A 111,430-nucleotide genomic window follows, 5' to 3' on the forward strand; every position below is an offset into this window, starting at 1 on the left:
GGCGCGTTTTGCTGCAGCTTGAGCGAGGACACGGTCTCGGCGATCTCCAGCAGATCGGACGACTGGCGGTTGATGGTGCGCAACGCGGTACCTACCTGGGTCAGGATTTCCTGCTGCGCCAGCACTGCCGCAGCGTTAGCCTCAGCCTGATCGACCTTGGGCATCAGAGCATCCAGCTCAGCCGCGAGGCCACCACTCAGAGGGTCAAGCCCGAGCTCGGCGTCACCCTGTTTGAGCCCGCGCAGGTTGCGAGCCAGCACCTCGGCGCTTTCTTTCACCTCTGGAAAAGCGGATTCGCTGCCAATCAGCGCCTGAGACACGCTCTTGGCCAGCCGCTGCGACTGCATCAGCGCCTGACCGCTCGCAGCCACCTGCTGGCTGGCCTTGTCGGTCTGGTTGAGCACGTAGGCCGCCGCACCCACCAGCAGCAGTAGGCTGACGCCGAGCACGGTCAGCAGGGTGCGCTGGTGCTGGTCGGCCGACTTGCGACCAAGCAGCGGCACGACCACAGTGCCCGCTTCGGACTCCGGTTCCAGGTCATCCGCGGCCAAGCGGCTTTCAACAAAATCGTCACCGGCAGGATCCGGTGCCAGGCGAGCGGCTGCCACCTCGGCGAGGTCCTGCGTGGCCACATCATCGAGGTCCACCGCATCGGCGGACTTCTTCTTGAGCAGTCCCGAGAATCGATCTAGTGCGGCCATGAACTTACCTTCCAACGGAAAAACATCAAAAAACGGACGCCGGACACCCGGCAGACGGTGCGTGTATCAGGCCGCAATGGCCATGAATTCGGGTTCGGTCGACAGGGCCTGCAGATCCAGCTCTTGCCAGGTCTGCCCCTGCGCGTCGACCAAGCGGTGACCAAAACAAGGCGGCGCGTCTTGGAGTCGATCATCCACCGCGGTGAACATAGCGGGGTTGCGCAAACCCAGCAGCCGATCGATCAGCAGCACGGCGTTGATACCGAGCGCTGTGTGCAAACTCACCATGCGCGAATCGGAGCTCACGCGCTCGCTCACGGGCGCCAGCGCAGATCCGCTACGATGAAGCAACGCGCCCAGGTCGATCACGCCCTGCAATCCGCCGCGCAGGCTGGCCACGCCGACGTACCAGGGTTTGGTGTACGGCACTTCCTGAACCGTTGACCAGGGAAAGATTTCGCCAGACTGAACCAGCGGCATAAGGTAGCGCTGACCGCCTGCCTCAACCGCCAGCCAGGATGCAGTGGCTACTTCAGATCGGGCTGCGGTCAGGCGTCGGGCCAGTCGTTCCTGCAGTTCCTTGAGTGACTGTCGGTTGGCCATTCTGGGTGGTTCTTGATCGGTGGAGGACGCCTTCAGGCGTCAGCCCAGCGCCCGGATCTTGGACATCAGCTCTTCGGCATTGACCGGCTTGGTGACGTAATCACGCGCGCCCTGGCGCATGCCCCATACGCGGTCGGTTTCCTGATTCTTGCTGGTGCACATGATGATGGGAATGGACGAATACTGCGGGTCGCGGGAAATGGCTCGCGTCAACTGAAAGCCATTCTGACCGGGCATCACGACGTCCATCAGGATCAAGTCGGGCTTTCCCTCGCTGAGCCGACGAAAGGCCTCCTCGGCATTCTCGGCGGTACGCACCGTGTAGCCGTTTTTACCCAGTAAATCGCACAGCACCATCAACTCGGTCTTGGAGTCATCCACCACCAGCACGTTTTTGATCGACATCACAAGGCTCCAGTCAGGTTGGCACCAAATTGCTGCACGGCCTGCAGCAATTGATCTTTGGTGAAAGGTTTGGTGAGGTAATCTTGCGAGCCCACCATGCGGCCGCGGGCCTTGTCGAACACGCCGTCCTTGGACGACAGCATCACGACCGGGATGTTCGCAAAGCGCGCATTGCGTTTGATGATGGCGCAGGTCTGGTACCCGTCCAGGCGCGGCATGAGGATGTCGCAGAACACCAAGTCGGGCAGATAGTCGTTGATCTTGGCCAGAGCGTCAAAGCCGTCGTCGGCCAGCAGCACCTCGTGGCCGCCTTGCTTAAGGAAAATTTCCGCACTTCGTCGGATGGTGTTGCTGTCGTCCACCACCAGGACCTTGTAGGTCGGACTGTTGCTCACGATGGAATTACTCCTGTAAACGGGGGAACGCGGGGCTGTTTGACCCTCACGGCGTGCCCGGGAAGTGTCCTGGTTGAGCACACCACCTCAGATCTGCACCATTTCAAAATCTTCCTTGCGGGCGCCGCACTCGGGACAAACCCAGTTCATCGGCACGTCGGCCCAGGAGGTGCCTGCAACGATGCCATGCTCTGGATCGCCCGTGGCTTCATCGTAAATCCAGCCGCAAATCAGGCACATCCAAGTCTTGGTTTCGGTCATGGTCGCGGGGGTCGTTGTCTTAGAATCGCTGCATTGTATCGAGCCATCCCAAGCCAGCCGGTTGGATTGACCGCTGGTTTTCCCCATGCGACAGACGCGCATCCGGCTCTGTTTTTCCGCGCTCTGAACCTAAGAGCCACCGCCATGACCGACCCCACCGCACCCAGCCCGACGGACATCGCCGACGCCGCGGAGGACGTATCTCTTCCCTGCGTGATGGTGTTCAACACAAACGACCCCAGCGGCGCCGGCGGCTTGGCGGCCGACGTGACGGCCATGTCCAGCGCCTCGGTTCACGTGCTGCCGGTGCTCACCGGCACCTATGTGCGTGACACCACCGAGATCCACGATCACTATGCGCTGGATGAAGAGGCGGTATCAGACCAGGCACGCTGCGCGCTGGAAGACATCCCAGTTGCGGCCTTCAAAGTTGGTTTCGTCGGCAGCCCGGAAAACCTGGCGGCCATTGCCGAAATCACGACCGATTACGCTGATGTGCCGGTCGTCACCTACATGCCCGATTTGTCCTGGTGGGACGAGCTGGCGATCGACACCTACCTGGATGCCTGCGTGGAGTTGCTGCTGCCGCAAACCACGGTGCTGGTGGGTAACCACAGCACGCTATGCCGCTGGCTGCTTCCCGACTGGGAAGGCGACAAGCCACCGCCGCCGCGCGAGGTGGCGCGTGCCGCCGCGGTGCACGGCGTGCCCTACACGCTGGTCACCGGCTTTAATGCCGCCGATCAGTACCTAGAAAGCCACCTCGCCAGCCCCGAGACCGTGCTGGCCAGTGCGCGCTACGAGCGTTTTGAGGCCACCTTCAGCGGGGCCGGAGACACCTTGTCGGCTGCTTTGTGCGCGTTGATTGCAGGCGGTTCGGACCTGCAGGCGGCCTGCGCCGAAGCGCTGACCTATCTGGACCAGTGCCTGGATGCAGGATTCCAGCCCGGCATGGGCCATGCCGTGCCCGACCGTTTGTTCTGGGCCCACGACGAGACCGACGAAGACCTAGGCTCCGCCGATGGCGGCCCCGGGAGCGCCATCGATCCCGGCGACTTCCCGCTGGACACCACGCGCCACTGATCCACGGGCGCCAGCCCACCCGCGTCGGCCACTGGGGGATACCGAATGCGGGACACTCATGCAAGGGCTTTAAGGCCTGCCAGACCCAAACAACGACCACAAAACCGATAAGACCGCCATGACCGACCGCAACCAAGTCCTGTTTGAACGAGCCAAGACCCTGATCCCCGGCGGCGTGAATTCGCCCGTGCGGGCTTTCAAGGCGGTGGGCGGCACGCCGCGCTTCGTCCAGCGAGCCCAGGGCGCCTATTTCTGGGATGCCAACGGCCAGAAGTACATTGACTACATCGGCTCCTGGGGCCCGATGATCCTGGGGCACGGCCACCCCGCGGTGCTGGAGGCGGTGCAAAAGGCGGCGCTCGACGGCTTTTCGTTTGGCGCGCCCACCGAGCGCGAGGTCGAGCTGGCCGAGGCCATCGTCGAGCTTGTGCCCAGCATCGACATGGTGCGGCTCGTGAGCTCGGGCACCGAAGCCGGCATGAGCGCCATCCGACTGGCGCGCGGTGCCACCGGGCGCAAGAAAATCATCAAGTTCGAGGGCTGTTACCACGGCCATGCAGACGCTCTGCTGGTCAAGGCTGGCTCGGGTCTGGCCACTTTTGGTAACCCCACCAGCGCCGGCGTGCCACCCGAGGTGGTGCAACACACCATCGTCCTCGAGTACAACAACGTCGAGCAGCTGGAAGCCGCGTTCGTCGAACACGGACCCGAGGTTGCATGCCTGATGATCGAGCCGATCGCGGGCAACATGAACTTCGTGCGCGCCTCGGTGCCGTTCATGACACGCTGCCGCGAGCTGTGCACACAACACGGTGCGCTGCTCGCTTTTGACGAGGTGATGACGGGTTTTCGTGTGGCGCTTGGCGGTGCACAAAGCGTCTACGCGAAGCTCATTCCCGGCTTCGAGCCCGACATGACGGTCATGGGCAAGGTGATAGGCGGCGGCATGCCGCTGGCCGCGTTTGGCGCCAAGCGCGCGGCGATGGAACAGCTGGCCCCACTGGGCGGCGTGTACCAGGCCGGCACCCTGAGCGGTAATCCGGTGGCCACCGCCTGCGGACTGGCCACGCTGAAAGAAATCAGGAAGCCCGGCTTTTTTGAAGCGCTGTCGGCCACCACCCAGTCGCTGGTAAGCGGTCTGACTAGCGCCGCGACCGCCGAAGGCGTCACACTGTGCGGGGACAGCCAGGGCGGCATGTTCGGCGTGTTCCTGTTTGATCAACTGCCGCAGAACTACGCCAAGGTCATGACCACCGACGGGCCCACCTTCAACAAGCTGTTCCACGGTCTGCTGGATCGCGGCGTATACATCGCGCCCGCGCTATATGAAGCAGGCTTTGTCAGCGCGGCACACACCGCACAAGACATTGCGGACACCGTGGCAGCAGCCCGCGAAGTCTTCAAGACGCTGTAACGAAACAAGTCAAGTCACGCGGACCGAAGTGCCTTGTTCCGGGGCCACCGCGGAACCGGCTCTGCCGGGTCGCCAGTGGCTCCCCCTTGAGGGGATGATGCGCCGCAGGCGCGGCTCGGGGTTGGACTCAGTGCCTGAAGTGCCGGACCCCGGTCGTCACCATCACCACGCCGCGTTCATCCGCTGCATCGATCACCTCCTGATCGCGCATCGAACCACCCGGCTGGATGACGCAGCTGGCACCAGCGTCGACCACCACATCTAGGCCGTCGCGGAACGGAAAAAAGGCATCACTGGCCACCACCGTGTCCGCCAGCGAGAGCTGAGCGTGGCCAGCCTTGATGCTGGCGATGCGCGCCGAATCCAGGCGGCTCATCTGGCCGGCACCCACGCCCATGGTCATGCCGGCCTTGCAGAACACGATGGCGTTGGACTTGACGAACTTTGCCACTTTCCAGGCGAACAGCAGGTCATCAAGTTGTTGCTCGGTAGGCTGCTTTTTCGTGACCACCTTCAAGTCGGCCCGCGTGAGCACGTGGTTGTCGGCGCTTTGCATCAGCAGGCCCGAGCCGATGCGCTTGATGTCGGTGAGGTTCTGGCCTTGATCCCAGGCCGATGATCCGCCAGGTGGCAAAGCAATCTCCAGCACCCGGACATTGGCCTTGGCCTGAAAAATAGCCAGCGCTTCGGCTGAATAGCTTGGCGCCATCAGCACCTCGACAAACTGTTTGCTCACCGCCTCGGCCGCCGCTTTGTCCACCGGGCGGTTGAAGGCGATGATGCCGCCAAAGGCGCTGGTCGGATCGGTCTGGAAGGCTTTGCTGTAGCTTTCCAGCGCGTCTTGACCCACCGCCACGCCGCACGGGTTGGCGTGTTTCACGATCACGCAGGCGGGCACCTCAAAGCTCTTGACGCACTCCCAAGCCGCATCGGCGTCGGCGATGTTGTTGTAGCTGAGCTCCTTGCCCTGCAGCTGTTTGGCCGTGACCAGCGAACCGGGAGCCGGGGACAGGTCACGGTAAAAAGCCGCGGTCTGGTGCGGGTTCTCGCCGTAGCGCAGATCTTGCAGCTTGACGAAGCGGCCGTTGGCCTGTTCCGCGTATTCCCTGCGCGCGGGCACCGCGGCCTGCGCATCGAAGGTGATGGAGGACAGGTAGTCGCTGATCGCGCCGTCGTACTGGCTGATGCGGTTGAACGCCGCCACAGACAGCGCAAAGCGCGTGGGGGCGCCAAGCTGGCCGCTGGCCTTGAGCTCGTCGATCACCGCCGGGTACTGGCTGGCATCGGTCAGCACCGCCACGTCTTTCCAGTTTTTGGCAGCGCTACGCACCATGGCTGGGCCCCCGATGTCGATGTTTTCGATCGCGTCGTCCAGCGTGCACCCCGGGTTGGCCACGGTAGCCTCAAAGGGATAGAGGTTCACCACCAGCAGGTCGATGGTTTCGATGCCATGGGTCTTCAAGGCCGCCATGTGCTCGGGCAGGTCGCGGCGCGCCAGCAAGCCACCGTGTACCTTAGGGTGCAACGTCTTCACCCGACCATCGAGCATCTCCGGAAATGCCGTGACTTCAGCCACCTCGGTCACGGGCAGGCCTTGTTCAGCCAGCAGCTTGGCGGTGCCGCCAGTGGAGATCAGCGACACACCCAGGCTGTGCAGCGCCTGGGCGAGTTCGACGATGCCGGTTTTGTCAGAGACAGAGATGAGAGCGCGCATATGAGATGTGAGAAGAGGAAGGGTTCAGATCGGTTTTCGGAGCACGAGCCGCACTAGGTGAGGGCACGCCGTTCAGGGGCACCGCGGAACCGGCTTGGCCGGGCCACAGGGCCACCCTCCTCCCGCCGAAGGCGAGAGAGGGGGAGAGGCGAAGCGGCGCGGGGGGCAGCGCTCACTCCATCAATTTGTGTTCGAGGAGCTTTTTGCGCAAGGTGTTGCGGTTCAGGCCCAGCCACTGAGCCGCGCGCGACTGGTTGTTCTGCGACTGCTGCATGACCACCTCCAGCAAAGGCTTTTCCACCGCTTTGACCAGCATCTCGTGCAGCCCCGCCGGATCGGTGCCGTTGAGGTCCTGGAAATACGCTTCGAGGCTGGCACGAACGCAGTCGTGCAGATTGTTCTGCTGGCTCATGCCATCGCCTTCGTGCCGCGCACTTCGGTGCGAGCGTGTTGGGATCGGTCCTGCGCTTTGATCATGCGGCCAGTTTCCATTGTTTTTGTGGGGGGGGGTGCAGCGCCTCGAGGCCGGCGACCCAGGCGTCGAAGCTGTCGCGAACGCAGTCGAGCTGAGCGCGTGCCGAGATCAACCCGTTGATGTGGGCGCGGAAACGGGCCGCGGCGCCCGCGGGCAATGGCAGCGCCTGCGCGTACCAGCCCAGGTGTTTGCGCGCGCTGCGCACGCCGGTGAGCTCGCCATACAGCCGGTGATGGTCTTCCAGGTGATCGAGCAGCCAGCCCTTGACCTCCATCAGGTCGGGCGGCGGCAGGTGCTCTCCAGTGGCGAGAAAGTGCGCAATCTCGCGGAAGATCCACGGTCGGCCCTGGGCCGCGCGACCGATCATGAGGGCATCGGCGCCGGTGCGGGCGAGCACATCGCGCGCCGCCTCCGGGCTGCAGATGTCGCCATTGGCCACCACCGGGATACGCACACGGCTCTTGATGTGGGCCACCGTATCGTGCTCGGCAAAGCCCTTGTAGCCTTGCTCGCGGGTGCGCCCGTGCACGGTCAGCATCTGCACCCCCGCGAGTTCGGCCGCCAGAGCCAGGGTCGGTGCATTGCGCACCTGGGCGCACCACCCTGTGCGCATTTTCAGGGTGACGGGCACGCCGTGCGGCAGGCAGGCAGCGACCACCGCCTCCACGATATCAAGCGCCAGCGCTTCGTCCTGCATCAGCGCCGAACCGGCCCACTTGTTACAGACTTTCTTGGCCGGACAGCCCATGTTGATATCAATGATCTGCGCCCCACGGTCGATGTTGTAGCGCGCGGCGTCGGCCATCATCTGCGCATCGGTGCCGGCAATCTGCACTGCGATCGGCGCCGTTTCACCATCGTGGTTGGCACGGCGCGAGGTCTTCAGGCTGTCCTGCAGGTCGGGGCGCGAGGTCACCATTTCGCTCACCGCGTAGCCCGCACCCAGCCGCTTGCACAGCTTGCGAAACGGCCGATCCGTGACGCCGGCCATCGGCGCGACGAACAAGGTATTGGGCAAGGTGTACGGACCCAGTTGCATGAGGGTGGGAGAATTGGGTAGGACAGAGAGTCGTGCGACGCCGAGAGAACCTGGGCGTGGGAGGGGCATTGTATCTGCCTCTTTTTTCAGCAGGCGATATGCTCGCCACCGCTTCACCACCATCAGCCCAACGCTCACCCACCATGCCCGACTGGATCCACTCCCTGATGCAGGCCTTGGCCATGCCTGAACTAGGGCTGAGCACGGTGTTTGTAGTGTCGTTCCTGTCGGCCACCTTGTTGCCGCTGGGCTCGGAGGCAGTGGTGTTCGGCCTGCTCAAGCTCAATCCCGATCTGTTCTGGCCGACCATGGCGGTGGCCACTGCGGGCAACACCCTGGGGGGTGCAGTGTCCTGGCTCATGGGCTATGGCGCCCACACCGCGGTCGACAAGGTGCGCCACGGCCAGCCGACCAACGTGCGCGCCCTGCAATGGCTGGAGCGTTTTGGCCCCAAGGCCTGCCTGCTTAGCTGGCTACCGGGGGTGGGCGACCCGCTGTGTGCGGTGGCAGGCTGGTTGAAATTCCCATTCTGGCCTTGCGTGCTGTACATGGCCATCGGCAAGTTCGCGCGCTACATCACCATGACCTCCGCGCTGCTGTGGATGTTCCCCGGGGGACTGCCGATCTGATGGGCCCGGCGATACTGCCAGTCTGACAACCGCTGCCTGCCCATCCTTTGATCCACACCACCACCCTGCCCGTCGCTGCCAGCGCTCCGCTGCCGCGATCCCTCTGGGCACTGATGGCCGGCAACTTCGTGATCGGCACCGGGGTGATGGTGGTGCCCGGCACGCTCAACGACATCAGTGTTTCGCTCGGTATCTCCATCCCGCAGGCCGGCCAGCTGATCACGGCCGCGGCGATCCTGATGGGGCTGGGCGCACCGGTGTTCGCCTCTGTGGTCGCGGGCTGGGACCGGCGCCGCCTGCTCACGCTCGCCTTGATCTGGTACGCCGTGCTCACCGCCATTTGCGCACTCGCGCCCAGCTACACCGCGCTGCTGCCGCTGCGCGTGTTGGCAGTGATTTCGCCTGCCATCTTCACGCCGCAGGCCGCGGCCAGCGTGGGGCTGCTGGTGCCTCCTGCGCAGCGCGGTCGCGCCGTGACCTTTGTTTTTCTCGGCTGGTCGGTGGCCTCGGTCATGGGCATGCCACTCTCCGCCTGGATCGGCAACGACCTGGGCTGGCGCTGGGCGTTTGCGCTGGTGGCGCTGATGGCGCTGGTGAGTGCGGCCTGGGTCTGGCGGGAGATGCCCAACAGCATCCGACCTGCGGCGCTGTCGCGCAAGGCCTGGGGCAAGACCCTGGGTTCGTCGGCGCTGATGTTCACCGTGGGCGTGACGCTGCTCATGTCGTTCGCGCAGTTCACGCTGTTCTCGTATTTCGCGCCTTACTTTGTGCAGACGCTGGGCATGGGCGGCGGCGCGCTGTCGCTGATGTTTCTGTGGTTCGGCGCCTTCGGTTTCCTGGGCAACGTCGGCCTGTCGCGCTGGATCGACCAGATCGGCGCACCCCGGGCCGCGCTCTTGATGATGGGCGCGATGGCGCTCTCGCTGCTGCTATGGCCGCTGGGCCGGCTTGGCTTCTGGCAGCAGGCACTGGTGCTGGTGCCCTGGGCCATTGGCTGTTTTGCGGCCAACTCGGCGCAACAAGCGCGGCTGGTGAGCCTCTCGCCCGAGCTGGCCTCGGCCACGATCGCCCTCAACACCTCGGCCATGTACGGCGGTCAAGGACTGGGCGCAGCGCTGGGCGGTGTGCTGATCGCCCAAGGCCAGATGCTGCGCCTGCACGAGGTAGGTCTGGTGGTGATGGGGTTGGCGATGGCCCTGAGCGTGTGGGCCGCGCGACGGACGATGCGCGACTGAATCACCCCCTCAGAAACGCTCGTAAGGCATCAGGTAGCGCCACTGGCCCGGGGCCAGACCGCCCAGGCCAATGCGGCCCAGGCGCAGGCGGTGTACCGCCGCCGGAGACACGCCGGCCCGGTCGCAGAGGTGCGCCACCTGGCCGGGTCGCGTGTGCTTGATCGCCAGCCGCAGGCGGCGCTCGCTTTGCCAGCTGGCTCGCGCACTGGGCACCGCCCAGCCTTCAAAAAACAGCGCCTGCTGGAGCGATTTCAACACCGCATCGCGCCGCGCGGAGTCGTCGAGGCCCGGGTCATCGGCGACAGTGACATGCCACTCGTGTTCGATGGCCGCGCCCGCATCCGAGATCTTGCGTGCCACGCCCGGGTTTTGCGTCCACACCATCAGGCCGCTGGCAAGTGGCGCCAGCGGGGCGGCGGCCAGCAGCTTGTGCAGGTGGACCTTGAGCGGTCGCATGCCGGAGCGGTCGCCCTTGAAACGGTGGCTGGGCAAAAACCATTGCGCGGCCAGTGCGTCGGGCAAAGATGAATCACCCTGCAGGGTGATGTCAGGCAGCGCCACGCCCGCAGGCTTGTGCCACACCAGGGTGACCGAGGCCAGGTCTTCGAGCTGCGCCTTGGCGTCCAGGGTGACGACCTGCACCTCGCCCACGCGGGCCATGGGCGATTCCACCACCACACCGTCCACCCGGACCCAGCCGCCGGCGATGTAGCGTTCGGCATCGCTACGCGAACACGGCAATTGCGCCGCCAGCCGCTTGGCCAGGCGCTGGGGTTCGGCGCCGGCCATGCCAGTCACGCTCAAGAAGAGAACAGGAAGTTCATCACGTCGCCATCTTTCACGACGTACTCCTTGCCCTCGGCGCGCATCTTGCCAGCGTCTTTGGCACCCTGCTCGCCCTGGTAGCTGATGAAGTCGTCGAAAGCGATGGTCTGGGCGCGGATGTAGCCCTTCTCGAAATCGGTGTGGATCACACCGGCGGCCTGCGGGCCTGTATCGCCCTTGTGGATGGTCCAGGCGCGCACCTCTTTCACCCCGGCGGTGAAATAGGTTTGCAGCCCGAGCAGCTGGTAGGCAGCGCGGATCAGGCGATTCAGGCCGGGCTCGTCCTGCCCCAGTTCCTTCAGGAATTCGAGTCGGTCGGCGTCTTCCATCTCAGAGAGTTCAGCCTCGATCTTGGCGCAGATGGCCACAACCGGCGCGTTCTGTTTGGCCGCGAAGGCCTGCAGACGATCCAGGAACGGGTTGTTCTCGAAGCCGTCCTCGGCCACGTTGGCCACAAACATCGCGGGCTTGGCGGTGATCAAAAAGAACTGCTTGAGCTGGACTTGTTCTTCTTTGCTGAAGTCAATCGTGCGCACCGGCTGGGTGTCGTTCAGGGCGATCTGGCATTTCTCAAGAATCGCCACCTGCTTGATCGACTCCTTGTCGCCCGAGCGCGCCGTTTTCTGCACGCGGTGCAGCGCTTTTTCCACTGCGGCTAGATCGGCCAGGCACAGTTCGGTCTGGATCACCTCGATATCGGCGATCGGGTCGACCTTGTTGGCCACGTGGATCACGTTCGAATCTTCGAAACAGCGCACCACGTTGACGATGGCATCAGTCTCGCGGATGTGCGCGAGAAACTTGTTGCCCAGTCCCTCGCCGGTGCTGGCACCGGCCACCAGGCCCGCGATGTCCACAAACTCCACGATCGCCGGCACGATGCGCTCGGGCTTGACGATTTCCGCCAGCTGGGCGAGCCGCGGGTCGGGCACCTCGACCACCCCGGTGTTGGGCTCGATGGTGCAGAAGGGGTAGTTTTCGGCCGCGATGCCGGCTTTGGTCAGCGCGTTGAAAAGGGTGGACTTACCGACGTTGGGCAGGCCCACGATGCCGCATTGGAGACTCATGGAGAGGCTTTCGGGTTCTAAGGAAAACTCTTGATTTTACGGGGCGGCCAGTGGTCACGTTCGACGTCAGGGTGGAGGGTGAACGTAGCTCTTTCAGACCAACAGCAGTGTCTGTCTCTCGCGGAGAAGAAACCCTGCTCAAGAAAAAGCCCTCTAGCAGCCGTGGCTCAGAGGGCTTTTTCAGGTCAGAGGCCTATCGGCATCTCGACAGGCCACCGCCTGAGCATCTCACTTGCATTACGGAACGCAAGCACCCGGCAGACTGGCGTTGATACCCGCGCGCAAAGCGGGCACCGATCCACCGTCGTCCACACCCAGGGTGTTGTTGGTGAATGTGCAGCCATAAGCCGGGTTGGCCACCGTGGCTGGCGTCATCACGTCGTCGCCAGCAGGTTTCACACCGGTTTGCTCCCACACCACCATGTCGGCAAAAGCCTGCACCTGCTCGGCGACAGTGAAGTCGCAATGGCTGGCGCCCCGGATCGCGCGTTGCACCAGCCAGTTGGCATTGCCCTTGGCGGCCGTGCGCTGCTGGTATACCTGCTGCATACTGAAGGGCACAAACAAATCGCCCAGCGTGTGGATAGACACCACCGGGATGCTGAACTCCCCGTTGATCGCCGGGATCCAGCGCAGACCATCGCGGCGAAGGCGGTTGGCATCTGGCGCGGCGGTCAGTTTTTGCGAGGCCAGGTTCAACGCGGTCGAGCCAGCCACATCACCGTCAATGACATAGGTCAGGGCGTTGGTGTCCAGCACGTTGCGGTTCAGGATGCCGGTCACAGTGCCGTCGCTGCCGAAGGTGCCATAGGCCGACGGGAAGCTGCCGCCGAAGGCGATACCCTGGTCAAACAGCGGCCGCTCACCGCCGGTGAGGTTTTCCACCACCGACAGGTACTTCACCCCTTGCGCTGTAGGCACCGACGGGAAGGTCGTGAAGAGCGTGGAGGTGACCAGGCCTCGGATCTCGGACCACTTGTCGGTGGGGTAGCTCGGCACACCTGCCAGCGCCTGGGCCGTGACCTGCATGCCGGCGAAGCGGTTGAACAGCTCGGCGTCGCCCATCACGCCGCACATGGGCACGGCGCCGTGGTACCTCACCTTGTTGTTCGCGGTCGCCATGGCTTCCTGCTCGATCGCAGCGCCCGTCACGTGACCACCCATCGAGTGGCCGGTGATGTAGATCCGCTCTGGCGCAGCCAGCACTCGCCCGTTGGCGGCGGCGATATTGTTGAAGGCCAGTGCGAGTGCGTTGGTGTCTTCCACGCCTGTGCGGACATCGTAGAAGTTGGTCGAATAGCTCGACGCCGCCCAGGCGTAGCCTTGTTCGATCAGATAGCGCCGGATGCTCGGGTTGGACACGGTGAGCACGGAGCCCTCACCACGAAAACCGTGGGCGTACATCACGAGCTTGCCGTTCCACCCGGTGGCGGGCACTTCAACGCGGTAGGCCGCCCCATTGAGCACGCCGGCCCAGCGGTCGGTGCCGACGGTCAGGCCGGCCATCGCATCAAAGGTGGTAGCACCAGGGTCGATCGGCGCAAAGCTGCGGCTGTCCTGGGCGCGGGTCTCTTCCGGGGCGACCACCACCACGGGGTCATCACCCCCGCCACCGCACGCGGCGAGCAAGGCCGCGCCTGCCAGGGCCGTCCACCGGAATCTGATTTGTAGTCTCATGCTTGTCTCCTGTCGTTGTTGGGGAAGCTAAGGCCTGTTCGCACGAGAGGCGCGGACGGCTCGTTGGTTATCTGACCCAGCGAACAAGAGGCGCAGCGGGATTACCCGCATTCAGTCGCTCAGGAGACGCGCGGCGGCACGGGCGCAATCGCCTGGTACCGAAGATGCGCTCGGAGCGCCAGCGCCGCCACGACCCATACGCAGGCTTCAGCTCGCTCAGAACCGCCGCGAGAGCTCGACCCCAAGCGACAGCGCTCGACCCAGGCCAGGTTCAAAGAAGCGGCTGTTGCCGTCGTTGACGATCACCGAACCCACGTACTTGGGGTCCAGCAGGTTGTCGATGCGAACGAACTGGCGCCAGGTCCAGGCACCGGCGTTTTGTTCGAAGCGGGCGGACAGGCCCAGCAGGGTGTATCCATCGGCCCGGGCCGTGTTCGCATCGTTGGCGAACACCCGGCCGCTGTGCCGCACCTCCAGCGCGAACTGCCCACCGGTGTCCGCTGCCCAATCGGGCGCCCAGCCCAGCTGCGCAAACAGCTGTTGCTCAGGCAGGCCGGGCAGCCGGTTGCCAGCCGGGATGCTGGTGGTGCCGCTACCGAACCGCGCGCGCAGGTAGGTGTAGGCGCTGGAGAGCGTGACGTTGCCCAGACCATATTCCGCCGAGAGCTCCAGCCCTTGACGGCGTGTGGTACCAGCATTGGTGAAGGTGGCGCGCCCGTTGACCGAGCCAGCCGAGACGATCTCGTCGCGGGTGCGGATGTCGAACACCGTGGCGTTCCACAGGCCCGCCGCATTGCGCCCCCGCAAGCCTATCTCGGCGCTGGTGCTGCGCGAGGCGTTAAGGTCGGTATTGAAACCGGCGGTGCCGTCGATGCGGTAGGCGGCTTCGTTCAGTGTAGGCGTCTCCAGTCCACGACCGATCGCGGCATGCGCCTGCAACTGGGGCGAGAGCTGCCAGCGCACGCCCACCACCGGCAGGTAGCCATTGAACAGGGTCGCGCCACTCTGGTCGCCGTTGGCCAGGAACGCGTCAGTTGAGCTGTAACGGGCGTTGACGTGGCGCAGACCGGCTTCGAGCGTCCAGTCCTGCTTTTCCCAGGAGGCGCGCAAATAGGGGTCGAGCGTGGTCGCGCGGTTGGTCTCATCGCGCCGCAGCGCGCCTTGCACGCCCAACGCGCTGCCGACGAAGTTCTCGTAGCCACGGCGCAGGTCGGACTGCCGATCGCCGGCCAGCCCCGCGCTCAGGTCCAGCTGCCCGCCCCGCCAGGCGGTCTGCCAGCGCCAGCGCGCGTTGAAGCCCCAGTAGTCGCGGTCGAGATCGATCACGCCACCGGCACTGCTAGCCGCGCTCTGAGCACCAGGCGGCACCGAGAGGTACTGGATGACCCTGCGCTGACCGCCGTAGCCCATGAGCTCCAGCTTGTGCCCACCGCCCAGCGCTTGGTCCCAGGCCAGCCCCACTTGCGTCTGCGAGACCGATTTGCGCGTGTTGTACTGCAACGGCTGCGGCGCAGTCTGCTCGGCATCAGCGTCGAATTGCGCTTGCGTCAAACCCTGCGGGTCCAGCGAAAAAGCGGTCTGCTGGTTGAACACCAGCGTAGTGCGGCCGCCTTCATACGGGCGCGAGAGCTTGGCGTTGAGCGTGCGGCGATCGGCTGCGGACTGCGGTCGTGCGCCGTCGGTGGCGAACTTGCCGGCATCGAGCGTGTAGGACCAGCCGGGCGCCTCGTGTGTGCCGGTCTGGCCCTTGACCTGGGTCGACAAGCGCCACAGGCCATTCGAGCCCAGGGCCAAGCCGGTGCGCCACTCACCGGGCTGGCCGCCGTCTTCGGTGAAGAGCAGGATCGCGCCGCCGCTGGAAGCCCCGTAGAGCGAGGCGAACGGGCCACGCACCACCTCAATGCGATCAGCGCTGCCCAGCGGGAAGTTGGCCGCCTGGCCAGATCCGTCGGGCGCACTGGCCGGAATGCCGTCCACAAACAGACGCAGGCCGCGGATGCCAAAGGTGGAGCGCGCGCCATAGCCGCGGATCGAGACCTGCAAATCCTGCGCGTAGTTTTCGCGGTTGCGGATCAGCAGACCGGGCACACGCGCCAGCCCTTCCGAGAGGTTGATCTGCAACTGGCCATCGCGCAACTCGCTGCCAAAAACCACGTCTGCCGTGACGCTGCTGCGCCAAAGTTGATCGGCCGAGCCTCTGCCGATGACCAGCACCGGCGCAAGCGAGCCGCCGTCGGGCTCGGGCACGGCGACAGTGGTCTGGGCGAGCAGACACGCCGGCGCAGCGAGTAGCGCAGCGGGTACCCACCAGGACCAGCTCACCCCTCGAACCGCCAATCGGAGGAGACCCGCTGCCCCAAGCGCAAGACCTGTCCATCGCCTTGCAACACCATGGCGTTCATGCCAAAGGTGATGGCGCCATTCACGCGTGGGTCTTGCCGGTAGCTTTGCATCGCATCGCTCACGGCGGGCGTGAACACTGAGGTGGCGGGATCGATGTTGGGGATCGGGCAGCGCGCGCATGGCTTCACGGGTTCGATCACCGCCGCGGCATCCGCTCCCGTGATGATGGTCATGGCGCCCAAGCGGTCTTCGTCGTGGGCTTCGATGCCGCCGAGCACGATGTTGGGCCGGAAGCGCTGCATGGTCACCGGCGCCTCGCCTGCTTTCGCCAGCCGTTCATTTAGCTCGGCCAGCGAGGCCGTGCTGGTCACGAGCAGGCCAAAGCCGTCGGCAAACTGCGTATTGGCTTCACGACCACCGGTCCATCGGGCATCGCAGGCGCGCTTCACTTCGGGGTCGAAGCGTACCAGCCGCAGGCGCTTCAGATCGGCCGGTGCGTCGGGGCCGAGGAAGTCACTGAACCACTGAGCGGCCACGTCGCCCATGTCATAAGCCATCACGGTGTCGTCCCACACGCGGACTTTTTGCGGCCATTCAGCGGCTTCCAGTGACAGGTGCAGGGCCAGCATGCCGGGCGCGCGCAACACCAGCTGGCCGAGTTTGAAGGCCGGCTGGATCAGCGCCATGCGCGGCAGTTCGCGCTGAGTGACGAACTCGCCTTCGGCATCCACCACCATCCAGGCGCGGTCAAAGGCCAGGCCGGTGTCGGTGAGCTCGGTCTCGGTCAGCGCCACGCCGCCGCAGGACTTGATGGGGTAAACCCATAGCTGTTCGATGGTGGCTTGCACGTCGGCAGCGGTGATCGGTGAATTCATGGCGGATTCGGTATGCATGGGTTGACGTCAGGCAGGTAGTCGGTGCCGGTCAGAGGGTTGCCCTCGGGCGCTTCGTGCGGAATTGTGACCTGCTCCTAGAATCCCTCTCATGGCAAGCGTTTCCACTCCCCCGACTGGCCGCCGGCGTTTTGACGTGGCGGTGCGCGGCGGCGGCGTGGTGGGCCAGACCCTGGCCCTGCTGCTGGCGCGCGACCGGCTGCGTGTGGCTCTGGTCAGTCCGCCGCGCGCTGCGTCCGCCAGCAACGATGTGCGCGCCTATGCGATCAACGCCGCGTCGCGCGAGTTGCTGCGCTCGGTGCGCGCCTGGCCCGAAGGCCAGCCCACCGACCTGGCCCACCTCCTCCCCGAGTCCGCCACCCCGGTCGTCACCCCGGTGACCGCCATGGACGTGCGGGGCGACGACGGTGGCCGGCTGCAATTCTCGGCGGCCGAACAAGGCACGCCGGCACTGAGCTGGATCGTCGACGTGCCCGCCCTGGAGCAGCGTCTGGCCCACGCGGTGCACTTCCAGGGCAGCGTCGAGTGCCTGAGCGAAGCGCCCCCGGCCGCGCTTACCGTGATCTGCGAAGGCAAGCGCAGCGCCACCCGCGACGAGCTGGGTCTCACGTTTGCCGTGCGCCCCTATCCCCATAAGGCGGTGGCTGCACGCCTGAGCTGCGGTCAGCCACACGGCGGTGTGGCCAGGCAATGGTTTGCGCAAGGCGAGGTGATGGCACTGCTGCCGCTGGAAGGCGAGCTGGGGAACTCGGTAGCCCTGGTGTGGTCAGTCCCTGCGCAACAGGCCGATGACTGGTTGGCCGGCGACCCTCAGGCACTGGCCCAGGCGGTGCAGGCACGTTGCGGTAACGCATTGGGTGACATGCAATTGACGAATCCCGCCCAGGCCTGGCCCCTGGAACGCTCGAACGCACACCGCTGGGTGACCCGCACGCCCGGCGGCGGCGTGGCGCTGGCCGGTGACGCAGCGCACGCCATGCACCCGCTGGCGGGGCAAGGCCTCAACGTGGGCCTGGCCGATGTCGCCGAGCTGGCGCGCGTGATCCACGAGCGCGAATATTGGCGCGAACTCGGCGACCTGAAGCTGCTGCGGCGCTACGAGCGAGCCCGTCAGGCCGATGCACACACCATGGGCTGGCTCACCGACAGTCTGTTTGGGCTGTTTGCGTTGCCCGACACGCGGGTGCAGGCCCTGCGCAACTGGGGCCTGCGCAGCGTGGACCGGCTGGGCCCGCTCAAACACTGGCTGGCCCGACAGGCCATGGGGCAAGTCGGCTGACGCCGGTCCGCCGTCACCTTTCTCTTTTCACCTTCAGGCCTCAGGGCATTTCTATGACATTTTTCAAGACCACCCTCTTCGCCGTACTGACCGCCCTGACCCTGGGCGCGTGGGCGCAGGAAGCGACGATCCGCAAGAACCTGGCCGAGCGCCTGCCCAACCTGCCCAAGATCGACGAAATCAGCAAGACGCCGATGCCCGGACTGTTTGAAGTGCGCTTCAACGGCACCGATCTGTTCTACACCGATGCCCAGGGCAATTTCCTGCTCCAGGGTTCGCTGATCGACACCCGCTCGCGCGTGGACCTCACCGAGCAGCGGGTTAACAAGCTCACTGCTATCGCCTTTGACGATCTGCCCATCAAAGACGCGTTCACCCTGGTGCGCGGCAATGGCAAGCGCAAGATGGCGGTATTCGAAGACCCCAACTGCGGCTACTGCAAACGGTTCGAGCGCGATCTGGCCACCATCGACAACGTCACCGTGCACCTATTCCTCTACCCGATCCTGGGTGCCGATTCGGTGGAGAAGTCGCGCAACATCTGGTGTGCCAAAGACAAAGGCAAGGCTTGGACTGACTGGATGGTGAAGGACATCACGCCAGCCGCGGCCGAGTGCAACACCGCAGCGCTGGAGCGCAATGTGGAATTCGGCCGCAAGGCCCGCATCACCGGTACGCCGACCATCATCTTTGCCGACGGCTCGCGCGTGCCCGGCGCCATCCCGGCCGACCGCATTGAAAAATTCCTCACCGAAGCCAAGCCCTGACCAGCGTGTCGAGCTCAGCGACGCCCCCCAACACGCTGGACGACGTCCAGGACCAGGATTTGATCAAGGTCCTGGGCTACGCCGGTCTGATTCCATTCACCGGCCTGGCGCTGCTGCTGTGGGTGGTTGACGCCAACCTGCAGGCCTGGGTGGCCATGGCTTTGTCGGCCTACGCCGCGCTCATCGCCTCTTTCCTCGGCGGTGTGCACTGGGGCCTGGGCTGGCTCGGTGGACAACGCCCGCAGAGCGGCGCACCGCACCGCCAGCGCAACCATTTCCTCTGGGGCATCACGCTTTCGCTGCTCGCCTGGCCCGGCGTGCTGATGCCACCCTTTGCCGGCCTGGCCTGGCTGGGTTTTGTGCTGGTGCTGAGCTACCTGGCCGACCGCACGCTCTATGCAAGGGCCGGCCTGCAGCGCTGGCTCACGCTGCGCTTTCGCCTGTCCACCGTGGCTGCCCTGAGCTGCTTCATCGGCGCCGGCGCTTTGTAGATCGGACCCCCATGCCCACCGCCCAGCCTCGTATCGCCCGCAAAGCTTTGTCCGCCACACCGGCGATCCACTACAGGGTGCAGGTGAAGAACACGCTCAGCCACCTGTTCGAAGTCACGCTCACCGTGGCAAAACCGGCAGCACGCCAGCGCGTGCGCCTGCCAGTGTGGATTCCAGGCAGCTACCTGGTGCGCGAGTTCGCCCAGCACCTGCAACACCTGCGCGCCCTGCAAGGTGGCGAGCCGGTGCCGCTCAAGCAGATCGACAAACACACCTGGGAGGCACAAGCCGACCCCAAGGCGCCGCTCACCTTCACCTGCGAAATCTACGCCTTCGACGCCTCGGTGCGCACCGCGTTTCTCGACAGCACGCGCGGCTTCTTCAACGCCACCAGCCTGTGCCTGCGCGTGTTCGGGCAGGACGGCGTGCCGCACGTGCTCGAGGTGAGCGCACACAACTTGCCTACCGGCTGGCAGCTGGCCACCGGCCTCACACCACAACAGGTGGACGCCGCCGGCTTCGGCACCTACCTTGCCGCCGACTACGACGAACTCGCCGACTGCCCGGTTGAGCTCGGTACCTTCTGGCGCGGCGAGTTCACTGCACGCGGTGTGCCTCACCGTTTCGTCATCAGCGGCGCCGGCGGCTGGTTCGACGGCGAACGCCTGCTGACCGACACCCAGCGCATCTGCGAGGCGCAGATCGATTTCTGGCACGGTACCAGCGGAAAAGCACCCTTCGAAAACTACTTCTTCATGCTGCACGCCAGCGGCGAGGGCTATGGCGGGCTGGAGCACCGCAATTCCACGGCGCTGGTCTGCATCCGAGCGGATTTACCGAAAGCACTGCCTCCGGGCGGTAAGCCTGCTCCCCTCAAAGCCACCGACGGCTACACCACACTGCTGGGTCTGATCAGCCACGAGTATTTCCACACCTGGAACGTCAAGCGCCTGCGCCCGGCCGAGTTCAAGCGCTACGACTACGACCGCGAGAACCACACCGAGCTGCTGTGGTTCTTCGAAGGCTTCACCAGCTACTACGACGACCTATTCCTGCGCCGGGCCGGCCTGATCGACGACACCACCTACCTGCACCTCGTCACCAAGACGGTCAACCAGGTGGCTCAGACGCCGGGGCAACGCGTGCAAAGCGTGGCCCAGGCCAGTTTCGACGCCTGGCTCAAGTACTACCGCATCCAGGAGAACACGCCCAACGCCACGGTGAGCTACTACACCAAGGGCGCGCTGGTGGCCCTGTGCCTGGACCTCACGCTGCGCGCCGAAGGCCGTGGCACGCTGGACGACGTGATGCGCGAGCTCTGGCAGCGCTGCGCGGGTGGGCCGGTGCGCGAGCTGGACGTGGCGCGCGCGCTCAAGCGCGTCGGCGGCCGGCCCTTCGACAGCGAGTTGCTGCATTGGGTGCACGGCACGGCCGACCTGCCGGTGTTGAAGCTGCTGGAACAGGCCGGCACCCAGGTGAGGCACGACAAGGCGCCGCTGGCACAACAGCTGGGGCTGCGCGTGTCCGAGACCAACGGTCTGTCGCTCAAGAACGTGTTGCGCGGTGGTGCGGCCGAGGCCGCCGGCATGGCCGCCGGCGACGAATGGCTGGGCGTGGAATTCAAACCGCCGAAGCGCGGCCAGAGCGCCGAGGCCTGGCGCATCAGCAAGCTCGACGAGGTGAACACTTTACGCGGCCAGCGCCAACAACTCACCGCCCTGATCTCGCGTGACAAGCGCCTGCTGCGCTGCCCTCTGACATGGCCCGAGCCCACGCAGGCGGTCAAGCTGGGCGTGGGTGACGCGGGCCTGCTGGCCCGCTGGCTGGGCCAGCCACGCTGATCTGCTGCGGGCGCGTCAGCGCCGGCGCAAATCCACCACCCGCTTGGCCTTGCCCTGGCTGCGCTCCACGCCGCCTTCGGGCTTGAGCTCCACCAGCACACTGCTGCCTACGAACACCTTGATCTCGTGCTGCAGCTGCTTGGCGGCGGCGCGCGCTTCAATGCTTTCAGGCGAGAGCCCCGGGCGCGTTTCCACCACCACGCTCAGGTTGTCCATCGGCCCTTCGCGCGTGAGCACGCACTGGTAGTGCGCGCTGAGCTCGGGGCGCTTCAGGATCAGCTCCTCGATCTGGGTCGGGAACACGTTGACGCCGCGCACGATCATCATGTCGTCGCTGCGGCCGGTGATCTTTTCCATGCGGCGCATGGTGCGCGCCGTGCCCGGCAGCAGGCGCGTCAGGTCGCGCGTGCGGTAACGGATGATGGGCAGCGCTTCCTTGGTCAGGCTGGTGAACACCAGCTCACCCATCTCGCCGTCTGCCACCGGTTCCCCGGTGTCGGGATCGATGATCTCGGGGTAGAAATGGTCTTCCCAGATGGTCGGGCCGTCCTTGGTCTCCACACACTCGTTGGCCACGCCTGGGCCCATCACTTCCGACAGGCCGTAGATGTCGACAGCGTCGATGCCCATGCGCGCTTCGATGGCAGTTCGCATGTCGTTGGTCCAGGGCTCAGCGCCGAAGATGCCGATGCGCATGCTGCTCTGGCGCGGATCGAGCCCCAGGCGTTCGAACTCGTCGGCGATCGCAAGCATGTAGCTGGGCGTGACCATGATGATGTCGGGACGGAAATCCTGCATGAGCTGCACCTGGCGCTCGGTCTGCCCACCACCAAACGGCACCACGGTGAGCCCCAGCTTTTCGGCGCCGTAGTGCGCACCCAAGCCACCGGTAAACAGGCCGTAGCCATAGCTCACGTGCACCAGGTCGCCGGGCCGCGCGCCGCTGGCGCGGATGCTGCGCGCCACCACCGTGGCCCAGGTGTCGATGTCCTTCAGGGTGTAGCCCACCACGGTCGGCTTGCCGGTGGTGCCGCTGCTGGCGTGGATGCGTGCGCATTGCTCGCGCGGCACCGCAAACATTCCAAACGGATAGCTGTCGCGCAGGTCCTTCTTGGTGGTGAACGGAAAATTCGCCAGGTCGGCGAGCGTTCGGCAATCGTCCGGGTGCACACCCGCCTCGTCGAACTTGGTTCGGTAGACCGGCGAGTTCAGATAGGCATGGCGCAGTGTGGCTTGCAGGCGCTTGAGCTGCAGGCCGCGCAATTCGTCGATGCTGGCCTTCTCGATCGGCTCCAGGGGAAAGTGGTTCATGAGGGGACCTCTGCAACTGGGAACACGGTGCCAGGAATCTGCGCGCTCTTGCCGCGGAACATCGCCACCACCTCACCGCGCTGGTTGACGACCTTCATGTCGTACACGCCGTGGCGGCCTTGCAGCATTTGCTCGACACCTTCGCAGGTGAGCACATCACCATCGTGCGCGGGCTTCAGAAACTCGATGCTGCAGCCGGCAGCCACGGTGTTGCGGTTGTGGCTATTGCAGGCGAAAGCGAAGGTGGAATCGGCCAGGGTGAAGATGAAGCCACCGTGGCAGATCTGGTGGCCGTTGAGGTGCAGTGGCCGTACAGCCATGCGCATCACCGCGCGGCCCGGCGCCACGGAAACCAGCTCCATGCCCAGGGTGTCCTTGCTCGCCACATCGTTGGCAAACATCACCTCACCAACGCGTGCAGCGATTTGATCGGGAGTCATGTTCATGCGCCCTTGAATTGGGGTGGTCGTTTTTCGAGAAACGCCGTCACACCTTCGATGTAATCGTGGGTCGCGCCCAGGGTCGACTGGGTGTCGCGCTCGACATCGAGGTGCTCGTTCAGACTGCGCGTGCTGGCGTCGCGCAACAGGGCGCGCGTGGCCACCAGGGCCTTGGTCGGCATGGCGGCCAGCTTGTTTGCCAGCGCCAGGGCGGCGGTCACCGGGTCGTCGGCCACGTCCCAGATCAAGCCCCATTCCTTGGCTTGCGAGGCCGGTAGCTTGTCGCCCGTCATGGCCAGTGCCATGGCGCGCGCCAGCCCTAGGCGCTCCACCAGCAACCAGCTGCCACCGGCATCGGGGATCAAACCAATCTTGCTGAAGGCCTGCACAAAACTAGCGCCAGGCGCGGCGATCGCGATGTCGCAGGCCATCGCCAGTGAGGCGCCAGCGCCCGCCGCCACGCCGTTCACCGCGACCACGATGGGCACACTCAAGCTCTGGATCCGGCGCGTGGTGGGGTTGAACGCCTGCTCGATCACCGGGCCGGGATCGGCGCGCTCCAGCTGATTCGGCCCAGGCGTGAAGTCCAGCTCGGACAAGTCGAGACCCGCACAAAAACCGCGACCTGCACCAGTGAGCACGATGGCACGGATGCTGGCATCGGCCTCGGCGCGGTCAAAAGCGCGCCACAGCTCCGCGTGCATGGCGCGCGTGAAGCTGTTGAGGGCGCCAGGGCGGTTGAGGGTGATCAAGGCAACGGCCTCACGTTGCTCAAACAGCACGGTGGCTTCCGCGGTGGCGGTGGTCATGGAATCGGGTCTCCTCGGGTGGGCGGGTGGCGCGGGCCACACACCGTTTTTTCTCAATTTACCATTAACCAACCAAGCGGTCGGTGAATGTTTTCCCGGATGGGCCACCGCTATAGTGGGTGGCAGTTTGATCGCAACCACCCGAGGACCGCCATGACCAACACCCCCACCCCAGAACTCATCACCGTGCACACCGAAGGCCGCGTGGGCATCGTCACGCTCAACCGCCCCAAGCAGCTCAACGCGCTCAACGACCAGCTCATGACCGAGCTGGGCGCGGCGCTCAAGGCATTCGACGGCGACGACGGCATCGGCTGCATGATTGTGACGGGCAGTGAGAAAGCGTTTGCCGCTGGTGCCGACATCGGTGCCATGGCGACCTACGAATTCGCTGACGTCTACAAGAACGACTACATCACCCGCAACTGGGAAACCATCCGCGGTGTCCGCAAGCCGGTGATCGCTGCGGTCAGCGGCTTCGCTCTGGGTGGCGGCTGCGAGCTGGCCATGATGTGTGACTTCATCATCGCCGCCGACAACGCCAAATTCGGACAACCCGAGATCAAGCTGGGCATCATCCCCGGCGCAGGGGGCACCCAGCGCCTGCCACTGGCGGTGGGCAAGGCCAAGGCCATGGACCTGGTGCTGACCGGCCGCATGATGGACGCCACCGAGGCCGAGCGAGCCGGCCTGGTGAGCCGCGTGGTGCCGCTGGACAAGCTGATGGACGAAACCCTGGCCGCCGCCCTTACGATTTGCGACTACTCGCTCATCAGCGTGATGGCTGCCAAGGAGTCGGTGAACCGCGCGTTTGAAGGCGGATTGTCCGACGGAGTGATGTTCGAGCGGCGCCTGTTCCACGCCATGTTCGCCACCGCTGACCAGAAGGAAGGCATGGACGCCTTCGTGAACAAGCGCAAGCCCACGTTCCGACACGCCTGAGCCCGCGCCGCCAGGCGGCGTGAGGCGCTCGGCATTAACAAGTGCTCACAATCGCGGTGCCTCGCTGGGGCTATAACCGAAAAGACAACTGTTTCAAGCCTGCTTCCATCTGTCGAAGCCCAGGCCGAAGCCCAACCCCAAGGAGATCCTGCCATGACCAACCGCCGCCGATTCATCATGATGGTGCCCCTCACGGGCGCCGCCCTGGCTGCCGCCTGTTCGGAAAAAGCACCCGCACCCGAAGCCGCACCCGTTGCGCCAGCTCCGGTGGCGCCCGCACCCGCCCCTATGGCCGCGCCGGAACCGGCCGCTGCGCCCGCAACGGCTGCCCCGGCCGCGGCCGCTGGTCCCATGGTCGATGAGGCCGAGCCGACCGCCATGGCCCTGGGTTATGTGTCCGACGCGGCCCGCGTGGACAAGGTCAAACACCCCAACTTTGTCGAAGGCTCGGCTTGCGCCAACTGTGTCCTGTATCAGGGCGCGGCGGGCAGCGAAAGTGGTCCGTGCCCGCTGTTCGCAGGCAAGCAGGTCAGCGCCCAGGGGTGGTGTGCGTCTTACGCCAAGAAGCCCAGCTGAGCGCAACGCTGGCGGCAGAAAACCGCACCAAGCTTGGTCTATAATGCCCGTCTTCCGGCGATATAGCTCAGTTGGTTAGAGCGCAGCATTCATAATGCTGATGTCGGTGGTTCAAGTCCACCTATCGCCACCAGATTCAAGAAGCGAACTCCGGCAACGGCGTTCGCTTTTTTGTTGCCTGCATCCTTTTGCCGGATGCGCCCATCGCTGCCTCTTGCCTCGCATGGCCCTCAAATCCACCATCTTCAAAGCGAATCTGCAGATCGCCGACATCGATCACAGCTACTACGCCGACCACGCGCTCACCCTGGCCCGCCACCCCAGCGAGACCGATGAACGCATGATGGTCCGCCTGGTGGCGCTGGCGATCCACGCCCACGAGCTGGTCGACACCTGCGGCGGCGACGGCACCCTGGCCTTTGGCGCTGGCCTGTCCGATCCCGACGATCCCGACGTGTCGCTGACCGATTACACCGGTCGCAAACGGATCTGGATCGAGGTCGGACAACCCGAAGACAAGCCGCTGGCCAAGGCCTGCAGCAAGGCCGACGCGGTGTTTGTTTACGCGTTTGCATCGGCGGCCGACGTGTGGTGGCGCGGGATGGAGAGCAAGGTCTCTCGCCTGGAGAAGCTGCAGGCCTGGCGCCTGCCCAGCGAAGCCGCGCCCGCGCTGGCCGCATTGGCCGAGCGAAGCATGCAGCTGCAGGCGACGATTCAAGAAGGTGAGCTCACACTGTCCAGTACGCAAGGCAGCGTGCACATCGTGCCGCTGCGCTGGAAATAGGCCCGGACGCGCCGGGCGGCAACCGCCTGCTCAAGCCCCCTCTTCGCCGCCGTGTTTGCCGGGCCGCCAACCCTGCGCACCCAGCACAGCAGACGCCAGCGCGCTCGGCACCGCTTCCAGCGGCGTCGCCATGGTGTCGTTCCAGCGGTTGAGAAACGCAAACATCGCCACCACGCCCAGCAGCTCCACGATCTCGCCATCGCTCCAGTGCCGCTGCAGCTCGGCAAACTGGCTATCGGTCACCGCATTGGGCTGGGACGCGGCAGCCAGCGCAAAGTCCAGCGCCAGGCGCTCGCGCTCGGTGTAGTGCAGACTGCTGGCGTAGGTCCAGATGTCTGCCAGCTTAGCTTCGCTGACACCAAAATTCTGGGCACCGAGCAGCGTGTGAGCCTGGCAATACAGGCAGCCTGAGGCCTGGCTGACCACGTGGCCCACGAGGCGGCGAAAGCCCAGGTCGACCTCGCCCTCGGGATCCATCACCGCGGCATTCATGACCGCCAGCGCCTGCGCCAGCTTGGGTTTGCGCTGCATGGTCAGCACACTGTTGGGCGTGAAGCCCAGGGTGCCCAGGAAAAAGTCAAAGTGAGGCTGCAACTCGGGCGTGGTCTCAGGCGGCAGCGGATGCAATCGGGCCATGGTGTCTCCTTTGCCGCGATTGTGATCCCGCTCACTGCCACATGGCCTGGTAAACCCCGTCGGGATCGTGCTGCTGCGCCTGCCTGGCTACGTCAAACGCCCGCCCGCCGCGCGGATCGGTGCCGCGCCCAGCGATGTACAGCCAGTTGCCGGTGTTGCTGTGCACATCCAAGTCCAGCAACTGCGATTCAAACCACGCCGCGCCAGCGCGCCAGTCGCCTCCCAGGCCATGCATCCAGTGGCTGGCCACGATCTGGCGCATGCGGTTGGACAAGAAGCCGGTGTGGTGCAGCTCGCGCATGCCTGCGTCCACCAGCGGCTCGCCGGTTTCGCCGGCGCACCAGTGCGCGAACTTCATGTCGTTGTGCATGGGCGCGCGGTGTTCAGGCCGGCTCGACAGGCCCTGCGCGCGGTAGAGGCGGCGGCCGTGTTTGCGGTGCATGAAGCGGAAATGGTCGCGCCACAGCAGCTCGAACCACAGCCAGTAGCTGCCTTCGTTGGCACCGCGCTCCGCCTCAAAGGTTCGCAGGGATGCCAGCGCGGCGCGGGGCGACAGCGCACCACTGGCCAGCCAGGGTGACCACTTGCTGGAGAAGTCGTTTCCCTGCAGCTGGTTGCGGGTAATCTTGTAGGTGTGGGGCAGATCTCGCGCCAGGTACTGCGCCAGGTGGGCAAGGGCCGCGGTTTCGCCGCCGTGCCAGGCGGCTTGGCCGTAAGGGAAAGACGATCGGGCATCGATGGCACCCGGTGGCAATGCCTCAGGTTCCGACCACGGTGGCGGGCACGCCAGCGCCTCAGGCCAAGGCGGGCAGCGCGTGGGCGCCGGCAGCGGCTCGTGCGCCCGCACGCCAGCGTGTTCCACACCCTGGCGAAACGCGGTGAACACATCGGGCACCGCGTGTGTCTCCCACGGCAGGTCCGCAGGATCGAGCAGGCTGGACTGCCAGACCGTCTGCACCGCCAGCCCCTTCGCTTCAAGAGCAGCCACCTCGGCCTGCTCATCCGGCGCCGCGATGTCCTCGGCCACCAGTCCCACGGCGCCCACCGAGCGCGCCAGATCGATCAACACCTGAGGCGACGGGTCGCGCAGCACCAGCAGACCGCTGCCCATCGCCTGCAGCGACCGGCTCAGATCGGCCAGCGCCTGATTCAGAAAGGCCTGGCGGTGGACGCCCGCGCGCGGAATGCCCCAGGGCGAGTCGCCGGACCAGCGGTCGCCCGCCCACCAAATCGGCAACCACGCCAAGCCCTCGCGCTCGGCGCGCCCCAGTGAAGCATGGAGCGCCGCGTTGTCGTGCAGGCGCAGATCGTGGCGAAACCAGTGCAGGACCGCCGGCATCAGAACAGGCTCTGTTGCGCCGCTTCTGCGGCCGAGCGCGTGCGCCCGGTCTGCTCAGCGGCCCGCGAGCGCGAGCCGTGGCGACGCACGATGTCGGCCTCGCCGGCTTTCACCTCGGGCAGGGCGCGGCGCTGGTGCAGGCGCGTCTTGGCCTCGCGCGTGGCGTACTCCAGATCCACCACGGGCAGCGGCCAGTCCAGCCCTAAGCGCACGCCACACCTCGCCTGCACACTCGGGGGCATGCGCCAGGGCTCCAGGAGCCAGGCATCGGGCACGCGGCGCAACACCGGCAACCAGCGGCGTACGAAGTGCCCCTGCGGATCATGGTCCTTCGCCTGCTTGATCGGGTTGTAGACGCGGGTGGTGTTGATACCGGTGGTGCCCGACTGCATCTGCAGTTGGCTCCAGTGAATGCCGGGCTCGTAGTCGAGAAACTGCCGCGCCAGCCATTCGCCTACTGGCCGCCAGTGCAGCCACAGCGGGTACGCCGCCACCGACACCAGCATGGCGCGCATGCGGAAGTTGACCCAGCCGGTCTCGCGCAACATGGCCACGCAAGCGTCGACCAGCGGCCAGCCGGTGCGGCCTTCGGTGAGCGCGGCGAAGTGCGCAGGGTTGAAGTGATCCTCGCGCAAGCCGTCATAGCCGCGGTGAAGGTTGCGCCACTCCAGCTCGGGCTCGTCTTCCAGCTTCTGAATGAAGTGGCAATGCCAGGCGAGCCGGCTCACAAAGGCTTCCAGGCCCAGCCGATGGTGGCGCGCCTCTGGCGGCAGGGCGGCCAGGCGCTCGCGCGTGGCCCGCACCACCTCGCGCAGGCTCAGGCATCCATGTGCGAGGTAAGGCGAGAGACGTGAGCAGGCGGTGGGTGCCGACAGCGGCGAGGAAATGCCGCCCCGGTAACTCTGGCTGCGCTCGTTGAGAAAATCGTGCAGCACTTCCGCCGCGAGCACGCGCCCACCGCGCTGGCGTTGCGGTGGGTCCTGGTCGCTGAGTCCCAGCCCGGCAGCATCAGGCATTTCCGACTCGGCCCAGGGCAGAGACACCATTTGCAGTCGCTTGGGCGCCAAGGCCTGCGGCGCCCGCACATGGGCTTCCCAGCGCCGCGCCCAGCCATCGCGACTGCGCAGGCGCCGCACCACACCAAACTGCGGCCACTCGGTCCAGATCACGCCCCGCTCACGACACCAGCGCTGCACCGCCTGATCGCGCAGGTAAGTCACGCCGTTGCCGGTTTCTTCGTGGGAATGGAGGTGCTCAAACGGCTGGGCCAGCAGGAGCTGCTCCAGTACCTCGGTCACTTCGCCGGAGACCACCGTCAGCCGCGCGCCGAGGGCTTTCAGTGATTGGTCCAGGTCGCACAGGCTCTCACAAACAAAGTGCAGGTGCTGCGTGGCGGCGTCTGGCTGCTGCCACACACTGGGCTCGAATACATACAGACACAGCACCGGCCCACGCGCAGCCGCAGCGGCCAGCGCCGCGTGGTCCTGAACGCGCAGGTCGCGCTTGAACCAGACCACGCTGAGCGCCATGGCCGGCTCCAGATCAACGCGGAAGCGGCGAGTGATCGACCCAGATCAGCTCCGCCGTGTTCACGCCGGCCTGAGCCGCTTGGGCCAGCAGGCGTTCACGCACTCCAGGTGGCAGGTGCGCCTCGCGCGACAAGATCCAGAGGTAACCCAGATCAGGGCCGATCACCATCGCCCAGCGGTAACCCGGGTCGAGCGCGATCACGTGGTAACCGCCGTAAAACGGGCCAAAAAACGAGACCTTGAGCGAGCCGGTGTTGGCGTCGCCGGTGAACACCGCGCGGCCTTCGGCCTCGCTCCATTCGCCCTTCTCGGCGTTGTAGCCGCGGTTGATCACCTTCACGCTGCCGTCGTCATTCAGGCTGTAGTTGGCGCTCACCCGGCTCAGGCCGCGTTCAAACCGGTGGTCCAGCCGAGCCACCTCCAGCCAGGATCCCAGGTAGCGGTTGACATCAAACGGCGTGACCACGCTGACGCCGGCAGGTGGCGCGCTGGAACAGCCAGCCAGCAGGGCGCCAGACGCCAGCAAAAGAAGCGCCAGCGTGTGGCGCAAACGGTCGAGCAAAGGTGTTTGCATGTGCAAATTCCTGAAAACTGGGACACCGGGAAGGCGAGAGCTATTTGTCTTGGACAAACTGCACACTTGGTTTTATCATGATTCATCGCTGTCACACCGCTTCGGCCCATTGCCTGCCATGTCCTGGTTCAACACCCTGCCCGGTTTCCAGAAGTCGCCCGCCGGCCTGGAACGCCACATCCTGCGTCTCCTGCCCCGCATCCTGTGGGTCGGCACGGCGCTGGCCGCCCTGCTGGCGGGGGTAATGCGCCTGTTGCCCTGGAGTGGCAGCGAAGTGGAAGTGGCCACGCGCATCACCACGGCGGACATCTACCTCATCAGCCTGGTGATCTTCCACTGGACTGCAGTGCTCACCGTGGCCATTGGTGCCTTCATCGTGCTCGTGATGAAAGGCCCGGCCTATGTGGCCGACGCCTATCCATTGCCTGACGCCGACCGCCCGGCTCCCTGATTCGCGCGAGCGTCAAACAACCAAAGGTCTGCCACCGATGGGCGTGCGACAATTTCGGTCTCAGCCTGACCCGCCGGGTCGCCCCACCAGCCTCTGGACACACACCATGAACCGCTGCTCCTCACACCCGCCCCGCCGCCACCTGATCACAGCCGCCCTGCTGCTGTCGTTTACCGGCACCGCCCTGGCCCAGGACGCGACGCCTCGCACCTTTCCAGAAAGCGCCCTGCGCGGCACCCTGGTCGTGCTGCAACCACCCGAGATCACCATGGACGGACGGCCCGCCCGCCTGTCCCCTGGCTCCCGCATCCGCGGCGCCAACAGCATGATGGTCTTGTCAGCCACGCTGGTGAACCAGGAACTCACGGTCAACTACACGCTGGAGCCCACCGGTTTGGTGCACGACGTGTGGATCCTGACGCCTGCCGAAGCTAGGCTCAAGCGCCCGCTCGCCAGCGACCGCAACTTCTGAGCGCGGGCGCCCACCGCGCCCTCACCGCCGCCACCGCCCGCATCCTGCGGGCCTCGTGCCTTGTGCACCGCCTGCCAAACGCCGTCCGCCCCATGAGCAAAAAAGTCTTCATCAAAACCTTTGGCTGCCAGATGAACGAGTACGACTCGGACAAGATGGCCGACGTCATGCACGCCGCACAGGGCTACGAGCCAACGCAAGACGTCAACGAGGCCGACCTGATCCTGTTCAACACCTGCTCGGTGCGCGAGAAGGCGCAGGAGAAGGTGTTTTCCGACCTGGGACGCGTGCAACACCTGAAGAAAAAAGGCGTGCTGATCGGCGTGGGTGGCTGCGTGGCCAGCCAGGAAGGCGCCGAGATCATCAAGCGCGCGCCCTATGTGGACGTGGTGTTTGGTCCACAGACGCTGCACCGCCTGCCCGAGCTGCTGAACGCGCGCACCCAGTTATCGAAGCCGCAGGTCGACATCAGCTTTCCCGAGATCGAAAAATTCGACCACCTGCCGCCGGCGCGCGTCGATGGCGCCAGTGCCTTCGTGTCCATCATGGAAGGCTGCAGCAAGTACTGCAGCTACTGCGTCGTGCCTTACACGCGCGGCGAAGAGGTGAGCCGCCCGTTTGACGACGTGCTGGTGGAGATCGCCGGACTGGCAGACCAGGGCGTTCGCGAGGTCAATCTGCTAGGTCAGAACGTGAACGCCTACCGCGGCCCCATGGGCGACAGTGGCGAAATCGCCGACTTCGCCCTGCTGCTCGAATACGTGGCTGACCTTCCCGGCATCGAGCGCATCCGCTACACCACCAGCCACCCCAACGAATTCACACCACGCCTGATCGAGGCCTACGCCAAGATTCCGAAACTGGTGAACCACCTGCACCTGCCGGTGCAGCACGGCTCAGACCGGATCCTCATGGCGATGAAGCGCGGCTACACCGCCATGGAATACAAGAGCACGGTGCGCAAGCTGCGCGCCATCCGGCCCGACCTGCAGATGAGCAGCGACTTCATCGTCGGTTTCCCCGGCGAGACAGAAGACGACTTCGGCAAGATGATGAAGCTGATCGACGATGTGGGCTTCGACATCAGCTTCTCGTTTATCTTCAGCCCGCGCCCCGGCACGCCAGCCGCCAACCTGCCCGACGACACGCCACACGCCATCAAGCTCAAGCGGCTGCAGCATCTGCAGTCCACAATCGAAGCCAACGTGAAGGGCATCAGCGCCAGCCGTCAGGACACGGTGCAGCGCATCCTGGTCGAAGGCCCCTCACGCAAGTCCAGTGCCGAAGTGCCTGAACTCATGGGCCGCACCGAATGCAACCGCGTGGTGAATTTCCCGGCCGGGCCGAACGCTGCGCGTCTGGTGGGCCAGATGATCGACGTGCGCATCACCAGCACCCAGGCGCACTCGCTGCGCGGCGAGGTGGTGGTGAACGAGCCGGCCTGAGCCGGCCCGCCTTTCACCGATTGCTCAGAGGCCGAGCAGCTTTTTGGCGTCTGCCAGCGCCTTCATCGAGGCGGTGTGGTCACCGGCCTTGTGAAGTCGTTCGCCATCGGCCCGCAGGGTCGTGACCTGAACCTTGGCGTCTGCGGTCATCGCTGGTTGGGTAGCTAGCTTGGCATCAATCGCCTTCATCTCACCGGGGCAGCCGTGCGCGATGGCTGCGCCAGAGAACAACACGGTCAGGCCAATCATCAAGTTCTTCATGGGAGGGGATCCTTCAGCACAGAAAAACGCCAGAACATGCTGGCTTTTGCATCCTGCGCCGAACAATGGCTCGCCACACGGCTGAGTACAGGTTCCCGTGCGTGGCGCGGGGTTTTGGCTGGCGCTGTTCAGCGGCGATCAAGGTAACGCGCGTCTGACCAGGTGGCGAGCCACTGCGGGACAAAGGCAACAAAGATGGTGGCGAACATGCCGGTCAGGAACGCATCGCCCCAGGCCATCAGCCAGCGACCCACCAGCGCCTGCTCCATGGCTGGCGCACCGGCCAGGCGGTGCAGCATCTCCATCATGACCCCCGACAGGAACACGGCGGCGGCAGTGCCCATGAATGCTCGGCCCAGGGTGTAGATGAACAGGTTGGCCGGCAGCCAGCGGCGCAACAAGGCGCCAATGCCGAGCGCCAGTGTGGCCGGCACCAGGCCCACCCAGAGCCATTGCGACACCACTGCGGACAGCTCCGCTTGCCCCAGCACCCAAACCGCCATGGCCACCCCTGCGAGCACCAACACCGCCAGTGGCCAGCCCAGCATGAGCACCAGCAGGCAGGCGCCGGAGAGCTGCACCTGAAGACCTGGTGGCAGGGTTTGCGGCAACAGCCACAGCCCGGGGAGCAGCACCAAAGCAGCGAGCGTCGGGGTGAGCAAGGCGCCGGGTAGCATGCGCCAAGGTCGCAGCCACAGCGCCACGACCAGCGCGATCAGTGAGAGGGCAAGTTCGATGCCGAGCAGCATGGTGCCCCAGTATGGGCGGGGCGAGAGGCTGCGGGCTTGACTTCGGTCAACCCATGCCGGGCAGCTTCGGCATGCCTTTCATGCCGCCCATCTTCTTCATCATCTTCATCAGGCCGCCGCCCTTCATCTGCTTCATCATGCCCTGCATCTGTTCAAACTCTTTGAGCAGGCGGTTGACTTCCTGCACATGCACGCCCGCGCCGTTGGCGATGCGGCGCTTGCGGGTGGCCTTGATGATTTCGGGCTTGCGCCGCTCCTTGAGCGTCATGCTGCAGATGATGCCTTCTTTGCGAGCAATGTCTTTCTCAGCCTTACCCATGTCCATCTGGCCCGCCTTGGCCGAGAGCGCGCTGGGCAGCTTGTCCATCAGGCTGGAGAGGCCGCCCATCTGCTTCATCTGGCGGATCTGCTCCAGAAAATCATTGAGGTCGAAGCCCGCGCCACTCTTGACCTTGGCCGCCAGCTTCTGCGCTGAGGCCATGTCCACCCCCGCCGTGACCTGCTCGACCAGCGCCAGGATGTCGCCCATGCCCAGGATGCGGCCGGCGTGACGCTCGGCATCAAACACCTCCAGCCCGTCGATCTTCTCGGAGACACCTGCAAACTTGATCGGCGCGCCGGTGACCGCGCGCACCGAAAGCGCCGCACCACCGCGCGAATCGCCGTCGGTCTTGGTCAGCACGATGCCGGTGAGCGGCAAGGCATCGCTGAAGGCCTTCGCGGTGTTGATCGCGTCTTGGCCCTGCATGGCGTCCACCACAAACAGGGTCTCCACCGGTTTCAGGATCGTGTGCAGCTCCTGGATTTCGCGCATCAGCGCCTCGTCGATCGCGAGGCGACCGGCAGTGTCCACCAACAGCACGTCGAAGAAATGTTTTTTGGCGTAGTCGATGGCCGCGCGAGCAATGTCAGACGGCTTCTGATCGGGCGTGCTGGGGAACCACTCGGCGCCAGCCTGCGCGGTCACCGTCTTGAGCTGCTCGATCGCGGCCGGCCGGTAAACGTCGCCCGAGACGGTAAGCACCTTTTTCTTGCGTTTCTCGATCAGGTGTTTGGCCAGCTTGGCGGTGGTGGTGGTCTTTCCCGCCCCTTGCAGGCCAGCCATCAGGATCACGGCCGGCGGCTGGGCGGCGAGGTTGATGTCGGCCACGCCCTCGCCCATGGTGGCGGCCAGTTCGCGATTGACTATGGCCACCAGCGCCTGACCGGGCGTGAGCGAGCCTACGACGGCCTGGCCCAGCGCTTTCTCTTTCACCCGCGCGATGAAGTCGCGCACCACCGGCAGGGCCACGTCGGCCTCCAGCAGCGCCATGCGCACCTCCCGCAGCATGTCGGTGACATTGGTTTCGGTGATGCGGGCTTGCCCCCGCATCTCTTTGACGATACGGGAGAGTCGGTCGGAAAGGGCTGATGCCATGGTGCGCTCGGGTGGGTGCTGGGCGATGGGGCGGGAAAACCGGCACACCAGCCCGGCGGGCGGCCCGGTCTTCAAGCGGACAAGCCCGTTAAACTGTGATCTCAATTTTAGCGGCGCCCCTGCGCCCTCCCCTTACGCCTGCATCGCGCCCACCACGCACCGATGAACCTGCTGCCCGCCCTCATGACGAATCCGCCCGCGGCCTTGCTGTCCGCGGTGGCGGCATTGGCCTATGCGGTGCTCGCGTGGGCTTACCCTCGGTTGAGCGCTGCGCAGACGCGCACCCTGCTCGCCATCGCCTGGCTGCTGCACCTGCTGGTGCTGACGATCGGGCTCACTGACCACCCGGTGCGCTTTGGTTTTGGGCCTGCGCTCTCGGTCACCGCGTGGCTGGTTTTCACGGTGTACTTGATCGAAAGTCGGCTGTTTCCCCAGCTGCGCGCCCGCTGGCCGCTGGCGGTGTTGGGCACGTTGGCCATCCTGCTCGCGTTGCTGTTTCCAGGCGCCACCCATCCGACCCTGCCTTCGGGCTGGCTGCCAGTGCACTGGGCACTGGGTATCGCGTCCTACGGCCTGATCGGAGTGGCAGTGGTGCACGCCTGGATGATGCAACGGGCCGAAAAAGCGATGCGGCTGGGCACGGCCTCAGAGTCGAGCATGCCACTACTCACCCTGGAGCGCCTGACCTTCCGCTTCGTGGGTGCCGGTTTCGTGCTGCTCAGCGCCACCCTGGTCGCCGGCTGGTGGTTCTCAGAGGTCTTCAACAACCGGTTCGACTGGAACCACAAGACCGTCTTCACCGTGTTGTCGTGGATCACCATGGGCGCGCTGCTATGGGGTCGCTGGCGCCTGGGCTGGCGCGGCCGCACCGCCATCCGGACCCTGTACCTGAGTGCTGGCTTCCTGTTGCTGGGCTACGTGGGCTCGCGCTTCGTGCTCGAAGTGGTGCTCGGACGCAGCTGACATGAAGTACCTGCTCGTCATTGCGGTGGTGCTTGTCGCCTTCTACGTCTGGCGCAGCGGTCGCCAGGCCGAACGCCAGGCCCCTCCGCCGCGTGCCCGCAAGCCGTTGCCGAAGCCCGGCATCATGGTGGCTTGTAAGGAGTGCGGCACCCACCTGCCGGAGAGCGAGTCGATCAGCGGCCGATTGGGTCCGTATTGCTGCCCCGAACACCGCGAGCAGCGCGAGGGCCACGGCGGATGACGCGCCAGGCTGAGCGTGCGCAGCGTCACGCTGGCAGCTGACATGGCGCGATACGAGCAAACCTCGCAGTTCGCGCCGTCCTGGTTCTCGGCACTGGAGAGCACCAGCTCCCACGGTCGCGAGCAGCGCGTGCGCTCCTTTGTGCGGCTCTGGCGCGCTTTCATGCGCGCCCGCGTGTTCATCGCTGGCGTGCTGCTTATGTTGCAAGCCTTTGTCGTGCTCACCGGCTCAGGTGGCCCGCCTTGGCTGGTGGCCTTGTGCGCGGCTCACCTCAGCGCCGCACTGGCCGTGCTGCTGTGGTCGCGGCCCATCCAGCCCGGCAAGCCGGTTCGATTGCAGTGGCTGCTCACCATCGGAGTGGACGTGCTGGTGTTTGGCCTGCTGCAGACCTTCCAGCAAGGGGGCATCAACTACACACCGCTGTTTGCGCTGCCGGTGCTGCTGGCGTCCATCCTCGGGCCCCTGGTGCTCGCACTGGGCACGGCCGCCCTGGTCACCCTGTATCTGCTGGGCGAGGCCTGGCTCAGCGCGCCACTGCTGAGCGACATCTCCACCGCCCGATTCCTGCAAACAGCCCTGACCGGCACCGGCTTTTTCATCGTGGCCTTTCTGGCCAACCAGCTTGCCTTGCGGCTGGCCCGCGAGGAAGCGGTGGCCCAAAGCAGCCAGGCGGCTGCCCGCACGCAGGCGCAGGTGAACGAACTCGTCATCGAAAGCCTGAGCGAAGGCGTGCTGGTGGTGGACCACGACGGCGTGGTGCGCAGCGCCAATCCAGCCGCGCAAGGCATGCTCATGGGCGACCACTACCCCCATGCCGCCAAGCTCCTGCTCTCGGCGCGCGACAGCTGGGCGGGTCTAGCGAACCTGGTGACTGAAACCTTCACCCTCGGCCACCCGCTGGAGACCGAGTTGAGTATCGAACTCGACGAGCTGACCACCCACCGCTTGTTTGCGCGCAGCCGGCTGACCGCAGCCTCGGGACGGCACGGCGGGCTGTGTGTGTTGTTCCTGGAAGACCAGCGCGAGATCGAAGCCCAGGTGCGCACCGAGAAGCTGGCCTCCATGGGCCGCATGTCGGCGGCGGTGGCGCACGAAATCCGCAACCCGTTGTCCGCCATCACACAGGCCAACGCCTTGCTGGACGAAGAAGAGCTGTCGCCCGCTCAGAAGCGGCTGACCCAGATGATCGAGCAGAATGCGCAACGCCTCTCGCGCATCGTGGACGACATCCTGAACGTGGCGCGCGTGCGGCCCGACCAGGCGCTGACCAGCCAGCCCAGCCTGCCGCTGGACCAGTCGATGCGCCAGATCACGCACGAATGGAGCCGCCAAAACCAGGCTCAGGATTTGCTCAGTGTGCATGCCCACGCGCCATCGGTGATGGTCGGGTTTGACCCCGAGCACCTGCGCCGCCTGCTGGTGAACCTGCTGGACAACGCGTTGCGCCATGCGAGCAAGAAACGGGCATCGATCCGCGTCATCACCCAGTCCAGCGCGTCGGACCGGGTACGCCTGTCGGTGTGGAGCGATGGCGCACCGCTGGAAGCCAGCGTGCGGCGCCACCTGTTCGAGCCCTTCTTTTCTTCCGAGAGTCGGTCCAGCGGACTCGGCCTCTACATTTGCCGCGAACTGTGCGAGCGCTATGGCGCCGAAATCGCTTACCAGCGCGCCCAGCTCGACCAACGCGAAGGCAATGAGTTCTATATCGTGATGCCGGCGGCCGAAGGCCAGCGATTGCCGGTGCAACAAAACCTGGGCTACCCGGACTCGGTGCCGGCGCGCCCGCTGCCACCTCACAGCCGCCCCGGCGATCCGCCGCTCACGATCCGCTAAGTTGATCCGCATGTCTGTGAATGCCCCCGCCTCGGTGCTGGTTGTCGACGACGAACCCGACCTGCGCACCCTGTACGAACTCACCCTGCTGCGCGAAGGTCATCAGGTGGTCGCCGCCGGCGACCTGGCGCAGGCACGCGAATGCCTGGCGCAACAGCGCTTTGACGTGCTGATCACCGACATGCGCCTGCCCGACGGTTTGGGCCTGGAGCTGCTGCGTGAGCTCAATGCAAAACAGCGCCCGGAAAAATGCATCGTCATCACCGCCTATGGCTCGGCCGAAAACGCGGTGGAGTCACTCAAGTCCGGCGCCTTCGACTACCTCACCAAGCCGGTCGACCTCAAACAGCTGCGCGCCGCGGTGAGTGCTGCTCAAACCAGCCAGCGCCAGCTGCCCGACGCGCCTCGCAGCCCGCAGAGCAGCGCTGCGCGCACGGCGCCTCCGCCAGCCGGCGGCGTTCGATCACTGGCGCGCATCGTCGGGACGGCACCCAGTGTGGTGCAGATCAAGGAGCGCATCGAAAAAGTGGCCACCAGCATGGCGCCGGTGCTCATCCTGGGCGAGTCCGGTACCGGCAAGGAACTGGTGGCACGGGCGGTGCACGAGTGCAGCCACCGCGCCAGCGGCCCGTTCGTGGCAGTCAACTGCGGCGCCATTCCTGAAAACCTGATCGAGTCGGAGTTTTTCGGTGCACGCAAGGGCGCGTTCACCGGCGCAAGTCAAGACCGCGAAGGCTATTTCCAGGCCGCCCAGGGCGGCACGCTTTTTCTCGACGAGATCGGTGACCTGCCGCTGGCCATGCAGGCCAAGCTGCTACGCGTGATCCAGGAGCGGCGGGTGCGGGCGCTGGGTGGCGTGCAGGAGGACGCGGTGGATGTGCGCCTCGTCAGCGCCACCCACCGCGATCTCGCGGCACTGGTAGCGAGCGGCGATTTTCGCCAGGACCTGTTTTACCGCCTGAACGTGATCGAGCTGCGCACGCCCGCGCTGCGGGAGCGCCGCGAGGACCTGCCCGTCCTGATCGAAACCCTGCTGCGACGCCTCTGCGACGAATCCGGTGCGCCCGTGCCCACGGTTTCCCCTGCGGCGTTGCAGTGGCTGCAGGCGCGCGAGCTGGCGGGCAATGTACGCGAACTTGAAAACCTGCTGCAACGCGCTTTGGCGATGAGCCAGGGGCCTTCGCTGGAGCCCGACGATTTTGGTGCGCTAGACGACGGCGATACTTTGCCCCAGGTGGAGATGCTGACCCGAGAGGCTCCCGATGCCTCCGTCGCCGAAGCCGGCCACAGCATCCCCGGTGACTTGCAGGCTTACCTTGACGACCAGGAGCGCCAGGTGCTGCTCAAGGCCTTGAAAGAGGCAGACTTCAACCGCACCGCTGCGGCCGCCCGCCTCGGGCTGAACCTGCGGCAGATGCGCTACCGCATCCAGCGACTCGGCATCACGATGCCGTCCGACCCCGCGTTCGACGATGGCGATGCCGGCTGACGCCACGAGCGCCACGGGTTGGACCGGCGGTTGGCTGGCCTCGGCCCGACACAGCCCCTCCCCCAACTGCGGGCCGCGCCCAGCAGGCGTCGCGATCGACCTGATCGTCGTGCACTCCATCAGTTTGCCGCCAGGCATCTACGGCGGGCCGGAGGTGGAGCAGCTGTTCACCAACCGGCTGGACTGGGACGCACACCCCTACTTCGCGCAGATCCGCGGCATGGAGGTCTCGTCGCACTTTTTCATCCGGCGCGATGGCGAGCTGGTGCAGTTCGTCGACGCCGATGCGCGCGCCTGGCACGCAGGCGCGTCGTGCTGGCGCGGGCGGTCCAACTGCAACGACCATTCGGTGGGGGTCGAACTCGAAGGGCTCGAGGGCGAGCGCTTCGAAACCGTGCAATACATCACGCTTTCGACACTTTGCCAGCACCTGACTGGCCGCTATCCGATCACCTCGATTGCGGGTCACGAACACATCGCGCCCGGTCGCAAGCTAGACCCTGGCGCGGGATTCGATTGGACAGCTTTACAACAACGGCTCGGCTGGCCCGATCCGTATTTTCCCCAGCCCGGCGAAGGGCTGCCCCCCCAGCTGGCCTGAGCGCTTGCTGCATCGCAACCGCCAGCGCCCGCCCGCATCCCAGTGTTCTTGCGGGCCACACCGACAAATCCGCTCGAACGTCGCGTCTGTACTGGCGCTGTTTTCCGTGGATCAGCATCGCTGGTCACTGCGCGCCGATGCACGCACCGTCCACCACGCGACGAGCCGCCGAACGCGGCCCGCATGGCAAAACGCGAATCTCGCACCCAACGGATGTTTTTCCACAAACACTACCTGTAGTGGCTTGAACCGACTCCGCACACCAGATATAGTGTGTACTGCGTTTTGCGCCAAGTGTCCATTGAGAGCTGCCCTGCACAGCGGTCACACCCCCGGGCCTCCTGTTTGAACCCTGCGGCAGCCTTCGCCAGCAGCTGACCCAGCGCCACGCAACGCCCACCGCCACACCACAACAAACGAAAGAGGAAACATGCAAATCGCTGCCACGCCCCACGCCGCCACCGCCCCCAAGGCCCAGCCCCAGGGCGCACCCGCTGCCTCTTCCCTGGCCGCTTCCAGCGCGGTGTTTGCTCAGTACCAGATCATCCGACGCAATGGTGCGGTGGTGTCGTTCGAGCCCAGCAAGATCGCAGTCGCGCTGATGAAGGCGTTCCTTGCGGTGCACGGCACCCAGGGTGCGGCATCGGCCAGCGTGCGCGAAACGGTGGACGAACTCACGCAAGCCGTGGTGCGTGCCCTGATGCGCTCGCGCCCTGGTGGCGGTACCTTCCACATCGAAGATGTCCAGGACCATGTGGAGCTGGGCCTGATGCGCGGCGAACACCACGAAGTGGCTCGCGCTTATGTGCTCTACCGCGAGCGGCGCAGCCAGGAGCGCGCTCACCAAGTCAAGGCTGTGCAGCCGGCTGAAGCGGCGCTGCATGTGATAGATGGTGGCGAACGCGTGCCACTCGACCTGGCTCGCCTGCAGAGCCTGATCGAAGCCGCCTGCGTGGGCCTGGGCGCCGATGTCAAGGCCGACCCCATCGTGGCCGAGACCAAGCGTAACCTGTACGACGGCGTGCCGATGGAGGAGGTCTACAAGGCCTCCATCCTCGCCGCCCGCACCCTGATCGAAAAAGACCCCGACTACACCTACGCTACCGCCCGCCTATTGCTGCACACCATCGTGAAAGAGGTGCTGGGAGAAGAAGTGCCCGCCACCGAAATGGGCGCGCGCTACGTCGACTACTTCCCTCAGTTCATCAAGAAGGGTGTGCAGAACGAGTTGCTCGATGAAAAGTTGCAGCAATTCGATCTGGCCCGCCTGGGCGCTGCGCTCAAGCCCGAGCGCGATCTGCAATTTGACTACCTCGGCCTCCAAACCCTGTATGACCGGTATTTTCTGCACGTGCGCAAGAGCCGCATTGAACTGCCCCAGGCCTTCTTCATGCGCGTGGCCATGGGCCTCTCGCTCAATGAAGTGGATCGCGAAGCCCGCGCCATCGAGTTCTATGAGGTGCTTTCCTCGTTCGACTTCATGTCTTCCACACCCACGCTGTTCAACGCCGGTACGCTGCGCTCACAGCTCTCCAGCTGCTACCTGACCACCGTGCCCGACGATCTTGACGGCATCTACGAGTCAATCAAGGAAAACGCGCTGCTGTCCAAATTCGCCGGCGGCCTGGGTAACGACTGGACACGCGTGCGCGCACTCGGCGCCCACATAAAGGGCACCAACGGCGAATCTCAGGGCGTCGTGCCTTTCCTCAAGGTGGTGAACGACACTGCGGTGGCGGTCAACCAGGGCGGTAAACGCAAGGGCGCGGTGTGCACCTACCTGGAGAGCTGGCACCTGGACATCGAAGAATTCCTGGAGCTGCGCAAAAACACCGGCGACGACCGCCGCCGCACCCACGACATGAACACCGCGAACTGGATTCCCGACCTGTTCATGAAGCGCGTTATGGAAAAAGGCGAGTGGAGCCTGTTCTCACCCAACAACGTGCCCGACCTGCACGACCTCTTTGGTGCCGATTTCGAGAAGGCCTATGTGGCCTACGAAGAAAAGGCCGCGCGCGGCGAAATCAAGCCTTACCGCAAGGTGCCTGCCAGCGACCTGTGGCGCAAGATGCTCTCGATGCTGTTTGAAACAGGCCACCCCTGGATCACCTTCAAGGACGCCTGCAACGTGCGCAGCCCGCAACAACACGTGGGCGTGGTGCACAGCTCCAACCTCTGCACCGAGATCACGCTCAACACCAGCGACACCGAGACCGCGGTGTGCAACCTGGGCTCCATCAACCTGTTGCAGCACCTGAAGGCCGACGCCGACGGCACCCAGGTGCTTGACCACGACAAGCTGCAGGTCACGATCAAGACCGCGATGCGCATGCTCGACAACGTGATCGACATCAACTACTACGCGGTGAAGAAAGCTCGCGACTCCAACATGCGTCACCGCCCGGTGGGCATGGGCATCATGGGTTTCCAGGATGCGCTGTACGCCCAGCGCATTGCCTACGCCTCGAACGAGGCGGTGGAGTTCGCCGACCGCTCGATGGAAGCTGTCTGCTACTACGCGTACTGGGCTTCGACCGAACTCGCCCGCGAGCGCGGCCGCTACGCCAGTTACAAGGGCTCGCTGTGGGACCAGGGCATCCTGCCCTGTGACACACTGGACCTGCTGGCGCGCGAGCGCGGCGGTTATGTGGACGTGGACCGCTCCAGCAGCCTGGACTGGGAAGCGCTGCGCAAGAAGATCGCCGCCGACGGCATGCGCAATTCCAACTGTGTGGCCATCGCGCCGACCGCTACCATCTCCAACATCATTGGCGTGGACGCCTCCATCGAGCCTTGTTTCGGCAACCTGTCGGTGAAGTCCAACCTGTCGGGCGAATTCACCGTGATCAACAGCTACCTGGTGAAGGACCTGAAGCGACTGGGCCTGTGGGACGACGTGATGGTGATGGACCTCAAGCACTTCGACGGCTCCTTGCGCCCAATCGATCGCGTGCCGCAAAACATCAAGGCCTTGTATGCCACCGCGTTCGAGATCGAGCCGCTGTGGCTGGTGGAAGCCGCCGCACGCCGCCAGAAGTGGATCGATCAGGCGCAAAGCCTGAACATCTACATGGCGGGCGCGTCGGGTAAGAAGCTCGATGACACCTACAAGCTGGCCTGGTTGCGCGGTCTGAAGACCACCTACTACCTGCGCACTTCATCGGCCACGCAAGCAGAAAAATCCACGGGCCGCACCGGTCAACTCAATGCCGTGGCGATCCACAGCGACACGTCTGCAGCCAGCGCTGCAACGATGAGTGCCGAGCCAGCCACCGACGTGAAGTTTTGTGCCATCGACGATCCAGGCTGCGAAGCCTGCCAGTGAACAACCAGCACGTGATGTGTGTGTCGCTGTGCGCAACCGTCGCGCAATCGATGCGACATCGCAACAAAAAACACGCGTCACCCGCATGAGTTCTTTGCAATTCGTGCGGACGCTTCGATAATCATTTGAATTGGATACTTCTATGCTGACCTGGGACGAGCAAGTTACTCACTCTCCGAAGCCTGCCACCATGCCACTGCCACCCGCGATGTCGGGTTCGCAAGCCTCAGTGTCCCCGACGCCAACGCCCTCTGCAGCACGCAGCAGCGAAACTCCTGCAGCCAAGCGCGTCAATGCGGCAGACAAGCGCATCATCAACGGCCAGACCGACGTCAACCAGTTGGTGCCGTTCAAGTACAAGTGGGCGTGGGAGAAGTACCTCGCCACCTGCGCCAATCACTGGATGCCGCAGGAAGTGAACATGAGCCGCGACATCGCGCTGTGGAAAGACCCTAACGGCCTGACCGAAGACGAGCGCCGCATCGTCAAGCGAAACCTTGGCTTTTTCGTCACCGCCGATTCGCTGGCCGCCAACAACATCGTGCTGGGCACCTACCGCCACATCACCGCGCCCGAGTGCCGCCAGTTCCTGCTGCGTCAGGCGTTCGAAGAAGCGATTCACACCCACGCCTACCAGTACATTGTGGAGTCGCTTGGTCTGGACGAGTCCGAGATCTTCAACGCCTACAACGAGGTCCAGTCCATCCGCGACAAGGACACGTTCCTGATCCCGTTCATTGAAGCCATCAGCGATCCGAACTTCCACACCGGCACCCATGAAACCGACCAGACCCTGCTCAAGAGCCTGATCGTCTTTGCGTGCTTGATGGAAGGTCTGTTCTTCTACGTCGGCTTCACGCAGATCCTGGCGCTGGGTCGCCAGAACAAGATGACCGGTGCCGCCGAGCAGTACCAGTACATCCTGCGCGACGAGTCCATGCACTGCAATTTCGGCATCGACCTGATTAACGCGATCAAGATGGAGAATCCGATGCTGTGGACGGCTGAGTTCAAGAACGAGATCAAGGCCTTGTTCATGAAGGCGGTCGAGCTGGAGTACCGCTATGCCGAAGACACCATGCCGCGCGGCGTGCTCGGTATGAACGCCTCCATGTTCAAAGGCTACCTGCGCTACATCGCCAACCGCCGCGCGACGCAAATCGGCCTGGAGCCGATGTTCCCGAATGAAGAGAATCCGTTCCCCTGGATGAGCGAGATGATCGACCTCAAGAAGGAACGCAATTTCTTCGAAACCCGCGTTATCGAGTACCAGACGGGCGGAGCCCTGTCCTGGGACTGACGACAACGCACCGGGGCTGCATCCATTTCTCACATGTTTTTCAGACAACCAGAGCCCCGTTCACAACGCTTTGGCGTTGCGCTCGGGGTTTTGTCACAGGATTCAACCCTCTGGGGTCTTTCGGGGATGCATTCCCGCGACCCCAGGTGGCTGAATCACTTCACCGGCGTCAAGATCGGTTGAAGTGCTCTTTGCAACTTGATCAAGGAGAAAACAATGGCAACTGCGAAAAAAGCCCCGGCTAAAAAAGCCCCGGCAAAAAAGGCCCCTGCGGCCAAAAAGAAACCCGCTGTGAAGAAGGCAGCGGCTGCGAAGAAACCGGCCGCTAAGAAGGTCGCGGCAGTCAAGAAGGCTGTCGTCAAGAAAGTGGCGGCGGTCAAGAAGGCTGTGAAGAAAGCAGCACCGGCGAAAAAGGCCGTGGTAAAGAAGGCCGCGACCGCGAAGAAGGCTGTCGTCAAGAAAGCCGTCGCCGCCAAGAAGGCTGTGAAGAAGGTCGTGAAGAAGGCTGCGCCGAAGAAAGTGGCCGCCAAGAAAGCCGCGCCGAAGAAGGTTGCTGCGAAAAAGGCTGCGCCTAAGAAAGCGGCACCGAAAAAGGCCGCAGCCAAAAAAGTGGCCCCTGCCAAAAAGGCGGCGGTGAAGAAAGCTGCTCCGAAAAAGGCAGCCTCAGCAAAAAAAGCTGAGCCGGCCAAGAAGCCGGCAGCCCCTGCGGCACCTGCAGCTCAAACCAAGCTGAACCCTCAGGCTGCCTGGCCGTTTCCAACGTCCAGCAAGCCCTGAAGTCGTCTTGAGATGACTTGAAGAGCCCGGTGTGAAAACACCGGGTTTTTTTATGGGCGTCGAGTGCCCAAGTGGTCAGGGCTTCAAGCCGACTGATCAAACCGGTAATTCTGACCGCCCCGGCTCGCGATCTTGACCGCGCCCATGCGGTTGCCCAGCGACACACAACGACCCAGGTCCCAGCCCTGCGCCAGTCCATGCAGCAAGGCAGCGCGGAAAGCGTCACCACAGCCGGTGGGGTCGACCACCTCGGTGGCGGGAACGCCCGGGACCAGTGTGCGCTGGCCGGATTCCCACACCTCGCAGCCTTGCTCGCCCAGGGTCACCACCAATCCCTGCACCTTGCCAGACAGTGCTTCGAGCGAAAGTCCGGTGCGGTCGCACAACATACGCCCTTCGTAGTCGTTGACCGTGACCCAGGTCGCCAGCGAAACGAAGTGCGCCAGCTCGGGGCCGCTGAACATGGGCAGGCCCTGACCGGGATCGAACACAAATGGAATGCCCGCCGCGTGCAACTGCTCGGCGTGGCTCAGCATGGCATCGCGGCCATCGGGAGAGATGATGGCCAGGCGGATGTCGCTGCGCGCCGGCACGGCATTGTCGTGCGCATGGGACATGGCGCCAGGGTGGAACGCCGTGATCTGGTTGTTGTCGCGGTCGGTCATGATCATGGCCTGCGCGGTGTAGCTCTCGGGGGTGGTGGCCACATGGCGGGTGTCCACACCCATCGCCTGCAGGCGCTCCAGGTAGTCCTGGCCGTCGTTGCCCAGCGTGGCCAGCGGCACCGCTTCGCTGCCGAGCTGACGCAGCCCGTAGGCGATGTTGCCGGCGCAGCCGCCATATTCGCGCCGAAGCGCAGGCACCAGAAACGACACGTTGAGGATGTGTAGCTGGCTGGGCAGGATTTGCTCGGCAAAACGACCTTCAAAGGTCATGATGGTGTCGAACGCGAGCGAGCCGCAGACAAGAATGGGCATGAGGTTTCCAGGGTCAGGGATAAAAAATGAGCGCGCGGTAGCCCGCCATTGGCAGCTGGTCGCCCACCGCCAGCGACAGGCGCAGGCTCACCGGCACGCTGCCCTGGGCAGGCAGCAGCGTCGGCACACCGGGCAGCTCCTCGGGCAGGAACACACGGCGCGAGATCACGGTGTCGCCGGTGTCGGTGAGGCTGAGCTCAAGTGCGGGCACTGCCAGGGCGAAGGACGAGGTGTTCTTGAGTACCAAGTCAAACGAATAAAAATTGCCCAGCCGGCGCACCAGCGTCGAACTGTCGATCACGATGGCATCGATGTCGCGCACCGGCTGGACCTCGCAGCCCAGTGGTTCGCACAAACGGACCAGCCAGGGCTTGAGCTCAGGCTGCACCGCAGCGAGGCGATCGCGCTCATGCAGCGCCCACTGTCCGGCAAGTGCGGCCGCGAGCAGCAGCGCCACCATCAACAGCACCCCGCGCATGGCCGGTGACTGCCAGAACGCGCGCCGGCGGGCCTGCCGAACAAACTCCGGTTCATCGACGGCAGGCAAGCCGGCGCCGTCGGCCAGGTCGTCGTCATCGTCGGTGAAGCGAACCGGCTCGAGCTCGGGCGCCGCCGCCGGCTTGGACGACGCTACCTTGGTACCAGGTTCCTCTGCCAGCTCAGGCTTCTTGAGGCTGGCCGCGTAGCGCTTCAGGTCGGCATGGAAGTCGGCGGTGTCCTCACCTTCTGCCTTGGCCAGCGGCGTCGGCTCGCTGGCGCTCGTCGAAACAACATTTCGGTCAGACGGTGCCACCGGTGTAGGTAAAGCCTCGGGCCACGGCGCATCCGGCGCCGCATCTTCCGGCTCCAGGGGCGCCTCCTCATTAAGGACCCGATCCAACAGGCGATCGAGCTCGTCTCTGTTATCCGGCTCAGGGGGTGAAGCCAGGTCCTCTCGCTGCCCATCGTCCAGCGGCGCCACGTCGGTCGGCGTAAAGCCCTGCTGCTCAGCAGGCAGCTCCGCGTCTGCCGGAGGGTCGGCCTCGGCCACCGAAAACATGGTTGACGCTGGCACGTCAGCCACTGCGGCAGGATCTGGATCTGGGGGTTGTTGCGCCTGTGGTCCTGCCTCGGGCACATCCTCGGGATGGTTGGCAATGGGCATGTTGCCCAACCCCACATCAGCCTCATACACAGGCGGCTGCCATGAAGGGGGCGCAACTGGATCGAATGACTCGATCGCCGCGGCGAGTGGAGCATGCCCATCGCCGGTATCCGAATTCGAACTGACGAAAGGGTCGTTGGACTGCTCCAACATCTCATCCGAGCGACCAGCGTCTACGGCAACGGTCTGTGGCTCCTGCGGCGTCCAGGTCTCCAGGTAGCGTGTGGCGTCGAACACGTCCGCGCAATGGCCGCAGCGCACCCAGCCATCGGAGAGTTTCAGCTGGTCGGGAACGACTCGGAAAGTCGTCGCGCAGGCCGGACAGCGGGTGGTGAGACTCATGCCCCGATTATTGCAGGCAGCGGACCCGTCTCGCGGGCCGCCTCGCCTGAGATGGGTACCTCAATCGCGCTGCGCGGTCATCAGCACCCAGCCGTCTTCTTCGTCGCTGACCGCCAGCCGAACCCAGGGCGCAAACGCCTCGGTCAGCTCACCGGCCTGGCGCGACAAAATGCCCGCCAGCACAAGATGGCCACCAGGCGCCACATGGGCGCATAGCAGCGGCGCCAGCACCTTGAGCGGTGTGGCGAGGATGTTGGCCAGCACCAAATCAAACTCGCCCTTGGCCAGATCGGGCAGGCCCGCCTGCAACTTGACCTGATTGGCCTGCGCATTGAGCCGGGTCGACTCCACGGCTGCGGGGTCGATGTCCACCGCCACGATGTCCGTCGCGCCAAAACGCGCTGCGCCGATAGCCAGAATGCCCGACCCGCAGCCGTAGTCGAGCACCCGCTGCCCAGCCCAGGCGCGCTGCGCCGTCCAGCGCAGGCACATGCGGGTGGTGGAGTGGGTGCCGGTGCCGAAAGCCAGGCCCGGGTCAAGCCGGATCACCTCTCGAGCCACTGCAGGCGGCTCGTGCCAGGAGGGCACGATCCAGAACGTGGGGTTGATCTCCACCGGAGCAAATTGCGACTGGGTCAGCCGCACCCAGTCCTGCTCGGGCACCGGCTGCACGCCCAGCACCACACATCCCTCAAAAAAGTCCTGCGCCTGCAGCAAGCCGGCCGCTTCCCTCGCGCCGGCCTCCAAAGCGAACAGCGCCACCACACGCGACTGGTTCCAGCCCGCCTTGGGCGGCGGCATGTCCGGCTCGCCAAACAGCGCCTGCTCGGCAGCCGTCATGGCGTCCGCGTCTTCGACCGTGACGCTCTGAGCATCCAGTGCTTCCAGAGAATCGCAGACCGCCTCAACGGCGGCCTCGGGCACCTTCAGGATCAGTTCAAACAGAGAAGCCATGGACAAGTGAAGAGTAGTTGTTCTAGAACACCGCGGAACTGGCTTTGCCAGGTCGCAGGTGTTACCCGCTGGGGAGCGCCCTGCTAGCGCTCGCGCTGCGACAACCACTCTTCCAGGTAGTGGATGTTGGTGCCACCGGCCACGAAGCTGGCGTCCACCATCAGCTCGCGGTGCAGCGGGATGTTGGTCTTGATGCCTTCGATCACGGTCTCGGCCAGCGCCGTGCGCATGCGCGCGAGGGCCTGCTCCCGAGTGTCGCCGTGCACGATGATCTTGCCGATCATGGAGTCGTAGTTGGGTGGTACAACGTAGTTGGCGTAAGCGTGAGAGTCCACGCGAACGCCTGGCCCCCCTGGCGTGTGCCAGGCGGTGATACGGCCCGGCGACGGGGTGAACTTGTACGCGTCTTCGGCGTTGATGCGGCACTCGATGGCGTGACCGCGCAGCTGCACCTGGCGCTGGGTGAAGGGCAGTTTTTCACCCGCCGCCACCGCGATCTGGGTGCGCACGATGTCCACGCCGGTGATCCACTCGGTCACCGGGTGTTCGACCTGCACCCGCGTGTTCATTTCGATGAAGTAGAACTCACCGTTTTCGAACAGGAACTCGAAGGTGCCCGCGCCGCGGTAGCCAATTTTCTTGCAGGCGGCTGCGCAACGGTCGCCGATCTTCTCGATCAGGCGGCGCGGGATGCCTGGCGCCGGCGCTTCTTCAATCACCTTCTGGTGGCGTCGCTGCATGGAGCAGTCGCGTTCGCCCAGGTACACGGCGTTGCGGTGGGTGTCGGCCATCACCTGAATCTCGATGTGGCGCGGGTTCTGGAGAAACTTCTCCATGTAGACCTCGGGGTTGCCAAACGCCGCCCCCGCTTCTGCCTTGGTGGTCTGCACCGCGTGCAGCAGCGCCGCCTCGGTGTGCACAACGCGCATGCCCCGACCGCCACCGCCGCCAGCGGCCTTGATGATGACAGGGTAGCCCACCGCTTTGGCGGTGCGCTTGATCACCGCCGCATCAGCTGGCAAGGCACCCTCAGAGCCTGGCACGCACGGCACACCAGCGCGGATCATGGCCTGCTTGGCCGACACCTTGTCGCCCATCAGGCGGATGGACTCGGGCGTGGGGCCGATGAAGGTGAAGCCGCTTTTCTCCACCCGCTCGGCGAAGTCGGCGTTTTCGCTCAGGAAACCGTAGCCGGGGTGGATGGCTTCGGCGTCGGTCACCTCGGCAGCCGAGATGATGGCAGGCATGCTCAGGTAACTCAGGCCCGAAGGCGCCGGACCGATGCACACCGCTTCATCAGCCAGGCGGATGTACTTGGCATCCCGGTCGGCTTCTGAATACACCATGACCGCCTTGATGCCCATTTCGCGGCAAGCGCGCTGCACGCGCAAGGCGATCTCACCCCGGTTCGCAATCAGGATTTTTTTGAACATGCGTCGCCGGTCCTTATTCGATCACGTACAGCGGCTGACCATACTCCACAGCCTGCCCATTCTCGACCAGGATTTGCGTCACGGTGCCGGTCTTGTCGGTTTCGATTTCGTTGAGGATCTTCATGGCCTCGACGATGCAGATGGTCTCGCCTTCCTTGATCGTGTCGCCGATCTCCACAAAGGGCTTGGCGCCCGGGCTGGACGCGCGGTAGAAGGTGCCCACCATGGGCGACTTCACAATGTGGCCCGAGGGCGCTGCGGGCTCGGCCACCGCGGCCGCGACCGGCGCCACCTCGGCAGCGACTGGCACCGCCGGCGCAGCGGTGGGCGCCAAAGCATAGGTCACCGGCCCGGCAGCTGCGGACGGCATGCTCTTGACGATGCGCACCTTGCCTTCAGCCTCGGTGATCTCCAGCTCGGACACGTTCGATTCCGAGACGAGGTCGATCAGCGTCTTCAGTTTTCTCAAATCCATGGTTTCTCCAACGAAAATCGGCTAATTTGATTTCAAAAGCATTCATCTTCGATGGATTTTTGAAATCTTCGGCCTGATGGGGTGGCGCAGTGTACCCCATGCGGGATCGATCAGCTGAAGCTGGCGATGCACCCGAAACCCGAAGCAGCCTGCTTCGACAAGGGAGGGCGGCAGCTTCAATGCGTGCACTTTACCCTTTTTTGAGTGCATTTGGCAGCACGAACCCAGCTTGTCGCCGGAACCTCTCGCACAACGCGTTTGTATTGCAGGTCAGGCCAGCTGCGCCCAGGTATCCAGATCGGCCTGAGACACCTTCCCGAGCTTGCGGTGCAGCACCGCACCATCACGCCCCATCACCACGGTGAACGGCAAAGCTCCTGACGCATTGCCCAACGTGCGGCTGAGTTCAGTTCCGGCCAGGCCTGCCATGCCGACCGGGAACACCAGGGGCAGCTTTTCCAAAAAGCGGCGCACCGCGCTGGGCTGGTCCACCGCCAAGCCCAGCACCTGCCAGCCGCGCGCCGAGTGCTGGGTGTGAAAAGCATTGAGCATGGGCAACTCTTCCACGCAGGGCGGACACCAGGTGGCCCAGAAGTTGACCAGCAGGGGTCGACCGCGCCAAGCTTGGAGATCCACCAATTCACCATTTGGACCTTCGAACTGACTGGCCCAGAAAGCGGCCGTCGCGCCGTCCTGCACCGCGTGCGGCTGGAACCGCCACCAGGCCACGCCCGCGCCTGTGGCACCAGCCGCCAGCGCCACGCCCGCCATCGCCCATTGGCGGCGGTTCACTGACCCGCCTCCGGGGCATCAACGGCTACGCTCATCAGCGCGCGCAAGGCTTGCGCATGGCCACGCGGTTTGCGCCCTTGGGCGTCGGCCTTGAGCGCGCCGCGCAGATCGTCAAGGTCGTGCACCAGAAGGTGAAGCATCACCCATTGATCCAGCGCTTCAGCACGGCAACGCAGCGTCAGCGCCGGCACCGGCTCGCCCCGCCAACCGGGCACCTCACCAGCCCGGTAGTCCACCCGCTGGTCGATCAGGGCCCATTCGGCCGACTTGGGATCTTCACAGAACAGGTACAGGTGGATGTCGCTGTGTCGCGTAGCCGTGCCATGCCAGACCGCGCCGCCCAGGTGCGGGTTGAAGGCGGCCAGTCGGCCCATCCAGACCAGCGCCAGCTCTCGCAGGGCGAGCAGCTCGGCCGGCTGGGTGTCGGCGCAAAAAATGGCGATGTGCTCACGCACCGCGGCATCCACAGCGGCGTTATCGGGCAGGGCAGTGCGCGCAGGCAGGCCGAGTTGCCGGATGGCCTGGCGCTTGGCCGCGGCAAACGCCAAGCCATCGTCCACCACCAGCCGGGCGGCCACTTGGACCAGCTCGGTGCTGGCATCGCTTCGGGTTAGATCCATCTCACTATTGTGAACGCTGCCGGTTCTCCCCACCGCTCAGGGTGGCATGGCCCATGGAGCGAAAGCTGAGCGCTGCCGCTCGGCAAGACACCCCGCAGGTCCGGCCCTCGCAGCCTCCTAGAATCACGTCATGCACATACACATCCTGGGAATCTGCGGCACCTTCATGGGCGGACTGGCGGCGCTGGCCCGCGAGGCCGGGCACCGTGTGACAGGTTGCGACGCGGGCGTCTATCCGCCCATGAGCGACCAGCTGCGCGCCCTGGGCATCGACCTGATCGAGGGCTTCGACGCCGACCAGATGGCGCTGGCGCCCGACATGTACGTGGTGGGCAACGTGGTCAGCCGCGTGCGCCGGCCCGATGGCACACCCAAGTTCCCGCTCATGGAAGCGATCCTGAACGCCGGCGCGTCCTACACCAGCGGACCTCAATGGCTGGCTGAGCATGTGCTGCAAGGTCGCCATGTGCTGGCTGTCGCTGGCACCCACGGCAAAACCACCACCACCGCCATGCTGGCCTGGATCCTGGAGAGCGCCGGACTTCAGCCCGGTTTCCTGATTGGCGGCGTGCCGATGAACTTTGGTGTGTCAGCGCGCCTGGGGAACAGCGACACACAAAGCACAGAAGCGCCACTCCCTGACGGGACAGCGACCCGCGCAACCGATCGAGCATGGGAGCCGACTGGTCGCCCCAAGGCAGGCCCAGCCCCTTCGGGGGGCAGCGAGCCGCACAGCGGCGGAGCGTGGGGGCCTTGTTTCGTCATTGAAGCCGACGAATACGACACCGCGTTCTTCGACAAACGCAGCAAGTTTGTGCACTACCGACCGCGCACCGCCATCCTGAACAACCTGGAATTCGACCACGCCGACATCTTCGACAACATCGCCGCCATCGAACGCCAGTTCCACCATCTGGTGCGCACCGTGCCCGCTTCGGGCCGTGTGGTGGTCAACGGGCTGGAAGAGGCTTTGGAGCGCGTGTTGCATCAGGGCCTGTGGAGTGAGCTGCGCAGTTTTGGGGCGGCAGTGAGTGATTTCACCGCGCAGGGCGAGCCCCATGCTTTTGATGTGCTGCGGCGCGGCGAGGTGGTGGCGCGAGTCGAGTGGTCGCTCACCGGCGTGCACAACCAGCTCAACGCGCTGGCCGCGATCGCCGCCGCCGACCACGTGGGCGTAGCGCCCGACATCGCAGCGAAGGCGTTGGCTCAATTCGAGAATGTGCGCCGCCGTATGGAGCTGAGCGGCAGTGTGCAGCGACAGGGTTTGCCCATCATGGTGTACGACGACTTTGCGCACCACCCCACGGCGATCCGAACCACGCTCGACGGCCTGCGGCGTCGGCTGGACCAGGCCGGCGCACCACGCGGCCGCATCCTGGCGGTGTTCGAGCCCCGCAGCAACACCATGAAACTGGGCACGATGCGGTCACAGCTAGCCTGGAGTCTGGATGCCGCCGACCTGGCGTTCTGCCACACCGGCGGGCTGGACTGGGACGCAGCGCATGCGCTGCTGCCCATGGGCGAGCGCGCCCGGGTGGCGCATGGCATCGACGAGCTGGTGGAACTGGTCAGCGCCGCCGCAAAGGGGGGCGACCACATCGTGTGCATGAGCAATGGCGGCTTTGGCGGCGTGCACGCCAAGCTGCTGGCCGCTTTGAGCGAGGCTTGAAAGGGCTGCTCGCAGGTCACACGGTTCAGTAACCGACCGACATCCTCGCCAGGTCGACCGACACCACCGGCTTGGCCAGCGCCGCGCTGGCCGCCCGCGCATACGTCACAGCCCAATCGCGGTGCTTTGCATCGAGGAAATGGCCCGGGCCGGCGGCCAGCGCCACCGCCAGCACCTTGTCGGCGGTGAGCACTTTGCCCGTCAGCCGGGTCGGCTCGCACTCCATGGCGGTGAACTGCTCGTCCAGCCACGCGCGCGCCTGCTCATGGGGCATGGGCTGGACTTCTTCCAGATCAAAACGGTAAGTGGCTGTGTCGCTCCAGCTCACGGTGACTTGGCTGCGCATGCAATCGGCTCCTTCTGGCTATACGGGTGAGGGTAACAGGACCACCCGATTGTGCTGTTTCACCTCATCGGCCTTCAGTCTTCGCCGCGCTCGGGCAGCGGCATCGGCACCGTGGGATCAGGAGCCGGGGGACTGACCGGCCTTAGCGGTGAATGCTGGCTGTCGCGCAGGATGCTGGACGGTGCACCAAACTCCGACACGGCTCCGTTGGGGGCGCCCGATGCATGGGGGTCGTTGTGGAGCACCGACTGATCCAGGTGCAGAGCGACCAGCGCCCGACGCGCCTTGGGCTCGGCGCGCCGCGCGCTGTCAGCATCGGTGGTGACCCCGCCGGCAAAATACAGCGATGCTAGGTGGTGGGCCAGCACATCGGGTACCAGACCCGTGCGCTCCAGCAGCTCGCCCAACTTGCCCGGGCGAATCATGAGCTCGCGCATGATGAGCAGGTGCACATCGTCAAACCATCGCGGCGGCATCGGGGGAATGCGGCGAAGGTAAATCGTCTGCTCGCGGTAGCGCGCCGGCAGCACATCACGCAGCGTGCGCACCGCGTACGTCCACATGATCTGGTGCACCGGCAGCCGGATGAAGGATGAGGGAATGTCATTGGCCAGCGCCGGGCGCCGGATCCATTCGGCCATGGCCAGGTCGACCGGACGGGCCGGGATGTGGATGCCGGCTTTCCAACGATCCAGGTCGATCACCGCGATCAGCTTGTTGTCGTGGGTGATGTGCACGATACCGCCCTTGTACTTGGCCACCCGCTCCACCAACTGGGCGCCGAGCGCGAACTGGGTGCGCAAGGGACGCAGCCAGGCTTCGAAGCGCTGCAGCCGCTGGCGCACGCTTTTCTCGCTGTCCGCCTCGAAAAACTCGGCGGACGCAAAGCCTTCAGGCAAAGGGCTGGCGAAGGCGAGCGGTCGATCAACCTCCGCGCGGTTGAGCGTCAGGCGCGCGTCCGACGCCAGCGGATGGCGAACCACCAGCGCATCGCGGCCAAGTACATCGACCGAGCCGCCGAAAATCATCCAGGCGTCGGCCCGGTGCGGATCGCTTTCGCACCACTGCGGCCAGCCGGGCTGCGCGTGCGCAGCCCAGGACAGCACCCGCTGCGCTGCGCCATCGGGAAAGCCCAGCAGCCCAAGCCGCAATACTGGTTGTTCCACCCTCGCGTCCTCTCCATCAAGGCGTTCAAGCCGACACCGCAATCCCCGAGTGGCCTGCGATCAGCAGCGCCAGAATATCAAGCGCTCTGGGCTTCACCAAGACAAAGCCAACTCATAGTGTCATACGGAAGGGGGCAGCGTGACAAAGTCGTCGGGTACCCTGTGGGATCAGCGGGTGCGGCTGCGTGTGGTTTTCACGGCCTGCGACAGGATTGCGAGCGCCTGTTCGGAATCGCTCCACCCCAGGCAGGCGTCGGTGATGCTCTGTCCGTAGGCGAGTTTCTTCACGCTGTCCTTGCCGGGCGTGAACTTCTGCGCACCGGCTTCGATGTGGCTTTCGATCATCAGACCGAACACGCTGCGCGAGCCACCTTCGATCTGCGCCGCGATGTCGCGCGCCACGTCGAGCTGCTTTTCGTGCTGCTTGCTGCTGTTCGCGTGGCTGCAATCCACCATCAGGCGCGGCATGAGCTTGGCGGCCTCAAGGTCCTTCACCGCTGCGGCGACGTGGGTGGCGTCGTAGTTGGGTGCCTTGCCGCCGCGCAGGATCACGTGGCAATCGGGGTTGCCTTGCGTCTGCACCACCGCCACCTGGCCGTTTTTGTGTACCGAAAGGAAGTGATGGCCGCGTGCTGCGGCCTGAATGGCGTCGGTCGCGATCTTGATGTTGCCATCGGTGCCGTTCTTGAAGCCGATCGGTGCCGACAGACCTGAGGCCAGCTCACGGTGCACCTGGCTTTCTGTGGTGCGCGCGCCAATCGCGCCCCAGGCGATCAAGTCACCGATGTACTGAGGCGAGATCACATCCAAGAATTCACTGCCCGCCGGCAGGCCCATGCGGTTGATCTCGATCAGCAGCTGGCGCGCAATGCGCAGGCCCTCGTCGATGCGGTAGCTCTCGTCCAGGTACGGGTCGTTGATGAGCCCCTTCCAGCCCACCGTAGTGCGCGGCTTTTCGAAATAGACGCGCATCACGATCTCCAGCGTATCGGAGTATTGCTCGCGCAGCGGCTGCAGGCGGCGCGCGTAGTCCAGAGCGGCGGCCGGGTCGTGGATCGAGCAGGGACCAATCACCACCAGCAGGCGGTCGTCTTTGCCGTGCAGGATGCGGTGGATGCGCTGGCGGGTGCGGGTGATCAGGTCCTCCACCGGCGTACCCCCGATCGGGAAAAAGCGGATCAGGTGCTCGGGAGGAGGCAGCACGGTGATGTCTTTGATGCGTTCGTCGTCGGTCTGGCTGGTCTTGTCGACAGGACGGGCATGCCAGGCATCCTGGCTGTGGGTGGTGGACTTGGCATTCATCGCGATGACTCCTGAAAACGTTCTAAGAAAATGACGGAAACCAACAGACCAAAAAAAACCGCCGGGTGTTGTCGCCCGGCGGTTTGATCGAGATTCGGTGAAGTGCTTACAGCCTCGCCTCTCGTCCGCCTGGGACTGAGAACCAAAAATAAAAGGAAAAGGCGCGAGGCAAGCTCATGGGCAGTGAATGTAGCACAGCGGGGGTGACGGGCCGCTGACAGCGGCGAGTCACGCCGAAGCTCAGGCCTTCGGTGGAGAACTCGAGGGGCCCCTCAAGCGGTACCGCCGACCGTCAGCCCGTCGATGCGCAAGGTGGGCTGGCCCACGCCCACCGGCACGCTCTGGCCTTCTTTGCCGCAAGTGCCCACGCCGCTGTCGAGCTTCATGTCGTTTCCGATCATGCTCACGCGAGTGAGTGCATCGGGACCATTGCCCACCAAGGTGGCACCCTTGACCGGATACTGGATCTGCCCGTTTTCCACCCAATAGGCCTGGCTGGCGGAAAACACGAACTTGCCGCTGGTGATATCGACCTGGCCACCGCCGAAATTGGTGGCGTACAGACCCTTCTTGATGCTGGCGACGATTTCGTCCGGGCTCTTGTCGCCTCCCAACATGTAGGTGTTGGTCATGCGCGGCATGGGCACATGAGCGTAGCTCTCGCGCCGACCGTTGCCGGTGGGCTTGACGCCCATGAGACGCGCATTCATCGAGTCCTGGATGTAGCCACGCAGGATGCCGTCTTCGATCAACACATTTTTCTGCGACGGATGGCCTTCGTCATCCACGTTGAGTGAACCGCGGCGGTCGGCAATGGTGCCGTCGTCCAGCACAGTCACGCCCTTGGCCGCCACCCGCTTGCCGATTTTTCCGGCGAACGCGCTTGAGCCTTTGCGGTTGAAGTCGCCTTCCAGGCCATGACCCACGGCTTCGTGCAACAGAATGCCTGGCCAGCCCGAGCCCAGCACCACCACCATTTCGCCTGCCGGTGCGGGGCGCGCATCGAGGTTGGTCAGCGCGTTGCTGACTGCCTCGTCCACATATGACTGGACCAAGACTTCGTCGAAGTAATCCAAGCCAAACCGGCCACCTCCACCGGAAGAGCCCATTTCGCGACGGCCCTTCTGTTCTGCGATCACGGTGACCGAGAGGCGGATTAGCGGGCGCACATCGGCTGCCAGGGTGCCATCGGCCCGCGCCACCAGCACCACGTCGTATTCGCTCGCCAGTCCGGCCATGACCTGCACCACACGCGGGTCCTTGGCCTTGGCCAGTTTCTCCACCTTCTCCAGCAAGGCCACTTTAGCCGTGCTGTCCAGTGTGGCGATCGGGTCCACGCCTGGGTAAAGCGAACGCGTTTTGGCGACCTTCACCGCCGGCGCGCGCTTGACGCGACGATTCTGGCCCTGACCGGAAATGGTACGCACCGTGTGCGCGGCATCGAGCAGCGAGGCCCAGGACAGGTCATCCGAGTAAGCAAACGCCGTTTTTTCACCGCTAACCGCGCGCACGCCCACGCCCTGGTCGATGCTGAAGCTGCCGGTCTTGACGATGCCCTCTTCCAGGCTCCAGCCCTCGCTGCGGGTGTACTGGAAATACAGGTCGGCGTCGTCCACGCCGTGCGACATGATTTCGCCCAGCGCCCGCTGCAGGTGCGCAGGGCTCAGGCCATAGGGATCCAGCAGGAGGTGTTGGGCACTGCTGAGGCGGGCGATGGTGGGTTCACGAGCAATCATGCGATCCATTGTAGGGAGGTGCTGCCAGCCTTGAAGCCTGCATGGACACGGCGGGCAAGCGCCGGGCGTCTCGCGCCGCCTTCAATCAAGCGGCCACGGCAGTTCGCGCTTCGGGTCGCCATCGGGCGCAGGGGTCTGCACCGAATGCATTGCCGGCACCGCCTGCTCCCCACCAGGCTGCCGCCACCAGGTCTGTACCGGTCGGGTGTTCGCGGGCTCGACCGCTTCACCCAGCCGCGGCATCAGCAGCTGCTCAGGAACCAGGGCGTGGGCCAGCAAGGTGTCGGCCGGCTCGTCCCAAGCGTGCATGGCGAGGCTGAAGGTACCCCAATGCACCGGCATGAACGCGCCGCTACCGAGCAGGGCGTGGGCCTTGAGGGCGTTGAGCGGGCCCAGGTGGATATCGCCCCAGGCGGGATGAAAGGCACCGACTTCGAGCATCACCAGATCAAACGGGCCGAGGCGGTCGCGGATGGCGGTGTATTCGGTGGTAAGCCCGGTGTCGCCACTGAAGAACACGGCATGGCGTTCGCTGCGCACGACCATGGACGACCAGAGCGTGGCGTTACGATCTTTGAGGCCGCGGCCGGAAAAATGTTGCGATGGCGCGGCCGTGATGGTCAGACCGGTGCCTAGCACCCGGTGGGTTTCCCACCAGTCAAGCTCGATGATGCGCTGGGGCGCCACGCCCCAGGCCTGCAGGTGCGCACCCACCCCCAGCGAGGTGACGAAGGGCACCGCGCTGTGGCGGGCGAGCGCTCGGATCGTCGGGTAGTCAAGGTGGTCATAGTGGTCGTGCGAGATCACGACTACGTCCACTTCGGGCATCTGGCGCAGTCGAAGCGGCACCGGCTGGAAGCGTTTGGGGCCCAGCAACGCAAAAGGGGATGCACGCTTGCCCCAGACCGGGTCGGTGAGCACCCGGTGGCCGTCCATTTCAAGCAGCACCGTGGAATGGCCCAGCCAGGTCGCGCGCAGGCCGCTGGCTGGTGTACGGCTCCAGGCTTGTCGCGGGTCCAGCGATGGCAGCGGCGCATCCGGCACACGCCGCTCGCCCCCCAGCAGGAATTCCTTCGGCGACGGCATGGGCACTGAAGGATCGCGCAGGCCCGGCAACACCGGATGTTGGTTGCGAAAACCCGTGCCATGCCACAGCGGCGAGGCACGCATGCGCTCCAGCCGCTCGCCCGTGGCACGCTGGCCAAAGCTGTTCATGGCGTGTGGGCGTCCAGTTGCTGAGCGGGGCTGGGGGCCAGCGCACTGTCTGACGTGCGCTGGTCAATCACGCTCGCGGCGACCAGATCACCGGCCACGTTGAGCGTGGTACGGCTCATGTCGAGGATGCGGTCCACGCCGATGATGAGGGCAATCCCTTCGGCCGGAATGCCCACCGTGCCCAGCATCATCGCCAGGATGACGATGCCGATGCCGGGCGTGCCCGGTGAGCCGATGGACGCACCCACCGCCAGCACTACCACCAGCAGCAGCCCGGACAGCCCCACATCGACCTGATAAACCTGCGCCAGGAACAGCGTGGCCATCACCTGGTACAGCGCGGTCCCCGCCATGTTGATGGTGGTACCCAACGGAATCACAAAACGCGACACGCCAGGCCTCACACCGAGCGACTCCTCGGCGGTGCGGATGGTCAGCGGCATGACGGCGGCCGAGCTGGAGGTGGAGAAGGCCAGCAGCAAGACATCGCGGCTACCGCGCAGAAAACTCAGCGGCGAGCGTCGGCGGCCCACGGCGTAAATGGCCATCAGGAACGCGAATGCCACCAGCAGCGCACCGATCACCGTGATCACGTAGACACCCATGCCCAGCAGCGCGTCCAGACCCATGCGCGCGGTGAGCTGGGTCAGCAGACCAAACACCGCAGCCGGCACCAAGTACATCGCCCAGCGAACCACCACCATGCTCACCTCTTGCACCGCGCCCAGCAGATCCACCAGCGGCTTGGCCAGCTTGCTGTCCATGGTGACCAGGGCGACGCCGACGAAGATCGCAAACACCACCACCTGCAGCATGTTCTGCTCCACGCTGGCCTGCAGTGGGTTGGTGGGCACGATGCGCACGAGCTGGTTGGGCAGGGTCGACAGCGATGGGGCCGCGGACGGGGCGTTGGCCGACGCGACCGCAGATGGCAATTCGGCGACTTGCAAGAAGCTGCCCGGCTGCACGGTGAGCGCGATCACCAGGCCGATCAGGGCCGCCACCACGGTGGTGAAAAGAAAAAACAGACCGGTGCTCAAGCCCATAGTGCGCAGCTGCTGCGCGTCGCGCGAGCTGGTCATGCCCAGGATGATGGAGGCAACCACCAGCGGAATCACGATCATCTGCACCAGGGCGAGAAACAGGTAGCCCGGCATGGCCAGCCAGTTGCTGACAAGCTCCGCGGTGGCAGGCGCCAGCCAGCCGCCTGTGGGGCCGATGGCCATGCCGGTGGCGATGCCCGCCGCCATGGCCACCAGCACCTGCAGCCACAGGCGGGCGCGCACCAGACCGCTCAGGCGCAGAGCCAATCGGGCGATCGAGGGTTCGGTGGTGATGGGGATGGGCAGGGAAAACACGGCGCCTCCAGGATTCGACATTGCGCTATAGCCCAGCATAGCAAGTGCAGAAAACATGCCGGTCCGGGGTCTGGTCTGGTCTGGTCTGGTCTGGTCTGGTCTGGTCTGGTCTGGTCTGGTCTGGTCTGGTCTGGTCTGGTCTGGTCAAAACAGCGTCGCCTGTTCACAATGACGTGATGAACGCGTCTGAAACAGTGTCCCCATCACCTCAGCGCTTTCGCGACCGCAAGCGCTGGGGCTGGCTGCTGTCGGTGGTGGGGCCAGGCATCGCCGCCACCGGCACCCTGGCCCACACCCTGGGCGCCACCAGCCTCTGGTGGTTCGCGCTGCCGCTGGCGCTGTTTTATGGCGTCATCCCGCTGGCCGACTGGTGGCTGGGGGAGGACCTGACCAACCCGCCTGAAGGCGAGGTACCCGCCCTGGAAGCCGATGGCTACTACCGGTGGATTCTCTATGCCACGGTGCCGGTGCTGTGGAGCACCGTGCTGTTCAACCTGGTGTTTCTCGCCACCCACGCTTTGCCGCTCGCCGCGTGGCTGGTCACCGTGGTGGTCACGGGCTCGGTGCTGGGCTTCGGCCTGAACCTGAGCCATGAACTCGGCCACAAGCAGGACTGGCTGGGTCGCAAGCTGGCTTTGTTCAACAGCGCGCTGGGGGGTTACGGCCACTTTTCCATCGAGCACAACCGCGGCCACCACCGCCATGTGTCCACGCCAGAAGACCCGGCCTCGGCCCGCCTGGGCGAGAGCATCTACCGCTTTGTGCTGCGCGAGATGCCCGGCGCCTTTGTGCGCGCCTGGTCCCTGGAGGCCACGCGGCTGCGCCTACGAGGCCGCAGCGCCTGGCACCCCGACAACGAAATTCTGCAGGCAGGCTTGCTCACGCTGGTGCTCTACGGCGGCTTGATCGCTTTCTACGGCTGGCCCATGGCGGCCGCGCTGCCGCTGGTGGCGTTCTGGGGCGCGTTCCAGCTGACCTCGGCCAACTACATCGAACACTATGGCCTGCAGCGCCGACGCAAGGCAGATGGCCGCTACGAGCGCTGCGCCCCCCACCATTCCTGGAACAGCAACCACCTCGTGTCCAACCTGGTGGTGTTCCAGCTGCAGCGGCATTCGGACCACCATGCCCACCCGAGGCGCGGCTACCAGTCGCTGCGCGACTTCCCTGACCTGCCGCGCCTGCCCTCGGGCTACTTCGGCATGTTTCTGGTGGCTTACCTTCCGCCGCTGTGGTTCCGCGTGATGGATCCGCGCGTGGTCCAGGCCGTCAAAGCCGACCCCGAACGCATCAACTTTAAGCCCGGACTGCGCGACGCTCTGATGCAGCGTTTGGGCCTGGTCAGCGCCTGACGCCAGGTCGTCGGCGCCCGGATTCACGGCGCTGATCGACATCCGGGAATGCCTCACCAAGCCTTCAGTTCTGTTTTTACAGATGGATTATCTGGATATATCTGCTTTTTCAGGAACGTAGCCTCCACTACCCTTCAGGCCAACTCAACTTTCCCTGACGGAGACTCTGATGAAAAAGTGGCTATCCCTGCTGGCCGTGGTCATGACCTTGGGTCTGGGCACGGTTCACCTTGAAGCCGAGGCCAAACGCATCGGCGGCGGCAAGTCCTTTGGCATGCAACGCCAGGCCACGCCACCCGCCAGGGCCCCGGCACAGCCTGCTGCTGCCGCACCTGCCGCTGGTGCCGCAGGCGCCGCCGCGACCACCGGTCGCAGCTGGATGGGCCCGGTGGCCGGTCTGGCCGCTGGCCTGGGTATTGCAGCCCTGGCGTCGCACCTGGGATTTGGCGAAGAGCTGGCCAACATGCTGATGATCGGTCTCCTGGTGGTAGCAGCGATCGCGGTCTTCGGCTTCATCATGCGCAAGCGCGCCGCCCAGCAAGGCGGCAATGGCGGCCTGGCTTACGCCGGGGCAGGCGCCAACCGCAACAATCCTCAGAACGCTTTCCGTACCCCGGTGAGCGCAACCGGTACTGGTAGCTCGGGTGGTTCGATGATCGGCAGCGCCATCGGTGCGTCAGCGGCTGAGTCAAGCAGTCTGCCTGCAGACTTCGACGTCGCGGGTTTCGAACGCAACGCCAAGGTCAACTTCATCCGCCTGCAGGCCGCCAACGATGCGGGCAACTTAGACGACATCCGCTCCTTCACCACCCCGGAGATGTTTGCCGAGCTCAGCATGGACCTCTCCGATCGAGGCGCTGCCGAGCAGCACACCGACGTGGTGCGCATCGACGCTACCGTAATCGATGTGGAAGAAGGCGCCGACCGCTACGTAGTGAGCGTGCGCTTCACTGGTGAAACCCGTGAAAACGGCGCCGCGCTGACGGAAAACTTCGATGAAATCTGGCACCTCACCAAGCCGCGCCAGGGCGCAGGCGGCTGGCTGCTGGCTGGCATCCAGCAAACCACCTGACGAAAAACCCTTTCCCGACCGTCCTCCTCTTGGCCCCGGTACGCAAGTGCCGGGGCCTTTTTTGTGCCAGCAAGTCACAGCTCAGCGTGCCGCTGCAGATGGAGCGTCGGTAACGCGCGATCAGACCAGACCATGCGCTCACGGTTGAGCCCGTGGTCTTGGGGTCGGTCAACACCCGAAGCAGGTCAACCGCCCTGGCGTCTCGCCAAATACGGACTGAAAATCGGAAGCGATGTCGCCCTGGCAGTCCAGCCAGCGATTCGGGCCCTGGGCGCACGACTCCGCCACCAGCTTGCGAATGCGCTGGATGGAGGGGCTGGAGATCACGAAGCGCACGGGCAGGCGAGCATCCCAGACGCACTTCAGCGTGGCGTCGGGCAAGCGGTCGCGCGCAAGGACAACGCTGAGATCAAAGAGAGGCACTCACGGTTCTAGCAGCGCCCGAACACCACCAGAAATGCAACGCGGCCCATCGAACGGCATGGGGTTGGTGGGCGGGTCCGTGCGGGGGTCGTTCATCATCTTGTTCTGCCGGCATCGCCCACCGCCGGCGAGGGCCAGACGATCCAGAGGAACACCACGGTTTCATCGTCCTGGCATGTTGTCGCCAGCGGAATGGGTGAGCCGGCCCGACGGCACATCGTCGCTTCAGCACGCCACCACGCGGGTGGCACCCGCTTTCTTGAGCACCTGCACCGCCACCCGGGATACTTCACAAAAGTGTCCTTGTAGCGAGCAGGCACTGCCGCCGCAAAACCATCCACGGAGCCCATGCTGCTCTACGGTTGGTTTGCTGCCGGCCAGTGTGCTGGCCGTTCCTTTCAGCAGATTCATGAATCTGCGCTGAAAAAGACAGGACCCACCCCCGGGAAGACCCTGATCAAAACCAACCGATGTCGAGTCGCGCGGCTGTGGTCAAGCACCTGGCGCGTGGCCCGCTCAGGGACGGTGGTAGCTTGCGGTAAGGCCATGCCGATGCAGCACAGCGCTCCAGGGTCAAGTGGATTCACAGCGTCTGCTTGTATTACAGTGATTCCAGTCACTCAGTTGAAGGTCCTGGATGCCACTGCACGAAATTGTCTACATGAGCCTGGCCTGCGACGCGATGTCGTCCGAAGATCTCGGCGCGTTGCTCGACAAGTCGCGGGCTCGCAACCAGGCCGCTGGCATCACCGGCATGATGATTTACCACGAACGCGAGTTCATGCAGCTGCTCGAAGGGGAGCAGTCGGTGATCGAAGCGCTGTACGAGCGCATCGAAGCGGATCCCCGCCACCAGCAGGTGTATCGGCTTTGGGAAGGGTCGATCGCCACGCGCAATTTTGATGACTGGACCATGGCCTTTGTGGCGCTGGACGATGAAGCCTTGAAGCAGCACACTGGCTTTGCCTCGCTCAAAGACGAGGGCCTGGTCGCGCTGAGTCGGGATAACCGCGGCAAAAAAATTCTGCTTGGCCTGCGCGAAGAACTGACCTGAGATCGCCGCTCGCCCGCGGGCGACAATGGGGTATGGACCTCGTTTTTTTGCCCGCGCTGCTGTTGGCTGCGCTTTTTCTCGCCAATCGCCAACAGCAACACCAGCGAATCATCTGGCTCGCCAAGCTGCTGCAACCCTTTGAGATCGAAAAGCTCATGGAGCAGGTGAGCACAGGCTACCTGCGTGCGCTGGGCGAAAGCGACGCTGAACGCAGCGAACCGATCTGGAACAACTTGCGCCTCACCGAGCAGCGGCTGAGCACCCAGCTGGAACGCCTGGCCGCGCAGGTCGCCCGCGAAGACGCCAGCCAGGCCCGCATCAGTCGCTGGCCAGTCGCCGCGGCGCTGGCGGCGCGCTGGCTGCCCGTGAACACCCTCGATCTGCGCTCGTTGATGGCGCTGCACGCCCAAGGAGTGGCCGAAGCCTTGTCCAACCCCGAGGCGCTCAGCCGGCGCGACCAGGCCTACCGGCTGTCCGCCGAGCTGTTTCTGTTCCAGCACAGCTGCCACTGGTATTGTCGCTCCCAGACGGTGGCGTCGGCGCGGTTGCTGGCGCGCCACCAGACTGCGTATGCACAGGTGCTGCAAGCTGTGTCCGAGCGCACGCGCCAGGGGTACCGCGCCCTGGTGGCCGCGGGCTGAGTTGTCCATGCCGGCCTTGCCGATCCTCTACTCGTTCCGTCGCTGCCCCTACGCCATTCGGGCGCGGCTGGCCTTGCTGCAGGCGGGCGTGGCAGTGGAGCTGCGCGAAGTGGATCTGCGACGCAAGCCAGACGAGCTGCTGGCCTGCTCCCGCGCAGCGACGGTGCCGGTGCTGGATATCGGTGGCGGGCAGGTGCTGACGCAAAGCCTGGACATCGTTCGCTGGGCGCTTGCTCAGCATGACCAGGACGGCTGGCTGGTCCGCGGTGATGCCGCGCGCGATCCATCGCTGGTCAGCATCACCGATGGCGAGTTCAAACACTGGCTCGACCGAACCAAGTACGCGGAACGTTTCCCCGAACAGCGCGCCGAGGTGTACCGCGCAGCGGCCGAGCGCTGCCTGATCGAACCGCTTGAAGCCGCGCTGGGCGCGACCGGCCACCTGGGTGGGAGTGGTCCCAACTGGGCTGATGCGGCCATCTTTCCGTTTGTGCGCCAGTTTGCTGCGATCGATGCAAATGCCTGGGCGGCTACCCCCTGGCTGGCCACGCGGCGCTGGCTAGACGGCTGGCTGGGCAGCCCCCTGTTCGCCACCTGCATGGTCAAGTTGCCGGTGTGGCAGGCGGGTGCGCCGGGGCCGCGCTGGCCCGCTTGATCAGTGAGCGATGTCTTCGTCGCCGGCTGACGCCGAGCCCGATTGGGTTGCTGTGCCATCAGCGCCGACCTGGGTGTCGAGCGACTCGGGAAAACACATGCGCGCGCCATCCCAGCGCTGGCCGCACCAGCACTGGCCGTCTTCGTTGATGATGCAGGTACCGGTGCCGCAGCAGCGAGAGTCTTCCATGTTCAACCTTTTGAGAGTGGACGCTATGCACAAGCCTAGCGCAGCCCCAGAGCCCCGGGTGGGCTTGCGGACAAATGGCGTTCGCCTGTGCCCATCGGCTGCTTGCGGCAGCATGTCGCCATGAACACCGACGCCCTGCCGCGCGATTTGTGGCGCGCCGCCACCGCACAACCATCTGATGGAGGCTGGATGGGCCTGCACGATCAGGTGATGGGCGGGCGCTCCACAGGCACGGCGCAGCTGCTCACCACCGACGCCGACCGCGTGGCGCACCTGCAGCTGAGTGGCCAGGTCAGTCTTGCTCACGGGGGAGGGTTTGCCTCCTTCCGATGTCGGCTGACCGCGCCGCAGCCACTGGGCGGGGCCCGGTCGGTGGTCCTGGTGCTGCGTGGTGATGGCGGGTCTTACAAGTGCTGTCTGCACCGGCAATCCGAGGCAGACGGCGTGCAATGGCAGGCCGAGGTGGAGGCCCCACCCGACTGGACCACCGTGAGCTTGCCACTGAGCCATTTTGTCGCGCGCCGCCGCGGACGCGAGATACACGAACGGCCATGGCAACCGGACGACGTCATTCACCAGATCGGCATCATGGCGGTACGATCCGAGCCTGGCCCGTTTGACCTGCACCTAGCCAGCATCGAGCTGGCCTGAGGCGTCGCGCGCGCGCGATGGCGCACCCGCTGCGCCAGGCGCAGAATGTCGGCATGGAAATCCCCAGCTTCGATGATTTCCAGACACAGGCCTTGCGTCAAGGCTTTGACGCTGTGTTGACGCGAGAGTGGGCGCCCCATGCGCTGGTAGACCCACACACCCACCCGTTTGCCGTCCAGGCCCTGATGGTGCGCGGCGAGCTGTGGCTGACCGTGAACGGCGTCACCCAACACCTGCGCGCCGGCGACCGCTTCAGCCTGGAGCCCGAAGTGCTCCACGCCGAACGCTATGGCAGCGAAGGTGCCACCTTCTGGGTGGCACGGCGCATCGCAAGCTGAACTGCGCGCGAGACTCAGCGGACCTGGCGACGGCGCCAGACCATCAGGCCCGCGGCGGCCAGCGCCAGCAGCAACAGGCCGAGGTCAACCTGACTGTTCGGGGCAGCCGTGCAGCCGCCTCCACTAGAAGGCGCGTAGCCCAAGGCTACGGCCATGGCGGCATCGGCGTCCAAAAGTCCACTGCCGCAAAAACCTGATGGCAAGCCTTGTGGATTGGTCGCGCAGTACCCCCCGGCCGGAAAGGCCCGGGCGCTGCTGACGACAAAAGATTCCAGGGTGGACATCGGCAGGTCAGGGCGTGCTGCTGCGAGCAACGCCAACACACCAGCCACTTGCGGCGCCGCCATGCTGGTACCCGACAGCAACAGATCGGCATCGCTGGTCGCCACAGTCAATCCGGCATTGCCGGTGGAAACGATGTCACGAGGAGTGCCGGGTTGCTCCAGCAATATGGTGTTCAGACCGCCTCCAGCCGCGCTGATCCGAACGCCCAAACCCACATTGGCGTAGTCGGCGTTGTCTCCTTCGCGGGTGTGCGCCGTCACAGCAAAGACACCGAGGCAATTGGCGGGGACCGAGATCAAGGTGTTGCCATCGTTGCCTGCCGACGCCACGATGCTGACATCGCGCGACCGAACCTCGTCAATGACGCTCTGGATCGTGCTGGTGCATGTGCCAGGCAGACCCAGGCTCATGTTGAGAATGCGCGCTGGGAATGGGTTCAGCGACAGGTTGGGCACCGCCAGTCCCGCCGCCCAACGAGCGCCTGTGAGGATGTCAGACACGTAGCCACCGCAGCGGCCGAGCACTCGCACAGGCAATATCTTGGCGCCAAATGCCACGCCCAGGCCGCTCTGGTTGTTGTTGCCCACAGCGCCAGCCAAGCCTGCCACATGACTCCCGTGCCAGGTGCTTTCAGGGGTCACCTGGTCACAAAACCCATCATCAACATCCGCCTGTGTCACCCAGTCTCCCGGATCCAGTGCAATCGAATCACGGGCATTGCCGTCGTTGGCCGTCCAATACGCATTCCCGCCGTAACTGGCTGGGTCATCAGCACTCACAAAATCGTAACCAGGCAATACGTTGGGCAACAGATCAGCATGCGTGACATAGCCACCATCCAGGATCGCAATCACCACACCACTGCCCGTGCTGCGGTCCCATGCGGTGTTGACGTTCAGACCCCCGGGAATGACGCTGGACGGCTGCAGATGCCATTGATCACGGCCCGTGAAATAAGGATCGTTGGGCACCAGGTGCGGCTTGGCGCGCTGGTCGATCATGACGTCGAGCACGGCGGGATCGGCTTGCAGACGCTGCATCATCGCCCTGGCCTCTGCAACCGAGACCGGCTGCTCCAGCGTGGCCACGTGCAGGCTGGGCGAGACCGACTTGAGGTAGTGCATCTTGCGCTCGCCGGCCAGACTCGCGCTGCGCGTCACCTGGACCGCAGCCTGGGCGTGTTCGGTGTCGCCGGCAGCAGCGGCCGCGGCGCCCATTTTGATGCCCGTGCGGTAGCGAATGAGCAATCGCTGCACGCTCGCGGGCTCGGCCACCGAGGTGACGGCCACCGCACCGCTGGGCACCTTGCCAGTCTTAGGAGCGGCGACGGCACCCAGGCATACGCCCAACAGCGCGGCCACCAGCAGAGACCGGAGGTGGGGCGATGAGTGCAGCGGTGTTGGGGTCATGGAGATTCCGAGGCTGTCTTCAAGAGAAGGAAACGGCAGGTGGAATCTAAGCATTTTCCAAACGCTCACTGCCGACGAATCAGCACGTCGGCCTCGACATCCCGCACCGCCGCCCAGGTGAGCCACCTGGCGCGCAACACCGCCATATCGACCGGTCCGCTCACCACATAAACATGCAGAGTGGGCGAGACGCTCGACACCAGGCGCACGCAGGCGCCAGCGAGCGTCTGCAGTTGCTCAATCACCGCGGGCGCATCGGCCACCGTGGCCTGGCGAAAACTCACCAGCACGCGCTGGCCGGCAGCCGTAGGTGACGCGGCACCGCAGCGCGGCGATGAGACCACTGGCTGCCCACAGGCGGCGAGCGACAGGGCAACCATCAACGCTCCGCCAGCCACCACCACCCGGCGACGCAGGCTGGCCAACACGGCACCTGCTCGTTCTGCCGTTGGCGGAGGAACACGAAGTAGCTTCATGAATGCTGACTGAACCATGTCTGCATGATGCCTGATCCCGAGCGAAGCGCATGGTTGCTCAGGCAAAGCCTGGGTAAAGCCGTCAGCTGGCGGCCTGTGCACCGTCGGAGCGCTGCAACAGCGCGTACCAGCCCATCACCGGCTGCCGCTGGTCTTCGCGAATCGCCGCTGCCCACAGGGCGCGCACGCTGAGCCCGCAAGACGTGGCCAGCCGCTCGATGGCGGCGCGGCCGTGGGCGTAGCGCAGGCTGGGCCTCAGCTGCAAGTCGTGCCCCGGATCGGCCTGCTCGACGCTGAAGGCCAGGATGCCGCCGGGCGCCAGGCGCTGAGCTGCGGCGGGCAACGCGTCATCCAGCGCGCCCACGTAAATGAACACATCCGCCGCCACGATCAGGTCGGCGAGCGACTCACTCGCTGTGAGGAACGGCAGCAAATCGGCGTGATGCACACGCCGGTAGTCGCCGCTGGCGGTCGCCTGCTCGACCATGACGCGCGACACATCCACACCGTCCACCGCGTCGCACACGGGCGCGAGCAGCTGGCCACACAGGCCGCTGCCACAACCCAGGTCCAGCGCCAGCGGCCAACGGCGGCCTTCGGCCAGGATCGGCGCGAGCAAGCGGCTGTGAGCCTGGTACTTGAGGTCTTGCAGCAGGTGCTGTTGGAAATCGGGCGCGTAGTCATCAAACAGCGACTCGACATAAGCGCGTGGCGGATGCGGCGGCACCGGCTCACCCGACCGCACCGAGGCCAGGTAGAAGCGGTGCAGCTCAGGATGGCCGCCATGCACCAGCGCCTGATCAAAAGCGGCTGCCGCCTCGGTCAACCGGCCGGCCTCGCGCATCAGGTTGCCGCGCAGGCTCCAGGCCTCGGCCAAGGAGGCGTCCGCCGCCAGCGCCTGGTCAACGGCGGCCAACGCAGCGCCCGGTCGTTCGAGGCGCATCTGGCAATCGGCCAGCGCGAGACACAGGGCGCCGTCTCTCAAGCCCAAGGCGTGGGCACGCTGCAGCGATTCGGTCGCAGCAGCCCACTGGCCCAGGGCCTGCTGCGCCAGCCCCATGGCGGCCCAGGCGTCGGCGTGGTCTGGGTCGACCTGCGCGGCGGCCTGCAACGTGGGCAAGGCCTCCTCCCAGCGCGCCAGCCGGCAAAGCGTGGCGCCGCGGTTGACCAGCAGCGAAGGGCGACCGGGCGAGTGCGCCAGCGCGGCATCGAAGTCAGCGAGAGCAGCTTCCAGGCGCCCGGCCTCGAAGTGCGCGTTTCCACTGACAAACAGGGTTCGGGCCTTGTCCAGCGGGTTGCTCACGTTGTCTCTCGGTTGCGCGGGGTTCAGACCTGGGAGAAGTCGGGCTTGCGCCGCTCCATGAAGGCGCCGAACGCTTCGCGGGCGGCGGGCTCGCGCAACATGCGACCAAAACTCTCGCCCTCTTCGGCCATCACCGCCATCACCTGCTGGGCCTGGCCTTTTTTCATAAGGCGCTTGGTCTCGATCAGGGAGCTCAGCGGCTTGACCGCGAGTTTGCGGGCCACGGCGTGCGCGTAGTTCGCAGCCTCACTCGGTGGCAAGACCCGGTTGACCAGCCCCACTTCCAGTGCCGCCTCGGCCATGAAGGGCTCGCCCAGCAGCAGGGCTTCTGCCGCACGGTGGTAGCCCAGCATCTGCGGCACCAGCAGGCTGGACGCTGCCTCGGGGCAGAGGCCCAGGTTGACGAAGGGCATGGAGAAGGCCGCGTTATCGCCGGCATAGACCAGATCGCAGTGCAACAACAGCGTGGTGCCGATGCCCACCGCCGGGCCGCACACCGCCGCGATCGCTGGTTTGGGGAAGCCGGCGATGCCGCGCAGAAAGCGGAACACCGGCGAATCCCCGGTGGCCGGCGGGTTGTTCAGGAAATCGCCGATGTCGTTGCCAGCGCTGAAGGTGGTTTCGTTGCCCTGGAACACCACGCAGCGCACGTTGGCATCGGCCTCGGCCACCGCCAGCGCATCGGCCAGCGTCGCGTACATGGAGGCGGTGATGGAGTTTTTCTTGTCGGGGCGGTTGAAGGTCAGCGTGGTCACGCCGGCTTCGTTGTGGACGAGGATGTCGCTCATGTCGTGATCCGGTTGGGTGAAAGGAGAGTGCTGGGGCTGGATGCCCCTGATCTTCAGCACGATTGTCCACATCTTTGACGGCGCACGCCCTTTCAAAGGAGACACGACACGACCCTCAAGCCCAGCGCGGATCTGTGTGCGCGCATCGAATCGGGGACAGCCTCGCTGCCTTTGCAGGCTGCGCTCGAGATGAACCGTTCGTCCCTTGAAGGAGGGGTTGCCCCTCAGGTCTTGTAGTAGACGACCTGGTGGCTGCTGGCGAGCAGGTGGCCGCCTTCACTCCAGAGCAAGGCGGCCTGGTCGAAGAAGCCGTTGCGAAACGCTTGCGCGCGCGCCTGACCCAGCACCCAGCCTTGGCCCAGTTCGGCCAGCGGTGCGGCGCCTGCGTGAAAGTACACCGTCATCGACACCGTGCCCACCGGCACTCGGGTGGCGCGGCGCAACCAGGCGCGAGGAAAAAAGACATCGGCCAATGCGGTGAGACTGCAAAAATCGAGCGCGCGTGGCACCGATTCACGCATCCACAGCCGGGTCTGGCTGTCGCTGCCGCCACCGTCCCAGTCGGCCGGAATACCGCCTTCGATGAAGCGCATCTGGTAGCGCCGCACCCATTCGACCTGCGGCAACTGGGTCGGATCCGGTACCGAGTCGGGCGCCGGCACGGCAGGCATGGGCTCGTCGTCCACGCTCCAGGTCTCACGCCTCGCCGCCGTCATGGCGGTGGCGGTCATCACCATCGCCGGTGCACCGCTGGCATCGGGCTGCGTGATCTCGACTACCCAGTGCTGCGTGGACCGGTTGGTGCGCACGGGCCGCGCGGTCACGTCAAACAGTCCATCGGCCAGCGCCGCACAAAAGTTCACCGTCAACGCCACCGGCTCACCCAGCAGCGCCGGATGTTGCAGTATGCCGTTGAGGGCGGTGGCCGCCGTCACACCGCCAAACGGTCCGACCATGTTGGCGTAGGCCGGCGAGGTGCTGCCGGTGTATTTGCCCTCAGCGGTTGGCGTGAGTGCGATGGCTTGGTCGAATGCGTGTTGCATGTTCATGGCCCTCAGTGTGCCGAAGGGCGTCGATCAAACACTGTCTGAACCGCGACAACCGATCAGGGCTGAAGTGCCCCACGCCAGGGCACCGCGGAACCGGCTTTGCCGGGCCGCCAGTGCCGCACCCTCTTTGGCGGGTGACGGCGAAGCTGGCGCGGGGGCGGGTGTTTACACACGCTCAAAGATCCCCGCGGCCCCCTGCCCCATGCCCACACACATCGTCACCATGCCGTAGCGCTTCTGCGTGCGCTGCAAAGCATGCACCACCGTGGCCGAGCGGATCGCACCAGTCGCGCCCAGCGGGTGACCCAGCGCGATCGCACCGCCCATGGGGTTGACTTTGGCCGGGTCCAGACCCAAGGTGTTCATGACGGCCAGTGACTGTGCGGCAAAGGCTTCGTTCAACTCGACCCAGTCCATGTCCTCCAGCTTCAGGCCGGCGTTTTTCAGCGCGGCAGGAATGGCTTCGATGGGGCCAATGCCCATGATGTGCGGCGGCACACCGCGGCTGGCGTAGCTGACGAAACGGGCCAGCGGCTTCAGGTTGTAGCGCTTCAGCGCAGCCTCGCTCACCAGGATCAGCGCGCCCGCACCATCGCTGGTCTGCGAGCTGTTGCCGGCGGTGACCGAGCCGCGTGCCGCGAACACGGTGCGCAATTTGGCCAGACCTTCCAATGTGGTGTCGGGCCGGGCGCCTTCGTCCAGGCTGACGGTGCGCGTGCTGGTGCTGACTTCCGCGGTCTCCAGGTTCACGCTGCGTTCGGTCACGTCCACCGGCGTCATCTCGGCGGCGAAGTCACCCGCCTTCATGGCCGCCACCGCGCGGGCGTGCGATTGCACGGCAAAGGCATCCTGCGCGTCGCGGCTCACCTTCCACTGCTGCGCCACCCTCTCGGCCGTCAGGCCCATGCCATAGGCGATGCCATAGCTCTCGACGTCATCGGTGTTGACGAAGATGGTGGGCGAGAGGCTGGGCGAGTTGCCCATCATCGGCACCATGCTCATGCTCTCGGTGCCGGCGGCGATTATCACATCGGCCTCGCCGACGCGGATGCGGTCGGCTGCCATCTGCACGGCAGACAGGCCCGAAGCGCAGAAGCGGTTCACCGTGATGCCGCCCACGGTATTGGGCAGGCCCGCCAGGATGGCGCCAATACGCGCCACGTTCAGGCCCTGCTGGGCCTCGGGGATGGCGCAGCCGCAGATCACGTCTTCAATGGCCTTGGAATCGAGGCCGGGCGCTTGCGCCAGCGCCGAACGCAGGGCCAAGGCGAGCAGCTCGTCGGGCCGCAGGTGTTTGAAGGAGCCTTTGTGCGAGCGGCCAATGGGCGTGCGCGTGGCGGCAACGATGTAGGCGTCTTGAATCTGTTTCATGGCAAATGCCTCGTGGTGTCAGCTGCGTTCGGTGAGTTGCAGCACGTGTCATATAGAAAAAGGTTCAGGCTTGAGCCGTGCCCAGGCGCTTCCAGTCGGCGATGTCTTTTTCGACGGCAGATGGCATGGCCGACATCACCGGCGCGCGCAGGCGCTGCTTGGTGGCGCTGAACGAGGCTGGGTGTGCTTTCTTCAAGCGCTCCACATGCGCCTGCACCGCCTCAGCCAGCGCCTCGGGCGCCACCGCTTCGTCCAGCAGGCCGGCGCGCACGGCGTCTTCCCCGGCGTAAGGCGATGCCGTGCCGACCAGGTGCAGGTGCGGCGTGGTCACGCGTTGGCGAATCGTCTCCAGCGCAAAGTACGGCAGCGTCATGCCGATCAGCACCTCGTTGGCCTGGAACGTGGCACCGGCCTTCAGGCCAATGCGCACATCCGCGCACTGCAGCAGAAACAGGCCCATGGCCACCGCGTGGCCCGAGCAAGCGGCGATCACCGGGTGCGGGTACGACAGCACCCGCTGCGCCAGCTGTGCGCCTCCGGTCAGCATCTGAAACGTCACCTTGGGGTCGCCCGCCTTGAACACGCCCAGATCAAAGCCGCCGGAAAATACGCCCTGCCGCCCGGTCAGCACCACGATGGCTTTGTCCGCTTCGGCGCGGTCGAACGCCGCATTCAAGGCCGCCTGCATCGCCGGGCTCATGGCGTTGGCCTTGCCATCGTCCATGGTCAAGGTGGCCACGCCGTCGGCAAAAGCGTAAGAAACCAGATCAGTCATGTGTGTCTTTCCAAATCAGTCTAGCCAAGGCGCCATCCGGCGCGATGTATCCCAAACCCAGGATGCCTCGGAGCCGGCTCCGCCGGGCCGCCAGCATCGCCCCTTGAGGGGGTGACGCGCTGCAAGCGAGGCGTGGGGGTGGGTCAATTTCGGACGGGTTTGCCTGTGTTCAACATCCCCAGAATCCGCTCCTGCGTCTTCGGGTGCACGATCAAGGAACAAAACGCCTGGCGCTCCAGCGTCATCAGGTATTCCTCGTTCACCAGCGTGCCCGGGTCGACGTCGCCGCCGGTGACCACGTTCGCGATCAGGGACGCGATGTGGAAGTCGTGCTCGCTGATGAAACCACCGTCGCGCATGTTGACCAGGCTGCCCAGGATGGTGGCCTTGCCGTCCCGCCCGGCCACCGGGAACAGACGCTGGTGCGGCGCGCGGTAGCCGCTGGCAAACATGGCTTTCGCTTCACTGAGCGCCACGAACAGCAGCTCGTCCTTGTGCGGCACGATCAGGTCGCTGTGCAACACATAGCCCAGCTGGCGTGACTCGATGGCGCTTGTGCCCACCTTGGCCATGGCCGCGGCGGTGAAGCCTTCCGTGAGGAACGGCAACAGGTCTTTGCCGGTGGAGGTTTCCGCGTTTTCGGCGGCGCGACGCGCAATGTAGGTGAGGCCACCTGCTCCCGGCACCAGGCCCACGCCCACTTCCACCAGACCGATGTAGCTCTCCATGTGCACCACGCGGCGCGCGCTGTACACCGCGAGCTCGCAGCCTCCGCCCAGTGCCAGGCCGCGTACTGCCGAAACGACCGGCACGCTGGCGTAACGCAGGCGCAGCATGGTCTGCTGCATGAAACCTTCGGCGTCTTCGATGGCGGCCACACCCACGGCCATGAAGGCCGGCAGCATGGCCTGCAAATCAGCGCCAGCGCTGAAGGGCTCGTCACCCGACCAGATAACCAGGCCCTGGTACTCCTTCTCCGCCAGCTCAATGGCCGTCATCAGGCCCTCACAGACCTCGGGGCTGATGGCGTGCATCTTGGTCTTGATGCTGGCGATCAGGACCTCGTTGTCCAGCGTCCAGACACGGATCGAATCGCTCTCCTCGATGGTCGTGCCGGCCATCTGAAACTTCGGTCCGGCTTCGCCCAGCAGCAACTCGGGGAAGTGCTGGCGCTGGCACACCGGCAGGTCGCGGCGCGGATCGAAGGCATTTTTCGATGGGTTCCACGAGCCTTGCTCGGTGTGCACGCCACCGGCCTCAGCCACAGGCCCCTTGAACACCCAGTCGGGCAGGGGCGCCTTGCAAAGCGCCTTGCCGGCATCGATGTCCTCCTGGACCATCTTCGCCACGTCCAGCCAACCGGCTTCCTGCCAGAGCTCAAACGGGCCCTGCTTCATGCCAAAGCCCCAGCGCATGGCCTGGTCCACATCTCGCGCAGTATCGGCGATGTCAGCCAGGTGCACGGCAGCGTAGTGGAAACCATTGCGCAGAATCGCCCAGAGGAACTGGCCCTGTGGGCCTTCGGCGCCGCGAAGCAGGCGCAGGCGCTCGGCCGCGGGGCGCTTGAGCATGCGGCCGTAGACCTCGTCGGCCTTGGCTCCGGCAGGCACGTACTCGCCGCTCTCACCGTCGTAACGCAGGATGTCGCGCCCCACCTTCTTGAAGAAGCCGGCCTTGGCCTTCTGGCCCAGGTGGCCGGCCTCGATCAGCGCTTTCAAGACGGGCGGCGTACCAAAGCTCTCGTAAAACGGGTCGGTCTTCAGCGACAGGTTGTCCTGCAGCGTCTTGATCACGTGCGCCATGGTGTCCAGGCCCACCACATCGGCGGTTCGGAAGGTACCGCTGCTGGCGCGCCCAAGGCGCTTGCCGGTGAGGTCGTCGACCACATCAAATGTAAGGCCGAAGTTTTCCACCTCCTTCATCGTCGCCAGCATGCCGGCGATGCCGATGCGGTTAGCCACGAAGTTGGGCGTGTCCTTGGCGCGCACCACGCCTTTGCCCAGACCACTGGTGACGAAGGCCTCCAACTGGTCGAGGATGACGGGTTCGGTCGTGGGGGTGTTGATCAGCTCCACCAGCGTCATGTATCGCGGTGGATTGAAAAAATGGATGCCGCAAAAGCGCGGTTTGACCGCTTCGGGCAAGCCTTCGCTCAGCTTCGTGATCGACAGGCCCGAGGTGTTGCTGGCCACGATGGCATGGTCGGCCACGAAAGGCGCGATCTTTTTGTAGAGATCGAGCTTCCAGTCCATGCGTTCGGCAATGGCCTCAATGATGAGGTCGCAGCCGCGCAGCAGTTCGAGATTATCTTCGTAGTTGGCCTGGCCGATCAAACTGGCGTCACTCGCCACACCCAACGGCGAGGGTTTGAGCTTCTTCAAGCCGTCGACCGCGCGGGTGACGATACCGTTCTTCGGGCCTTCTTTGGCGGGCAGGTCAAACAGCACCACCGGCACCTTGACGTTGACCAGGTGGGCCGCGATCTGCGCGCCCATCACACCGGCACCGAGCACGGCGACTTTCTTGACTTGGAATCGGTTCATGGATCAGATTTCTTTCAACGCTGTGGGGCGCGTGAAGGGTAGTAGTTCAAAGATGCCGCGGAGTCGGCTTTGCCGGGCCACTGGCATCGACCCCCTTGAGGGGGTCGCGCGGAGCGCGGCGGGGATGACTCACTGGGCTACGCGAATCCAGGTTTGCGTTCGGCCGATGCCAAACACCGAACCGCGGACTTCAAGCTTCTTGCCATCGTCTACCGGGGTTAGGCGCAGCGTGTAGGTCTTGCCGTTTTCCGGGTCAAGAATCTTGCCCTCTTCCCACACGTCCTTGCCATCAGTCTTCTTGGCACCGCGGATGATCTCCAGGCCCAGCATGGGTTTGCCCTTACGGTCGTCAGTGCACTGTTCGCACACGGCATCCTGCTTGGCTTCCTTGCGCAGCAGCTTGTTGATCCGGCCGGTGAGCACGCCGCCGTTTTCGGCGATTACGATCTCCGACTTGATCTCGTTCGTCTTGTCATCGATCGAATGCCAGCTGCCCACGGGTGTGAGCTGTGCCCAGGCAGCAAACGGGGCGGCGGTGAGCAGCAAGGCGGCGAGGGCTTTGATCATGGTGTGTTTCTCGAAATGGCGGGGATACTGGGTTTATGCTAAGGCGAGGTCGGTGTCCATCAGGACTTTCGAGCCTGCCCGGGCGGTGCGCATCAGGGTCGCGGTTTCCGGGAACAGCTTGGCAAAGTAGAACCGCGCGGTCTGCAGCTTTGCTTGGTAGAACGGATCGGTGTTGCCCGCGGCGATCTCACGCAAGGCCACCTGGGCCATGCGGGCCCAGAAGTAGCCGAACACCAGGTGCCCTGCAACGCGCAGGTAATCGACCGCGGCAGCGCCCACCTCGTCCGGGTTCTGCAGACCCTTGAAGCCGATCTCCATGGTGAACTTAGTGATCTGCTCACCCAGCACTGCAATCGGGTTGATGAACTCTGCCATCTTTTCGTTCACGCCTTCTTCGGCCACCAGGGCGCCGACCAGCTTACCGAATTTCTTCAGCGCTGCACCCTGGTCGCCCAGCACCTTGCGGCCCAGCAGATCCAGGCTCTGGATGGTGTTGGTGCCTTCGTAGATCATGTTGATGCGGGCATCGCGCACAAACTGCTCCATGCCCCACTCCTTGATGTAGCCGTGGCCTCCAAAGACCTGCTGGCACATGGTGGCAGCTTGGTACCCGTTATCGGTCAGGAAGGCTTTGACGATGGGCGTGAGCAGCGAGAGCATCTCGTCACTGTCCTTGCGCACTTTTTCATCCGGGTGGTTGTGCACCTTCTCCAGCAGCACCGAGCTGTACATCGCCAGTGCCCGGCCGCCTTCAGCGTAGGCCTTGGCGGTGAGCAGCATCTTGCGTACATCGGGATGCACGATGATCGGGTCGGCCGGCTTGTCCTTGGCTTTCTTGCCGCTCAGGCTGCGCATCTGGATGCGGTCCTTGGCGTAGGCCAGTGCGTTCTGGTAAGCCACCTCGGTCAGACCCAGCGACTGGTTGCCCACGCCCAGGCGCGCGGCGTTCATCATCACGAACATGCCTTGCATGCCCTTGTGCGGCTGGCCCACCAGGGTGCCGACCGCTCCGTCGAGCACGATCTGTGCGGTGGCGTTGCCGTGGATGCCCATCTTGTGCTCCAGACCGCCGCAATAGATGCCGTTGCGCTCGCCGATGGAGCCATCTGCCTTGACGTTAAACTTGGGCACGATGAACAGGCTGATGCCTTTGATGCCAGGAGGCGCATCGGGCAGGCGGGCGAGCACCAGGTGAATGATGTTATCGGCCATGTCGTGTTCGCCAGCGCTGATGAAGATCTTGTTGCCGGTGAGCTTGTAGGTGCCGTCGGGCTGCGGCTCGGCCTTGGTGCGCATGAGGCCCAAGTCGGTGCCGCAGTGCGGCTCAGTCAGGCACATGGTGCCGGTCCATTCGCCGCTGGTCATCTTGGCCAGGTAGGTGGCCTTTTGCTCATCGGTTCCGTGGGTGTGCAGCGAGGCATAGGCGCCATGAGTCAGTCCGGGGTACATGGTCCATGCCTGGTTGGCCGAGTTCATCATCTCGTACAGACACTGGTTGACCACCAGCGGCAGGCCTTGACCGCCGAATTCGGGATCGCACGACAGCGCTGCCCATCCACCGTCGACGTAGGTTTTGTAGGCTTCCTTGAATCCCTTGGGGGTGGTCACTTCATGGGTCTTCTGGTCGAGCTGGCAGCCTTCGGTGTCACCGCTGATGTTGAGCGGGAAGATCACCTCGGCGGCGAACTTGCCCGCTTCTTCCAGCACCGCGTTGATGGTGTCAGCATCGGTGTCGGCATGCATAGGCATGGTCTTCAGTTCGTCGGTGACCTTGAGCAGCTCGTGCATCACGAACTGCATGTCGCGCAGAGGTGGGTTGTAAACGGGCATGGTGAACTCCTGTGGCGTGAAAGTGAAAAGACAAAAAGCTGAGTCAGCGCAGGGCCGCGTCGGGACGGTGTTTGCGCGATGCTTGGGTGATCGGGATGGCCGCTGGCGCGGCGCTGAAGCGCTGCACGATGCCCTCGAAGGCCCGCAAGGCGCGTCGGGTCGAGTCTGGGCTGCGCAGGAAGCGGGCTTCGTAGTGCAAGGCCAGAATCTGGGCGTGAATCTCGAACGCCATCTGATCGGCATCGGTGTCAGCGCGCAGATGGCCTTCCTGCACCGCGATCTCCACCGCGCGTCGCATGGCGGTCAGCCAGGTGTTGACCGAACTGGCCAGCGCATCGCGCACCGGGCCCGGCCGGTCGTCAAACTCGACTGCACCACTGATGTAAATGCAACCCGAGTCGATCTCGACCGTGGTGCGCTTCATCCAGTTGTCGAACAGGGTGCGCATGCGAGGTAGGCCACGCGGCGCACCCATGGCAGGGTAAAACACCTCTTCCTCAAAGCGCGCGTGGTACTCGCGTACCACCGAAATCTGCAGCTCTTCTCGCGATCCGAAGTGCGCGAACACGCCTGACTTACTCATCTTCATCACCTCGGCCAGCGCGCCGATCGACAGCCCCTCCAAGCCGATCTGCGTCGCCAAGCCAAGAGCCGCATCGACGATGGCAGCCTTGGTCTGGCGACCTTTCTGCAGCGGTTTGTGGCTGTCCGCTTCGCGCCGGGGGCGCAACTGGCTGTGGGTATCGGGCATGGGCGAGGGTGGCTGGAATCGGAAAAACGAAAAGCGATCGACAAATAATCGAACGGTCGTTCTATTTTTACCGCAAATACAGCCACCCGGGGTGAATGCCCTGCCCAGAGAGCGACTTTTGTCTAGGGTTCCGCCCCTAATGCGCCACGCCTAGCGCCGAAAATGCGGGTTTACCCGAAGTGCAAACGGCTGTGAGTTCAGAGGTGGGCGGCGGGGAGCAGCAGCGCGAGGCTGTGTTCCAGACTTTCGCTTGGAGAGCGCTTGAAGCCGCTGCGCGCATACCGCTGCAGGCGGCCCACGCAAAACGCGGTGATGACGGAAGCGTCGGCTTGCGCGTCGACGGTAGGGGTCACGGCACCCGTCATCACCGCAGCTTCGCGCAGGTTTTGCCGGAACGCTGACTCGATCTTGTCAAAGAACAGGTTCATGCGCTGTTGCAAGCGCTCGTTTTCGAACACGAGTGCGTCGCCCACCATGACGCGCGTCATGCCCGGATTCTTCTCGCCGAATTGCAGCAGCAAGGTCATCAGCTTGCGCGAGCGCACCAGGGCATCGGGCTCGCGTTCGCCGAGCTGGTTGACCAGCCCAAGCACCGACTGCTCGATGAATTCGATCAGCCCTTCGAACATCTGTGCCTTGCTGGCGAAATGGCGGTACAGGGCGGCCTCGCTGACTTCCAAACGGGCCGCCAGGGCCGCGGTGGTGATGCGCTCGGCGCCGGGTTGCTCCAGCATGCTGGCGAGGGCCTGCAGGATCTGCACCCGGCGCTCACCGGGCTTGGGCCGCTTGCGCCCGTTGCCTTCTGCGGCCCCCACGCGCTCAGACGCAGCATCGGCATCAACGTCGTTCATGGGCGTGGACTCAGGGTCGCTGGAGGTCATGGGCTATCGGTCCGTGATTGATCGTTGATCGGGCTTGCTGGCGACCCGCTGCTTGTCATCCCTGCGCAGATTCTCGCACAGCACAACAGCCTGTTACAGGCTGGTCGCCCCCTCGCTACAGGGGGTCGCGAGGACCCGATCAGTGGCTCCTGATCATGGTGCCGAATGGCTGATCGCCCAGCACTTCGAGCAGCAGCGCGTGGGGCACGCGACCGTCCAGGATGTGCACTGCGGCGACACCGCTTTTGGCCGCGTCAAGAGCACCCGAAATCTTTGGGATCATGCCGCCCGAGATGGTGCCGTCTGCCACCAGCTCGTCGATGCGCCGCGGCGTGAGCTCGACCAGCAACTGGCCGTCGCGGTCCAGCACGCCCGGAATGTTGGTGAGCATGAGCAGCTTCTCGGCCTGCAGCACCGTAGCCAGCTTGGCGGCCACCACATCGGCGTTGATGTTGTAGCTCTCGTTGTTCTCGCCAAAACCGATCGGGCTGACTACGGGAATGAAGGCGTCGTCCTGCAAGGCTTTGACCGCGCTCGGGTCGATGCTGACCACGTCGCCCACCTGGCCCACGTCGTGCTCCAGATTGGGATCTTTGCTGTCCGTCATGCGCAGCTTGCGCGCGCGGATCATGGCGCCGTCTCGCCCCGTCAGGCCCACGGCCTTGCCGCCTGCGGCGTTGATCAGACCCACAATGTCTTGCTGCACCTGACCGCCCAGCACCCACTCGACCACCTCCATGGTTTCAGCATCGGTCACGCGCATGCCCTGGATAAACTGCCCTTGCTTGCCCAGTCGCTTGAGCAGGGTCTCGATCTGCGGCCCACCGCCGTGCACCACCACCGGGTTGATGCCGACCAGCTTCAGAAGCACCACGTCTTCCGCGAAGTCCTGCTGCAGCTCCGGATCGGTCATTGCATTGCCACCGTACTTGATCACCATCGTCTTGCCGTGGTACTTGCGGATGTATGGCAAGGCCTGCGCCAGGATTTCGGCCCTCTCGCGAGGCTGGATGTGGCCGAGATCGACAGGGTGGGGATGCGGAATGGTCATGGGCTTGGACGTGAGTTGGGGTGGTGGATGGCAGAGAAATTGTAGGCCTCGACCCAGGCTTTCGATTTCGCGTGTTGCCGCGTCGCTCGCCCATCGCCGAAACGCTTTTGCTCAGTCAGTTGACAGCAAGAGGACGAAAAAAAGGCGAGCCGGCAGCCGGCTCGCCTGGCAGGCAGAAAAAGCGACAACGATCAGAAATGAATTCCGCGCATCATCTGCTGCATCGCCACCGCCTCGGCCGACAGTTGCGACTTCGCACCCTTCTCCCCCTTGGCCGCCGACGAATCGGGGAACATGCGGAAGCTGGTGTTCATCACGATCTGGGCCACACGCGGCACGAAGGCATGAAGCACCTGGCCGGTCACGCCAAGTCGCGTGGCGATGCGCACTGGCTTGAAGATGCAGGCCTGGGCGATCAGATCGGCGGCCTCTTCAGGCGCCAGTGTGGGCACGTTCTTGTAGATCTGGGTCGGTGCGATCATGGGCGTGCGTACCAACGGCATGTTAATGGTGGTGAACGAAATGCCCTGGTCGGCGAACTCGCTGGAGGCGCAGCGTGTCCATGCGTCGAGAGCCGCCTTGCTCGCCACATAGGCCGAGAAGCGCGGGGCGTTGGTGAGCACCCCGATGGAGCTGATGTTGACCACGTGGCCCTTGCGCTTGCTCACCATACCGGGCAGCAAGCCCATGGTCACGCGCAGACAGCCGAAGTAGTTGAGCTGCATGGTGCGCTCGAAGTCGTGGAAGCGCTCGTAGCTGCCTTCGATGGCGCGACGGATCGAGCGACCAGCGTTATTGATCAGGAAGTCGACACCGCCATGCTCTTCGATCAACCGCTTCACGAAACGGTCGGCATCGGCCATGTCCGCGATATCGGCCGAGTAGGCAATGAACTCATACCCCTTGGCCTTGGCCTCGGCGCAGGCCTCATCGAGCTTGTCCTGATCGCGGCCGCAGATGATGGTGGTGGCGCCGGCTTCGGCAAACTTGTGCGCCGCCGCCAAGCCAATGCCCGAGCTGCCGCCCGTGATCAGCACTACTTTGCCCGCGACCGTGCCGCGCAGGCTGCGGTCGATGTGCAGATCAGGGTCGAGGTGACGCTCCCAGTAATCCCAGAGCCGCCACGCGTAGTCCTTGAGGTTGGGGCATTCCACACCGCTGCCCTTGAGCGCGGCCAGGGTCTCCCGGCAGTCGAAGCGCGTCGGGTAGTTGACGAAATTCATCATGTCCTCGGGTAATCCGAGGTCTTGCATGATGGCCTTGTAGACGCGGCGCACCGGCGCCAGCGCCATCAGCCCCTTTTTCACGCTCTTGGGGATGAAGCCCATGAGTGCGGCGTTGATGAACAGGTTCATCTTGGGTGCGTGCGCCGCTTTGCTCAGGATGTCGAGCACGTCTCCGACGCGGTAGCCCATCGGGTCCACCAGGTGGAAGCAGCGGCCGCTGGCGCGCTTGTGGTGGCTGATGTAATCCAGCGCATCGACCACGAAATCCACCGGCACGATGTTGATGCGGCCACCCTCCAGGCCTACGCTCGGCATCCACGGCGGCAGGATCTGCCGCATGCGCTGGATCAGCTTGAAGAAGTAATACGGGCCGTCGATCTTGTCCATCTCGCCGGTGCGGCTGTCGCCCACCACCAGCGCCGGGCGGTAGACCGACCATGGAATTTTGCACTCGGTGCGTACGATCTTCTCGCTCTCGTGCTTGGTCATGAAATAGGGGTGGTCGATATTCTCGGCCTCGTCGAACATGTCTTCTCGGAACACTCCTTCGTAGAGGCCTGCTGCCGCGATCGATGACACGTGATGGAAGTGCCCGGCGCCAATCGCCTTAGCCAGATCGACCGTGTTGCGCGTGCCGTCAATGTTGACCGCAATCTGGCTCTCGGCATCGGCCTCCAGGTCGTACACCGCGGCCAGATGGTAGAAGTGATCGACTTTCCCTTTGAGGCCCTTGATGGCGTCGGCGCTCACGCCCAGCTTCTTGCTGGTCAGATCGCCAAACACCGGCACAGCCCGTGACGCGCTCACGCCCCAGTACTCGCGCAGCCCCGCCACCTTGCCTTCGCTGGCCTTGCGGATCAGGAAGTGCACCACCGAACCCTTGCGTTCCAGCAGTTTCTTGACCAGGCGCTTGCCAATGAATCCGGTGGCACCGGTGACGAAATACTGCATGCGACTCTCCTGATGGGGTGAAAAACGAAAACCGGCCGCACTCAAGTCGACCTTAGCCTGCCATTCTTGACCAAGACGGGCGGGCCACCATTCCGCAGAAACCCGCGGGAAGGCGCGCAGGGTTTAGTTGTGTGCACCTACACAAGGCAGGATCGGGCGCCTACATTGCAGTCAGTTGCCTCGACATCGTCGCGCGGTGCCCGAATTTGTTTCAACCTTCTTTCACGGAGTCCCCTCATGGTCAAGAAAATCCAGAAGTCCGGCAGCGCTGCCCAATCCGCCGGCCAGGCTGCTTCGCCCCTGTCTGGCGCCATCAAGGATTCGGCCCAGCAGATTTGGCTGGCCGGTCTGGGCGCTTTTTCCAAGGCACAGGCCGAAGGCGGAAAAGCCTTTGACACTCTGGTGAAAGAGGGCCTGTCGATCCAGCGAAAGACTCAGGCCGTGGCTGAGGAGCGCATCTCCGAAGCCACCAGCCGCGTGTCCACGATGGCCACCGACATTTCGTCCAAGGCCGCTGGCAAGTGGGACAAGCTGGAAAACATCTTCGAAGACCGAGTAGCCACGGCCCTGAACAAGCTGGGCGTGCCCTCGGCACGCGATGTCGAAGCGCTGATCGAGCGCATCGACGCCCTGACCCAGGAAGTGCACAGCCTGGGCGGCAAGCCTGCGGCGGCTCGCAAGACCCCCCGCAAGACCGCAGCCAAAGCACCGGCGAAGGCTGCTCGCAAGGTGCCGGCCAAGGCGGCCCGCAAGACCTCGCGCGCCAAAGCGGCTTGATCACGCCGGTGGCGGCTGAGCCGCCCACCGACCCAGGGGCGCTTGATGCCCCTTTTTTGCGCCTGCTGGAGATGGTGCAACGCAGCATCTCCAGCCCCTGTCGAGGTCTACACTCAATCGCATGAAGTCAGCCCGCTCCTCCACTGCCGCTTCAAAGACCCGACGCGCCCGGCCACCTCGCATCGCACTCGCCCTGGCCGGCGGCGGTCCGCTGGGTGCCATTTACGAAATCGGTGCGCTGTGCGCGCTCGAGGACTGCCTCACCGGCGTGAACTTCAACCGGCTCGATCACTACATTGGCGTGTCCGCCGGCGGGTTCATCGCGGCCGGCCTGGCCAACGGGCTGAGCCCGCGTCGTCTGAGCGACCTCTTCATCGACAACCAGGGACATGACGAACAATTCGACCCAGCCTGGTTGCTCAAACCGGCCTGGGGCGAGTTTGGCCGGCGGCTGCAGCGCTTGCCAGGGCTGCTGGTCAGCTCCCTCTGGTCCTGGGGCATGCGGGACCAATCGTTCACCCACGCCATGGAGCGTCTGGGTGCGATCCTGCCCACCGGGGTGCTGGACAACGAAAGCATGCACCGGCACATCGAACAACTGTTCAGCGCGGAAGGCCGCAGCAACGACTTCCGTCAGCTGCGTGCCCACCTCACGCTGGTGGCCACCGAGCTCGACACCGGCGAGGCCGCTCCTTTTGGTCGGCCAGGCTGGGACCATGTGCCGATCTCGCGCGCCATCCAGGCCAGTGCGGCGCTGCCCGGCCTGTTCTCGCCAGTGGAGATTGACGGCAAACATTACGTGGACGGCGCGCTGAAAAAAACGCTGCACGCCACGCAGGCGCTCGATGAAGGAGTGGACCTGTTGCTGTGCCTGAACCCGCTGGTGCCGTTCCAGGCCAGCCCTGGCCGTTTCGGGGGTAACCGCATTCCCTCGCTGGTCGAAGGTGGCCTGCCCGCGGTGATGAGCCAGACCTTCCGCTCCATGATCCATTCGCGCCTGGCACTGGGCTTCAAGCACTACGAGCGCGACTACCCCAACACCGACATCGTGCTCATCGAGCCCGACCAGCGCGACGCCGAAATGTTCTTCGCCAACACCTTCAGCTACCGGCAGCGCCGTGAGATGGCCGAACACGCTTACCAGCAGACGCGCCAACTGCTGCGCCTGAGACTGGCCACGCTGGGCACGACGCTGGCGGACCATGGCATTGGCATCGACCTCCATGTACTCAACGACCGCCAGCGCCACCTGCTGCCACCGCTGAAGCCGAGGCGCCAGCGCCCCGCCAGCGCGGCCATCGACCGACTACACGCCACGCTGGACGAACTGCAGCAGCGCCTGCCCGCTGGGCAGCCCCAGGTCACTGCATGACGCGCAAAGCCCCGCGCCGCACCGCCGAGCGCATCCTGGAGGTGACGCTAGAGCTGTTCAACCGCTTCGGCGAGCCCAATGTGTCGACCACCCTGATCTCTGCCGAGCTGGGCATCAGCCCCGGCAACCTCTACTACCACTATCCGGCCAAAGACGAGCTGATCAACTCGCTTTTTGAACGCTACGAGCGCGCGCTGAACGAGCTTTTGGTTGCGGCCGACGGCGTGCGCAATGTCGAGGACGCCTGGTTTTTCCTGCACTCGCAGTTCGAGATCGTCTGGCAATACCGCTTCCTCTACCGGGACCTCAACGACCTGCTGTCCAAGAACCGGTTGCTGGAAACCCATTTCCAGGCCGTGCTCAAGAACAAGACCCGCGCGGTGCGCGCGATGCTGGCGGGCATGAGCCGTGCTGGAGCGGTGGACATCGATGCGCGTGAGGTCGAGCCCACCGCCAACTGCATGGTGGTGGTGCTGACCTACTGGCTGAGTTTCGAATACGTGCGCGACCCGCGGCATGCGCTGGAGCCCGAAAACGCAGAAATGGCGCTCATGCGGGGCGCCCAGCACGTGCTTAACCTGCTGGCGCCCTACCTGGAAGTCGGCCAGCGACAGCACCTGCTGCAGATCACGGGCGCCTACCAGCACGACTGACCCGCCATGTCGCCCTCCTACGCGCCATTGCCCTGGGCTCCTTGCCCCTGCCCGCCCGCCGAGCCCTTCACCGCCGAGACTCTCACGGCGCAATGGCAGCGTCTGCACATTGGCGATGCCGAACCTCTGCCGGCTGAGCTTGCGGTGCTGGAGGCCTGGGTGCGGTTTCACAACGGTGACTTCGAAGGTGCTACCCGCGCTGGTCTCGCCCTGGGCGCGCAGGGCATCACTGTGGCCAACAAGGCCACCTGCATGCACGCGCGCTACGTCGAGCCCAGGGAGCCGCAGCGCCTGGCCTTGTGGCTCGAAGCCGCCGAACGCGCCCGGGTCCTGCAGCTCAGCGAACCGCAAAACGCGGCCGCATGGTATTGGCAGGGCTATGCGCTGGGTCGCTACAGCCAGGGCATCAGCGTGGCCAAGGCGCTGGCAAAGGGCCTGGGCAGCCAGGTGCAGCAGGCGCTGCAGGCCACCATCGACCGCGAGCCCCGCCATGCCGATGCACACCTGGCGCTGGCCAACTTCCACGCCGAGGTGATTGATCAGGTGGGCGAGCTCATTGGCGGCATGACGCATGGCGCGCGCAAGCAGACGGGTCTTGACCTCTACCAGCGCGCCATGGCGCTCAATCCGGATTCAGCGATCACGCTGGCCGAGGTAGCCAATGGGCTGGTGATGCTGGAGGGGCAGAAGGCGACCGAGCAGGCCGCGCGCCTGCTCCAGCAAGCCACCGCGTTCCAGCCACGGGACGCGATGGAGCGGCTTTACGTCGAATCCGCTCGCATGGCCCTCGACAGCTGAGCGTCTCACCGACCCCAACTCTTTTGCACAGCCCTTAGCCCGGGCTGACCCGCCCGCTCAGGCCGTCCACCGCCTGGAACAGCGACTGCCGCGCCTGCGCCACGACTTGCACACGCCACTCGTCAGTGTCCACATAAAACGCGTCCTTCATCTGCTGGCGGATGGCGTCGCGCAGGGCGTCTGGCGCTTCGCGGTGCCCATTCAGCCAGTGATCGGCGCGCAGGGCCTGCAACACATCGTGAAACGGCAGCGTGCCGTATTCCATGGCGATGCCGGTGTACTCGGCCTGCCGACATTCGTCGAATACCGAGCACCACATCAGACCGGTGAGCAGGGCCGAGGAAGACGAGCCGTCGTAAATCGAGGTCACCGGCGTCTGGCCGGCACCGCCCCACCAGGCCCGCGATCGGTCCAGGGCGGCGGGATCGTTGCGGCTGGCAAAAATGCGCTCGCCCAGACCGCTGGGGCCCAGGCCGGTGTGCAGATCGATCCAGCCGATGCGGTGCGCGCGCTGGCCGTGGGTGCGCAGCACCTGGCGCAGCGTGGTGTTGCTCCAGCTCGGCGCGGTACCGCCAAAAAACAGCCCGTCCGAAAAGGCGTATTGGCCGCCAGACACCGCGGTCTGGAAGCGGGCCTGGCCATGTTGCGCTATCCAGACCTCAATGGCAGCAGCATTGTCCGGGCCCGGTGGCCATTCGGCAGGCAGCAGCAGGTCGTGCAGCTCGGCGTAGTCGGCGTTGACCGGCAGTGCCTGGCTGAAGTCCTGGAAGTTGCGGTTCAGGTCCACGTTTTCGTTCGTGACACGGCGCAGCCAGGAGAACCCATATGGGTTGAGCGCATGGATGTAGAGCACCGCTACGCCCGCAGCCCGGGCGTGCTCGCGCCACTCAGCGTCGTGCGCGGCAAACACCTGCACACCGCTGCCGCAAAAACCCTCAGCGCCATGGCAGGCGCTGCTGACGATGAGCAGGCGCTCGGCGTCGGGTGAGCCGTCGAGCGCGACGTCCATCGCTAGGGTCTCGCCCTCGCGCCCCGGCAGCGGGTGGTTGTGGCTTCGGATGGCCATGCCTGCGACTGCAGCGCCTTCGAGAAAGCACACGCGGGCGCGGGCATAGCTGCCCGCAAAGGCTTCGCTGGGCTTGATCATGGATGGGGCGTCGCCGTCAGGCGGTGGCGCGGGGCTCGGCGAACCACTGTTCGGCCAGCCGCACCCAGAAAGTTGCGCCCAGCGGGATCAGGTCGTCATTGAAGTCGTAGCTGGGGTTGTGCAGCATGCAAGGGCCGCCGCCGTGCCCCATTTCCCGGTGATCACCATCTCCGTTGGCAATGAACGCGTAGCAGCCCGGGCGCTCCTGCAGCATGTAGGCAAAGTCTTCGGCGCCCATGGTCGGCTCCTGATCCACCACCTGCGCCTCGCCCACGATGTCCACCAGCACGCGCTTAACGAATTGGGTCTCGGCCGCGTGGTTGACGGTGGGCGGGTAATTGCGCTTGAACTGGAACTCGCAGGTCGCGCCAAACGCCGCACAGGTATGCTGCGCGATCTCGCCCATGCGGCGCTCGATCATGTCCAGCACCTCCAGCGTGAAGGTGCGTACCGTGCCCTGGATCTCGCAGACATCGGGCACCACGTTGGTCGCCTCGCCGGTGTGGATCATGGTGACAGAGATCACGCCCGCATCCACCGGCTTCTTGTTGCGCGTGATGATGGTCTGAAAGGCCTGCACCATCTGGCAGGCCACCGGCACCGGGTCGATACCGTTGTGGGGCAGCGCAGCGTGCGAACCTTTGCCGTGGATAACGATGCGGAATTCGTTGCTGGACGCCATCACTGGGCCGCTGCTGGCGGCAAACGTGCCCACCGGCATACCCGGCCAGTTGTGCACGCCAAATACCGCTTCCATCGAAAATTTTTCGAACAGCCCGTCCTTGATCATCTCGCGTGCGCCACCGCCGCCCTCTTCGGCGGGCTGGAAGATTAAATAGACCGTGCCATCAAAATTGCGGTGTTTCGCGAGGTGCTGAGCAGCAGCCAGCAGCATGGCCGTGTGACCGTCATGTCCACAGGCGTGCATCTTGCCGGCATGCTGGCTGGCGTGGGCGAAGGTGTTGTGCTCCTGCATGGGCAGCGCGTCCATGTCGGCGCGCAGGCCGATGGCCCGGCCGTTCTTGCCGCCATCCCGGCCATGCACGACACCCACCACGCCGGTGGTGCCCATGCCGCGGTGCATCTCGATGCCCCACTCAGCCAGCTTGCCAGCCACCACATCGGCAGTGCGCACCTCTTGATAGCATAGTTCGGGATGAGCATGGATGTCGCGCCGAACGGCGGCTATGCCCGCTGCCTGGGTGAGGATGGAATCGATCAGTTTCATGACGGCGCTCCCGCGGGGTCGTGGCTCCAGACCCGTTCAAAACCGTCATGTTACCCACTCGACAGAACCTGCACAGCCCGCGCGGGTGCAACCTGTCGCCCAGGCTCACCGTCGCACGCGGCCGCCCTCGGTCAGCAAGGTGAGCTCGACAAAGCCCGATCCGGTGTTCTTGCGAGGGCCGAATTCGAGGACAAACCCGCCCAGATTCACGTTGCGCATGCCTTGCACCGCAGCCAGAAAGCCCTCGCGCGCAAGCGTCCGGCCGGCGCGCCGCAGGGTTTCAGTGGAGTTCTTGGCGGCCACACAGCCTTCCATGCCAGAGTAATTAGCTGACCGCCACGCCGCGTGCCATCGCTCCCAGCTCGTCGCTCAGCGCCTGGGTGCCCACGAGGGACACGTTGTAAAAGTTGCCGGCATAGCCCTTCGCCCGTGCCAGGCGGATGAAGGTGGCGCAGGCCTTGTAGGCGCCGATCTGAACCATGGCCTCGGACTTGGCGGCCGGAATTCTCTGAATCGCTGGCACCACCTCGTTGGTGCTGCGCTCCACCTTTCCGGTGGCTGCGGGCGCCAGGTTCAACGGCTTGAGCGCACGCGATCGCCCTCCAGCCCCGCCTTCCGCAGGCGTCGTTCTGGCAGAACAACGCGATGCGCTTAATGCCGGCCGAGGTAACCTGGCGCACGATGGACGCGGCCTCGTCGAAGTACGAAGCCCCCACATAGAGGGCGTAAGGGTTGAACGGATCGCGCAAGGTCTCGGTGCCGGTGAACGGCGCGAAGAGAGGCAAGCGGGCCTCGGTGGCCAGCGACAGGGCCGCCAGGCTGGTGGGTGGGTCCACGTAACCAAAGAGCGCAAACGCCGCGTCGGTAATGAACTGCCGAGTATTGGCGGCGCAGCGCTCGGCCTCGTAACCGTCGTCCAGCCGCTGCAGCTCCGTGCGCCGGCCATTGATCCCGCCTTGCGCATTGATCGCCTCGAAGTGCATCTGGGCGCCCAGATGGAATGCAGGCCGAGCTGCGCAGAGCCGCGGGTGAACGTGCCGACTGGCCAAGCACCACCGCCTTGTCGCTCACGCCCACGATCCGGGCCTGCGCGGACGCCGACTACAGGCCCGCGGCCGAACCCCCACACCAAGCGCTCAAGCCAGCCAGTACCCGTCGACGTTGCATCATGGGCTCTCCTGATATCCTGCGTTGAAACCTGTATCGTGCCGCATCAACGGCCGGCCACGGCCTCGCAAAGGCCAGGACAAACCCTCCACCACATGATGCCCGATCCGACCTCCGGCAACGAACAGCCGACCAAGCCGACAACGACCACCATCCGAGGCGCCTGCCCGCACGACTGCCCCGACACCTGCGCCTTGCTGACCACCGTGCAAGACGGCGTGGCTATTCGCGTGCAGGGCAATCCGGATCACCGCCCCACCGATGGCGCCCTGTGCACCAAGGTCTCGCGCTACACCGAGCGCAGCTACCACTCCGAACGCATTCTGCAGCCGCTAAAGCGCATCGGCCCCAAAGGCAGCGGGCAGTTTCAACCAGTCACCTGGGACGCGGCACTAGACGAGATCGTGACCCGGCTGCAAACCATCGCCGCACGCGATCCACAGGCCATCCTGCCCTACAGCTACGCCGGCACCATGGGGCTGGTGCAGGCCGAGGGCATGGCCGCGCGCTTTTTTCACCGGCTCGGGGCCTCGCACCTGGAGCGCACCATCTGCTCGGCCGCGGGTGGCGAAGGGCTGATGACCACCCTGGGCGCCAAGGTGGGCATGAAGGTGGAACACTTTGCCGAATCGCAGCTGATCCTGATCTGGGGCAGCAACTCCATCGCCAGCAACCTGCATTTCTGGCGCCTGGCCCAGCAGGCCAAGCGCGACGGTGCTCGCCTGGTCTGCATCGACCCGCGCCGCACCGAAACCGCCGACAAGTGCCACGACCACGTCGCCCTGCGACCCGGCACCGACGCCGCCCTGGCGCTGGCGCTGATGCACGAGCTCATCACGCACGACTGGCTCGACCACGACTACATCGAGCGCCACACCCTGGGCTGGGCCGCGCTGCGCGAGCGCGCGCTGCTGTGGCCGCCCGAGCGCGCCGCCGATGTCTGTGGCGTGCCGGCGCAGCAGATCATCGACCTGGCGCGCGCCTACGGCACCACCCAGCCCGCCGCGATTCGCCTCAACTACGGCATGCAGCGCGTGCGCGGCGGCGGCAATGCTGCCAGGGCCATCGCATGCCTGCCGGCGCTGGTGGGCGCCTGGCGCCACCGTGCCGGCGGACTGCTGCTCTCGTCGTCCGGCCATTTCCCCATCGACCGCGCCGCCCTGCACCGGCCCGACCTGCTGGCTGGCCGCACGCCGCGCATGATCAACATGAGCACCATCGGCGACGACCTGCTGCGCGAAGCCTCGCCCGAGTTTGGACCGAAGATCAAAGCCCTTATCGTCTACAACAGCAACCCGGTGGCGGTGGCGCCCGACTCAGGGCAGGTGGTGCGGGGCTTTGAGCGGGAAGATCTGTTCACCGTCGTGCTCGAGCACTTCCAGACCGACACCGCCGACCACGCGGACATCATCCTGCCCGCCACCACTCAGCTGGAACACTGGGACATCCACGCCAGCTACGGCCACACCGATGTTCTGCTCAACCGCCCGGCGATCGCACCCCAGGGCCAGGCGCGCAGCAACGCCGCCATCTTCCGCGACTTGGCCGCGCGCATGGGCTTCACCGAGCCCTGCTTTCAGGATGGCGATGAGGCCCTGTGCCGCATCGCCTTCGGCGATCGAGTCGATTTCCAGACCCTGCTCGATCAGGGCTATGCCACCCTGCCTCTGCCCGATGCGCCATTTGCCGAAGGCGGGTTCCCCACACCCTCAGGCCACTGCGAGTTCGCAAGTAGCCGGCTCGCCGCGCAGGGGCTGGACCCGCTGCCCGACCACCTGCCCAACCACGAGCTCGCCGGCAGCCAGAGCGCATATCCGCTGGCCATGATCTCGCCGCCGGCACGCAACTTCCTCAATTCCAGCTTCGTCAACGTGAAGAGCCTGCGCGACATCGAGGGCGAACCGCTGCTGGAGATGTGCGCGGACGATGCCGCCGCACGCAGCATCCAGAGTGGCGAAGTGGTGCGCGTGTTCAACAGCCGGGGCGAGCACCGTTGCAAAGCGAAGGTATCGTCCCGTGCCCGCCCCGGCGTGGTCAACGGCCTGGGCATCTGGTGGCGCAAACTAGGACTGGACGGTACCAACGTGAACCAGCTCACCAGCCAGCGCCTGACCGATCTGGGGCACGGACCGGTGTTTTACGATTGTCTGGTCGAAGTCGAAAAATTATGACCCCCCCTGCGCCGCTTCACGTCTCCCCCCCCTGCTGGGGGGAAAGCACTCTTGGCCCCGCGAAGCAGGTTACTCGGCGCGTGCTGAGCATCGCAGCGGCAGCGATTCTCCTGGTGGGCTGCGCCAGCCCCACGTCTAGCGTTGGCTACTACTGGCAATCGGCCAGCGGCCACCTACACCTGATCCGCGCGGCGCGCCCGGTGCAAGACTGGCTGCAGGACGATCAGGCTCCGGCCGCGCTTAAGACCAAGCTCGCCGTGTCGCAGCGCATCCGCAGCTTTGCGGTCAGCGAGCTGTCTCTTCCCGACAATGCCAGCTACCGGCGCTACGCCGACCTCGGCCGCCGGGCCGCGGTCTACAACGTGGTGGCCGCGCCTGCCTTGTCGCTCACGCTTCAGACCTGGTGCTTCCCGGTGGTGGGCTGCGTGGGTTACCGCGGCTACTTCGACGAAGCCAACGCCAAGACCTTCGCCGACAGCCTAGCCGCCTCGCTCGAAGTGGCGGTCTACCCTGTGCCGGCCTATTCCACGCTGGGCTGGACCAACTGGATCGGCGGTGACCCGCTGCTCAACACCTTCATCGGCTACCCGGAAGGCGAACTGGCGCGGCTGGTGTTTCACGAGCTGGCGCACCAGGTGCTGTACGTGAAGGACGACACCCAGTTCAACGAATCGTTTGCCACTGCGGTCGAGCGCCTGGGCGGCGAACGCTGGCTGGCACGCGAAGCCAGCCCGACCGCCCGCACTGAATACGCGGTGTTCGATGCACGAAGGCGGGAGTTCCAGGCCCTCACCCGTTCGGTGCGCGAGCAGCTGCAGGAGGTCTATGCGCACAGCGCCTGGAGCGATGCCGAGAAGCTGCAACGCAAGACGATCGTGATGGACGATTTCCGCGCGGCCTACGCTGCACTCAGGACGAGCTGGGGTGGCTACCCCGGCTTCGACGCCTGGGTGGCGCGGGCCAACAACGCCAGCTTTGGTGCGCAGGCAGCCTACGACGATCTTGTACCCGGCTTTCTCGCCCTGTTCGAGCGCGAGGGTCAGGACTTCAACCGGTTTTATGATGCGGTTCGTGCGCTGGGTGAGCAGCCCCGCGAGCGGCGCACGGCGGCCCTGCAACAACTGGGCAGGCAGACCCGATTGGCCGAACAGACGAGCGCTCCCCCAAGCCCAACACTTCGCTGATCTTCATCCCGACACAGGATATCCATGGCCGACATTCACATCCGACGCAACCACCAGCTGGGTCTCGCCGGCGCTCGCAAGATCGCGTGGCAGTGGGCCGAGCAGGCCGAAGGCGAGTTCGGCATGAGTTGCACCTACGAAGAAGGCGGTGACTGCGATGAGGTTTGCTTCACCCGCAGCGGGGTCGAAGGCACGCTCACCGTCTCGGCCGATCACTTCGAGCTCGACGCCAAGCTCGGTTTCCTGCTCGGTGCGTTCAAGGAGCGCATCGAATCGGAGATCGTGAAAAACCTTGATGAGTTGCTCGCCGCGAAAAAGCCCGCAGCGCGCAAGAAAAAAACCTGAGAGATCCGGCGCAGCAGCCACCGCGCCGCGCCCTGACTCAGCTCAGCGACTGTATGAGGTCCACGTACTGCTGCATCGCGTCGTCCTTCGACGTGCCTTTGCAGCTGCTCCAGGCATCCCACTTGGCGCGGCCCACCATGTCGCCAAAACCGGGCTTCTTGTCGGCGTTGTCGCCCGCGGTGGCCTGCTTGTACAGGCCGTAGATCTTCAGCAGCGTCGCGTTGTCGGGGCGCTCGCTGAGATTTTTGGAACCGGCCACGGCGGCCTCGAAACGCGTCTTCAGATCGGACATAAGGGTCTCCTGCAGAATGGAACAAGGGCCTAGCGTGCCACGCAACCGGCATCAGGGCTCGCCCGGTATCTTACGTGCTGAGGTCGCGGCACAATAGGCCGCTCACCCCAAGTCAGAAGCCTCATCCTTGCTGCACCACACCGTGGCGCCCTGGTGCGGAGGCCACAGGAGACAACATGGTCCAGCGCATCGCCCCCGCCCACGGCACCCCATCGGCGCACGCCCGGCCTGCCACCCGCAAGCGGTCCGGCCAGACCGCGCCAGCGGCCAAGGCCCGTGCGGCCACGCCGAAGCTGGTGAGCGCGCTGGGCCTGGAAGGCGAGCGCATGAGCAAGGTAGACACCGCCTGGCTGCGCATGGACTCAGAGACTAACCTGATGATGATCGTGGGCATCTGGGTGCTGCGCCCTGGTGTATCGCTGCAGGACCTGCAGCAGCGCGTGCAGGAGCGCTTGTTGCCCTACCGCCGTTTTGTGCAGATCGCCCGGCAAGACGCCGCCGGCGCCCACTGGATCGACGACCCCGACTTCGACATCACCCGCCATGTGGTCACCGGTACGCTGCAGCGCGGACGCGGGCAGACCGAGCAGGAGGCCCTGCAGGCCCGCGTGGCCCACCTCGCGACGCAGTCGCTCGACCACGAACATCCGCTCTGGTGTTTTGAGCTGATCGAGCACTACGACGGTGGCTCAGCCCTGATCGCGCGCATCCACCACTGCATCGGCGACGGCATCGCCCTAATCAGCGTCATGATGAGCTTGGTGGATGGCGGCAACCTGCCGCCGCAGCGCAAGAAGCGCACACGCAAGGCCGGCATGGAAGCGGCCGAAGACTGGGTCGCCGACATGCTGATCCGCCCGCTGGGGGACCTGACGGCGCGCGCACTCGAAGTGGCTGGCGGCGGCGCGGCGCGATCGTTCTCGATGATGGCGTCTCCCCAGCAAGGGCTAAACGACACCCTGGGGGGCGCGATGGATCTGGCGCGCATGGGCGGACAGCTGGCCAGTGATCTGGGCGCGCTCGCGCTCATGCCCGATGACTCGACCACCCGCCTCAAAGGTCAGCCCGGCGGCACCAAACGCGTAGCCTGGTGTGAGCCGCTGCCGCTCGACGAGGTCAAGGCAATTGGCAAGGCGCTGAACTGCTCGATCAACGATGTGCTCCTGAGCTGCGTGGCCGGCGCCATTGGCGCCTACCTGCGCGAGATGGGTGACGACACCGACGGTCAGGAAATTCGCGCCATGGTGCCGATCAATCTGCGGCCCATGGAAGACGCCTGGAAACTGGGCAACCGCTTTGGGCTGGTGCCGCTGGTGCTGCCGATCGGGCTGGACAACCCGATCGAGCGCGTGTTCGCGGTGCGCGCGCGTATGAACGCGCTCAAAGGCAGCCTGCAGCCGCTGCTGACCTTTGGTCTGCTGTCGGTTGCCGGCCTGCTGATCAAACCGGCGCAGGACGCCTTGCTCAGCCTGTTCGCCAAGAAGACCACTGCGGTGATGACCAATGTGCCGGGCCCGGCCACCAAGCTCAAGCTCTGTGGCGCTACGCTCGAGCAAAACATGTTCTGGGTGCCGCAGAGCGGCACCGTCGGCCTGGGTGTGTCCATCCTGAGCTACGGCGGCGGCGTGCAGTTCGGCGTGATCGCCGACACAGCCATGTGCCCCGAGCCCCAGCGCATCATCGATCAGTTCGCACCCGAATTCGAGCGGCTGCTGATGGTGACGTTGATGCTGCCCTGGGAAGATTAGTATCCCCCTGCGCCGCCCGCGGCGTCACCACCCGGGGGCGGCGCAGGGGGGTCAGATTCTCTTGCTGGCCACTTCCAGCAGTCCATCAAAAATCAAACTGTCCACGAGTTCGACCGGGTTGGACATGCTGGGGGCCATTTTCCAGCCGGCACCGCCGGTCATGTAGACCACGGGTTCGTCGCCGCAGTGGCGGCGCAGGTTGTCAACCATGCGCTGCACCGCGCCTGAGATGGCGAAGGTGCCGCCGCTGGTGAGCGCGTCGCTGGTGTTGGTAGGGAAATCGCGCACGTCACCCGTGGGCACATGCAGGCCTGCGGTGCCGGATTCAAGCGCTCGCAGCATGATGCCGTGACCGGGCAGGATGATGCCGCCCAGGAAATGACCCTCGGTGTCGATGGCCTCGACCGTCACGGCCGTGCCCACCATCACCACCACGCACGGCCGTGCTGGGCCCTGGGCCAGCAGGCGCTGGCGGGCGCCGATCATGGCGACCCAGCGGTCCGAGCCCAGCCGAGCCGGGTGGTCGTAGCCGTTGGTCAGGCCGGCCTCGTTCTGGCTGGAGACCACCCACTGCGGGTTCACATCCCACAGCTCCAGCTGCTCCTGGACCCGGCGTTTGACCGCATCGCCGGCGACGACACAGCCCACGACCCAGCGCGGCGCGTCCAGCGCCTGCCAGTCGCCTTCGGCCAGGGTTTCGATGTTTTCGAGGAATTGCGCGCCGTGGGCAATCAAGCGGGCGCCCACCTTCGGAGCGTCGTAAACAGCCCACTTCAGTCGGGTGTTTCCAACGTCCAGTGCCAAAAATGTCATGCGCGCATTATCACCACGCCACCGCGCTCACCCTGCCGCAGTGCAGCATGGGCGCCTCTGCGAGTCAGATCAGGCCGATCCAGCAGGCTCGCTGCACCGCCGCGAGCTTGTTGTCGGTCTTCAGTTTGGACATGGCATTGGCCAGGTGGTAGTTGACCGTGCGCTCCGAGCAGTCCATGCGGGCGGCCGTCTCGCGCGCCGTGAGGCCCTCAAAGGCCAGGTTGAGGCTTTCCTGTTCCCTAGGGCTCAGGCTCACGCGCTGCTCGGCGATCGCGCGACGCAGCATGGGCCAAATATTGTAGGCCGACCAAGCGAGCGTCGCAGCCTCGGCGCGGTGAGCGAACGCACGCGCACTGAACATGAAGCATTCGAAGGCACGACCAGCCGGCAAGCTGAACGCGACCCGAACCAAGGTCTGATGGCCATGCGCAAGCCACAGCAGTCGCCAGCGGCTGGCCGTTTCGAAAGAGGACTTGGAAATCTCCTGCCACGCCACCAGCGGCGCATCACTTTCGCGCCAGGCAGTACCGAAGTCTTTGCTTTCCGCCAGGGCCTGGGCCGCACCGAGCAGCCGGGGCGGATGAACGGCCAGCACTTCGCGGTCGTCCCGGTCGCCCAGCGGGTTGGGGCCCAGCACCACCACCGACTCAACACCTTGGTCGCTCAGCGCAGCGACCCAGTCCGCGAGCAGCGCATCAACACCCAGATTGTCAAAGTTGACAGGCAGTGTCATGACCGTTACACCTCAATACACGCACAATTGCCACTTCGCTCAAGCCTTCGGCGCAAGTGGGTAGGAGTTGTCGTTGGAAGGAGTACATGGTGCCTTTGGACAGGTTGTGGTTCCACGGCGTGCGAACCCGCTTAGTAGGTTGGTTCAAAGACGAGATTCTGGACGCACCTTTTGAGCCCATTTTGCACCCTTCTGCCGCTCGGCTTAGGTGGACGGGATTAGCCCTGTTCGCCGGGAATCTGTTCTTCTTCTTGGCGTGGTCTCACTGGATGGAACAACCGTTCGAGAGTGCGTTGGCACGAACCGTCCTGGCTTTAAGTGGTTCGGTCTTTTTTCTCCGCATAGTTACCCGAGATTTGGGTTCGACCCTCAGCGTTTGGCTCTTCTCGGCGATTTGCTTGCTGAGCATGCCCGTGTTCTTTTTCTGGATGTATTGGATGAACCATGGCAACCCAGTATGGCTTTCCAGCGTCTGTGCGATGTTGTTGATCTATTACAACCTGACCGACTGGCGACTGGCGACCCTCGGCAGCATTGTTGGGTTGTTGGTAGGTTGGGTCTTGCATACGTTGTTGGTAGGGTCTCTCGAGACGCCATCTCCACCTCCCGAAAATGTGCTCGCAGTCGGCTTTGCGTGGGGCTCAGCGATTCTCCTTGGGCTGTCAAGTGCCAATCTGAGACGCACCAGACTTATCAGCACGCTGAGCACGATGGCCGTGATGGCGCATGAACTGCGCACGCCGCTGGCCACCGTGAACCTGATGGGCGACGTGCTGCGCACGCTGGCGCGAAACGACGTGCCCGAAGGCAAACGCAAGAAGATCGACGAACTGTCCACCCGCCTGCAAAACCTAGTGCGCAGCATGAACCGGCAGATCGACACCCAGATTTCCAACGCACAGCTGCTGCGCCTGCCTCGCGAGAAGTCGCCAGTGATGGCGGGCGATCTGGTGAGCGAGGTGATCAACAACTACCCCTACCGGTCCACTCGCGAGCGCGACTGCGTGCGCCTGCACATCCAGGAAGACTTCTGTTTCGTAGCCTCGCGGCCGCTTTTCATGCAGGTGGTGGCCAACCTGCTCAAGAACGCCCTGCACTCGCTGGCCTCGGCCAGCAGCGCGCCCAACCCGGGCGACCTGCGCATCGACGTCGGTATCCACCGCGGGAAGGGACGCATCGCGGTGTCGGATGACGGCGTGGGTATTCCGACCGAGCAGCAGTCCCGCATCTTTGAACCCTTTTTCTCCACGCAGGCGGGCGCAGGCAATGGCCTGGGCCTGACGTTCTGCAAGAACGTGGTGGAGTCCGTGAACGGCACCATCAGCGTGCACTCCGTACCCACCATGGGCGCGGTTTTCATGGTCGACCTGCCGCTGCAAAAAGACGCTCACTGAGCGCGCCGGCAACCAGACCCGACCCGACCCATCTCCCCATGGCACTGACCCTCTCCCTTTTTCACCGACCCGGCAGCGTGCTGTTCCTGGACGACGACGCCGAGTACCTCGACATGCTGGGCATGGTAATCCCGGCTCACTGGCAGGTCGAGCTGTACTCGCGGCCCGCGGCCTTTGCCCGCCGCATGCGCGACGAGCCGGCGCGCTGGGAAGCCGACGCCGCGGCCCAGTTGCACATGATCGACCGCTGGCGCCAAGGTCAGCCCCTGCTGCCCCAGGTGCTGCGCTACTGGGCCAACCACCCGAAGCGCCACCAGCTGGCCAAGACCTGCGTGGTCGACTACGCAATGCCGGGTACCAACGGCTTGCAGGTGCTTGAGACGCTGATCGACTGGCCCGGCACGCGCGTACTGCTAACCGGCCAGGCCGACGAGCAGGTCGCGGTCCAGGCATTCAACCAGGGCCTGATCGATCAGTTCGTGCCCAAACAGGCGCGCGACATCACCCGCCTGCTGCTTGGTGCCCTGCGCAAGCTGGGCTATGCACCGCATCCGAGGCTCAACACCATGTGGCGCGCCACGCTGCGGCCGGCTCAGCAGTCCATGCTGCAAATCCCGTCGGTCGCGCAGGCGCTCCAAGCCTACGCCGAGAAGCACTGGGTCGAGTACGTCGTGCTGGACCAACCGTTTGGCCTGCTGGGTATGGACGTTGAAGGGCGCTGCCACTGGCTTCAGCTAGAGGCAATGTCCAGCCTGAGCGACTTGGCCGAACTGGCCAGCTCGGCCGGGCTGGGGCTCGACGCGGTGCGGGCCGTGGAACGGGGCCAGCGGCTCGCGGCCATCGAGCTACACCAGCACCTCGGACTGCAGGGTGCGATCCGCACCGCGCCGTCCATGTCCATGGGCGATGACGACACGCTGCGCGCAGCGCTCTTCACCCTGGCCCCGGAAGATCTGTCAGCACCGATCTACCCCTACCGCCACTTTCTGGAGGCGCAGGGCGAGCGGGCCATTCAGGACGATTGAGCGGCGCTAGCGCGGGCGCGTCTGGCGATCGGCCATTCCCAAGGCTTGACCAACGGCGCGATCTCGCGGGCAACGAGCGCCACATGGGCAAGCTCCGAGTCCGTTAAAGACGAATCCAAGGTCAAACGAACAATGGTTCTGTTACTGGTAGTGGCTGGCGCACAAAATACGGCGCCAAAAACTTTTCGCTCCTCCAAACAATCGCGCAGCACCATGGTGTCAGATTCGGTCCCGGACTCCAGAGCAATGATCTGTTCGGTTCCTTGATGAACCGGGTAGCCCAGATCGGAGAACGACTGTCTCATGACCTTCGAGACATGGTGCAGCCGCTGTCGCTCCGAGTCGCAACCTTGAATTACATCCAAGGTTGCATTGAGCGCCGCCACTTCGTGTGGCAACAAGCAAGAACTGAAGATGTTCTGGAAGCTGGTACTCAAAATGTAGTTTCGCAAGCCAGTAGGGATGTTGAAGAATCCTGCGCGTCCTGCAAAGGCCTTGGCCAGGCTCGCGGTGATGAAGTGAACCCTGTGCGACAAGCCCAATGCCTTGCACAGCCCGGCCCCACCAGGCCCATGTGTTCCCAGGGAGTGCGACTCGTCAACCAATATCATGCAGCCCGCCGACTCCGCAATCTCCACCATTTCAACCAAGGGACATACCGCACCAGTGGTGCTGTAAACAGAGTCAACAATTACAAGACCTACTCCGTGCTTGCGAACTAGGCGCTGCAGGTGGTTCATGTCGTTGTGTCGGAATGGGTGGAGATGCGCCCCACCGCGCTTGGCACCTTCCCACAAGGACGCGTGCGCGAGCATATCGATGTAAACCGGCGTCTGTTCGTCGGTGATGCACTGCAAGAGTCCGACGTTAGCCGAGTAGCCCGACTGGCACAGGATTCCATCTTCTTTGCCGATCCATTGGGCCATTTTTTTTTCAAAGGCTCGTACCGGATGGGTTTCCAGCAGGAAGCATCCCGACTGGATGACAAACTCGGCGTCCTCCCGGATTGCGGCTGTTTGGGCAGCCACAATTTGAGGATGCCCCGTAAGGCTCAGGTAGTCGTTTCCGTTCAAGCGCACCGCATTGGGCCCCGGATCAAGTCCATGTACCAAGGATCGACCACCCCATGCACCATTCCAACGCTGGACGAAATCGCGTTCAATGCGATCACACAAGTGCGAGGTCATGGCGGGGTCGACCAGCGTGGGGCCCCTGACCAGCTCGAGCGTTTCCATGAAGACCTCCTCAATTGGATGAATAAAACTCCATTGAAGAAAGGAATCCGTGAAAAATTGCACGGGCCCTGTCAGCCTTAGCAGGGTGTGTGAGCCTTAGTATTTAATTTCCGTGCCAGCTTGCCGATAACGCGCCTCCAAAACAACGTTTCCGTGAAATAGCGCACAGGTGCTTGCCAGAAGCCAAAAAGTGCGCTGCAGTCTCAGTTCTGCCGCCAAGGCAGGCCAAGATGCCGCCATCCACCCAGCTTGCCGCGCTGTGCTTGGGCATCAGGATCCCCTTCAAAACCGCCAAGGATGTTGTACGCCTCCAGGCCCAGTTCGGTGGCGCGTTTGGCCGCTGCGATCGAGCGCACGCCGCTTCGGCACATCAGCACCAGTTTCTTGTCGCCGGCCGCTGCCGCGCAGATCTGCTCGTCAAATGCCGGGTTCAAGGCCATGCCCGGCCATTGCTTCCAGGCCAACGGCACCGCTCCGGGCACAAAGCCCACCCACTCGCGCTCCGCATCGGTGCGCACGTCGACCAGCACCGCCTCACCGGCCTGTACCCACTGCCAAGCCAGCGGCGCCGACACGTCGCCGGCGTAGCCGCCCTGCACCGGGCTTGGCTGCATCAGCAGCGCGCCGTCCAGATCGTGGCGCAGGCCCGAGGTGAGGTTGGCGGGCACGGCTTCATCGATGCGTCGCGGTTTGGGCAGGTTCAGCGCCGCCATGATGGCGACGAACTCGGCTTCGCTCTTTCCTGCCACGCGCGCATTGCCGGTTTTCTCCTGGCCAATGGTGGAGTGCGTGCGCCCCTGGTAGTCGTGTCCGGGCCAGACGGTGGTGTCGTCCGGGAGTGCAAACAAGATCTGCGTGATGCTGTGGAAAAGCGCTTGGGCGCTACCCGATTGAAAGTCAGTGCGCCCACAGCCGTTGATAAGCAGCGTGTCCCCGGTGAACACGTGATTGCGCCAGACGAAACTCATGCTGCCCTCGGTGTGACCAGGCGTGTGCAGCGCCTTCAACACCTCGCCACCAAAGCTCAGCGTCTCGCCGTGCTGCAGTTGCACGCCAGCGGTGCCGATGCCGCAGCCCACCGGAGCCGCGGTGCGCGCACCTGCCAACTCAGCGAGCTTACCCGCGCTGGTGATGTGGTCGGCATGCGCGTGGGTCTCCACCGTCCACACCAGCTTGAGTCCGTATTCGCGCAGCGTGGCCAGGTCGCGCTCGATCTGCTCGTCGACCGGATCGATGATCAGCGCCTCGCGGGTGGCCTGGTCGAACAGCACGTAGGTGTAGGTGCTGGAGGCGGGATCAAACAGCTGGATGGGTTTCATGTTGGCTCCGGGTCGGGTCAGGAAAATCGGGCGAGCAGATCGGCCACATCATCGGCCGGCACATCGCCCTGTGCGATCACACAGCCGACCAGGCTGAAAAAGGTCTTGTCCAGCGCCTTGCGCGCTGCGGCCAGTTGCTGGGCCACCTTTTCACAGTCGGCATCGGACTCAATGAGTTTTTGAATTCCTCGCAACTGGCCCTCGGCGCGCTTGAGACGCAACACGATGGACTTCTTGCGGGCGGCGTCGTGAATGATCATGGCAGCGTTCGGGATAGGCGTACTTTCGGGGCCCCGGCGACAGGCCATCGCATACCACCGGGGGTGTAAGGCGATTTTCACCCGATTCGCCAGGACCCGTGAACCCAGAGCAGAAGACTGTTTGGCCGAACGCTTTGCATATATACAACAAGGCTAAAAAAACATTTATCACGAGATTTCGTCAATTTTCCTTGTAAATCAGGCGCTTAGGTCGCCTGTGGGAAGTGCGGACCGGGAAAACCCGAGCACGCAAAACCTGGCTTGGCCGCGACCATTGAGGGGACCCTGTCGGGATATCGACCTCCGTACCGGGGCACCTAAGCAACATCACAGGAGACACAATGACCCAAGTTCACGAAGACGCTCAATCCCAGGCCAGCGAGGCTCCTGTCGGAAACCGCCGCCGCTTCTTTGGCAAAGCGGCCTCTGCCGTCGTGGCAGCCCCCCTCATTGGCGCACCCATGATTGCCGTCGCACAGGCCCCAGTGGTGTTTAAGATGCAAGGGTCCTGGGGTCCCAACGACATCTTCAGCGAAATGGCGCAGCAATACGTCTCGCGCGTGAATGAGATGTCCGGTGGCCGACTGAAAATCGAGTACCTGCCTGCAGGTGCCGTGGTCAAGCCTTTCGAGATCATCGACGCCGTGAGCAAAGGCGTGCTTGACGGCGGTCATCACGTATCGGGTTACTGGTACGGCAAGTCCAAAGTGGCTTCCTTGTTCGGCACTGGCCCAGTGAGCGGCGCCACTCCCGAAATTGGGCTGAGCTGGATTCAGGCAGGCGGCGGTCAACAGTTGTGGGACAAGCTGGTGGCCAAGATGAACCTGAACGTGGTGGGTTTCTTCTCCTTCCCTATGCCTTCCCAGCCTTTGGGTTGGTTCAAACAGGCCCCGCCCAAGAAAGCGACCGATCTGAAGGGCTTCAAGTACCGCACCATTGGCCTTGCTGCCGACATGTTGCAAGAAATGGGCATGGCTGTGGCCCAGCTGCCCGGCGGTGAAATCGTGCCTGCCATGCAGCGTGGCGTGATCGACGCGTTCGAATTCAACAACCCCACTTCAGACATGCGTTTTGGTGCACAAGACGTGGCCAAGTTCTATTCCATGGGCTCCTTTCACCAGGCCCAGGAATTCTTCGAGATCATTTTTAACAAGGACAAGTACAACGCCTTGCCTGCGGACCTCAAAGCCATTCTGAAGTACGCAGCCGAAGCGGCTTCGACCGCATCAACGGCCCTGGCTCACGAGAACTACTCGAAAGATTTGCAGGAGTTGATCGTCAAGCACAAGGTCCAAGTGTCGCGCACCTCCGCTGACGTCTACCAGGGTCAACTGGCCGCCTGGGACAAAGTGACGGCCAAGCTGGAGAAAGAAGTCGACATGTTCAAAGAAGTGAACGACTCCTTCAAAGCTTGGTCACGCCGTGTGGGGTTCTACCACTTCACCAACGAAGCCAATTACAAAATGGCTTTTGAGCACGTGCAGAAAACCAAGCTGCCAGCCTGACGACTGGCACACACCTCAAGGCTGTCGGACCTGGTTCCGGCAGCCTTTGTTTTTGTTGGAAAAGAGGCAGATCGCATGGAACTCTGGATTCGCAGGATCGATATATTGAGCAAGTCGATCGGACATGCTTTTTCGTGGTGCGTGCTGATATTGACCGCATCCACCTGTTACGAGGTGTTCATGCGCTACGTGCTCAACAGTCCCACCGCCTGGGCTTTTGACATGAGCTACATGATGTATGGCGCTTTGTTCATGATGTCTGGCGCCTACGCTGTGTCGCGCAACTCACATGTGCGCGGCGACTTCCTCTACCGTAAATGGTCCAACCGCACGCAGGCGAAAGTCGACCTAGTCTTGTATCTGGTGTTCTATTTCCCGGCCATTTTTGCGATGGTTTTCACCGGTGGCCAGTACGCCTTCGAAAGCGCGCGAATTTTGGAGTCCAGTGTGAACAGCCCTGCCGGGGTGCCTGTGTGGCCCTTGAAGATGGTCATATTTGTTGCTGGTCTGACCTTGTTGATCGCTGGCGTGGCCGAGTTGATGCGCTGCCTGGTGTGCATCCGCACCGGTGAGTGGTTATCGCGAAGCGGCGATGTCGAAGAACTCGACAAAGTCCTGATCCAACAGCACTCCGAGAAAGCCACGTCATGAGCGACCCCATCATTGCCCTCTTCATGCTGGGCATCTTCATATTTTTCATTTTTCTGGGATTTCCCATCGCCTTCACCTTGATGGCCATGGGTATCAGCTTTGGCTTTTACGCCTACTTCACGCCCGACCAGCTGATCTGGGACAACCGCATCCTCTACCTCTTCACGCAAAACACCTTCAGCGTGATGAACAACGATGTGCTGATATCGATACCCCTGTTCTTATTCATGGGCTACATCATCGAGCGGGCAAACATCCTGGACAAACTTTTCCTGAGCCTGCAGGTGGGTTTGCGTTTTTTGCCAGGCTCAATGGCTGTGGCAGCCTTGGTGACATGCGCACTTTTTGCTACAGCCACCGGCATCGTGGGTGCGGTGGTGACCCTGATGGGCTTGATTGCCTTGCCGCCCATGCTCAAGGCCGGCTATGACCAGAAGCTGGCGAGTGGCGTCATCACCGCAGGCGGCACCCTGGGCATCTTGATTCCACCCTCGATCTTGCTCATCGTGTACGCGGCCACGGCCAGCGTCTCGGTGGTCAAGTTGTATGCCGCAGCCATCATCCCTGGCTTCACGCTGGCTGGCCTGTACCTGATCTACATCATTGTGCGCGCCACCCTGAACCCCTCTTTGTGCCCCAAACCCAAAGACGTGGATCACTACACGGTTTGGCAAAGTGCGCTGATGGTGCTCAAAGCGTTCGTGCCCTTGGCGGCGCTGATCATGGCGGTGCTGGGCTCCATTCTGTTTGGCCTGGCCACCCCAAGCGAAGCTGCAGCGATGGGCGCCCTGGGCGGTATCGTTCTGGCCGTTGTTTACCGAGCATTCACCTGGCAGCGGCTGCGCGAGTCGGTGTACCTCACGGCTCGCACTTCGGCCATGGTGTGTTTCCTGTTCGTGGGTGCAGCCACCTTTGCGTCGGTGTTCTCGTATTTGGGTGGTGAGCATGTGGTCAAGGACTTCATGCTCGCCCTGAATCTTTCTCCCGTACAGTTTCTTTTGCTGTCGCAGTTGCTGATTTTTATTCTCGGCTGGCCCCTGGAGTGGAGCGAGATCATCATCATCTTCGTGCCCATCTTCCTGCCACTGCTGCCTTTGTATGGTATCGACCCGATCCTGTTCGGCATCCTGATAGCCATCAACCTGCAAACGTCTTTCCTGACGCCGCCGATGGCGATGTCAGCCTATTATTTGAAAGGGGTTGCACCCAAAAGTCTGCATCTGGTGACCATCTTCAAGGGGTGTCTGCCGTTTGTCGGCATGGTGCTGTTCACTCTGGCCATGACCTATGTCTACCCGGCCATGGTGACCTATTTGCCGGATCAGTTCTTCAACCAGGCGGTGGAAATCGAAAGAGATCCCAACGATGCGTCCATCGTCAACCCTGATTTCTTCAAAGTTGATTGATGACTGAACGCACAAGAAACGTCTCTGAACTCACTGCTTTGGAAATCCGGGAGCATCTGCTCAGCGGTCAGGAGACGGTGGAGGAGTTCACGGCCAAACTCGGGCGCTTCGCCGATGCGGCGGACCAAGCTGTCAAGGCCTTCGCACACCGCGATGACCGCGTGGTGGCCCTGCAAGCCGACCACCTGCAGCGGGAGCGCACCGCAGGCCACCTGCCTGGACCGCTTTACGGTGTGCCAGTCGGCATCAAGGACATCATCGACACCACCGATTTCCCGACCGAGTACGGCAGCCCAATCCATGCCGGTCGCTATTCTGTGGGAGATGCCACCGTGGTGTCTCGCTTGCGTGCGGCAGGAGCAGTGATTTTCGGAAAGACGGTGACCACCGAGTTTGCGACCTCGCAACCTGGCCCCACACGCAACCCACACAACTTGGACCACACCCCTGGCGGTTCTTCCAGCGGTTCGGCGGCCGCCGTCGCCGCGGGCATGGTGCCTGTGGCTTTGGGCACGCAGACCAACGGCTCCGTCATCCGGCCCGCTTCGTTTTGTGGGGTGTACGCGTTCAAGCCTTCGCGCGGTCTGTTACCGCGCACAGGGGTACTTGATCAGTCGCCATCGCTCGACGAGATCGGTGTCTTCGCACGCAACCTTGAAGACATTGCAAAAATCACCGAAATCATGTCGGGCGACGATGGCCACGATCCGGCCAGCGCACGCCAGTCGCCACGACTTCTCTACGATGTGGCGATTTCAGAGCCGCCTCTGAAGCCAAAATTCTGTTTCGTCAAAACCCCTTGGTGGGACGACGTGGAGCCCGAGGCGCGTGAGGCCTACGAGGCTTTTGTGGATCATCTGGATGATTGCGTCGAATATGTTCAGCTGCCCGATATCGTAAAAAAGGCGGCCCCCTGGCTGACCACCATCAATGAGGTCGAACTCGGCGTGTGCCTGCAGCAAGAGTGGAACCACAGCCGGGAGCTGCTGAGCGAGACCTTGCGCGCACGGGTTGAAAAATCCATGGCCATTTCGGGCACCGAGTACCTGATCGCCAAAGACCGCATGATCCACGTCATGAGTGCGTTCGATGAGTACTTCGCCTCTTACGATGCAATTTTGTGTCCGGCAGCATTGGGCACAGCGCCGCACGGTCTGGCATCCACCGGCAACCCGATCATGCAGACCGCGTGGAGCTTTGCCGGACTGCCCAGCGTCAATTTGCCACTGCTGAACCTGTCGAATGGATTGCCGCTGGGCGTTCAGGCGGTAGGCTCGTACCGGAATGACGGCCGGCTGCTGCGCTCCTCCCGCTGGTTGGTGTCTGAGTTTTTCAACAGGAACATGTCATGAAGCCACTTCAACGTGCCACGGGCCTCATTGGTCTGATCTTGATGGCCGCATTTCTGGTGCCCTACATCATGAAGCTGCCGCAACTCGACATCACCATCATTCTGCTGGGAGGCTTGGCTTTGGCGGTCTATGATTACCTTTCAAGCGGCAAGGATGAAGAGTCTCGCTGATTTCACCGATCGGTGATTGGAGCCGCCCGCGCGGCAATACGACATAGGGGCTGTTGGCTCCACCACCTTTGGCAAGGTCACAAAGGAGGAGAAAAGCGCTACTATTGACGTTTACGTAAACGTCAATTGGCGACGCGCCTGATGGGGTGCATCGCAGCAACAAGGAACGCCATGGCCAGCTTCAGCGACGTCGTCCTGCCCTTTCCGTCGTCGACCCTGCATGCAGGCAAAGGCAGCCTGTGGCGCGAATGGCAAGTCGGCGAGAGCTCGCCGGACAACGACAAGAAAAACGGCAACCGGGTGTCGCTGGCCAAGTTCAAGACCGACGCCAAGCCCTACTCCATCGGCAACAAGTCCGAGGACACAGCAGCGGTCGACGCCCTCGCTCAGGAGATCGACGGTCTGCAGAACCTCTTCTTCGCCGATGGTCGTTTCAAGATGCTGGTGGTGCTGCAAGGCACCGACACCTCCGGCAAAGACGGCACGGTTCGCGGCGTGTTTGCGCGCACCAGTCCGCTGGGCGTGCACACCGTGGGCTGGAAGGCGCCGACCGAGACCGAACGCGCTCACGACTTTCTCTGGCGCATCCACCAGCGGGTACCGGGCGCCGGCCAGATCATGGTGTTCAACCGCAGCCACTATGAAGACGTGCTGGTGCCGGTGGTCAATGGCTGGATCACAACCGAGCAGACGCGCCAGCGCTATCAGCACATCAACGAGTTTGAACAGCTACTGGCTGCCAGCGGCACCGTGATCCTCAAGTGCATGCTGCACATCAGCAAGGAAGAGCAGCGCGAACGCCTGCAAGACCGCATCGACGACCCGGCCAAACACTGGAAATTCAGCATGGGCGATATCGAGGTGCGCAAGCAGTGGGACGACTACCAGCGCGCCTACGAAGACCTGCTGGGCGCCACCAGCACACCCTGGGCACCGTGGACCGTGGTGCCCGCCGACACCAAGACCCACCGCAACCTCATGATCGCCACCCTGGTGCGCGATACGCTGAAGGCACTGGACCTGCGCTTCCCGCCGCAAGACCCTGCCCATGCAGGTCTGCGCATTGAATAACCCCTTTCTCGATTCACGGATGTCACCATGACCCAGCTCTCAGCCGACTACCAGGCCCTGGCCAACTACCGCCCTACCCACAAAGTGCGTTTCGTCACCGCAGCCAGTCTGTTTGATGGTCACGACGCTGCCATCAACATCATGCGGCGCATCTTGCAAGGCATGGGTGCCGAAGTGATCCACCTGGGCCACAACCGCTCGGTGGACGACGTGGTCACGGCTGCCCTGCAGGAAGACGTGCAAGGCATTGCGATCAGCTCCTACCAGGGCGGCCATGTGGAGTACTTCAAGTACATGGTCGACCTGCTGCGCGAGCGCGGTGGCCAGCACATTCAGGTCTTCGGCGGTGGCGGTGGCGTGATCGTGCCAGCCGAAATCCGCGAGCTGCAGGACTACGGCGTGGCCCGCATCTACAGTCCCGAAGACGGCCAGCGCATGGGGCTGGCCGGCATGATTGGCGAGATGGTGATGCGCTGCGACCGCGACATCAGCGACCACGCCCCCTCCGAACTCGCAGCCATCCAGGGCCATGGCGAGATGCCCTGGCGCGCGCTGGCCCAGCTGATCACCGCCATCGAAAACGCTCAGGCGCAGCCAGCGCTGATGGACACCTTGCGGACCCACGCGGCAGGTATCCAGACCCCGGTGCTCGGCATCACCGGCACCGGCGGTGCAGGCAAATCGTCGCTGACCGACGAACTGATCCGTCGCTTGCGGCTGGACCAGGACGATGCGCTGCGCATCGCCGTGATTTCCATCGACCCCTCGCGCCGCAAGAGCGGCGGCGCCCTGCTGGGCGACCGCATCCGCATGAACGCCATCACGCCCTGGCAACAGGGCCCGAGGGTCTACATGCGCAGCCTCGCCACGCGAGACACCAGCAGCGAGATCAGCGCCTCCTTGCCAGACGTGCTGGCAGCCTGCAAGGTGGCCGGCTTTGACCTCATCGTGGTGGAGACTTCGGGCATTGGCCAGGGCGACGCCGCCATCGTGCCGCATGTGGACATCCCCATGTACGTGATGACGCCCGAGTTCGGCGCGGCCAGCCAG

General features: G+C 64.3%; 109 protein-coding genes, 1 tRNA gene and 2 pseudogenes (2 of these 112 running past the window's edge). 48 read left to right on the forward strand and 64 right to left on the reverse strand.

Annotated features, from left to right (window positions below):
* The 5 genes from GPT34_RS03230 to GPT34_RS03250 all read right to left on the reverse strand — a co-directional run.
* Positions 1-701, reverse strand: the 5' portion of a protein-coding gene (locus GPT34_RS03230) for a methyl-accepting chemotaxis protein (RefSeq protein WP_291009628.1). The gene continues 1,552 nt to the left of window position 1, outside the view; the window shows 701 of its 2,253 coding nt (coding positions 1-701); the start codon lies at positions 699-701; the stop codon falls past the left edge of the window.
* Positions 702-767: 66 nt separating this feature from the next.
* The gene (locus GPT34_RS03235) at positions 768-1,304 is read right to left on the reverse strand and encodes a chemotaxis protein CheW (protein ID WP_291009630.1); all 537 of its coding nucleotides are present in this window, start codon (positions 1,302-1,304) and stop codon (positions 768-770) included.
* Positions 1,305-1,343: 39 nt separating this feature from the next.
* The gene (locus GPT34_RS03240) at positions 1,344-1,709 is read right to left on the reverse strand and encodes a response regulator (protein WP_291009633.1); all 366 of its coding nucleotides are present in this window, start codon (positions 1,707-1,709) and stop codon (positions 1,344-1,346) included.
* Positions 1,709-2,104: a response regulator gene (locus tag GPT34_RS03245; protein ID WP_291009635.1), complete on the reverse strand. Its 396-nt coding sequence runs from the start codon at positions 2,102-2,104 to the stop codon at positions 1,709-1,711. The genes GPT34_RS03240 and GPT34_RS03245 overlap by 1 nt, the downstream gene beginning before the upstream one ends.
* 87 nt (positions 2,105-2,191) lie before the next feature.
* Positions 2,192-2,344 (reverse strand): rubredoxin, encoded by a 153-nt coding sequence (locus tag GPT34_RS03250; RefSeq protein ID WP_291009899.1) that lies wholly within the window; start codon positions 2,342-2,344, stop codon positions 2,192-2,194.
* 165 nt (positions 2,345-2,509) lie between these two features.
* On the opposite strand from GPT34_RS03250, the gene GPT34_RS03255 reads away from it, so the two are divergent.
* Positions 2,510-3,448, forward strand: a complete 939-nt coding sequence (locus GPT34_RS03255; protein WP_291009637.1) for a bifunctional hydroxymethylpyrimidine kinase/phosphomethylpyrimidine kinase — start codon at positions 2,510-2,512, stop codon at positions 3,446-3,448.
* Between the two features lie 118 nt (positions 3,449-3,566).
* Complete coding sequence (gene hemL, locus GPT34_RS03260) at positions 3,567-4,862, forward strand: glutamate-1-semialdehyde 2,1-aminomutase (RefSeq protein ID WP_291009639.1); 1,296 nt, start codon at positions 3,567-3,569, stop codon at positions 4,860-4,862.
* A gap of 127 nt (positions 4,863-4,989) precedes the next feature.
* Here hemL and purH read toward each other — a convergent pair whose 3' ends face one another.
* From purH to dusB, 3 genes are all read right to left on the reverse strand, one after another.
* On the reverse strand, positions 4,990-6,576 hold the full coding sequence (gene purH / locus GPT34_RS03265) for a bifunctional phosphoribosylaminoimidazolecarboxamide formyltransferase/IMP cyclohydrolase (RefSeq protein WP_291009641.1): 1,587 nt from the start codon (positions 6,574-6,576) through the stop codon (positions 4,990-4,992).
* 172 nt (positions 6,577-6,748) lie between these two features.
* Complete coding sequence (locus GPT34_RS03270) at positions 6,749-6,988, reverse strand: helix-turn-helix domain-containing protein (RefSeq protein ID WP_291009643.1); 240 nt, start codon at positions 6,986-6,988, stop codon at positions 6,749-6,751.
* Positions 6,989-7,049: 61 nt separating this feature from the next.
* The gene (gene dusB, locus GPT34_RS03275; RefSeq protein WP_291009645.1) at positions 7,050-8,090 is read right to left on the reverse strand and encodes a tRNA dihydrouridine synthase DusB; all 1,041 of its coding nucleotides are present in this window, start codon (positions 8,088-8,090) and stop codon (positions 7,050-7,052) included.
* 143 nt (positions 8,091-8,233) lie between these two features.
* On the opposite strand from dusB, the gene GPT34_RS03280 reads away from it, so the two are divergent.
* Both GPT34_RS03280 and GPT34_RS03285 read left to right on the forward strand, forming a co-directional pair.
* Positions 8,234-8,719: a YqaA family protein gene (locus tag GPT34_RS03280; RefSeq protein ID WP_291009646.1), complete on the forward strand. Its 486-nt coding sequence runs from the start codon at positions 8,234-8,236 to the stop codon at positions 8,717-8,719.
* Positions 8,720-8,766: 47 nt separating this feature from the next.
* Positions 8,767-9,954, forward strand: coding sequence for an MFS transporter (locus GPT34_RS03285; RefSeq protein ID WP_363356121.1), 1,188 nt, complete (start codon positions 8,767-8,769; stop codon positions 9,952-9,954).
* Between the two features lie 9 nt (positions 9,955-9,963).
* Here the strand turns inward: GPT34_RS03285 and GPT34_RS03290 are convergent, their stop codons facing one another.
* The 5 genes from GPT34_RS03290 to GPT34_RS03310 all read right to left on the reverse strand — a co-directional run bounded on the left by GPT34_RS03290 (position 9,964) and on the right by GPT34_RS03310 (position 16,759).
* Complete coding sequence (locus tag GPT34_RS03290) at positions 9,964-10,743, reverse strand: RNA pseudouridine synthase (protein ID WP_291009648.1); 780 nt, start codon at positions 10,741-10,743, stop codon at positions 9,964-9,966.
* An 11-nt stretch (positions 10,744-10,754) separates the two neighbouring features.
* Positions 10,755-11,846, reverse strand: a complete 1,092-nt coding sequence (gene ychF, locus GPT34_RS03295) for a redox-regulated ATPase YchF (protein WP_291009650.1) — start codon at positions 11,844-11,846, stop codon at positions 10,755-10,757.
* 237 nt (positions 11,847-12,083) lie between these two features.
* Positions 12,084-13,523 carry an alpha/beta hydrolase gene (locus GPT34_RS03300; protein WP_291009652.1) on the reverse strand — a complete coding sequence of 480 codons (1,440 nt, stop codon included), beginning with the start codon at positions 13,521-13,523 and terminating at the stop codon, positions 12,084-12,086.
* Positions 13,524-13,739: 216 nt separating this feature from the next.
* On the reverse strand, positions 13,740-15,845 hold the full coding sequence (locus tag GPT34_RS03305; protein WP_291009654.1) for a TonB-dependent receptor: 2,106 nt from the start codon (positions 15,843-15,845) through the stop codon (positions 13,740-13,742).
* Complete coding sequence (locus GPT34_RS03310) at positions 15,842-16,759, reverse strand: MOSC N-terminal beta barrel domain-containing protein (RefSeq protein ID WP_291009656.1); 918 nt, start codon at positions 16,757-16,759, stop codon at positions 15,842-15,844. The genes GPT34_RS03305 and GPT34_RS03310 overlap by 4 nt, the downstream gene beginning before the upstream one ends.
* 91 nt (positions 16,760-16,850) lie before the next feature.
* Between GPT34_RS03310 and GPT34_RS03315 the strand changes: the two genes are divergently transcribed.
* From GPT34_RS03315 to GPT34_RS03330, 4 genes are read left to right on the forward strand one after another with little or no spacing between them, the layout of a single operon-like run.
* Positions 16,851-18,038: an FAD-dependent monooxygenase gene (locus GPT34_RS03315; protein ID WP_291009658.1), complete on the forward strand. Its 1,188-nt coding sequence runs from the start codon at positions 16,851-16,853 to the stop codon at positions 18,036-18,038.
* A gap of 53 nt (positions 18,039-18,091) precedes the next feature.
* The gene (locus tag GPT34_RS03320; protein WP_291009660.1) at positions 18,092-18,805 is read left to right on the forward strand and encodes a DsbC family protein; all 714 of its coding nucleotides are present in this window, start codon (positions 18,092-18,094) and stop codon (positions 18,803-18,805) included.
* Between the two features lie 5 nt (positions 18,806-18,810).
* Positions 18,811-19,296: a DUF3429 domain-containing protein gene (locus GPT34_RS03325; RefSeq protein ID WP_291009662.1), complete on the forward strand. Its 486-nt coding sequence runs from the start codon at positions 18,811-18,813 to the stop codon at positions 19,294-19,296.
* An 11-nt stretch (positions 19,297-19,307) separates the two neighbouring features.
* The gene (locus GPT34_RS03330) at positions 19,308-21,137 is read left to right on the forward strand and encodes a peptidase M61 (RefSeq protein ID WP_291009664.1); all 1,830 of its coding nucleotides are present in this window, start codon (positions 19,308-19,310) and stop codon (positions 21,135-21,137) included.
* 15 nt (positions 21,138-21,152) lie between these two features.
* On the opposite strand, the gene paaK is transcribed toward GPT34_RS03330, so the two are convergent.
* The 3 genes from paaK to GPT34_RS03345 are packed head-to-tail and all read right to left on the reverse strand — an operon-like array spanning position 21,153 to position 23,697.
* Positions 21,153-22,448 (reverse strand): phenylacetate--CoA ligase PaaK, encoded by a 1,296-nt coding sequence (paaK, locus tag GPT34_RS03335; RefSeq protein ID WP_291009666.1) that lies wholly within the window; start codon positions 22,446-22,448, stop codon positions 21,153-21,155.
* A complete protein-coding gene (gene paaI, locus GPT34_RS03340) occupies positions 22,445-22,888 on the reverse strand; it encodes a hydroxyphenylacetyl-CoA thioesterase PaaI (RefSeq protein WP_291009668.1) in 444 nt (147 codons plus the stop codon). The genes paaK and paaI overlap by 4 nt, the downstream gene beginning before the upstream one ends.
* A gap of 2 nt (positions 22,889-22,890) precedes the next feature.
* A complete protein-coding gene (locus tag GPT34_RS03345; protein WP_291009670.1) occupies positions 22,891-23,697 on the reverse strand; it encodes an enoyl-CoA hydratase-related protein in 807 nt (268 codons plus the stop codon).
* Between the two features lie 153 nt (positions 23,698-23,850).
* Here GPT34_RS03345 and GPT34_RS03350 point away from each other — a divergent pair, with 153 nt between their 5' ends.
* The 4 genes from GPT34_RS03350 (at position 23,851) to GPT34_RS03365 (ending at position 25,999) form a co-directional block, all read left to right on the forward strand.
* Positions 23,851-24,639 (forward strand): enoyl-CoA hydratase, encoded by a 789-nt coding sequence (locus GPT34_RS03350; RefSeq protein ID WP_291009672.1) that lies wholly within the window; start codon positions 23,851-23,853, stop codon positions 24,637-24,639.
* 153 nt (positions 24,640-24,792) lie between these two features.
* A complete protein-coding gene (locus tag GPT34_RS03355; protein ID WP_291009674.1) occupies positions 24,793-25,215 on the forward strand; it encodes a high-potential iron-sulfur protein in 423 nt (140 codons plus the stop codon).
* 56 nt (positions 25,216-25,271) lie between these two features.
* A tRNA-Met gene (locus tag GPT34_RS03360) sits at positions 25,272-25,348 on the forward strand.
* 90 nt (positions 25,349-25,438) lie between these two features.
* Positions 25,439-25,999: a YaeQ family protein gene (locus GPT34_RS03365; protein WP_291009676.1), complete on the forward strand. Its 561-nt coding sequence runs from the start codon at positions 25,439-25,441 to the stop codon at positions 25,997-25,999.
* A 30-nt stretch (positions 26,000-26,029) separates the two neighbouring features.
* Here GPT34_RS03365 and GPT34_RS03370 read toward each other — a convergent pair whose 3' ends face one another.
* Genes GPT34_RS03370 through GPT34_RS03385 form a run of 4 tightly spaced genes read right to left on the reverse strand, consistent with a single transcriptional unit; the run spans position 26,030 to position 30,077 of the window.
* Positions 26,030-26,635: a carboxymuconolactone decarboxylase family protein gene (locus tag GPT34_RS03370; protein ID WP_291009678.1), complete on the reverse strand. Its 606-nt coding sequence runs from the start codon at positions 26,633-26,635 to the stop codon at positions 26,030-26,032.
* A 31-nt stretch (positions 26,636-26,666) separates the two neighbouring features.
* Positions 26,667-27,974 carry a DASH family cryptochrome gene (locus tag GPT34_RS03375; RefSeq protein ID WP_291009680.1) on the reverse strand — a complete coding sequence of 436 codons (1,308 nt, stop codon included), beginning with the start codon at positions 27,972-27,974 and terminating at the stop codon, positions 26,667-26,669.
* Positions 27,974-29,503: a deoxyribodipyrimidine photo-lyase/cryptochrome family protein gene (locus GPT34_RS03380; RefSeq protein WP_291009682.1), complete on the reverse strand. Its 1,530-nt coding sequence runs from the start codon at positions 29,501-29,503 to the stop codon at positions 27,974-27,976. Before GPT34_RS03380 ends, GPT34_RS03375 begins: the two co-directional genes overlap by 1 nt.
* Before the next feature lie 13 nt (positions 29,504-29,516).
* A complete protein-coding gene (locus GPT34_RS03385; protein ID WP_291009684.1) occupies positions 29,517-30,077 on the reverse strand; it encodes a lipocalin family protein in 561 nt (186 codons plus the stop codon).
* 118 nt (positions 30,078-30,195) lie between these two features.
* Between GPT34_RS03385 and GPT34_RS03390 the strand changes: the two genes are divergently transcribed.
* The 3 genes from GPT34_RS03390 to miaB all read left to right on the forward strand — a co-directional run bounded on the left by GPT34_RS03390 (position 30,196) and on the right by miaB (position 32,445).
* Positions 30,196-30,528, forward strand: coding sequence for a hypothetical protein (locus tag GPT34_RS03390; protein ID WP_291009686.1), 333 nt, complete (start codon positions 30,196-30,198; stop codon positions 30,526-30,528).
* Positions 30,529-30,634: 106 nt separating this feature from the next.
* Positions 30,635-31,000 carry a hypothetical protein gene (locus GPT34_RS03395; RefSeq protein WP_291009688.1) on the forward strand — a complete coding sequence of 122 codons (366 nt, stop codon included), beginning with the start codon at positions 30,635-30,637 and terminating at the stop codon, positions 30,998-31,000.
* 92 nt (positions 31,001-31,092) lie between these two features.
* Positions 31,093-32,445: a tRNA (N6-isopentenyl adenosine(37)-C2)-methylthiotransferase MiaB gene (gene miaB / locus GPT34_RS03400; RefSeq protein ID WP_291009690.1), complete on the forward strand. Its 1,353-nt coding sequence runs from the start codon at positions 31,093-31,095 to the stop codon at positions 32,443-32,445.
* A 24-nt stretch (positions 32,446-32,469) separates the two neighbouring features.
* Here the strand turns inward: miaB and GPT34_RS03405 are convergent, their stop codons facing one another.
* The 3 genes from GPT34_RS03405 to ffh form a co-directional block, all read right to left on the reverse strand.
* Positions 32,470-32,706, reverse strand: a complete 237-nt coding sequence (locus GPT34_RS03405; RefSeq protein ID WP_291009692.1) for a hypothetical protein — start codon at positions 32,704-32,706, stop codon at positions 32,470-32,472.
* Positions 32,707-32,834: 128 nt separating this feature from the next.
* Complete coding sequence (locus GPT34_RS03410) at positions 32,835-33,455, reverse strand: hypothetical protein (protein WP_291009694.1); 621 nt, start codon at positions 33,453-33,455, stop codon at positions 32,835-32,837.
* Positions 33,456-33,501: 46 nt separating this feature from the next.
* On the reverse strand, positions 33,502-34,872 hold the full coding sequence (gene ffh / locus GPT34_RS03415) for a signal recognition particle protein (protein WP_291009696.1): 1,371 nt from the start codon (positions 34,870-34,872) through the stop codon (positions 33,502-33,504).
* A 162-nt stretch (positions 34,873-35,034) separates the two neighbouring features.
* On the opposite strand from ffh, the gene ccsA reads away from it, so the two are divergent.
* The 8 genes from ccsA (at position 35,035) to GPT34_RS03455 (ending at position 45,404) form a co-directional block, all read left to right on the forward strand.
* Complete coding sequence (ccsA, locus tag GPT34_RS03420) at positions 35,035-35,835, forward strand: cytochrome c biogenesis protein CcsA (RefSeq protein WP_291009698.1); 801 nt, start codon at positions 35,035-35,037, stop codon at positions 35,833-35,835.
* 1 nt (position 35,836) lies between these two features.
* A complete protein-coding gene (locus GPT34_RS03425; RefSeq protein ID WP_291009700.1) occupies positions 35,837-36,076 on the forward strand; it encodes a PP0621 family protein in 240 nt (79 codons plus the stop codon).
* Positions 36,077-36,118: 42 nt separating this feature from the next.
* Positions 36,119-37,909, forward strand: a complete 1,791-nt coding sequence (locus tag GPT34_RS03430) for an ATP-binding protein (RefSeq protein WP_291009702.1) — start codon at positions 36,119-36,121, stop codon at positions 37,907-37,909.
* Between the two features lie 10 nt (positions 37,910-37,919).
* Positions 37,920-39,398 (forward strand): sigma-54 dependent transcriptional regulator, encoded by a 1,479-nt coding sequence (locus GPT34_RS03435; RefSeq protein WP_291009704.1) that lies wholly within the window; start codon positions 37,920-37,922, stop codon positions 39,396-39,398.
* A complete protein-coding gene (ampD, locus tag GPT34_RS03440) occupies positions 39,382-39,999 on the forward strand; it encodes a 1,6-anhydro-N-acetylmuramyl-L-alanine amidase AmpD (RefSeq protein WP_291009705.1) in 618 nt (205 codons plus the stop codon). Before GPT34_RS03435 ends, ampD begins: the two co-directional genes overlap by 17 nt.
* Positions 40,000-40,429: 430 nt before the next feature.
* Complete coding sequence (locus tag GPT34_RS03445; protein WP_291009707.1) at positions 40,430-43,327, forward strand: ribonucleoside-diphosphate reductase subunit alpha; 2,898 nt, start codon at positions 40,430-40,432, stop codon at positions 43,325-43,327.
* A 142-nt stretch (positions 43,328-43,469) separates the two neighbouring features.
* Entirely contained in the window at positions 43,470-44,627 is a 1,158-nt protein-coding gene (locus tag GPT34_RS03450) for a ribonucleotide-diphosphate reductase subunit beta (protein WP_291009709.1), read from the forward strand.
* A 216-nt stretch (positions 44,628-44,843) separates the two neighbouring features.
* Positions 44,844-45,404, forward strand: a complete 561-nt coding sequence (locus tag GPT34_RS03455) for a histone H1-like DNA-binding protein (protein ID WP_291009711.1) — start codon at positions 44,844-44,846, stop codon at positions 45,402-45,404.
* 83 nt (positions 45,405-45,487) lie between these two features.
* On the opposite strand, the gene GPT34_RS03460 is transcribed toward GPT34_RS03455, so the two are convergent.
* From GPT34_RS03460 to GPT34_RS03490, 7 genes are all read right to left on the reverse strand, one after another.
* Positions 45,488-46,381, reverse strand: coding sequence for a carbohydrate kinase family protein (locus GPT34_RS03460; protein ID WP_291009713.1), 894 nt, complete (start codon positions 46,379-46,381; stop codon positions 45,488-45,490).
* A gap of 13 nt (positions 46,382-46,394) precedes the next feature.
* On the reverse strand, positions 46,395-47,867 hold the full coding sequence (locus tag GPT34_RS03465; RefSeq protein WP_291009715.1) for a DUF3426 domain-containing protein: 1,473 nt from the start codon (positions 47,865-47,867) through the stop codon (positions 46,395-46,397).
* A 60-nt stretch (positions 47,868-47,927) separates the two neighbouring features.
* Positions 47,928-48,812: a 50S ribosomal protein L11 methyltransferase gene (gene prmA / locus GPT34_RS03470; protein ID WP_291009903.1), complete on the reverse strand. Its 885-nt coding sequence runs from the start codon at positions 48,810-48,812 to the stop codon at positions 47,928-47,930.
* A gap of 92 nt (positions 48,813-48,904) precedes the next feature.
* Positions 48,905-50,254 carry an acetyl-CoA carboxylase biotin carboxylase subunit gene (accC, locus tag GPT34_RS03475; protein ID WP_291009717.1) on the reverse strand — a complete coding sequence of 450 codons (1,350 nt, stop codon included), beginning with the start codon at positions 50,252-50,254 and terminating at the stop codon, positions 48,905-48,907.
* Positions 50,255-50,267: 13 nt separating this feature from the next.
* Positions 50,268-50,729 carry an acetyl-CoA carboxylase biotin carboxyl carrier protein gene (gene accB, locus GPT34_RS03480; protein ID WP_291009719.1) on the reverse strand — a complete coding sequence of 154 codons (462 nt, stop codon included), beginning with the start codon at positions 50,727-50,729 and terminating at the stop codon, positions 50,268-50,270.
* 270 nt (positions 50,730-50,999) lie between these two features.
* The gene (locus GPT34_RS03485) at positions 51,000-51,500 is read right to left on the reverse strand and encodes a TlpA disulfide reductase family protein (RefSeq protein ID WP_291009905.1); all 501 of its coding nucleotides are present in this window, start codon (positions 51,498-51,500) and stop codon (positions 51,000-51,002) included.
* Positions 51,501-51,517: 17 nt separating this feature from the next.
* Positions 51,518-52,141: a hypothetical protein gene (locus GPT34_RS03490; RefSeq protein ID WP_291009721.1), complete on the reverse strand. Its 624-nt coding sequence runs from the start codon at positions 52,139-52,141 to the stop codon at positions 51,518-51,520.
* A 130-nt stretch (positions 52,142-52,271) separates the two neighbouring features.
* On the opposite strand from GPT34_RS03490, the gene mpl reads away from it, so the two are divergent.
* Positions 52,272-53,810 (forward strand): UDP-N-acetylmuramate:L-alanyl-gamma-D-glutamyl-meso-diaminopimelate ligase, encoded by a 1,539-nt coding sequence (gene mpl / locus GPT34_RS03495; protein WP_291009723.1) that lies wholly within the window; start codon positions 52,272-52,274, stop codon positions 53,808-53,810.
* Between the two features lie 25 nt (positions 53,811-53,835).
* Here the strand turns inward: mpl and GPT34_RS03500 are convergent, their stop codons facing one another.
* The 6 genes from GPT34_RS03500 to GPT34_RS03525 all read right to left on the reverse strand — a co-directional run bounded on the left by GPT34_RS03500 (position 53,836) and on the right by GPT34_RS03525 (position 60,933).
* Positions 53,836-54,156 (reverse strand): hypothetical protein, encoded by a 321-nt coding sequence (locus GPT34_RS03500; RefSeq protein WP_291009725.1) that lies wholly within the window; start codon positions 54,154-54,156, stop codon positions 53,836-53,838.
* Positions 54,157-54,230: 74 nt separating this feature from the next.
* Positions 54,231-55,322, reverse strand: coding sequence for a hypothetical protein (locus tag GPT34_RS03505; RefSeq protein ID WP_291009726.1), 1,092 nt, complete (start codon positions 55,320-55,322; stop codon positions 54,231-54,233).
* Between the two features lie 168 nt (positions 55,323-55,490).
* Positions 55,491-56,624 carry a 3-deoxy-7-phosphoheptulonate synthase gene (locus GPT34_RS03510; protein WP_291009728.1) on the reverse strand — a complete coding sequence of 378 codons (1,134 nt, stop codon included), beginning with the start codon at positions 56,622-56,624 and terminating at the stop codon, positions 55,491-55,493.
* A 272-nt stretch (positions 56,625-56,896) separates the two neighbouring features.
* On the reverse strand, positions 56,897-58,360 hold the full coding sequence (gene tldD, locus GPT34_RS03515; protein ID WP_291009730.1) for a metalloprotease TldD: 1,464 nt from the start codon (positions 58,358-58,360) through the stop codon (positions 56,897-56,899).
* Between the two features lie 81 nt (positions 58,361-58,441).
* Positions 58,442-59,575: an MBL fold metallo-hydrolase gene (locus GPT34_RS03520; RefSeq protein WP_291009732.1), complete on the reverse strand. Its 1,134-nt coding sequence runs from the start codon at positions 59,573-59,575 to the stop codon at positions 58,442-58,444.
* On the reverse strand, positions 59,572-60,933 hold the full coding sequence (locus GPT34_RS03525; RefSeq protein ID WP_291009734.1) for a dicarboxylate/amino acid:cation symporter: 1,362 nt from the start codon (positions 60,931-60,933) through the stop codon (positions 59,572-59,574). Before GPT34_RS03525 ends, GPT34_RS03520 begins: the two co-directional genes overlap by 4 nt.
* Before the next feature lie 176 nt (positions 60,934-61,109).
* Between GPT34_RS03525 and GPT34_RS03530 the strand changes: the two genes are divergently transcribed.
* Positions 61,110-62,285 carry an alkane 1-monooxygenase gene (locus tag GPT34_RS03530; protein ID WP_291009737.1) on the forward strand — a complete coding sequence of 392 codons (1,176 nt, stop codon included), beginning with the start codon at positions 61,110-61,112 and terminating at the stop codon, positions 62,283-62,285.
* Between the two features lie 169 nt (positions 62,286-62,454).
* A complete protein-coding gene (locus tag GPT34_RS03535; protein ID WP_291009739.1) occupies positions 62,455-63,357 on the forward strand; it encodes a Tim44-like domain-containing protein in 903 nt (300 codons plus the stop codon).
* A 168-nt stretch (positions 63,358-63,525) separates the two neighbouring features.
* Here the strand turns inward: GPT34_RS03535 and GPT34_RS03540 are convergent, their stop codons facing one another.
* Entirely contained in the window at positions 63,526-63,780 is a 255-nt protein-coding gene (locus GPT34_RS03540; protein WP_291009741.1) for a DUF3047 domain-containing protein, read from the reverse strand.
* Between the two features lie 637 nt (positions 63,781-64,417).
* On the opposite strand from GPT34_RS03540, the gene GPT34_RS03545 reads away from it, so the two are divergent.
* The 3 genes from GPT34_RS03545 to GPT34_RS03555 are packed head-to-tail and all read left to right on the forward strand — an operon-like array spanning position 64,418 to position 66,130.
* Positions 64,418-64,834, forward strand: a complete 417-nt coding sequence (locus tag GPT34_RS03545) for a BLUF domain-containing protein (protein ID WP_291009743.1) — start codon at positions 64,418-64,420, stop codon at positions 64,832-64,834.
* 32 nt (positions 64,835-64,866) lie between these two features.
* Positions 64,867-65,475: a hypothetical protein gene (locus GPT34_RS03550; protein ID WP_291009745.1), complete on the forward strand. Its 609-nt coding sequence runs from the start codon at positions 64,867-64,869 to the stop codon at positions 65,473-65,475.
* Between the two features lie 7 nt (positions 65,476-65,482).
* The gene (locus GPT34_RS03555) at positions 65,483-66,130 is read left to right on the forward strand and encodes a glutathione S-transferase N-terminal domain-containing protein (RefSeq protein ID WP_291009747.1); all 648 of its coding nucleotides are present in this window, start codon (positions 65,483-65,485) and stop codon (positions 66,128-66,130) included.
* Here GPT34_RS03555 and GPT34_RS03560 read toward each other — a convergent pair whose 3' ends face one another.
* Positions 66,131-66,319: a hypothetical protein gene (locus GPT34_RS03560; RefSeq protein WP_291009749.1), complete on the reverse strand. Its 189-nt coding sequence runs from the start codon at positions 66,317-66,319 to the stop codon at positions 66,131-66,133.
* A 120-nt stretch (positions 66,320-66,439) separates the two neighbouring features.
* On the opposite strand from GPT34_RS03560, the gene GPT34_RS03565 reads away from it, so the two are divergent.
* Positions 66,440-66,970, forward strand: a complete 531-nt coding sequence (locus GPT34_RS03565) for a CIA30 family protein (RefSeq protein WP_291009751.1) — start codon at positions 66,440-66,442, stop codon at positions 66,968-66,970.
* Between the two features lie 53 nt (positions 66,971-67,023).
* On the forward strand, positions 67,024-67,308 hold the full coding sequence (locus GPT34_RS03570; protein WP_291009753.1) for an AraC family ligand binding domain-containing protein: 285 nt from the start codon (positions 67,024-67,026) through the stop codon (positions 67,306-67,308).
* A 14-nt stretch (positions 67,309-67,322) separates the two neighbouring features.
* Here the strand turns inward: GPT34_RS03570 and GPT34_RS03575 are convergent, their stop codons facing one another.
* The 14 genes from GPT34_RS03575 to GPT34_RS03640 form a co-directional block, all read right to left on the reverse strand.
* Complete coding sequence (locus GPT34_RS03575) at positions 67,323-69,002, reverse strand: S8 family serine peptidase (protein ID WP_291009755.1); 1,680 nt, start codon at positions 69,000-69,002, stop codon at positions 67,323-67,325.
* Between the two features lie 65 nt (positions 69,003-69,067).
* Positions 69,068-69,430 carry a hypothetical protein gene (locus GPT34_RS03580; RefSeq protein ID WP_291009757.1) on the reverse strand — a complete coding sequence of 121 codons (363 nt, stop codon included), beginning with the start codon at positions 69,428-69,430 and terminating at the stop codon, positions 69,068-69,070.
* 130 nt (positions 69,431-69,560) lie between these two features.
* Positions 69,561-70,781, reverse strand: a complete 1,221-nt coding sequence (locus GPT34_RS03585) for a tetratricopeptide repeat protein (protein WP_291009759.1) — start codon at positions 70,779-70,781, stop codon at positions 69,561-69,563.
* 23 nt (positions 70,782-70,804) lie between these two features.
* A complete protein-coding gene (locus tag GPT34_RS03590; RefSeq protein ID WP_291009761.1) occupies positions 70,805-71,569 on the reverse strand; it encodes an enoyl-CoA hydratase in 765 nt (254 codons plus the stop codon).
* A gap of 224 nt (positions 71,570-71,793) precedes the next feature.
* Complete coding sequence (locus GPT34_RS03595; protein WP_291009763.1) at positions 71,794-72,618, reverse strand: thioesterase family protein; 825 nt, start codon at positions 72,616-72,618, stop codon at positions 71,794-71,796.
* 165 nt (positions 72,619-72,783) lie between these two features.
* Complete coding sequence (locus GPT34_RS03600) at positions 72,784-73,989, reverse strand: acetyl-CoA C-acyltransferase (RefSeq protein ID WP_291009765.1); 1,206 nt, start codon at positions 73,987-73,989, stop codon at positions 72,784-72,786.
* Positions 73,990-74,053: 64 nt separating this feature from the next.
* Positions 74,054-74,764: a crotonase/enoyl-CoA hydratase family protein gene (locus tag GPT34_RS03605; RefSeq protein WP_291009767.1), complete on the reverse strand. Its 711-nt coding sequence runs from the start codon at positions 74,762-74,764 to the stop codon at positions 74,054-74,056.
* A 143-nt stretch (positions 74,765-74,907) separates the two neighbouring features.
* Entirely contained in the window at positions 74,908-77,307 is a 2,400-nt protein-coding gene (locus GPT34_RS03610; protein ID WP_291009769.1) for a 3-hydroxyacyl-CoA dehydrogenase/enoyl-CoA hydratase family protein, read from the reverse strand.
* Between the two features lie 129 nt (positions 77,308-77,436).
* A complete protein-coding gene (locus tag GPT34_RS03615; protein ID WP_291009771.1) occupies positions 77,437-77,874 on the reverse strand; it encodes a DUF2147 domain-containing protein in 438 nt (145 codons plus the stop codon).
* Positions 77,875-77,907: 33 nt separating this feature from the next.
* Positions 77,908-79,704, reverse strand: a complete 1,797-nt coding sequence (locus GPT34_RS03620; protein ID WP_291009773.1) for an acyl-CoA dehydrogenase C-terminal domain-containing protein — start codon at positions 79,702-79,704, stop codon at positions 77,908-77,910.
* Positions 79,705-79,747: 43 nt separating this feature from the next.
* Positions 79,748-80,455 (reverse strand): TetR/AcrR family transcriptional regulator, encoded by a 708-nt coding sequence (locus GPT34_RS03625; RefSeq protein WP_291009775.1) that lies wholly within the window; start codon positions 80,453-80,455, stop codon positions 79,748-79,750.
* 197 nt (positions 80,456-80,652) lie between these two features.
* A complete protein-coding gene (gene slmA / locus GPT34_RS03630; protein ID WP_291009777.1) occupies positions 80,653-81,306 on the reverse strand; it encodes a nucleoid occlusion factor SlmA in 654 nt (217 codons plus the stop codon).
* Positions 81,307-81,475: 169 nt separating this feature from the next.
* Positions 81,476-82,387 (reverse strand): acetylglutamate kinase, encoded by a 912-nt coding sequence (gene argB, locus GPT34_RS03635; protein WP_291009779.1) that lies wholly within the window; start codon positions 82,385-82,387, stop codon positions 81,476-81,478.
* A 191-nt stretch (positions 82,388-82,578) separates the two neighbouring features.
* Complete coding sequence (locus GPT34_RS03640; protein ID WP_291009781.1) at positions 82,579-84,564, reverse strand: SDR family oxidoreductase; 1,986 nt, start codon at positions 84,562-84,564, stop codon at positions 82,579-82,581.
* A gap of 237 nt (positions 84,565-84,801) precedes the next feature.
* On the opposite strand from GPT34_RS03640, the gene GPT34_RS03645 reads away from it, so the two are divergent.
* The 4 genes from GPT34_RS03645 to GPT34_RS03660 all read left to right on the forward strand — a co-directional run bounded on the left by GPT34_RS03645 (position 84,802) and on the right by GPT34_RS03660 (position 88,164).
* Positions 84,802-85,341, forward strand: a complete 540-nt coding sequence (locus GPT34_RS03645; protein WP_291009783.1) for a phasin family protein — start codon at positions 84,802-84,804, stop codon at positions 85,339-85,341.
* 121 nt (positions 85,342-85,462) lie between these two features.
* A complete protein-coding gene (locus GPT34_RS03650) occupies positions 85,463-86,713 on the forward strand; it encodes a patatin-like phospholipase family protein (protein WP_291009785.1) in 1,251 nt (416 codons plus the stop codon).
* A complete protein-coding gene (locus tag GPT34_RS03655) occupies positions 86,710-87,366 on the forward strand; it encodes a TetR/AcrR family transcriptional regulator (protein WP_291009787.1) in 657 nt (218 codons plus the stop codon). Before GPT34_RS03650 ends, GPT34_RS03655 begins: the two co-directional genes overlap by 4 nt.
* Before the next feature lie 6 nt (positions 87,367-87,372).
* Positions 87,373-88,164 carry a hypothetical protein gene (locus tag GPT34_RS03660; RefSeq protein ID WP_291009788.1) on the forward strand — a complete coding sequence of 264 codons (792 nt, stop codon included), beginning with the start codon at positions 87,373-87,375 and terminating at the stop codon, positions 88,162-88,164.
* Between the two features lie 34 nt (positions 88,165-88,198).
* On the opposite strand, the gene GPT34_RS03665 is transcribed toward GPT34_RS03660, so the two are convergent.
* The 5 genes and pseudogenes from GPT34_RS03665 to GPT34_RS17730 form a co-directional block, all read right to left on the reverse strand.
* Positions 88,199-89,311 carry a M14 family metallopeptidase gene (locus GPT34_RS03665; RefSeq protein WP_291009790.1) on the reverse strand — a complete coding sequence of 371 codons (1,113 nt, stop codon included), beginning with the start codon at positions 89,309-89,311 and terminating at the stop codon, positions 88,199-88,201.
* A 16-nt stretch (positions 89,312-89,327) separates the two neighbouring features.
* Positions 89,328-90,539, reverse strand: coding sequence for a M20 aminoacylase family protein (locus GPT34_RS03670; protein WP_291009792.1), 1,212 nt, complete (start codon positions 90,537-90,539; stop codon positions 89,328-89,330).
* A gap of 105 nt (positions 90,540-90,644) precedes the next feature.
* The gene (locus tag GPT34_RS03675; protein WP_291009794.1) at positions 90,645-90,842 is read right to left on the reverse strand and encodes a hypothetical protein; all 198 of its coding nucleotides are present in this window, start codon (positions 90,840-90,842) and stop codon (positions 90,645-90,647) included.
* A gap of 22 nt (positions 90,843-90,864) precedes the next feature.
* The gene (locus GPT34_RS03680) at positions 90,865-91,116 is read right to left on the reverse strand and encodes a hypothetical protein (RefSeq protein WP_291009795.1); all 252 of its coding nucleotides are present in this window, start codon (positions 91,114-91,116) and stop codon (positions 90,865-90,867) included.
* 73 nt (positions 91,117-91,189) lie between these two features.
* Positions 91,190-91,522 (reverse strand): annotated as a pseudogene (locus GPT34_RS17730) (ABC transporter substrate-binding protein); the annotation flags it as partial.
* Positions 91,523-91,801: 279 nt separating this feature from the next.
* Here GPT34_RS17730 and GPT34_RS03685 point away from each other — a divergent pair.
* From GPT34_RS03685 to GPT34_RS03695, 3 genes are all read left to right on the forward strand, one after another.
* Positions 91,802-93,877: a molybdopterin oxidoreductase family protein gene (locus GPT34_RS03685; protein ID WP_291009797.1), complete on the forward strand. Its 2,076-nt coding sequence runs from the start codon at positions 91,802-91,804 to the stop codon at positions 93,875-93,877.
* An 83-nt stretch (positions 93,878-93,960) separates the two neighbouring features.
* On the forward strand, positions 93,961-95,061 hold the full coding sequence (locus GPT34_RS03690; protein WP_291009907.1) for an aminopeptidase: 1,101 nt from the start codon (positions 93,961-93,963) through the stop codon (positions 95,059-95,061).
* 24 nt (positions 95,062-95,085) lie between these two features.
* A complete protein-coding gene (locus tag GPT34_RS03695; RefSeq protein WP_291009799.1) occupies positions 95,086-95,406 on the forward strand; it encodes a polyhydroxyalkanoic acid system family protein in 321 nt (106 codons plus the stop codon).
* Positions 95,407-95,443: 37 nt separating this feature from the next.
* Here the strand turns inward: GPT34_RS03695 and GPT34_RS03700 are convergent, their stop codons facing one another.
* Positions 95,444-95,698 (reverse strand): acyl-CoA-binding protein, encoded by a 255-nt coding sequence (locus tag GPT34_RS03700; RefSeq protein ID WP_291009801.1) that lies wholly within the window; start codon positions 95,696-95,698, stop codon positions 95,444-95,446.
* Between the two features lie 176 nt (positions 95,699-95,874).
* Here GPT34_RS03700 and GPT34_RS03705 point away from each other — a divergent pair, with 176 nt between their 5' ends.
* On the forward strand, positions 95,875-97,446 hold the full coding sequence (locus tag GPT34_RS03705; protein ID WP_363356165.1) for a wax ester/triacylglycerol synthase family O-acyltransferase: 1,572 nt from the start codon (positions 95,875-95,877) through the stop codon (positions 97,444-97,446).
* Positions 97,447-97,497: 51 nt separating this feature from the next.
* Here the strand turns inward: GPT34_RS03705 and GPT34_RS03710 are convergent, their stop codons facing one another.
* Together GPT34_RS03710 and GPT34_RS03715 are read right to left on the reverse strand one after the other, a co-directional pair.
* Positions 97,498-98,259: a type III pantothenate kinase gene (locus GPT34_RS03710; RefSeq protein WP_291009803.1), complete on the reverse strand. Its 762-nt coding sequence runs from the start codon at positions 98,257-98,259 to the stop codon at positions 97,498-97,500.
* 64 nt (positions 98,260-98,323) lie between these two features.
* Entirely contained in the window at positions 98,324-98,992 is a 669-nt protein-coding gene (locus tag GPT34_RS03715; RefSeq protein WP_291009805.1) for a helix-turn-helix transcriptional regulator, read from the reverse strand.
* A gap of 719 nt (positions 98,993-99,711) precedes the next feature.
* Between GPT34_RS03715 and GPT34_RS03720 the strand changes: the two genes are divergently transcribed.
* A complete protein-coding gene (locus GPT34_RS03720) occupies positions 99,712-100,386 on the forward strand; it encodes a HAMP domain-containing sensor histidine kinase (protein WP_291009806.1) in 675 nt (224 codons plus the stop codon).
* A 38-nt stretch (positions 100,387-100,424) separates the two neighbouring features.
* Positions 100,425-101,411, forward strand: coding sequence for a response regulator (locus GPT34_RS03725; RefSeq protein ID WP_291009807.1), 987 nt, complete (start codon positions 100,425-100,427; stop codon positions 101,409-101,411).
* On the opposite strand, the gene cqsA is transcribed toward GPT34_RS03725, so the two are convergent.
* The 4 genes and pseudogenes from cqsA to GPT34_RS03745 all read right to left on the reverse strand — a co-directional run bounded on the left by cqsA (position 101,399) and on the right by GPT34_RS03745 (position 104,225).
* On the reverse strand, positions 101,399-102,709 hold the full coding sequence (gene cqsA / locus GPT34_RS03730; RefSeq protein ID WP_291009808.1) for an alpha-hydroxyketone-type quorum-sensing autoinducer synthase: 1,311 nt from the start codon (positions 102,707-102,709) through the stop codon (positions 101,399-101,401). The genes GPT34_RS03725 and cqsA overlap by 13 nt on opposite strands.
* A 140-nt stretch (positions 102,710-102,849) precedes the next feature.
* Positions 102,850-103,260, reverse strand: coding sequence for a rhodanese-like domain-containing protein (locus GPT34_RS03735; RefSeq protein WP_291009911.1), 411 nt, complete (start codon positions 103,258-103,260; stop codon positions 102,850-102,852).
* 204 nt (positions 103,261-103,464) lie between these two features.
* Positions 103,465-103,965: pseudogene (locus tag GPT34_RS03740) on the reverse strand (MBL fold metallo-hydrolase); the annotation flags it as partial.
* A gap of 17 nt (positions 103,966-103,982) precedes the next feature.
* Complete coding sequence (locus tag GPT34_RS03745) at positions 103,983-104,225, reverse strand: metal-sensing transcriptional repressor (RefSeq protein WP_291009809.1); 243 nt, start codon at positions 104,223-104,225, stop codon at positions 103,983-103,985.
* 341 nt (positions 104,226-104,566) lie between these two features.
* Between GPT34_RS03745 and GPT34_RS03750 the strand changes: the two genes are divergently transcribed.
* The 7 genes from GPT34_RS03750 to icmF form a co-directional block, all read left to right on the forward strand.
* Positions 104,567-105,730: a TRAP transporter substrate-binding protein gene (locus GPT34_RS03750; RefSeq protein ID WP_291009810.1), complete on the forward strand. Its 1,164-nt coding sequence runs from the start codon at positions 104,567-104,569 to the stop codon at positions 105,728-105,730.
* Positions 105,731-105,805: 75 nt separating this feature from the next.
* The gene (locus GPT34_RS03755; protein WP_291009811.1) at positions 105,806-106,381 is read left to right on the forward strand and encodes a TRAP transporter small permease subunit; all 576 of its coding nucleotides are present in this window, start codon (positions 105,806-105,808) and stop codon (positions 106,379-106,381) included.
* Positions 106,378-107,787, forward strand: coding sequence for a TRAP transporter large permease subunit (locus GPT34_RS03760; RefSeq protein ID WP_291009812.1), 1,410 nt, complete (start codon positions 106,378-106,380; stop codon positions 107,785-107,787). Before GPT34_RS03755 ends, GPT34_RS03760 begins: the two co-directional genes overlap by 4 nt.
* The gene (locus tag GPT34_RS03765; RefSeq protein ID WP_291009813.1) at positions 107,787-109,139 is read left to right on the forward strand and encodes an amidase; all 1,353 of its coding nucleotides are present in this window, start codon (positions 107,787-107,789) and stop codon (positions 109,137-109,139) included. The genes GPT34_RS03760 and GPT34_RS03765 overlap by 1 nt, the downstream gene beginning before the upstream one ends.
* Complete coding sequence (locus GPT34_RS03770) at positions 109,136-109,309, forward strand: hypothetical protein (RefSeq protein ID WP_291009814.1); 174 nt, start codon at positions 109,136-109,138, stop codon at positions 109,307-109,309. The genes GPT34_RS03765 and GPT34_RS03770 overlap by 4 nt, the downstream gene beginning before the upstream one ends.
* Before the next feature lie 171 nt (positions 109,310-109,480).
* Positions 109,481-110,380, forward strand: a complete 900-nt coding sequence (locus GPT34_RS03775) for a PPK2 family polyphosphate kinase (RefSeq protein WP_291009815.1) — start codon at positions 109,481-109,483, stop codon at positions 110,378-110,380.
* A 27-nt stretch (positions 110,381-110,407) separates the two neighbouring features.
* On the forward strand, positions 110,408-111,430 hold the beginning of the coding sequence (icmF, locus tag GPT34_RS03780; RefSeq protein ID WP_291009816.1) for a fused isobutyryl-CoA mutase/GTPase IcmF. 2,271 nt of this gene lie beyond the right edge of the window; the window shows 1,023 of its 3,294 coding nt (coding positions 1-1,023); the start codon lies at positions 110,408-110,410; the stop codon falls past the right edge of the window.

Origin of the sequence: Hydrogenophaga sp. (assembly GCF_011390835.1) — a bacterium.
Lineage (GTDB): Bacteria > Pseudomonadota > Gammaproteobacteria > Burkholderiales > Burkholderiaceae_C > Hydrogenophaga.

Bases quoted from the DNA above. Each gene is read 5' to 3' on its own strand.
- GPT34_RS03235 (WP_291009630.1), bottom strand. From the start codon at position 1,304: ATGGCCAACCGACAGTCACTCAAGGAACTGCAGGAACGACTGGCCCGA.
- GPT34_RS03240 (WP_291009633.1), bottom strand. From the start codon at position 1,709: ATGTCGATCAAAAACGTGCTGGTGGTGGATGACTCCAAGACCGAGTTG.
- GPT34_RS03250 (WP_291009899.1), bottom strand. From the start codon at position 2,344: ATGTGCCTGATTTGCGGCTGGATTTACGATGAAGCCACGGGCGATCCA.
- GPT34_RS03255 (WP_291009637.1), top strand. From the start codon at position 2,510: ATGACCGACCCCACCGCACCCAGCCCGACGGACATCGCCGACGCCGCG.
- hemL (WP_291009639.1), top strand. From the start codon at position 3,567: ATGACCGACCGCAACCAAGTCCTGTTTGAACGAGCCAAGACCCTGATC.
- purH (WP_291009641.1), bottom strand. From the start codon at position 6,576: ATGCGCGCTCTCATCTCTGTCTCTGACAAAACCGGCATCGTCGAACTC.
- GPT34_RS03270 (WP_291009643.1), bottom strand. From the start codon at position 6,988: ATGAGCCAGCAGAACAATCTGCACGACTGCGTTCGTGCCAGCCTCGAA.
- dusB (WP_291009645.1), bottom strand. From the start codon at position 8,090: ATGCAACTGGGTCCGTACACCTTGCCCAATACCTTGTTCGTCGCGCCG.
- GPT34_RS03280 (WP_291009646.1), top strand. From the start codon at position 8,234: ATGCCCGACTGGATCCACTCCCTGATGCAGGCCTTGGCCATGCCTGAA.
- GPT34_RS03290 (WP_291009648.1), bottom strand. From the start codon at position 10,743: ATGGCCGGCGCCGAACCCCAGCGCCTGGCCAAGCGGCTGGCGGCGCAA.
- ychF (WP_291009650.1), bottom strand. From the start codon at position 11,846: ATGAGTCTCCAATGCGGCATCGTGGGCCTGCCCAACGTCGGTAAGTCC.
- GPT34_RS03300 (WP_291009652.1), bottom strand. From the start codon at position 13,523: ATGAGACTACAAATCAGATTCCGGTGGACGGCCCTGGCAGGCGCGGCC.
- GPT34_RS03310 (WP_291009656.1), bottom strand. From the start codon at position 16,759: ATGCATACCGAATCCGCCATGAATTCACCGATCACCGCTGCCGACGTG.
- GPT34_RS03315 (WP_291009658.1), top strand. From the start codon at position 16,851: ATGGCAAGCGTTTCCACTCCCCCGACTGGCCGCCGGCGTTTTGACGTG.
- GPT34_RS03320 (WP_291009660.1), top strand. From the start codon at position 18,092: ATGACATTTTTCAAGACCACCCTCTTCGCCGTACTGACCGCCCTGACC.
- GPT34_RS03330 (WP_291009664.1), top strand. From the start codon at position 19,308: ATGCCCACCGCCCAGCCTCGTATCGCCCGCAAAGCTTTGTCCGCCACA.
- paaK (WP_291009666.1), bottom strand. From the start codon at position 22,448: ATGAACCACTTTCCCCTGGAGCCGATCGAGAAGGCCAGCATCGACGAA.
- paaI (WP_291009668.1), bottom strand. From the start codon at position 22,888: ATGACTCCCGATCAAATCGCTGCACGCGTTGGTGAGGTGATGTTTGCC.
- GPT34_RS03345 (WP_291009670.1), bottom strand. From the start codon at position 23,697: ATGACCACCGCCACCGCGGAAGCCACCGTGCTGTTTGAGCAACGTGAG.
- GPT34_RS03350 (WP_291009672.1), top strand. From the start codon at position 23,851: ATGACCAACACCCCCACCCCAGAACTCATCACCGTGCACACCGAAGGC.
- GPT34_RS03355 (WP_291009674.1), top strand. From the start codon at position 24,793: ATGACCAACCGCCGCCGATTCATCATGATGGTGCCCCTCACGGGCGCC.
- GPT34_RS03365 (WP_291009676.1), top strand. From the start codon at position 25,439: ATGGCCCTCAAATCCACCATCTTCAAAGCGAATCTGCAGATCGCCGAC.
- GPT34_RS03370 (WP_291009678.1), bottom strand. From the start codon at position 26,635: ATGGCCCGATTGCATCCGCTGCCGCCTGAGACCACGCCCGAGTTGCAG.
- GPT34_RS03375 (WP_291009680.1), bottom strand. From the start codon at position 27,974: ATGCCGGCGGTCCTGCACTGGTTTCGCCACGATCTGCGCCTGCACGAC.
- GPT34_RS03380 (WP_291009682.1), bottom strand. From the start codon at position 29,503: ATGGCGCTCAGCGTGGTCTGGTTCAAGCGCGACCTGCGCGTTCAGGAC.
- GPT34_RS03385 (WP_291009684.1), bottom strand. From the start codon at position 30,077: ATGCAAACACCTTTGCTCGACCGTTTGCGCCACACGCTGGCGCTTCTT.
- GPT34_RS03390 (WP_291009686.1), top strand. From the start codon at position 30,196: ATGTCCTGGTTCAACACCCTGCCCGGTTTCCAGAAGTCGCCCGCCGGC.
- GPT34_RS03395 (WP_291009688.1), top strand. From the start codon at position 30,635: ATGAACCGCTGCTCCTCACACCCGCCCCGCCGCCACCTGATCACAGCC.
- miaB (WP_291009690.1), top strand. From the start codon at position 31,093: ATGAGCAAAAAAGTCTTCATCAAAACCTTTGGCTGCCAGATGAACGAG.
- GPT34_RS03405 (WP_291009692.1), bottom strand. From the start codon at position 32,706: ATGAAGAACTTGATGATTGGCCTGACCGTGTTGTTCTCTGGCGCAGCC.
- GPT34_RS03410 (WP_291009694.1), bottom strand. From the start codon at position 33,455: ATGCTGCTCGGCATCGAACTTGCCCTCTCACTGATCGCGCTGGTCGTG.
- ffh (WP_291009696.1), bottom strand. From the start codon at position 34,872: ATGGCATCAGCCCTTTCCGACCGACTCTCCCGTATCGTCAAAGAGATG.
- ccsA (WP_291009698.1), top strand. From the start codon at position 35,035: ATGAACCTGCTGCCCGCCCTCATGACGAATCCGCCCGCGGCCTTGCTG.
- GPT34_RS03425 (WP_291009700.1), top strand. From the start codon at position 35,837: ATGAAGTACCTGCTCGTCATTGCGGTGGTGCTTGTCGCCTTCTACGTC.
- GPT34_RS03430 (WP_291009702.1), top strand. From the start codon at position 36,119: ATGGCGCGATACGAGCAAACCTCGCAGTTCGCGCCGTCCTGGTTCTCG.
- GPT34_RS03435 (WP_291009704.1), top strand. From the start codon at position 37,920: ATGTCTGTGAATGCCCCCGCCTCGGTGCTGGTTGTCGACGACGAACCC.
- ampD (WP_291009705.1), top strand. From the start codon at position 39,382: ATGGCGATGCCGGCTGACGCCACGAGCGCCACGGGTTGGACCGGCGGT.
- GPT34_RS03445 (WP_291009707.1), top strand. From the start codon at position 40,430: ATGCAAATCGCTGCCACGCCCCACGCCGCCACCGCCCCCAAGGCCCAG.
- GPT34_RS03450 (WP_291009709.1), top strand. From the start codon at position 43,470: ATGCTGACCTGGGACGAGCAAGTTACTCACTCTCCGAAGCCTGCCACC.
- GPT34_RS03455 (WP_291009711.1), top strand. From the start codon at position 44,844: ATGGCAACTGCGAAAAAAGCCCCGGCTAAAAAAGCCCCGGCAAAAAAG.
- GPT34_RS03460 (WP_291009713.1), bottom strand. From the start codon at position 46,381: ATGCCCATTCTTGTCTGCGGCTCGCTCGCGTTCGACACCATCATGACC.
- GPT34_RS03465 (WP_291009715.1), bottom strand. From the start codon at position 47,867: ATGAGTCTCACCACCCGCTGTCCGGCCTGCGCGACGACTTTCCGAGTC.
- accC (WP_291009717.1), bottom strand. From the start codon at position 50,254: ATGTTCAAAAAAATCCTGATTGCGAACCGGGGTGAGATCGCCTTGCGC.
- accB (WP_291009719.1), bottom strand. From the start codon at position 50,729: ATGGATTTGAGAAAACTGAAGACGCTGATCGACCTCGTCTCGGAATCG.
- GPT34_RS03485 (WP_291009905.1), bottom strand. From the start codon at position 51,500: ATGGCGGGCGTGGCGCTGGCGGCTGGTGCCACAGGCGCGGGCGTGGCC.
- GPT34_RS03490 (WP_291009721.1), bottom strand. From the start codon at position 52,141: ATGGATCTAACCCGAAGCGATGCCAGCACCGAGCTGGTCCAAGTGGCC.
- mpl (WP_291009723.1), top strand. From the start codon at position 52,272: ATGCACATACACATCCTGGGAATCTGCGGCACCTTCATGGGCGGACTG.
- GPT34_RS03500 (WP_291009725.1), bottom strand. From the start codon at position 54,156: ATGCGCAGCCAAGTCACCGTGAGCTGGAGCGACACAGCCACTTACCGT.
- GPT34_RS03510 (WP_291009728.1), bottom strand. From the start codon at position 56,624: ATGAATGCCAAGTCCACCACCCACAGCCAGGATGCCTGGCATGCCCGT.
- tldD (WP_291009730.1), bottom strand. From the start codon at position 58,360: ATGATTGCTCGTGAACCCACCATCGCCCGCCTCAGCAGTGCCCAACAC.
- GPT34_RS03520 (WP_291009732.1), bottom strand. From the start codon at position 59,575: ATGAACAGCTTTGGCCAGCGTGCCACGGGCGAGCGGCTGGAGCGCATG.
- GPT34_RS03530 (WP_291009737.1), top strand. From the start codon at position 61,110: ATGAACGCGTCTGAAACAGTGTCCCCATCACCTCAGCGCTTTCGCGAC.
- GPT34_RS03535 (WP_291009739.1), top strand. From the start codon at position 62,455: ATGAAAAAGTGGCTATCCCTGCTGGCCGTGGTCATGACCTTGGGTCTG.
- GPT34_RS03545 (WP_291009743.1), top strand. From the start codon at position 64,418: ATGCCACTGCACGAAATTGTCTACATGAGCCTGGCCTGCGACGCGATG.
- GPT34_RS03550 (WP_291009745.1), top strand. From the start codon at position 64,867: ATGGACCTCGTTTTTTTGCCCGCGCTGCTGTTGGCTGCGCTTTTTCTC.
- GPT34_RS03555 (WP_291009747.1), top strand. From the start codon at position 65,483: ATGCCGGCCTTGCCGATCCTCTACTCGTTCCGTCGCTGCCCCTACGCC.
- GPT34_RS03560 (WP_291009749.1), bottom strand. From the start codon at position 66,319: ATGGAAGACTCTCGCTGCTGCGGCACCGGTACCTGCATCATCAACGAA.
- GPT34_RS03565 (WP_291009751.1), top strand. From the start codon at position 66,440: ATGAACACCGACGCCCTGCCGCGCGATTTGTGGCGCGCCGCCACCGCA.
- GPT34_RS03570 (WP_291009753.1), top strand. From the start codon at position 67,024: ATGGAAATCCCCAGCTTCGATGATTTCCAGACACAGGCCTTGCGTCAA.
- GPT34_RS03575 (WP_291009755.1), bottom strand. From the start codon at position 69,002: ATGACCCCAACACCGCTGCACTCATCGCCCCACCTCCGGTCTCTGCTG.
- GPT34_RS03590 (WP_291009761.1), bottom strand. From the start codon at position 71,569: ATGAGCGACATCCTCGTCCACAACGAAGCCGGCGTGACCACGCTGACC.
- GPT34_RS03595 (WP_291009763.1), bottom strand. From the start codon at position 72,618: ATGAACATGCAACACGCATTCGACCAAGCCATCGCACTCACGCCAACC.
- GPT34_RS03600 (WP_291009765.1), bottom strand. From the start codon at position 73,989: ATGAAACAGATTCAAGACGCCTACATCGTTGCCGCCACGCGCACGCCC.
- GPT34_RS03605 (WP_291009767.1), bottom strand. From the start codon at position 74,764: ATGACTGATCTGGTTTCTTACGCTTTTGCCGACGGCGTGGCCACCTTG.
- GPT34_RS03610 (WP_291009769.1), bottom strand. From the start codon at position 77,307: ATGAACCGATTCCAAGTCAAGAAAGTCGCCGTGCTCGGTGCCGGTGTG.
- GPT34_RS03615 (WP_291009771.1), bottom strand. From the start codon at position 77,874: ATGATCAAAGCCCTCGCCGCCTTGCTGCTCACCGCCGCCCCGTTTGCT.
- GPT34_RS03620 (WP_291009773.1), bottom strand. From the start codon at position 79,704: ATGCCCGTTTACAACCCACCTCTGCGCGACATGCAGTTCGTGATGCAC.
- GPT34_RS03625 (WP_291009775.1), bottom strand. From the start codon at position 80,455: ATGCCCGATACCCACAGCCAGTTGCGCCCCCGGCGCGAAGCGGACAGC.
- slmA (WP_291009777.1), bottom strand. From the start codon at position 81,306: ATGAACGACGTTGATGCCGATGCTGCGTCTGAGCGCGTGGGGGCCGCA.
- argB (WP_291009779.1), bottom strand. From the start codon at position 82,387: ATGACCATTCCGCATCCCCACCCTGTCGATCTCGGCCACATCCAGCCT.
- GPT34_RS03640 (WP_291009781.1), bottom strand. From the start codon at position 84,564: ATGCAGTATTTCGTCACCGGTGCCACCGGATTCATTGGCAAGCGCCTG.
- GPT34_RS03645 (WP_291009783.1), top strand. From the start codon at position 84,802: ATGGTCAAGAAAATCCAGAAGTCCGGCAGCGCTGCCCAATCCGCCGGC.
- GPT34_RS03650 (WP_291009785.1), top strand. From the start codon at position 85,463: ATGAAGTCAGCCCGCTCCTCCACTGCCGCTTCAAAGACCCGACGCGCC.
- GPT34_RS03655 (WP_291009787.1), top strand. From the start codon at position 86,710: ATGACGCGCAAAGCCCCGCGCCGCACCGCCGAGCGCATCCTGGAGGTG.
- GPT34_RS03660 (WP_291009788.1), top strand. From the start codon at position 87,373: ATGTCGCCCTCCTACGCGCCATTGCCCTGGGCTCCTTGCCCCTGCCCG.
- GPT34_RS03665 (WP_291009790.1), bottom strand. From the start codon at position 89,311: ATGATCAAGCCCAGCGAAGCCTTTGCGGGCAGCTATGCCCGCGCCCGC.
- GPT34_RS03670 (WP_291009792.1), bottom strand. From the start codon at position 90,539: ATGAAACTGATCGATTCCATCCTCACCCAGGCAGCGGGCATAGCCGCC.
- GPT34_RS03685 (WP_291009797.1), top strand. From the start codon at position 91,802: ATGATGCCCGATCCGACCTCCGGCAACGAACAGCCGACCAAGCCGACA.
- GPT34_RS03695 (WP_291009799.1), top strand. From the start codon at position 95,086: ATGGCCGACATTCACATCCGACGCAACCACCAGCTGGGTCTCGCCGGC.
- GPT34_RS03700 (WP_291009801.1), bottom strand. From the start codon at position 95,698: ATGTCCGATCTGAAGACGCGTTTCGAGGCCGCCGTGGCCGGTTCCAAA.
- GPT34_RS03705 (WP_363356165.1), top strand. From the start codon at position 95,875: ATGGTCCAGCGCATCGCCCCCGCCCACGGCACCCCATCGGCGCACGCC.
- GPT34_RS03710 (WP_291009803.1), bottom strand. From the start codon at position 98,259: ATGACATTTTTGGCACTGGACGTTGGAAACACCCGACTGAAGTGGGCT.
- GPT34_RS03715 (WP_291009805.1), bottom strand. From the start codon at position 98,992: ATGACACTGCCTGTCAACTTTGACAATCTGGGTGTTGATGCGCTGCTC.
- GPT34_RS03720 (WP_291009806.1), top strand. From the start codon at position 99,712: ATGGCGCATGAACTGCGCACGCCGCTGGCCACCGTGAACCTGATGGGC.
- GPT34_RS03725 (WP_291009807.1), top strand. From the start codon at position 100,425: ATGGCACTGACCCTCTCCCTTTTTCACCGACCCGGCAGCGTGCTGTTC.
- GPT34_RS03735 (WP_291009911.1), bottom strand. From the start codon at position 103,260: ATGCAGCCAAGCCCGGTGCAGGGCGGCTACGCCGGCGACGTGTCGGCG.
- GPT34_RS03745 (WP_291009809.1), bottom strand. From the start codon at position 104,225: ATGATCATTCACGACGCCGCCCGCAAGAAGTCCATCGTGTTGCGTCTC.
- GPT34_RS03750 (WP_291009810.1), top strand. From the start codon at position 104,567: ATGACCCAAGTTCACGAAGACGCTCAATCCCAGGCCAGCGAGGCTCCT.
- GPT34_RS03755 (WP_291009811.1), top strand. From the start codon at position 105,806: ATGGAACTCTGGATTCGCAGGATCGATATATTGAGCAAGTCGATCGGA.
- GPT34_RS03760 (WP_291009812.1), top strand. From the start codon at position 106,378: ATGAGCGACCCCATCATTGCCCTCTTCATGCTGGGCATCTTCATATTT.
- GPT34_RS03765 (WP_291009813.1), top strand. From the start codon at position 107,787: ATGACTGAACGCACAAGAAACGTCTCTGAACTCACTGCTTTGGAAATC.
- GPT34_RS03770 (WP_291009814.1), top strand. From the start codon at position 109,136: ATGAAGCCACTTCAACGTGCCACGGGCCTCATTGGTCTGATCTTGATG.
- GPT34_RS03775 (WP_291009815.1), top strand. From the start codon at position 109,481: ATGGCCAGCTTCAGCGACGTCGTCCTGCCCTTTCCGTCGTCGACCCTG.